The following is a 115343-nucleotide window of genomic DNA, read 5'->3' on the forward strand; positions in this document are numbered from 1 at the left end:
TGTTAACCGCAGGGTCGTTGGTTCGAGTCCAACAGGGGGAGCCATTTGATGAAGGAACTACTTTTTGTAGTTCCTTTGGTTTATCCGGATATTTTCGTTGAAATGTGAATAGGGGCCATTAGCTCAGTTGGTTAGAGCAACCGGCTCATAACCGGTCGGTCCAAGGTTCGAGTCCTTGATGGCCCACCAACCCTTTCCGAATGTAGGACATTTTGGAAGGGTTTTTGTTTTTATCAATAGTTTTATATAGTTCATTTTGTATGGATGTAGAATGCCCTCCAGAGTTCTGGAGGGCATTTTTTAATGTCTTGATTGGAGGTTAAAATGATTCGTGATAATCATTAAAGAAGATGCCATTTTGTCACGATGATGAAGTGTTTACACACGGATTTCACAGAGTTCGGATACTGCACAGATCGTTTTTTCATATTCTCATCTCTCGTATACTTATTTATTATATAGGATTCTGTTGCGTTAGATTCAAAGAAAAGTGAAAAAGTTTTAATTCAAATTTTTTGATTCAGTAGAAATGAATTGTCTTTTATTAAAATATACTGAAAATTTAATGGATTATGGAACACTTTTGGAACACTTCCTCTGCTACAATAACAAATGTACCAACAGGCTTTTGCCTGAAAACAAAGGAGGAGAAGAAAGGATGAAGAAAAAAGCATGGCGATCACTTTTGTCGCTACTTCTGGCATTCACAATGGTATGTTCCATTTGGACGCCTGCATTCGCAAAAAGTGAAGCCACGGAAGAGTGGGATCCTTCCGCAGAGTATGAGCTTCTTACTGTGTTGAAAGACGCAGGCATTGAAGTTTACTCTGGAAACACAAACCCGGGTGCAACCGTAGACCTCTGGTGGAATTACCACGATGACGCGTTGTACTGGAGATTGATTCCGGATAGCGATGGGGAATATTACCGGATTCAACCGAAAAACACCAATGCGACCGTTTTGATGCCAATTGATTCGGCGGCTGTGGAAGGCACAGAGCTGACGGTTGGAAACATCGACGACGCAGACGATTCCCAGTGGTGGAAGATTGTCCCTGCAGAGACAGAGGGCCAGTATAAACTGTTGAATAAGGCTTCGGAAGGAACCGCACCGGTTTATATTGCGCTGGAAGACGATGCGGTGGACGATGGAACCCCGGTTATCTTGTCCGATGGGACGACAGCCTCTAGTTACTGGAATATCAGTAAGGTTGAGGTAGCACCTCCGGAGCCGGTTGACCCGGTTGTAAATGTCTCCGCAGGTAAGACCCTCTTGAACGTGGGCGAAAGCACAACGCTTCAAGCAACCGCGTTGGACGAGTATGAAGAGAGCCTTGCGATCGACGAAATCACCAGCAGCAATCCGGATGTGGTGGAAGTTACGCAGGAAGGCAGCGAGTATACAATTACGGCGAAGGCCAATGGCGTTGCTTCGATCGTTGCTTCGGCGACTTTGAGCGATGGCAGCTCCGTAGAAGGCTATACGCCAATCATTGTAGGAACAGAACCAATAGATGGCGCGATCTATCAATTGACGGCGCCAACCTCCGAAGTTTCTGCTTTGTTTGCCTATGATGCGGCATATGGAGTGGCATCCTACGCCGCGTTGAATGGCGATTCCGTTGTTGTCTCGGCCTCTCCCACTGGCATTGTTACCAGCGAAGGGGACTTCCGCAGCGGCCTCGAATTTGTCGATGTCGAAGAGACCAGCGGGACGGAGGATTATGACCTCTTTGGCGCCAAAGTCAAGCATGTCAATGCTTCGTACAAGCAGATGACCTTTACCTTTGAAAAAGAAGGCGCGTCCTATGCCATCATCCTGCGTGTGTTTGACGATGGCGTAGCGTTCCGTTACAGCATCAATGGCGATGAGAGCACGGATCTGTCGATCTCTTCGGAGCATACGGGTGTTCGTCTGCCGGATGGCGCGTATACCTGGGCGATGAATTACAGCCAGTCCAACGAGGACGTAGAGATTGAGCATCCTTCGATTACGGAGCTCAATTATCGGTATTCGATGCCGTTGCTCTACAAAACGGAAGACGATGTATTTGCTTTGGTGAACGAGGCAGATCTGAATGGTACATATTGCGGTGCACAGATGACCGGCGATGGTACCGGCCTCTTGCGCATTGTCTTTACCCCGGAGCAGACGGACGATGTGGAAACCGCGCTGCCGTTTGCAAGCCCGTGGCGCTATGTCGTGATCGGAGACTTGCAGACGATCACCGACAACACTTTGGCAGAATCCCTTTCTCCGGAAAGCAAGGTAGAAGATACCAGCTGGATCGAGGCGGGTGCAGTTGACTGGACGTGGTTGAACGGCGATCTTCGCCACGATCAGTTGCCGGATGGCGTTACCTTCGAAACTGCCGGCTTGGAATATTATAAAAAATATGTTGATTTTGCCGTAGAAATGGGCTGGAAGTATCAGCTTTTGGACGAAGGCTGGCAGCCGCGCGGCAATACAGCGGCCGGTGAACATGAGTACGAAGGTTACTACGATTGGATGCCGGAGCTGATCGACTATGCCGCTGAAAAGGGTGTCGGGCTGATTGTCTGGGCAAGAAAGGCAAACCTGACCGATGATGCATACCGGCAGAAGATGTTTAAAGAATGGGCCGATATGGGCATCAAGGGCATTAAGCCGGACTTCTTTGATTCACAGGATCAGGAGACCATCCAGCTCATCGAAAAGATGATGGAAGAAACAGCAGAATATCATCTGCTCATCAATGTTCACGGTGCGGGCAAGCCGACCGGCGAACGCCGCACTTGGCCGCACGCGATCGCACGTGAGGCGGTCCGCGGTGCAGAAGCCTATGCGGTGGACAATATCGATACCTGGGGCGCCATTATGAATGCCCATCACAATTGTTCGCTGCCGTTTGTACGCGGCGCGGTAGGCCCGATGGACTATACCCCCATGGTCTCTTACGGTGCAAACGACAACCTGACCAACCACAATCCGGGCCGCTTCACGGTCGCGCACATGACGGCGCTGCCGGTAATTTATGAGTGCGGCTTGCAGTGCTTGGCCGATAAGCCGGATGTCTATCGTGCACATCCCGGTTATGAGCATTACTTCAAGAACATGCCGTCCGAATGGGACGAGGGAATCTTGATCGACGGGTATCCGGGCGATTATGTCAATATGGCCCGTCGAAACGGCGACGAGTGGTATCAGGGCATCATTTGCGATGGAAAGCTGGATGCAACCTTCCCGCTCGATTTCCTGGGCGACGGCGAATACGTTGCTTATATCTACAAGGATTCCCCAGAAGTTCTGGAGGCAGGCCCCGCTGCCTATGACCAGTTTGGCCGCCACAATCAGGACGGAAGCAACTTGGTGGTCGATGAAGAAACGGTCAACAGCAGCATTGTAGAGGAAATCAAGGTCGTCACGAAAGACGATACGCTGACGATTCCGTTGGCAGAGACCGGCGGCGCAGCCATCCACTATGTCCCGAAGGACAAGGTGCAGGAAGAAGCTCCGGCCATCACCGAGGCAAAGTTGATCACGGACCGCCTGATCGAATTGGATTGGGATCAGGATGTGACAGGCGCCGATGAAAAGGCCAGTTTCCAGGTCATGGTGAATGGACAGGAAGCAGAGCTCAACGACTATGGCTACAATGCCGGCAATGGAGCGCTGTATTTCGATCAGATGACCACTTTGGAGCTGAAAGAGGTTCCTGCAGAAGACGCACAGATCACCGTTCAGGTGGTTGGCAATGTGACAAACGAATTGGACGAGGCGGCGGATACAGAAAAGGTTTATACCGTGGAAGTTGCTCCGTTCTATACGCAGTTTGTCGAGGCGGATTGTGGCATTACCGTGAAGTCCAGCGATGCAGTGGAGCCTTCCACGTTGCAGGCTGCGGCGGACATGGTAGATGTCATGCTTTCCGAACGCTCGGATATTGCGGAGAAGATGATTGAGAATGGCGCAGAGCTGGCTGTATATGGCCAGGGAGAAAGCGCCTATAGCATTCCGGAACATCGTGCGACGTATGATCCGGATATGTATTATGTAGAAGGTTACGGCGGGATGGTTGGCAATCCGGTTGCCAGCATCTATGATGCAAATGTCCTCCGTCTTCTGCGGCAGGATTCTCCGAATCATTATACCAGCTATGAAAATGAATCCGTATTGGTTCACGAGTTTGGCCACTCCGTCCATCTGCTCGGCGTGGATTCGATCCCGGAACTGAAAGAGGAATTTGATGCGGTTTATGCCTCTGCACAGGCGAAGAACCTTTGGCCGGACAGCTACGCGATTTCGAACAGGGAAGAGTATTTCGCAACATGCACGGCGATCTGGTTCAATGCGATGTCCGAATCGAACGACGGCTCTTGGGACGGCGTGCGCGGCCCGGTCAATACCCGCGAGGAACTCCAAGCATACGACGTCGATATGTATAACTTCCTTGCGAAGATTTATCCGGAGACCGAAGCGGTTTCGGAAGCTTGGGCGAATGTTCCCGATAACTTCCATCCGAGTGATGAACCGCAGCAGCCGACCTGGAACACAGAATCGGACTATAAGATCAAGACCGTGTTGAACGGCAGCTGCATGGAATCCAACAGTGACAATTCCAGTGCAGGCGCGATCATCGACCTGTGGTGGGATTTCGATGGCGAAGCAGAGTACTGGCGTTTGATCCCGGACAGCAACAATGAATACTATATGATTCAGTTGCAATCTGCAACTTCCACCGTATTGATGCCGACCGGTTCCAATGTCGCGGAAGGTGTTGCATTGACCCTCGGCGCTACGGACACGGCAAACGATGCACAGTGGTGGGAGATTGTCCCGGCAGAGCAAGCGGGACAGTATCGCCTGATGAATAAGGCTTCCGAGGCGTCCCCGCTCTATATTGCATTGGAAAACGATGCAACAATGGATGGCACGTTGGTCATTTTGGCGACCGACGCAGCGCCCTCTAGCGTATGGACGATCGAAGAGCAGATCCGAAACGAGAACTACCATGAGGCGGACCCGGACGCCATCTATCTGAGTGATCTGGAATGGATCAATGCGGTAGACAGCTGGTTCCTGGTTCGCAAGGATCAGACGGTGTACCAGACGGAGATCTCCTGGAATGAAAACGGCGAAACCGTTATCTATGAAAAGGGCATCGGTACCTTTGCACCGTCCCAGGTGACCTTTGACATCACCGGCCTGCATGCAGAAACCTTTAAGGCGATCGGCTGCTTCCCAGCGGGTAGAGGCAGTTGCGAATTTATCGTTCTAGCGGACGGAGAGCCGATCCTCACAAAGACACTCTCGTACGATGGAAACCAGATTACGCCGGACAACGGCGCTTTGGAAGTGGCCATTCCGGAAGGGACAAAGATTTTGACCCTGTATGCAAACGGCGGCAGCAGCACGACTTGGGCGGATGCCCGTCTCTACTGCGACGAGGAAGCGCAGGAGGATTTGGCCCGCGTCACAGCGAGAACCGAAGAGACCTGGATGCAGGTGGGCGAAACCTCTGCGATCAACGTGACCGGTTATATCGGCCGGGTCGGTTGGGGCGGCCTGCAGAACATCAAGGCGGACCTGACGAATGCAACCATCACCTACAGCAGCAGCGATGAATCCGTTGCCAGAGTAGAGAATGGTGCGATTGTAGCAGTGGCTGACGGTACTGCGACGATCACCTGCAATGTGGAACTGGACGGCGTAACGCAGTCCACGACCCTGGATGTCATCGTTGGAAACGGCACGGAAGATTCTTGGACCGCTGTTTCCCCGGATGGTTCCATCAAGACCCTGTTTACCCTGCGCGACGATGGTTCCGTCGTATTTGCAACCTCCAGAGACGGCAACACCGTGATCGGCACTTCTCCCACCGGCTTGGTCACCAATCTGGGCGATTTCCGCACAGGTTTGACCTTTGTGGACTCCAAGACCGAGACCGTGACGGATTCCTACGATCTGATCGGCGCGAAGAAGAGCCATGTCGATGCAACCGGCACGGAGCTCACGATGAACTTTGAAAAGGACGGCGTCACCTATCGCATTGTCAGCCGCGTCTATGACGATGGCATGGCATTCCAGTATCAGATCGAAGGACAGGACGGCGAGGAACTGACGATCTCTTCGGAGGCGACCGGATTCCTGATGCCGGACGGCTCCATCGCACAGACGATGGACTTCAATAAGGCAAATGAGGAACGCTACTATCAGAAGGAGATCGAAGAGCTGGAAGGCGGCTATTGCATGCCATTGCTCTATGAGACCGAGAACGGCGATTGGGCGCTCTTGTCCGAAGCAGCGCTTACCCCGCAGTACAGCGGCGGACAGATCGTGGGCCATGATTCCGGTATGTTGGACGTCGTGTTCTCGCCGGAGCAGTTCAGCGACATCGTCACCACCGCACCGTTTGTATCCCCATGGCGCTTTATGGTCATCGGCGATCCGGCGGACATTGCGGAGAACACGTTGGCAGAAACCTTGAACCCCGATTGCGCAATCGAAGACACCAGCTGGATTGTTCCGAGCCCGGTTGACTGGACCTGGTTGAACGGCGATCTCCGCCACGACAATCTGCCGGAAGGCACTACGTGGGAAGAGACTGCACCGGAGCTGTATAAGCAGTACATCGATTTCGCGGTTGAGATGGGCTGGAAATACCAGCTTCTGGATGAAGGCTGGCAGCCGCGCGTGTACAACCGCGGCAACGACCTGTATGACGGTTACTATGACTGGATGCAGGAAGTCCTGGATTATGCAGAAGAGAAGGGTGTTGGCCTGATTGTTTGGGCGAACAAGCGCGACCTGGATACGCCGGAAGAGCGCGAGCGCATCAAGGAATGGGCTGATATGGGCATCAAGGGCATTAAGCCGGACTTCTTTGATTCGCAGAGCCAGGAAATTATCCAGCTGTTGGATATCCTGACCAAGGAAGCAGCAGAGAACCATCTGCTCATCAATATCCACGGCGCTGGCAAGACGACCGGCGAAAGAAGAACCTATCCGAACGCGATCTGCCGCGAGGCTGTTTCCGGCGGTGAGAGCTGTTGGAATGACGCATACTTCGATTGTATGCTTCCGTTCACCCGCTTTGCAGTGGGCGGTGCGGACTTCACCCCGATGGCCTCTTATGGCAATACCTTCGGCAACAAGACCGTAACCCAGGCGCATCTGGTGGCGGAAACCATCATGTTTGAGTGCGGCATCCAGACAATGGCCGATAAGCCGGCTGTCTATCGTGCGCATGTGGCATATGAAAACCTCTTTAAGAATATCCCAACCTCTTGGGAAGACAGCATCCTGTTGGACGGCGACCCGGGCCATTATGTCAATATGGCGCGTACTACAGGCGATGATTGGTATGTAAGCCTTTTGGCAAACGAAGCCCGCACTGCGGAGTTCAACCTGGACTTCCTGGATGACGGCGCGACGTATACCGCATATATCTTCCGCGACAGCGACGACCCGATGAACGACGATACCTCCAAGGCGATCATCACCGAGACGATGACCGTTACAAAGGGCCAGGCGATGTCGATTGACCTGAAGGAGACCGGCGGTGCAGTTGTAAAGCTGGTGAAGACGGCAGATTGGAACGAGCTGAATGCGGCGCTGACAGAGGCAAAGAGCTTGAATTCCAGCAATTACACAGCGGCAAGTTGGAGTGCAGTCGAAGCAGCCATTACAGCAGCAGAGCAGCTTCCGGAAACTGCAGACCAGGCAACCATCGATGCAGCAACGAAGGCGATTAAAGATGCCATTGTAAACCTGGCCAGAAGACCCAGCAACAGTGGCTCCAGCGGTTCCAGTTCGTCGAATAGCGGCAATCCGATGGGTTCCGATGGCGTTGTAGTGGCTGTTGGTACAGGTGCAGCAACTGCTCAGCCCAGAGTGATTTCCGATACAACGATTGATTTCACAGTCAAGAGCGGCAGCGCATACTGTTTCAAGATGACTGTTGTAAATGGCAATAACTTGATGCCGAGCTTTACAGTGGGCAATGGCAATGTACTGAAGACGCAGTTTGTAGCCCAGATCGGAAACGATTACTACTTCCGCGTATGGGCGATTGGCACACCTGGCCAGAGCACAGGCGTTTACACGACCTTGCCGGGCCAGAGCGCCGTCAAGCACTGCACGGTGACGATTGGCTGATTGCTTCCGTAAGATGTTCCTTTGTGGAGCAGAAAGAGAAACCTATTGTGATTTGCTTCCGTAGGGAATGCCGTAGGCGCGAAAAGGCACTGTGTGCCCGCGAAAGACGCCGCGCGTCCGATGAAGCATTGTAATTACCATCCATTCAGCAAATTTAAGGGGCAATCCTGCGGAACATCTTCCGCAGGAAGCCTCTGTCCATTCAGTCAAATAGCAAAACATTTCCCAGTAAAAATGCCTCCTGCCACAGGATTCACTGAGGCAGGAGGCGTTTTTCTTTTGTTGTATAAGATTTTATTTAGGTTGAAAAATCTGCATAGATGTATTGGTATTCCGTATTGATATAATACGTTTGGAAATTTGTAAGCTTTGGATTCTTTAATAGCGCGCTTTGCCGTATTTGCAGGGGAATTAACGCTCCGTCTTCCAGCAAAATGGTTTCCGCCTGCGCCAGGAGGCTCATGCGGCTTTGGGCGTCCATTTGGCTATTGGCTGTTTGAAAGCATTCGTCATATTCTTCGCTCTTATAACTGGCATAGTTATAAGAAGAATCCGATGTCCACAGTTCCAGGTAAGTAGCGGGGTCTGCATATTCCGGAATCCAGCCGGATAGGGACATTTGAAAGTTGTGGGTCTCTTCTAAATCCATATGGGTTTGATAAGGGACTGAGAAAACGTTTATATAAATTCCTAAAACAGATTCCAGTTGTTCTTTGATGATATTCGCTTCCGTTCGGGCCCAATAATCATCCGAAACCAAAAGCTCTAAGCGGATGTCCGACGCTTCTTTAAGCCCCAAGTCTTGAAGGGCGGCATTTAAATAGTCGGTTGCCTTTTGCGCGTCTCCATTGAGAGGGAACGCTTCCAGTGGATATTCTTCACCAAAAGTTTTGTGAGTCCCGGGAAGGATCGGCAGCACATAGCGAGAAATGGCAGTCACATCCTCCGACCCCAAAGCATCCACATAGGCATTCCGGTCAAGTGCATAATTTAATGCCAAACGTAAATTTTTATTGCTGAGCGGACAACTGCCATCCATGTTTAACCGTATAAAATCATTCGCACCATTATAATAGTATTGGATATAAGGGGAGAATGATTCTGGGACATTGGTTGTGCTTGTGGGTAAGACGTCCAGTTCACCATTAAAAAACATGTCGAGCAATTTTGTCCCATTGGTCGATATAATAATGGACACCTGGTCTAGTGGGATGTTATCTGCATCCCAGTAGTTTGGATTTTTTTCCAGAACAATCGAATCATTATGGTTCCATTCTTTCAGCATAAACGGGCCGTTGGAAAGCGTTATATCCACCATAGCAGGATCGCTTTGTGCAGGGATTGGGCTAAAAGTTGGCAAGGTCAATAATTGCAGGAAGTAGGGGGTTGGATTTTCCAGAACAAATTTTAAAATTTTGTCATTGGTCGCTTGAACTCCCAAAGTATCTATCGAAAGCTCTTTCCGGTGGATTTTCGCAGCGTTTTTGATTGGGTACGCCATAAAGGGACGGCTGGAATCTTCTTCCGTCAGCATCCGTTGAATGGCATAGACAAAGTCTTGTGCACGCACGGGCGTCCCATCGCTATAGCATGCATCTCGCAAATAAAAGGTATAGACCAGCCCGTCTGTTGAGATTTCGTAAGAGTTGGCAATCCCATAGAGAAGTTGGTCGCCGTAAGAACGCATCAATCCTTCGTATATATGATAGGCAATGGTTGCTTCAGGAGAGGCATCTACTTTTTGTGGGTCTAATGTGTTGGGCTCTTGAGCCAACGCATACCGCAAGATTTTTGGATGTGTATGATTTTTCGGAGAGGGTTGCGGCGTGCTGCAAGCGGTGAAGCCAACCATAAGGCATATAAGAAGAAAATATATTTTCACCTTTTTCACACATATCACCTGGAATGTATCATAGAAATTTGTATGTTTTTTAGCATAGCATAAACGTTTTCTATATACAAGGCACCTACAAGATATAAAAATAAAATTTTGATGGATTTCTCATAGCATGATTTTTCAAAGGAAAATTCATGCGCATGAACTACGTTAGACTAAAATGGGAAGTTCCATTTGAGAAGAGGCACTTGCATGAAAGCTTTGCGAAAAGAAAACAAAAAATATATCTGGGCGGCTTGTCTGTGCTTTATGATAATAGGATTGGTCATCTTTATGGGGATTTGGCAGCCGCTGCATGATCCAGAAATCTCCCGCTTGGAAAACAGTACAGTGGACCTGCAAGGAATTGACTTTGATACGGGGAAACCCATTATATTAAAGGGCGAATGGGAATTTTTTTGGCAAAAATTGTTGGTTACAGATCATTTAAAAGATCAGGAACCGGATGCATTGGTTCAGGTGCCATCTTATTGGACACAGCTGGAACAGGATGGACAGGCCTTGCCCAATGAAGGATATGCCAGTTACCGCATACGGCTTGTCAATTGCCCACCAGAGGCTGACGTGCTTGTAGTGGTCCCCAATCTTCCTTCCGCATACCGGATATTTTTGAATGGGCAGCCGGTTTCTGGAAGCGGGACGGTTTTGAAAAATCCGGAAAGCACGGAAGTATTCCCGAGTTATATTGAAATGAACACCTTGCCGTTGCGCTCTTCAGAATGCGAATTGGTCATTGAAGTATCCAGCCATGTTTATCCAGGCCTATGCCTGGCGCCCATCTTGATCGACCGCTCTACATACGAACAGGCGGCGGAGCGGGATATCATTTTTAGTTCGCTGCTGTTGGGCATTGCGATTGTGTTTATTATTTTCTATGCAATGGATCGTATGCTGAAACCTAAAAGTGGGTATTCAGTCACCATCCTTTTGGTGATGATTTTATTTTTGCTAAAAAGCTTTTACAGGGGGCCGATCTTTTCTGCGTTTTGCTTTTGGTCACCGATTCCTTATGATTATATGCTTTTCCCCTTCCATGCTGCGGGCGTGGCAGCCTGGGGAATTCTCCTATGTGCGAATCCAAAGCCTTCTGGGGTTCCAAGAAGCAAGAAGAGGATTGTTTGTGTAAACCTATTGGTTCTGGGAGCCTATGCAATCGCTGTAGGGATTGGATTGGCCTTCCACATTACCTGGTGGTGGGCCCTGGTTGATATCCTTCTTGCCCCCATCCTTTTTGTGGGAATGGTAAAACCGATCCTTCAAGATGAACATGCACCAAGTCCTTATTTTTTCCCTTATTACCTCGGATGCCTTTGCGTCTATGCCGGATGCCTTCTGGGGGATATGGCGCTTGGAGGGCTTTTCCCCTTTGACGACAGCTTTGCATTCCAGATAGGGCTGGTGTGTTTGACAATTGCCATTAAATATGTGGACGGAAAAAGGCTGAATGCCATTCAGAATGAAGCGTTGAAGGTTGCGGAAATGCGCGCTGAGTTGCAACAGGCCCAGACCAATTTGGCCTTGCACCAGATACAACCACATTTCTTATACAATGCGCTGTTGGCTATTAAAGTGCTTTGCCGGAAAGACCCGGAGAAAGCAGAGAAAGCGGTGTACGATTTTTCCACCTACCTGCGCGGAAATATGGATTCGATTGAAAGCACGGAGCCCATCCTGTTTGAAGAGGAATTGCAAAATATCCGCGCTTATTTAAACATTGAACAGATGCGGTTTGGCGAACGTCTTCATGTGATTTTAGACATTCGGTGCCGGAATTTTATGGTGCCGCCTTTGACGGTACAACCCCTCGTAGAGAATGCTGTGCGGCACGGCATCTGTAAAAAGATTGAGGGAGGGACCGTATCTCTGTGTTCTTACCAAAAAGATGGCTTTGTCTGGATTGAGATTTTAGATGATGGGGTGGGATTTGACGTTGAGCAATTGCAATCCTCTTCTTTTGGTGGAGTTGGGATAAAAAACCTTCGTTACCGTTTAGAGACCTTGCTGAAGGCAAAGCTTGAGATCCAGAGCGAGGTTGGGAAGGGGACTAAACAGGTGATTCAAATTCCAGAACAGGAGGCGCAGCTCTTTGATGAAGACGATGATCGTTGATGATGAGCCGCTTGCAGTAGAAGAATTGGCAGATACTTGCGAACAAATCGAAGATGTGCAGATTGTAGGACGCTTTTTGCATGCCGCAGAAGCGTTAAAATATGCGGAAGGGCATCCCGTTGATTTAGCATTCTTGGACATTGAAATGCCGGGAATTCGGGGGTTGGATCTGGCACACCAGCTTCATGCAATCAATGAACGCATTGCGGTTGTATTTGTGACGGGCTATAAACAGTATGCCTTGGACGCTTTTAATGAAGATGCGTATGGCTATATTTTAAAGCCGTTTGAACAGCAGTCTGTGCGCAAAGTTATCGACAAAGTGCGCCGGGTCGTAGGGCCAACAGAAGGGAAAAAAGCCTTTATAAGGACCTTTGGCCGGTTTGGATTGTTTGTCGATGACAAGCCTGTAGATTTCAAAAGTAGCAAGGCCAAAGAACTCCTAGCCCTGCTCATCAGTCAAGACGGCGCGCTGGTTGATATGGATTCAATCATTGGGACCCTATGGGAAGATGAGCAGTATGATAGCAAAGTCAAGGCAAAGTATCGAAAGGCTTGCATGTATTTGCGCCAAGCATTGGAAAAGGTTGGCCTTGGTGACGCGCTCATATCCGTCCGCGGGAAGTTGGGAATCAATTGCGAGCGCTTCGACTGCGATTATTTTCGATTGCTTGCCGGCGATGTACAGGCAGCGGCTTCGTTTGCAGGGGCATTTCTGTTCGAATACTCTTGGGCAGAAGAGATGTTGCCCAATGTGCAGCGAATGGCAGAAATGGTTTTAGCCAGAAAGCAATCTTAAGTATAGTGTGAAAGCCTTTTGTACCCGTTTCTAAGCGATGTGTATAGTAGGGAGGACGATATGCAGACAGGCCGCTTGTTTTCCATCCTATATTTGTTGATGGAACATGGGAACATGACTGCCAAACAGCTTGCGGAGCGGTTTGAGGTGTCGCCCCGCACAATTTACCGTGACATTGATCTCCTGTCCGGGGCGGGAATACCAATCTATGCCAGCAAGGGAAAGGGCGGCGGAATCCAGCTCTTATCCCACTTCGTTCTGGACCGTTCGTTGCTTTCTTCCGAAGAGCAGGATGAAATTCTATTCGCCTTGCAAAGCCTACGGGCGGCCAGCATGCAGGGGACACAAGTGCTGTCCCGCTTACATGGGCTTTTTCAGAAGCGTGTAACGGATTGGATAGATGTAGACTTTTCCAGTTGGAATGGCGCCTCAGCGGAGCGGGAGATTTTCGGTATTCTCAAAACAGGGATCTTGGAACAATATGTGTTGGAATTTTCCTATTCCAATACTTTGGGGGAGACCGCCCGGCGCTGTGTGGAACCGATGAAATTGCACTTCCGCAACAGCAGTTGGTATTTGCAGGCTTATTGCCGCACCAGACAGGATTACCGCACCTTTAAAATATCCCGGATGCAGCATGTCTGCCTGACCGGTCAGCACTTTACCCGGGACCAGCATTCATTGCCGGAAATGGAGCTTCCATCCTATGCATCGGGCCATACCGTCCCATTGGTTTTGCAGATTTCCGCAAAGATGGCCTACCGGGTTTATGATGAGTTCCCAGTGGATTGCATCCGGCGGAGGCAGGATGGGACTTTCGTTGTATCCATAGAATATCCGGACGATCCCTGGCTCTGCGGCTATTTATTGTCCTTTGGAGATGCCATGAAGATCCTTTCCCCGCCGGAAATACAGAACCGGATTGCCTGTTTTGCCCATAATATAGCGGACCTTTATGAAAAATAGGGAGGCTTTGTATTTTAATATGACATGCTCTTGTCCTATTTTGTGGTTTATACTGAGGAAACAAAAACGGGAAATCCCCGGGAAAGAAGGAACAGGTATGAACTATGAAATCGTAACATTGCAGAAAAAAAGAATCGCCGGCGTCTCTGTACGTACGAGCAACGCCAGCCCGGACATGCAGCAAAAGATCGGCGAACTTTGGACGCGTTATTTTCGGGAGATCAATGGAAGACTGGCGGGGGGCAAGGGACAAGCTGCGTACGGTCTATATACCAATTACGAAAATGGCGCACAAGGCGATTATGATGCTTTCGTCGGCTGTGAAGTGGATGGTGACCCGGCGCCACAGGAGGGAATCCGGTATGTGACGATCCCAGCCGGTTCCTATGCAAAATTTCAGTTTCATGGCGATGTAACAAAGGATATGGGGATATTTTGGAAACAGGTTTGGCAGGAAAATCTCCCGCGCAAGTTTACTTGTGATTTTGAAGAATATTCTATCGGGATGGGGAATGGCCAACCTACGGATGTGGCGATCTATGTAGCGCTGGCCGACTTTTGTCAGAGCTGCGGTATGCCAATGACAGAAGCTTCCCAGTATGGGACGAATGCGGATGGGACAAGAAATACCGATTATTGCCGTTATTGCTACCAAAATGGCGCTTTTCTAGCGGATTGTACGATGGAACAGATGGTGGATTTTTGTTTGGACGTGGAAAAGGATTCTGGTAGGTATACGGACCGTGCAGAAGCGAAAAGAGCGATGCTGTCTTGGTTCCCGGAACTAAAGAGGTGGAAAGAGAAATAAGGGATTGCGCTTTTCACAGCGGTTGTGGTAAGATGGGAAAAAATATGAAAGGGGCCGGAATGATGAAATCTTATCGGAAAGAGCTGTGGTTCCATGTGCCGGCGCGCAGGGGCTTGGTCAATATCACACCGCAGGTGGAAGAAGCGCTGCGTGAGAGCGGAATTAAAGAGGGGCTGGTTCTGGTAAACGCCATGAATATCACTGCCAGTGTGTTTATCAATGATGATGAGGCAGGACTGCACCATGATTATGAAGTGTGGCTGGAAAAGCTCGCGCCGGAAAAGCCGTATGACCAATATCATCACAATGGGTTTGAAGACAATGCCGACGCCCATCTAAAAAGGACGATTATGGGGCGTGAAGTGGTGGTAGCTGTGACAAACGGCCGGCTGGACTTTGGCACATGGGAGCAGATCTTCTACTTTGAATTCGATGGAAAGCGGGATAAACACGCTTTGATCAAAATCATCGGAGAATAATCTTGTGTGGGGCCGGTTCAGGAGCATCTGGGCCGGCCTGCTTACTTTATAGAGTACAGACCAATGCCAGACGGATGTTGTGCCTTTTCATCCGTAGGTGCGTATCCTTCCGGAAAAGGGGGAAAGGGCATGCCAAAGCTATATTTTAAGTATGGGGCCATGAACAGCTCTAAATCGGCAAACGCTTTGATGGTGAAATTCAATTATGAAGAGCAGGGATACCGTGTTGCGCTGTTAAAGCCCAGCATTGATGATCGTGACGGAACAGAGGTAGTAAAATCGCGCATTGGGTTGGAGCAACGGTGTTATGTGATTGATGAGGACATGAACCTGCTGGACTGGTACGATGCACACCGGGAATACCAGGTGCTGATCGTTGACGAAGCGCAGTTCCTTACACCAGAACAGGTGGAACAACTCAAGGACCTGGCGGTGGATGAAATTCCCGTGTTGTGCTTTGGATTGAAGACAGACTTTCAGACGAAGATGTTTCCTGCGAGCAAGCGCCTGTTTGAATTAGCGGATTCCCTTTCGGAGATCAAATCGGTGTGCCGTTGCGGCAGGAAGGCAGAAGTGAACGCCCGTATCCACGACGGGGCCATCATCAAGGAAGGCAAACAGATTTTGATCGGAGGCAACGAGCGTTATGTAGGGATGTGTTACAAGTGTTGGAGGGACAACCGGTTTTCTGGCCTTTCCCATTCAGAGCATACAGGAACAGAGAAAACAGCCTTAAAGTGATGGTGGCAACCATTCTTTAAGGCTGTTTTTAATGGATGTTTGGACTAGGTATATCCCATTCCTACTTTGCGATTTATTTACGTTCAGAATCTATAGAGGAGGTTTCTACCATATTTTCTGCGGCGGCCTTCCCCTTGGTTTGCGCCTCGGGAAAAATTTTTCGCTGGAACTTCTCTTTGGTAAGCCCTTTTTTGTACAGGCGCCTACGAACTGTTTCGCGGAGAAGCGCATAGAGCACCGAAAAGGTTGGAATGCCCAACAGGATACCGACGATCCCAAACAGGTTCCCACATAGGATGATGGAGAGCAAAACCCAAATCGGCGGCAATCCAATGGAGGTGCCGACCACGCGCGGGTAGATTAGGTTCCCCTCAATCTGCTGGAGAATCAGGAAGAATACAATATAGGTTACCGTGTACCATGGATTCACCAAAAGCAGGATAAAACCCGCTGTGAACATAGAGATATAGGGCCCAATGATGGGAATCAGGCTGCATAGCGCGACAATTGAACTAATCAATACCGCATAAGGCAAGCGGAGGATACTCAATCCAATGTACACCAGGAAAAACCAGATGCACGCTTCTGTGAGCTGCCCACGCACAAAATTGGAAAAGATCCGGTTGGCCATGCTGGAAATCTCGATGGTCCGCCTTGCTGCACGGTTGGGCAGGAACGCATAGAGTAGGCGCTTCAAATGGCTGGTCAGCTTTTCCTTACCGAACAGCATATACATACAAAAGATAAAACTCATGGCCATGGTAAAAATGCCGTTCGCCACGCTGGCTGTAATGTTAAACAGGGACCCCATAAAATTGGAGGTAACCTCTGTCGCTTTGGACAAAAGGGAAGTCCAATCGATGGAGAGGGAGTTGATTTGATCTTGGGTCACATTGTATTTTTCCAGAAGACGGATAATCTCGTTTGATAAGCGGCTGATGTACGTGGGGGCGTTCCGAATCAAGACTTCTAAAGAGGAAACCAATTCCGGAACGACAAAAAGGATAATTGCGCCTAAGATGACAATCAATGTTAGGAAGGAGAGCACCACGCAAACGGCGCGCCGGCACTTCTTCCACAGTTTGAGATCTTTTTTATTGAGAAAAGCAAATACTTTCTCCTCGTAAAACTTTAAGATCACATTGACTACAAATGCAATGGCAATTCCGATAAAAAACGGGGATGCAAGCGAAAAGATAGAGAGGAAAAAGCTGAACAGCTTGTCCAGGTTGAACAGAGCGAATATCAACAAAACGGTGTAGGTAATTAAAAGCACAATCCGCTTTGTCAGCTTGGGATCTTCGATCAGCTGTTTTAAATTCATATCGTTCACTCCTCAAGCTCATTATAATACGCGGTGTGAGCGAAGTAAAGAAAAGCCGTTCCAATTCATTGGAATTATCAATGGTTCAAAAGGCCGGATGCCATAGGGTTCCCAAGGCATCCGGCGTTATACATGGCAGTATGTTTTTATTGAAAAAGGGAAGTGATGGATTCCCATAACTGCTGGAAAAGGTTTACCACCCTGTCCCAAAAGCTAGTAGGTTGGGAATCTGGGTCCAGATCCTCGACGGGTTCCTCCGCATCGCCTAAGGAGATTTCTTCTGTGCGCAAGATGACCTGAATGCTGGCAGGAGCAGGATTTTTGCGGGATGTAAACGAAACCATCTCTGCTTCTGCGTCCAAATTTAAGAAATTGCTGTCCTCTTCCACTTGATCCAGCTGGTCTTCCACGGTCCCTTTGATGGAATCGCTTGCATCGCGAAGGGACGACGTGCTGCCGGACATATCCAGGGCTTCTGACAATGCGCCGATCAATCCGTCCAGTGTCTTCTGGGTCCCTTCATTCAGATATTGGCCGCTCTCCTTCATCATCGATTCGAGATCTTGTAGGAAGGTGGAGGTGCTGGTCAATGTGGAGCCGAGCTGTGTGGCCAGTTCGGAACAATCCGACAGCAGGGAGATGGTACCCTCCTTATATTGGTTTAAGGTATTGTTTAACGTTTGTACGGTGGTGAGGAAAGAAGAGCAGGTGGCGATGGCAGCTTGCAAAGATGTGCCGGTGCGGTTGAGTTCACCGATTACGTCCGCGGCGGAATCTAAATCGGAGAGCCCTTTCAGGTCGTCCAATAGATCATCGATTGCACTGCCTAAGCCGTCCAACGTGCCAACGGTATTGCTGGTATTGCTTAAAAGGTCGGTCAGCTTTTTCCGCACTTGTTCCAGCTTGACGGTGGCTTCATCCAATCGGTCGCGGTATTTCTTGAGCGGCGCAAGCAGTGTATCGGAGACGCCTTTCTGTGTAAGGTCCGCGATCACCTGGTCCAACTGGCTTTTGGTGTCCTGCAAACCGGTGAGCAATTTTCCAAGCGGGTCTTCCAGGCGGTCGATCGTTCCTTTTAGATCTTCCAAATCTCCCTCAAACGGTGCGAATGAATCGGTTAGATCATCAATGGCGTCTTGTAGGTTGGTGAGATGCTTGCGGCTGATGGTGGCGTCGTTCAGAGCGTCCTCCAGATCTTCCATGCTGTTTTGGAGACGGGAAAGAGAACTGGAAAGGCTTCCCAAGTCGGAGGCTAGGAGGCCGGTGGTATCTACCATGGCATTGATGTCTGCGCTGACATCGTTGACAAGCTGTTCCCCGTTTTGCAAATGCGGTACGAGAGCAACAATCTTCTGCGAGAGTGCATCCAAATCCTTCAAAGAAGCGTCTGCGCCGTCATAGATGCCTCCCTTCGCGGACTGAATGGATGTGCGCGCCTGTTGTAGGGCTTGCAATCCCTCCTGGGTCAGTTCCAGGCTTCCGGACATATCCTCCAGCGCGTTCAAAATTTGATCCAGGCTGTCATAGACGGAGTCGGCGGAATCGCCGATGGTGTCCTTCGCCTCTTTCAGATCCTTGATGGTCTTCATCTGCTCCAGGGTTCCGGGGATCATCAGCATGATCACGCCGGGAAACTCAAAGCTTTCCGTGCCGATGCGGATGGTAAAGGTTGTATGTTCGCCGGGCAGCGCCGCAAAGAGAACCGCTTTGTATGTACCGATGGATTGTGTTTGGGAACCCGGCGCTTCGATGCTGAGTACATCCTCGACATTGACCATGGTAGCCGCCTGCAACAGCAGATTGTTTTGATAGTAGGTTTCTGCGCTCCCGTTCGGAATGCATTCAATATTGATTTCTACCAAGCCGGATGCGCCGGCGAGGTCTTGCGCTTCTGTGGGAACGCCGTTGAGCTTGTAAGAGACTTTGAAGGACCAGGGCAGGATGATGCTGTTTTGCGCAGGCGTGCATTCGTAAAAGAAGTGATCGTTCGCATCCGGGGAGAGGCTCCAGACAACGCCGTCGTTCGTCAATTCCGGCTCGTCGTATCCGGACATGTTGGTGACCTTTGTGTACGATCCATAGTCCTTAAATTCCCGGTTCCCATTGAGGCTGCATCCTTTGACTACGCTGGTGCCGGTGACGGCGCCGTAGTGGTCCAGGTTGACGTAGACGGCCTCATCCGTTGTGACCGGCGTTTCCACCGCATGTGCAGGAATCGTAGCAAGGGGAAGCAGCATGGCGAAAGATAGGATACAAGCAATCAAGCGTTTATATTTCTTCATGATAAGAGGCCTCCTTTAGAGTTTTGCTGAGCTGTATCAGGGGCTGTAGTTTTTTTTCGTTTGTGTTTTTCCAGCCATGTTTTCCATCGGATGGAACGCTTAGCTTTGCGGAGCGCCCGGCGGCGCATTTGATTCATGACCAGTTTGTCGCTGAGCACCAGGAGGACAGGCAGAAGGAAAATCACCAGCAGGGTGCTCAGAAGGGCGCCGCGCCCCACCAAGTGCCCCATATCTGCGATGGCGGAAACAGTGGAAACATAGTACAGGCCGTAACCAACGATGGTTAGGATGGAACCGGACGTCAGAATGGACAGGGCACTTTGTGAGATTGCATGGATGGCAGCCTCTTTTTTGGGAAGATGGGTACGCGCTTCCAAATAATTGTTGGTTGTCAGGATGGAATAGTCCACTGTCGCGCCTAATTGTAAACAGCTTACGATGATATATCCCATATAAATCATCTTGTCGCCCGCTAAATAGGGGATCGCCATGTTGAAAAAGATGGCTACTTCGATGGGGATCATTACCACGATAGGAATAATGAATGAGCGGAAGGTCAACAGGACCACCACCGCGACTCCCAAAAGCGAAAGGATATTGACGTAATTGTAGTCGTTGGTGATGATGGTTTGGATATCCTGTGTCGAGGGTGTCGTCCCCACCAGATAGGAGCCCTCTGGATAATAGGATTCGACAATCGAACGCACTTCATCCGTACATTGATAAGCGTACGCGCTTTCGTCCTTGGTCTTAAGGTAGATCATGATGCGGCTGTAATCGTCCGAGTGGAGCTGTCCGGTCAGGGATTCTGGAAGGAAGTCTTCGGGGACCCCTTCTGGCAGCGTATCTGCGAGGGATGTGACGGATTTTACATAATCCAAATCCCGCAGCGATTCGGTCAAAGCGCGTTCCGTTACATTGTTGGTATTGGGGACCAATGCAAGGACCAGGTTGCTGCGGCCGAAGCGGGTATTGATCGCCTGCTCATCCTCATATACCTTTGTTCCAGGGCTGGAGCCCAAGGAGCCGTTCCCGAAAAGGAACTGGTTCATATTCTGCGCGGTAAAGGCCGGAACAACCAGAAGGGCAACCAGGATGAGTACGCCGTAGCGGATCTTAAAGACGGCCTTTCCTAATCCCTTGAAAGAGGGCATAAAAGAGCGGTGGGCGGTTTTTTCGATCTTATCCCCCCAGCGGAGCAATAAGGCAGGCATCAAAAGCAATACCGTTAAAAGGCTGATGACAATGCCTTTTGCCAGGACAAAGCCCATGTCAAAGCCAATTTTAAAGCGCATCAGCATCAACACGAGGAAGCCGACAATGGTCGTTGCGCCGCTGGACAGGATGGAAGTCACAGAGCTGTGAATCGCATTTGCCACAGCTTGCTCGGGCTCTACCCCCGCTTGCCGTTCCCTGGTGAAGGAATGCAGCAAAAAGACGGAATAGTCCATTGCGATGGCCAATTGCAGGATGGCCGCTGTACTAAAGGTGAGAAAGGAGATTTCCCCCAAAAAGATATTGGTACCCATGTTGATGATAATGGCCACGCCCATGATGAATAGGAAGAGGAAGGGTTCAAACCAGGATGTTGTGGTGAGGCAGAGGATCACCGAAATCATAAAAATCCCCATCACCATGGCGATAGCAATTTCACGGGTCAAGGTTTCATCCAGAGATTTGTTTTGTACAGCGGGCCCCATGAAATACCCCTTATCCCCGGTGATGGCTTCGATTTCGTTGAGTGCGTTGTGCGTCTTGGCATCGGAATCGTCCTCATCAAAAATGATATCCATCACGGCGTATCCGTCCTTGTAATAGTCCTCGATCGCCTCGTAATTGATAAAAAGTTCGGATTGATAGACGTCGGCCGCGGTATCCGCCCAGGTGACCATATTGACCCCGTCCACCGCTTCGATACGGTCCTTGTACAGTTTGGCTTCATAAAGGGATACATCACCGACCATAACGCGTGCCGTGCCGGGGTAGCCGAATTCCTCATCCATCACATTCAATCCGGCTTTCGAAGCGGCGTCGTCCGGCAAGTATTTGCTCAAATCATAATTGACCCGGACAAAGCAAAGGGCAATAATGCTGAGGACAACGGCAACGGCAAAAATCTTTTCAATCCATTTGCGTTTTCTGATGACAAAATTGGAAAAACGGTGGACCGTATGTTTTTCCTTTTCCAACTGCAATCGCCTCCTGTGACAAATTGTGGAAATCATTTGGCATTCTGGAACGAATCAGAAATTCTAGATGAAAAATCGGATATTGCACATGATACTGGATAAAAAACAGAATTGTATACCATAAAAATACATATTATATTATTTTTTCTACCTAACATTTTTGAAAATCAAAAGGGATAACCCCTTTGTTCAGTGTTCGCCGGGGCGCTTTGCTTTGGAGAGCTTTTGGCCTCGTTTGCGATACTGCTGCGGGGTCATCCCTGTATACCGTTTGAAAATTTGTATGAAATAGCTTTGGGAGATGAAATGTAAAAAGTTACTGATCTCCAAAAAGCTCTCGTCGGATAGGAGGAGGAGATTCTGCGCTTCGCGCACACGTGCCTGCTGGATGTAAGAGGTAATGGTCGTCCCCGTCTCCTGTTTAAAGCGGCGCGAGAGATACCGGGGGCTCAGCTGCACCTGGTCTGCAAGGATCGAAAGGGAAAGCTCCTCGTGCAAATGATCGGTGATAAATTGAATGCACTGAGTGATGGGAAAGGAATACGCTGTCTGCCGCTGGACATTAGCCACCCGTTCGGTCAGGTCGAATACCATGCGTGCGCACAACATGTAGACATCCTTTACCTCCCCGCAGGTTTCCATCTGCTGCACATATACATCGCTGAGGCGGCATGCAGATTCGGCGCTCAGTCCCCCGGCGATTGCGGCGCGTGAAATTACGGCGGCAATCGCAATGGAGGTATCCTTGCTTTGCCGCAAGGGAGTGGAAGAGAGTGTGCCGGCGGTTCCTGAGAGGTAGGTATCCAATAAGCGTTTTAGTTCAGCGGTATTACCGGTCTGGACGCATTTTGTAAACATTTGCTCGAGCGCAAATGGGACTGGCATATTGGTCAATTCCCGCTGGGAAAAGTAGCTGGATTCCAAGGCGCGGTTGATTGCGTCCTGGGGGATCTGCTGCTGTTGGGCGATAAAAAAATCCGAGATGCCGATACTTTCCCCGAAAATTGTCAGATGGAACATCTGCACATAGCGGATAAACTGTACCGTGTTGTAAACAGGGAGCTGTTTGGCAAGGGTGTAGAGCTTATGCGTATCCTTACAGGGATAAAGCGAAGTCAGGTCACGGATGCTGCCCGGAGAGATCTCCTCCAAAAGCGCTGGTCCCAAAATCAAAAAAAGGGATTGTTCATCCATAGAAAAGGAGATGCAGGCACACAATAAGACCGAATGGTATGTCTGTAGGACCGGGCCTTGTTTCGCGCGTGCAATAAGGGATTCAGAAATGGAGCGCGGGAGGCCGATCTCCTGAAATTCTGGGAGAGAGGGAAAGAAAAGGCGCGTGGCCCCATGGATATCAGCAATTTGAATGGGAATTTGTGATACTTCATAGAGCAATTTGCTGAATTCGCGGATGCGTTCCCAATCGTTATCAAATTTCATAGGTTCTCTCCATTCATCGGTTAGCAAAAGCGTTAGGAAAAGTTCAAAAACCGGTAACATGTTTTTATTTCAAAAATATTATACTATAAACACTCTATTCAATATATTATATATACATGAAAACTATTTGAACAAATTATTGCCAACGGAGGTGTGATATGGAGGTCATCGAATTCAAAAATGTGGTTTGGGATATGACGCGCCGGATTTCCGAATGTATGGATGGGATGTTCCGCCCGATTAGCGAACAATATGGCCTGACACACATGCAGATGCGGATTCTTATGGAGCTTTGGTCCGCGGAGGATTCCCCCACAATCGGCCAGCTTGGGCGCACATTGGGGATGACCAGCGGAAATATGTCCTCCATGTGCAAACGTTTAGAGCAAGAAGGCTTCCTTCTTCGGGTCCGGGATTTACAGGATGAACGTATGGTCAAAATCGCCTTATCTGAGAAGGGGAAGGACACTGTCCGGGCGATTGACCGCCTTGCAGAAGAAAAATATGCCTCCTGCTTAGAGAGGCTTGGACGGGAACGGATGGAGCAAGTTGCCGAAAATTTGCGTGAGATCGATGCGCTACTGCGCGACATGTTGGAAAATCATCAGAAAGGAACAGTCGAATGAAAGAACAGAAATCACCGAAAAAATCATTGATCTATTATTATGTAATTGCGCTCGTGGTGCTTCTTTTATTAAATGCACTGGTATTCCCCAGTATATTTGGCACACGGGTAACCGAGGTTTCTTATGACGCATTCCTGGCCCAACTAGAGGCGGGTAAGATCACCTAGGTGGAAGACCAGGAGGATAAAATTGCTTTTATCGGGCAGGACGAAAATGGAAAAGAAGCCGTATTCGTCACCGGCAAAATGGAGGACAGCGATACGCTGAGCAGCCGCCTGGATGAAGCGGATGTTCAATATGGAAAGGAAATCCCGAAAGAAGAGTCGCCGCTTCTTACGTTTATTCTCTCCTGGGTATTCCCCATTTTGATGTTTCTTATTTTGGGGCAGCTGCTCACCCGCTATATGCAGAAAAAGATGGGCGGCCCCAACGCCATGACCTTTGGCAAGAGCAACGCCAAGATCTATGTGGAGGCGCAAACGGGCAAGACCTTTGACGATGTTGCCGGGCAGGACGAGGCGAAGGAAGCCCTTTCGGAGATTGTGGATTTCTTGCACAATCCATCGAAATATGCAGAGATCGGCGCTTCTCTTCCGAAGGGCGCTTTGCTGGTGGGCCCTCCGGGAACCGGTAAGACATTGCTTGCGCAGGCGGTCGCTGGGGAAGCAAAGGTGCCGTTTTTCTCCATCTCCGGTTCGGAGTTTGTAGAGATGTTTGTCGGTATGGGGGCAGCCAAAGTCCGCGACCTCTTTAAGCAGGCCCAGGAGAAGGCCCCTTGCATTGTGTTTATCGATGAGATCGACACCATCGGAAAAAAGCGCGAGGGCGGCATGGGCGGCAACGACGAACGGGAGCAGACCCTCAACCAGTTGCTTACGGAGATGGACGGCTTTGACGGGAAAAAGGGCGTTGTAATCCTGGCCGCGACCAACCGCCCGGATTCCTTGGACAAAGCGCTTCTGCGCCCGGGCCGTTTTGACCGGCGTATCCCGGTGGAACTGCCGGACCTGGCGGGGCGCGAGGCTATTTTGAAGGTTCACGCCAAAAAGATCAAAGTGGCACCCGACATCGACTACAACGCTATCGCCCGCGCGACCGCAGGCGCTTCCGGCGCGGAGTTGGCGAACATCATCAATGAGGCGGCCTTGCGCGCGGTACGCTGCGGCCATTTCAGCGTGACGCAGGCGGACTTGGAAGAGAGCGTGGAGGTTGTCATCGCCGGTTACCAGCGCAAGAGCGCGGTGATCTCCGCAAAGGAAAAAGAGATCGTCGCTTATCATGAAATTGGACATGCGCTTGTTGCCGCGATGCAGAGCGACTCGGCGCCCGTCCATAAAATTACCATTGTCCCGCGTACATCCGGAGCCCTGGGCTATACCATGCAGGTGGAAGAGGGCGAGCGGGTGCTGATGTCCCGCGAAGAGGCGTACAACAAGATCGCCACGCTGACCGGCGGCCGTGCAGCGGAAGAACTGATCTTTGGCTCGTTTACCTCCGGGGCATCCAACGACATCGAGCAGGCGACTAAGCTTGCGCGCTCCATGGTGACCCGGTTGGGCATGAGCAAGACCTTTGACATGATGGCCTTGGAGACGGTCAGCAATCAATACTTGGGCGGGGACGCCTCCTTGACCTGCTCGCCGGAGACCGCGGCTAAGATCGACGAGGAGGTTTTGGAGCTGATCCGTTCTGCGCACGAAAAGGCGATTGCGATTTTGAAGGAGAATATGGAGAAGCTGCATGAGTTGGCGCACTATCTGTTGGAGAGGGAGACCATCACGGGCGAGGAATTCATGGAGATCCTAAAGAAATAATGGGACAGCGGCCGGGCACAGGTGTTTATGCCCGGCCGCTGCTGCTTTTCCGGATGGGTTTTGCTTTTGTAGAGGGCCTATGGTATAATCAATCCATTCCGCATGGCTGACGCTTGCCGGAAACAGGCAACGTATTTGGATGCGGGCTGGACCGCCCTCTTTTGGGCGGATGCGAATCAAATCGAAAACGGGGGATTCCCCGGGAAATAGGAGTGTATCTATGGCTGAACAGTGGAAAATGGTAATCCCGTGCCTGTTGGGGATCGAAGGACTGGTGGGGGATGAATTGTGCGCGATGGAAGCGCAAAATGTGGAACCGCAGAACGGCCGTGTGTTTTTTACCGGAGATGCGTCGATGCTCGCGCGCGCCAACCTCGGCTCACGGTATGGGGAGCGCGTTCTGATTGAACTGGGGAGCTTCGAGGCGCGCAGTTTTGAAGAACTCTTCCAGGGGGTAAAGGCCCTGCCTTGGGAACAGTGGATCGAAAAAGAGGATGCGTTTCCCGTCAAGGGGCGCTCCCTGAATTCCAAATTAGCCAGCGTCCCAGATTGCCAATCCATCATCAAAAAAGCCGTCGTGGAGCGCCTGAAGGGCAAATACCATCTAAATTGGTTTGAAGAGACCGGGACTCTGCATCAGATTCAATTCCTCATCATGAAGGACCACGTCAGCGTCATGCTGGATACCTCCGGGGCGGGCCTGCACAAGCGCGGTTACCGGGCCAATTCCACAGAGGCGCCGATCAAGGAAACCTTGGCGGCGGCGATGGCGTATCTTTCGCGCGTCCGCCGGGATGGGATTGTGATCGACCCATTTTGCGGCTCCGGTACCATTTTGGTGGAATCCGCGCTTTATGCGAAAAATATCGCTCCGGGGCTGCAACGTTCGTTTACCGCGGAGCGCTGGAAGAATATCCCGTCCGCGGTCTGGCAGCAAGAACGGGCGCGTGCGCGGGACCTGGTGCGCCGGGATGCTTCCTTTGCCGGGTATGGATACGACATCGACGGGGCTGCGGTGAACCTGACGCTGGAAAACGCGCGCAAGGCCGGTGTGATCTCCTGCATCCATGCGGAGAAGCGGGATGTGGCGGATTTCCAACCGCTGGGCGAACGCGGCGACGTCATTTGCAACCCGCCGTATGGTGAGCGCCTGCTGGATATCCGCGCCGCGGAAGAGCTCTATCGGACGATGGGGAAGGTGTTTACCCCCAAGAAAAAATGGAGCTATAACATCATCAGCCCCGATGAGACCTTTGAGGAGTGCTACGGCCGCAAGGCGGACCGCCGCAGAAAGCTTTACAACGGCATGATTAAGTGTCAGTTTTATATGTATTATAAAAGCGGGATTTAGCAGATGGACAGCCAGTCCGCTACGGCAAAAGCGGCTGGTTGCCGAAGCAGAAATGCAAGAAGAGGGCTGGAAATTTCAGGGAGAGTGTGCGGAAAGGCTTTTATAGCGCATGCGGCCGGTTGTAGGAGCAATGGCTTGAAACCGCCATATTTTGTGGACTCCCCTTGGAAATCCGGCCCTGCTTTGCATATTTCTGGGTGAATTGTAAATAATTTATGAAATTGCATTTTTTCGGGAAAAACCCCTTGATTTTTCCTGCGTAAGTGGCTAAAATAGTCTTAGCACTCAGAGATAGCGAGTGCTAAGAACATATCGTTTCAAGCGGCGCGGTCAAAGCGTCGAGCAGTTTGAAAGGGTATGCATGGATTTTGTAGGATCTATTTCTGAAGGAGGAAATTTAAATGACAATCAAACCGTTGGCAGACAGAGTTCTGATTAAGATGGAAGAAGCAGAAGAGACCACAAAGAGCGGCATCATCCTGGCAGGTTCCGCGAAGGAGAAGCCGCAGGTTGCGGACGTCATCGCAGTGGGCCCCGGCGGTATGGTAGACGGCAAGGAAGTCGTTATGAATGTCAAAGTGGGCGATCGTGTCATCACCAGCCAGTATGCTGGTACGAACGTCAAGATGGACGGAGAGGAATACACCATCGTCCGTCAGAGCGACATCCTGGCAGTGGTTGAATAAATAAGTATTTAAGAGAATTTATAGTATCATATTTGGAGGAATAGACTATGGCAAAGCAGATCATCTATGGCGAAGAAGCAAGAAAAGCTCTGCTGAGCGGCATCAATCAGCTCGCAGATACCGTGAAGATTACGTTGGGACCTAAGGGCCGCAACGTTGTGTTGGATAAGAAGTTCGGAGCTCCGCTCATCACGAACGACGGCGTGACCATCGCAAAGGAAATTGAGCTGGACGACGCATTCGAGAATATGGGCGCACAGCTCGTGAAGGAAGTTGCCACCAAGACGAACGACGTCGCTGGCGACGGCACCACGACCGCAACGCTGCTGGCACAGGCTTTGATCCGCGAAGGCATGAAGAATGTCGCAGCTGGCGCAAACCCGATGGTGCTGCGCAAGGGCGTACAGGACGCTGTAGACACAGCTGTGGATGCTCTTCGCGAGCATTCCAAGAAGGTTACCTGCTCCGACGACATCGCCCGTGTTGCAACGGTTTCCGCTTCGAATGAAGAAGTTGGCAAGCTGATTGCGGACGCAATGGAGAAGGTCACTTCCGACGGCGTCATCACCGTGGAAGAGAGCAAGACCGCTCTGACGGACTGCGACGTTGTGGAAGGTATGATGTTTGACCGCGGCTATATCAGCCCCTACATGGCGACCGATACCGACAAGATGGAGGCTGTCCTGGACGACGCCTACATCCTGATCACCGATAAGAAGATCTCCAACATCCAGGAAGTCCTGCCGCTCCTCGAGCAGATCGTACAGGGTGGCAAGAAGCTGCTGATCGTTGCAGAGGATGTTGAGGGCGAGGCGCTCACAACCCTGATCCTGAATAAACTGCGCGGCACCTTCAATTGCGTTGCAGTCAAGGCTCCGGGCTTTGGCGACCGCCGCAAGGAAATGCTGCAGGATATCGCCGTGCTGACCGGCGGCCAGGTGATCTCCTCCGAGCTTGGCTTGGAGCTGAAGGACACCACGATTGCCCAGCTGGGCCGTGCACGCCAGGTCAAGGTGGACAAAGAGAACACCATCATCGTTGACGGCGCTGGCAACCCGGACGACATCAAGGCGAGAGTCCATCAGATCCGTAGCCAGATCGAGACCACCACGTCTGATTTCGACCGCGAGAAGCTGCAAGAGCGCTTGGCAAAGCTTGCTGGCGGCGTAGCGGTCATCCGCGTAGGCGCTGCAACAGAGATTGAGATGAAGGAGAAGAAGCTCCGCATCGAGGACGCTTTGGCGGCAACGAAGGCGGCTGTGGAAGAAGGCATCGTAGCAGGCGGCGGCGTTGCTTTGATCGATACGATTCCGGCGGTTGCAAAGCTGTTGGAGAGCGTTGAGGGCGACGAGAAGACCGGCGTGCAGATCGTGCTGAAAGCGCTGGAGGAGCCGGTTCGCCAGATTGCGGCGAACGCTGGCGTCGAAGGATCTGTCATCGTGGAGAACCTCAAGAAGGAGTCCAAGGTCGGCTATGGCTATAATGCATTGACCGGCGAGTATGGCGACATGATCTCCTTTGGCATCGTTGACCCGACGAAGGTTACCCGTTCCGCACTGCAGAACGCAGCTTCCGTCGCACAGACAGTTCTCACCACCGAGAGCCTTGTAGCGGACAAGAAAGAGCCGGTTCCGCCGGCTGCTCCGGCTGATGCGGGCATGGGCGGCATGTATTAATCCAAATTGCAATAAGAAGTTTTGGACCCTGGGTTTCACTTTTGCGGAACCCAGGGCTTCTTTATTATTTTAGATGTAAATTTATGACCGCGGCGCCGTTTATCCAAACGGTGGGAAGTCCGGCTAGAAAGAGCATGTTTCCACGCTCTTGGACCTGTGATAAGATAGGGACAATGAAACACAAATCAAATTTTAGAGGGGGACAAATGTGAATTGGATTGACGAAGTGCATATGAGGCTTAAAAGAAAGAATAAAATTTTATTTGCAAAGGATTCAGAATACTTACAGGATCTGGCGTCGCTGTTTCAAGAACAGGAACATCGGGTTATGGCGTTGTGGGCTTTTGAATTTGCCGCTGAAACGGTTGCAAACCTAGAAGAAAAGTATCCGGATGAGAGACGGCCGCGCGAGGCTTTGGAAGCTGTCCAAGCTTGGGCGGCCGGAAAAATCAAGATGCGTCCGGCCCAACAAAAAATTTTATCCTGCCATACCTTTGCAAAGGAGATCGCTTGTAAAGAAGATATTGCGATGTGTCACGCCGTCGGGCAGGCGTGTGCGGTTGTCCATACGGCCGGACATGCGATTGGTTATCCCATATACGACCTTACTTCCATTATTTACAGATATGGAATAGAGGACGCTTCCAAAATAGTTGAAGAAAGAAAACAAACGTATATAAATCGCTTGCTTTATTGGAAGGAACATTTGGACACATATAAAGGGGAATGGGCAGAATTTATGCGCAAATAGTATCTTATTCATCGAACAGATACAACAGAAATGGCGTCGCAAGAACGCCGAAAAGGCTCTCTATTTGGAGCATGGCTTGCCATCGAAATGGCTGATGAAACAAGCCGATTCAAGTCTGTGTTTAGGCAGTTGCACAGCGTGCAACTCATGCAAACGCGCAGGAGGAACCCAAATAGAGCGTGATAGAAATAAATTTGATGAGGTATTAAAAATGAACATTGAAAAAGTAGAAAAGAATCATGAAGTGTGCGCCATAATCTACAGCGAGGAAATCGTTATCACAGATCCACAATCTGCGTTAGATATATTGATGCGCGCAAAATATGAAGTGGGTACCAAAAATATCGTCATAGATAAAAAGCTGATTGCAGAGGATTTCTTTATCCTTCGCACAGGGCTTGCAGGGGAGATTTTACAAAAATATATAAACTATGGAGGACGTATCGCGATTTATGGGGACTACTCCCACTATACCAGCAAACCACTCAAGGATTTCATTTATGAGAGTAATAAGGGAAAAGATGTGTTTTTTGTGTCTACTCAAAAAGAAGCCATTGAGATGCTGACTCGGTAAATGTTTGTTTATCGGGAGAACAGCAGAGCGGATTAGGCTAGCCAATGATCCGGTTGGACGGTCTGTTTTGTATACTGTTGTTTCCAATCTTCTTGCTTTCTGGTGGCAAAAATGGGGTGGAACAAACGAAAAGGCAGCGTCTTGAGGTGATGGAAGATCACTTGGTTCTATACGCCTTGTCCCAACCATCCATTTGGTGATCGTCACGACCTTGTCCAAATTTTCCCATAGACTTGTTACAGATTTGTAAGCATTGCTCGAAAATGGACCTTTTTCACGATTGAAGAAGCCTGAATCGCCCTTAGAACGTCCCGGCTAGGAGAAAGGAGTAGCTTTTCAAAAGAGGCCGAAATCCGCCTTCCCTGTCTTTTTCCGCGGTTTGAGGAAACCGGCCGGGTATGGTAAGATAGGCACATCACCGGAAAGGAGGTGCGACAATGGGAGGAAGTTCCATTTTTTGGCTTGTGGTCATCGTCATCGCCGTTGTAGTTGAGGCGTGTACCGTGCAGTTGGTTTCCGTTTGGATGGCAATTGGCGGTGTAGGAGCGCTGATCGCTGGCCTGTGCGGAGCGCCGTTTTGGGTACAGACGGCTGTATTTGCCGGCGTCACGGCTTTGGCGCTCTTGATCAGCCGCCCCATGGTCAAAAAGGTGATGCACTTTCAAAAGGTGGACACAAATGCAGGACGCTACATAGGGAAAACTGGCATTGTCACAGCGCGGATCGATAACACGGAAGGGATCGGCCAGGTGACCGTGCTCGGCAGCGTCTGGACAGCGCGTTCCGCCGACGGCTCCGTGTTGCCGGAAGGAGAGAATGTCGTCATCAAAGCGATCGAAGGGGTAAAACTGATTGTAGAACCGGAGAATCACTATCTGAAGACCGAATAACGACGAACTTAACGAGAGAAGAACAAAGGAGAATGGTTTATGCCATATGTAATTGCGATACTTGTTTTACTGCTGATTGTGATCATCATTGCCAATATCAAAATCGTTCCGCAGGCCCATGCGTATGTCATGGAGCGTCTGGGCGCGTACCATGTGACCTGGGAGACCGGCCTGCATGTCAAGATTCCGTTCCTGGATAAGATTGCCAAAAAGGTTTCTTTAAAGGAGCAGGTGATCGATTTCCCGCCCCAGCCGGTGATCACGAAGGACAACGTGACCATGCAGATTGATACGGTTGTGTATTTCCAGATCACGGACCCGAAGCTCTATGCATACGGTGTGGAAAGCCCGATTTCCGCAATCGAAAACCTGAGCGCGACCACCCTGCGCAACATCATCGGCGATCTGGAGCTGGACCACACGCTGACCTCCCGCGATGTCATCAATACGCAGATTCGCCAGATATTGGACGAGGCGACCGATCCCTGGGGGATCAAAGTCAACCGCGTGGAATTGAAGAATATCCTGCCGCCGGCGGAAATCCAGGATTCCATGGAAAAGCAGATGAAGGCCGAGCGTGAGCGCCGCGCCAAGATCTTGGAAGCAGAAGGCCAAAAGCGCAGCGCAGTCCTGATTGCAGAGGGTGAAAAGGAGTCTGCCATCCTGCACGCGGAAGCGTTGAAGGAGGCTAAGATCCGCGAGGCGCAGGGCGAGGCGGAGGCCATCCTCTCGGTGCAGAAAGCCCTGGCTGACAGCATTAAGATGTTGAATGAGGCAAATCCGGGCGAGGGCGTTATCGCGATCAAGAGCTTGGAGGCGTTCGAGAAAGCGGCGGACGGCAAGGCGACCAAGATTATCATCCCATCCAATTTGCAATCGCTCGCGGGCTTGGCGACCTCCCTCAAGGAGTTTGTGTCGGATGATACAAACCTTGCAAAATAACCCATCGTTGCGTCAGAATATACAAAATGGAGGAGAAAAAGCTGGAAACATCATCTGAACTGGACGAAAACACGAATTCCCTGGAAATAGCTTGCTTTTGTACGGAAAATATCCTAAAATAGATGTAGAATTTTGCGTGCCGGCCGTGGCGTCCGGAAAAGCCGGAGGCAGAAAAGGAGACGGAGGTATAGCAATGAAGAGGATTTCCGTTCGCAAAGGGGCGTTCGTGATTCGCCGGATGGGTGTATCCATGTCCATTTTTGCATAAAAAGATAGGCTGCGTCGTTTTGCCGTCGCAGCCTTGTTTTTATGTCTTCCTGCGGATGGAAATCTTCAGACTTTTAAGAAACAGGAGCGTGTAAAAGTATGGCAGTCAAAAAAGTGGCAGTGATTATGGGCAGCGACAGCGACTTCCCCACGGTTTCCGCAGCAATCAAACGCCTCAAAGCGCTGGAGATCCCGGTGGAGGTACACGTGATGTCCGCGCACAGAACGCCCCATGCGGCGGCGGAATTTGCACAGAATGCGGTGCAGAACGGCTTTGGTGTGATTATCGCAGCAGCAGGCAAGGCGGCGCATCTGGGCGGTGTGCTGGCGGCCCACACCACCCTTCCGGTGATTGGCATCCCGATCAAGTCCTCGACCTTGGACGGTTTGGATGCACTCTTGGCAACCGTACAGATGCCCAGCGGAATCCCGGTGGCGACGGTTGCAATCGACGGCGCCGACAATGCAGCGATTCTGGCTGCACAGATGCTGGCCCTCTCGGATGAGACGCTGGCGGCAAAGCTCCTGGAGATGAAGCAGCAGATGGCGGACGGCGTGGCAAAAAAAGACGCCGCCATCCAGGAAAAAGTGGCGGAACTTTAATATTGTGAGACCGGCGTTGCCGGAGAGGAGTAACGTATGAACAAAAACAGCTATAGCGATCGGTATAAAGAGGCGGGCGTGGATGTAACCGCCGGCTACAAAGCGGTAGAATTGATGAAGAGCCATGTGGCGCGTACGCAGATCCCCGGCGTTGTCTCCGGGATCGGCGGCTTTGGCGGGCTGTTTCAGCCGAATCTCAGCGGGATGAAGGAGCCGGTACTCGTGAGCGGCACGGACGGCGTGGGCACGAAGCTCAAGATCGCCTTCCTGCTCGATAAGCACGACACCGTCGGCATCGACTGTGTGGCCATGTGTGCGAACGATGTAGTTTGCTGCGGCGCGAAGCCGCTGTTTTTCCTGGACTATGTGGCTGTGGGGAAGAACGTGCCGGAAAAGGTGGCGGCGATCGTCTCCGGCGTGGCGGAGGGCTGCGTGCAGTCCGGCTGCGCATTGATCGGCGGTGAGACCGCGGAAATGCCCGGCTTCTATCCGGTGGATGAATACGACCTGGCGGGCTTCTGCGTGGGCATTGTGGACCGGGAAAAGATCGTCGACGGATCCAAATTGGAGGCGGGCGATACCTTGATCGGGCTTCCCTCCTCCGGCGTACACTCCAACGGTTTTTCCCTTGTGCGCAAGCTCTTTGCAATCGATGAAGAGAATGTCCGGCTCTATGTACCGGAGCTGGGGGGAACGCTCGGCGAGACGCTGCTGACCCCGACGAAGCTCTATGTGAAGCCGGTGCTTGCGCTGCTGGAGCGCTGCGAGGTCAAGGCGATTTCCCACATCACCGGCGGCGGGTTCTTTGAGAATATCCCGCGCATGCTCAAAAACGGCCTGACGGCAAAGATCGATACCGCTTCGATCCCGAAGCTCCCGATTTTTGACCTGATGCAGAAGACGGGCGCCATTCCCACCCGCGAGATGTACAACACCTTCAACATGGGCGTGGGAATGTGCATCGCCGTGGCAAAGGACCGGGTGGATACCGCGTTGGCGGCCCTCAAAGAGGCTGGCACCGATGCGTTCGTCATGGGCGAGGTGGTCCCCGGTGAGGAGGGCGTCGTCCTATGTTAAACATCGCCGTTCTGGTTTCCGGGGGCGGCACCAACCTACAGGCGCTGATTGACGCCCAAGCGACCGGGCAGATACAAAATGGTGCCATTTCGCTGGTGATTTCCAGCCGAACGGACGCCTTTGCGCTGGAACGCGCTAAGAAGGCGGGGATTCCCACCCGTGTATTGCTGCGCAAAGGGTTTGCAGAGCAGGCGGATTATGACGCCGCTCTGCTTGCCCTGCTGAAGGAATTCCAAATTCAGCTGGTTGTGTTGGCGGGCTTTATGACCATTATCAGCGAGACGGTCATCCGGCAATATGAGAATCAAATCATCAATGTACATCCGGCCCTGATCCCATCTTTCTGCGGGCCGGGATTCTACGGGCTGCATGTCCATGAAGCGGCCCTGGAAAAGGGCGTCAAGGTGAGCGGCGCGACGGTGCATTTCGTGAATGAAGTGTGCGACGGCGGCCCGATCATCTTGCAGAAGGCGGTGGAGGTGCTTCCGGACGATACGCCGGAAACGCTGCAACGCCGGATCATGGAGCAGGCGGAGTGGAAGCTCCTGCCGCGGGCGGTCGAGCTGTTCTGCGCAGGAAAGATTGTTGTGGAAAACGGCAGGACCAGGATCTTGGATTAAGGGAAAGGACGGAACGAACATGGTAACGAAGAATTTGGCGGAGGAGCTGTACTCCAATTCCTATCCGGGGCGCGGCATTGTGCTGGGCCGCAGCGCGGATGGCAAACATGCAGTGATTGCGTATTTCATTATGGGCCGCAGCGAAAACAGCCGCAACCGTGTCTTTGTGCAAGATGGAGCAGGGATTAAGACAAAGGCCTTTGATGAAAGCAAAATGGTGGACCCGTCCCTCATCATCTATTCGCCCGTCCGCGTTTTGGAAAAGACGACTGTGGTGACGAACGGCGACCAGACGGACACCATCTATGACTTTTTGCAGCAGGGGAAGAGCTTTGAGGACGCGCTGCGCACGCGGACGTTTGAGCCGGACGGCCCGAACTTTACCCCGCGCATTTCGGGCGTGGTGGAGCTGGAGACGAATTGCTACAAGCTCTCCATTTTGAAGAGCGCGGATGGGGATGAATCCTCGACCCGCCGCTATTTCTTTGACTACGATGCGCCGCGCGCTGGCGAGGGCCATTTCATCCATACCTATGAGGGGGATGGAAACCCGCTGCCATCTTTTGAGGGCGAGCCGACCCAGGTCAAGCTGGAAGGGGACATCGACGCCTTTACCGCGATGGTATGGAATGCTTTGAATGCAGATAATAAAGTATCCCTGTTTACCCGTTACATCGATTTAGCGACAGGGGAGACAGAAACCCGGATCGTGAACAAGAATCAGGAATAGGAGGAGTATAAAATGGCAAACGAACTCTTGTTGAAATATGGGTGCAACCCGAATCAGAAGCCGTCCCGCATTTTTATGAAGGACGGCGGCGAATTGCCGATCGAGGTCCTCAACGGCAAACCCGGCTATATCAATTTCCTGGATGCGTTCAATAGCTGGCAGTTGGTCAAGGAGCTGAAAGAGGCCACCGGCCTTCCGGCAGCGGCTTCCTTTAAGCATGTCAGCCCGGCGGGAGCGGCGGTTGGCCTGCCGCTGAGCGATGTGGAAAAGAAGATCTATTTTGTGGACGACCTGGAACTGTCCCCGATTGCGAGCGCTTATGCACGCGCACGCGGTGCAGACCGCATGTCCTCCTATGGCGACTGGGCGGCGCTGTCCGACGTCTGCGACAAAGAAACCGCGACGCTGTTGGCCCGCGAGGTATCCGACGGCATCATCGCCCCCGGTTATACCGACGAAGCGCTGGAAATCCTCAAGACGAAGCGTAAGGGCAACTACAATGTGGTGAAGATCGACCCGGACTATAAGCCTGCTCCGGTGGAGTGCAAGGATGTATACGGTGTCACGTTTGAGCAGGGCCGCAATGAGGTCAAAATCGACGAAGCCATGCTCTCCAATGTGGTGACGGACAACAAGAATATCCCTGAAGATGCAAAGCGCGACCTGCTGATTTCCCTGATTGCGCTGAAATACACGCAGTCCAACTCCGTCTGCTACGCAAAGGGCGGCCAGGTGATCGGCGTGGGCGCTGGCCAGCAGTCCCGTATTCATTGCACCCGTTTGGCGGGCAATAAGGCGGATATCTGGTTCCTGCGCCAGCATCCGAAGGTGCTCGGCCTGAAATTTAAAGAGGGCATCCGCCGTCCGGACCGCGACAACACCATCGACGTCTATATCTCCGACGAATACATGGACGTGCTGGCGGACGGCACTTGGGAGAACCTCTTTGCAGAAAAGCCCGAGCCGCTGACCCGCGAGGAGAAGCGCGCCTGGCTGGATACGCTGACCGGCGTTTCCCTGGGGTCCGATGCGTTCTTCCCGTTCGGAGATAACATTGAACGCGCCCATAAGACGGGCGTGCAGTATATTGCAGAGCCGGGTGGCTCGATCCGCGACGACAATGTCATCGAGACCTGCAATAAGTACGGCATTGCAATGGCCTTTACCGGCGCGCGCCTGTTCCACCATTGATGCATCGGAGGGGTTAAGATGAAAATTTTGGTCATTGGCGGAGGCGGGCGCGAGCACGCGATTATCCGCAAGCTGAAGGAAAGCCCGAAGGTGGAAAAGCTCTATTGTGCGCCCGGCAACGGCGGCATTTCCAAGGACGCCGAATGTGTGGCCATCTCCGCAATGGATTTGGATGGAGCGGTCGCCTTTGCAAAGGACAACCAGATCGATTTGGTCTTTGTCGCACCGGATGATCCGCTTGCTGCGGGGATGGTGGACCGCTTCGAAGCAGCGGGCATCCCGGCCTTTGGCCCGAATGCCGCGGCAGCCCAGATCGAGAGCAGCAAGGTCTTTTCGAAAAATTTGATGAAGAAATACCACATTCCCACTGCACGGTATGAGGTGTTCAGCGATCCCAAGGAGGCGGTCGCTTACATTGAGAAGAACAACCAGTTCCCGATCGTCGTCAAGGCGGACGGCCTTGCACTGGGCAAGGGGGTACTGATTGCGGCGAACCTGGAAGAGGCGAAGGACGCTGTCAAAAAGATCATGGAGGACAAGGCGTTCGGCGCATCCGGCAACCAAGTGGTTGTCGAAGAATTCCTCACCGGCCCGGAGGTCTCCGTATTGGCGTTTACAGACGGCAAATGTGTGAAGCCGATGGTATCCAGCAAGGACCACAAGCGTGCCTTAGACAACGACCAGGGCCTGAATACGGGCGGTATGGGAACGATCAGCCCGAACCCCCACTACACGGAGGAGATGGCACAGACGTGCATGGAGACCATCTTCCTGCCGACCATCCGTGCGATGCAGGCGGAAGGCCGTCCCTTCAAGGGATGCCTGTATTTCGGCCTGATGCTGACGCCGGACGGCCCGAAGGTGATCGAATACAATTCCCGCTTTGGCGACCCGGAGGCCCAGGTGGTGCTTCCGCGAATGAAGACCGATCTGGTGGATGTGATGCAGGCGGTCATCGAAGAGCGCTTGGAAGAGCAGCCCATCGAGTGGTACGATGGGGCGGCAGCCTGCGTGGTGATGGCTTCGGGCGGATACCCGGGCTCGTACCCGAAGGGGTTGGAGATCACCGGTTTGGATGAGAATGGACAGGTCGATGGCGCGGTGGTCTATCATGCGGGCACCAAGCTGGAAAATGGCAAATTTTACACAAACGGCGGCCGTGTGTTGGGCATCACAGCAAGGGGAGCAACCTTGGATGAAGCGCTCCAGAAAGCTTATGCTGCGGTAGAGAAAATTCATTTTGATGGCGCACATTATCGCCATGATATTGGAAAAATTGTAAAATAAAGAACCAAGCGCCGCCTGTGCAGATTTTTATCTGTACAGGCGGCGCTTTTGTGGATAAGAGTACAGAACTTATGAAAATAAAGCACTCCCAACGGGCCGTTTGTGTAACCGCCTGTTAGGAGTGCTTCGATTTATTAAGAATGTAGGAGGAAAAAAGCAAGATAGAAAATTCCTACCCCTCGGCCAGATCGGGTCAACCACAGGCCAACGACTGGGCGGAGGGGGAATGTGCCAGCGCTTTTTCTGGGGATGCCTGCACAAATTGGACGATTTGCTTGGTGATAGCGGCATGGCCTTTCTCGTTAGGATGGATGCCATCCGCACAGAAGCAGGATTGATAGTGGCACATCTCTAAAAAGTCCGAGGTGATGTCGATCAGCGGGACGTTTTCTTCGTTTGCAACGCGATATACCGCCATATTGTACATTTCGTGCCAACGGTAGATATGCGCTTCATCGCCCAAAAAACGCAGGATAGCGTCAGAATCCAACCCCTGTGTAATCCAGTGGAAATACCGCTCCGCATCAATTGGGGGAAGGGAAAGCAACACAGGTACGCCGCCATTTTCACGGATTAGCCGGATCATCTCGCGATAAGTGCCGATGAAAGAATGCAATGGCGTTTTGCTCCGTTGGGGAGCAGTTGGCGCTTTGGATACCTCAGCCCAATCAAAATCACAGTCGTTTCCGCCAAATTCTAAGACGATATAGTCATAGTCCGGAATCTTGTCCAGATGCTTCTTTACAAGTTCCAATCCCTTTGTGACCGTACATCCGAATTTTGCATAGTTGGTCACAGAAAGCGAGAAGATATTAGCCAATTGATCGGCAAAACCATTTTTAAGAAGGCTATATTTCTGTTTGACGTGATCGAAGACAACACCTTTTGCCACCGAATCACCAAATACACAGATCTTATTAGGCATAAAAGCACCTCTAAACATCATCTAGTTTTTAATACTATATATCATAATCTAGATAATGTCAAGTGATTGAAAATAAACTTATTTATATTATTTGCAATTCTAGAGATGCTTTTATTTTTTACTCCTCGATCAATGGATATACATGCTGGCCATTATTTTGTAAGGGTGGCCATTTTTCCAACCAGAGAAGAATTCCGGGTAGCGGATACGTTGTTCAAGAATAGGACATCCTGCACACCGTTTGTTTTGACAAAGTCCTGGATGTTGCCGTTCCAATAGCGGTAATCAATCACATGGACCGTTTGGTAGTTGGCTGCTAGGAAGGGGATAAAGGCATTTCCAAACGATTCTTTAATCACCAGGCAGGAGGAACCGTCTGTCAGGTCGGAATTCTGGATGATGGTGTAAGGATTGTCCCCGCCGATGAAGGTGCTGTATTTGGTGGAGGTTGCCCAGTCGGTCACATCCGAGATCAACGGCCAATTGTATGTGTTGCCGTTTCGGTCGGTATACTGCATCTTGATATTCCCCGGGGGGACGTAGGCCACCACGGTATCCGGATTCTGTGCCAAGGCGGGATTCTTATTGGTATCGGAATAGAACGCTCCCAGGAACCCGCTAAACTCCTTTTTCTCGCATTGAGAAAGCTCCAACGGTGTGATTCCCTTTACATCTGCAAACGACCGATAGGCGTAATATGCCCCCAGCGCGGTCCAGTGATGGTCTGTGCGGAAATAGATATATTCATCCGAATGGGCCTTTAGCGTATCGTAGATCTGTACCGACTTGATGGAAGGGGTAAGGGAACCGCTGATATACGCAATGGCGTCCTTTTGTGAAGAGGTATTGAGGCCCTGCCGGAAACTATCCGGCAGCATGATGTCCATGCTGGTGGGGATGACCATGTCGTAAACTTGTGCTGTGCCCTCAAGGGTTTGCGCGGTATGGTTGAGCATCCCGATATATTGATCGGCTACATCTTTGGAAAAGTTGTAGTATTCATAACCGCTGTCCCCAACGATCAGCACGGCTCCAAGGCTCTGCGTGACCTCCCCGGTGACATCTTTTTCTGGGGCCGGCGCTTCCGAAGAAACATCCGGTGCGGAAGAGGGTTCCTCTGGTGCAGAAGTGCTCTCGGCCGTTTCCGGTGCGGAAGAGGATTCCGGGGAGGAAGACGGCCGCGAAGGCGCGGAGGGAATGGCATCGCCCTCTTCCACATCCCCGCTCACCTGTACCGGATGAAGCCCGTATAGCTGTCTTAGATAGCTGTTGCCGGTGATGAATGTATCGCGAAAAGGGAAAGTATCGGAGAACCAAAGGTCGATTTGATCGAAGTAGCTGCCGTCGAAGAGCGCCTGAAGGCTAAAAGGGGGGAATTTGGTCAGTTCCCGCTTTTCGAACTCCGAATAGGTTGGGCGCAAGGGGATGATCCATGAGATCACGGTCAATAGGCCCAAGGATAGGAAAAAAAGCAAAATTTTCCTAGAGTGGAAGGAAAGATTCTTTTTCATGAATATACCTCCCCTTAAAACTGGAAATACAGGAATGGATTATAGCTGTTGCCCACTAAGGCGGCCGTGGAGAGCAAAAGCAGAAGCGGAGGGACAAACATTTGCAGTGCATTATACGCATAAGCTGTCCGTAGGCCGCCGGAAGAGAACCTCTCCCCCAAAGCCTTGAGCAAGGGGGTGGTGGCGATCACCGCCGCAATCAGGAAGAATACATAGTTCAAGAAAACGGTGTTGAATTCAAAATTGGTCAGCGGGTTCCCATTTGCGCCAAACATGCCGCCCAATACGGCGTTCAGTAACACCGGTTGCCGGAAACGGAAGATCGCCCAGCCAAAGAACACGACAATCAAGAGGTAAAGATGCGAAAATATGACGGGGATACGTTCCAATATCCTCCCAAGGAAGAGACGTTCTGCTGCGATAAATACGAAGAAATAAAGCCCCCAGAGTACAAAATTCCAGCTGGCGCCATGCCACAATCCCGTCAGGAACCAGACAAAAAAGAGGTTGGCAATGGTGCGGGGAACACCGTGGCGGTTGCCGCCCAGCGGGATGTAGACATAATCGCGGAAGAAGGAGCCAAGGGAGATATGCCAACGGCGCCAGAATTCGGAGACTGAACGGGAGAGATATGGATAATCGAAGTTTTCCTTATAATGGAATCCAATCATCAGTCCCATGCCGATGGCCATGTCGGAGTAGGCGGAAAAATCGAGATAAATCTGAAGCATGAAGGCAAAGACCCCCAGCCAGAGGGAGAGCACAGGGCGCGCTTGTATAGTGGCCAGATTTTGCGCAAGAGAAGCAGCATTTGAGGCAACTGCATCGGAGAGGATCAGGGTATCGGCTAAGGCGCCGCAGCTATTGGCAAGGAGCGCTTTTTTTGCCAATCCGGTGCAAAACCGGCTGATTCCGCGGCTGATCTCCGCTTTTGTCGCCCTTCGAGAGAGGATTTCCTGGTTGACATCCTGGTAGCGGACAATTGGCCCAGCAATACATTGATGGAACAAACTGACATACATCAATAGCAGCCAAAATTTCTTTTGCGCTTTCACTTCTCCGCGGTACACGTCGACCACATAGGAAATCAATTGGAATGTGTAGAATGATATGCCGATCGGCAACGCAATTTGAGGGATGACGGAGGGAAACCCTGTCAATTGATGGAGTGTTTCCGCAAGGAAGCCTGTATATTTAAAGGCCCCGAGAAGCCCTAAGCTGACCACCAGGGAGCCGATCAAAGCGCCTCTGGCTAAAGCAGGACTTCTTCGATCCCTACCTATTTGGATTAAGCGGGCGAAGAACCAATCGGCGAAGGCCATCCCAATTAAGAGGAATACATAGACGGGTTCCCCCCATGCATAGAAGAATAGGGAAAACAGGAGCATAATGATGTTCCGCGTGCGGATGGTTTTTGCCAAGGAGTAGAATAGCAAATTGAGGGGAAGAAAAACAAATAAAAAAAACAGATTGGAGAAGACCATAAATCACAACTCTTTCATGTAAATTGGGGGATATAGTATAGATGGATTTGGAAGGGAAAAAGACGAGTTTTTCCCGTAAAATTTTTATAAGCCCTGCCTCTTCTTAACCTTTTCTTATTGTACCATGTTTGCATCGGAAGAACAGCAGCAAGAACTCTATTTTCAAAAATCAGACGATAAAATCTTTTCAGCATCCTATTTATGAAATTGTGGACTTTTTCGTATGTGCATTTAAGAGGGATTTTTAGGCAGCAAAAATGCGGCGGGTCCGCTCATTTTCCCCGCCGCATGGAACGATGGACTATTTCAAAGATACGCCAGCTTTGCGCAACGCATTTTGTAAAGCATCCGCATCCATTTGATATTGATGAACCGCCATCCCCAAATTGCTTGCTGCTTCGATGTTTTCGAGACGGTCGTCAATGAAGAAACATTCCTCTGGGATTAGATGATAGCGCTCACAAAGAAGTTGAAAAATGGCTGGGTCAGGTTTCACCAACTTTTCGTCGGCGGAGACGATACAGCCGTCCAACAGCGGGAAGATTGGGATACAGGAACAGTATTGATAAAAGCTGGAGGCGGCATTCGAGAGGATATATAGGCGGTATCCGTTTTCCTTCATTTGTTTGCCGAGCGCGTTGGTCTCTGGGATGATGGTCAGTTGATCGAACCAGTGGCAAAAAAGCTCTTCTGTACGGGCACGCAGGGAGGCTGGCAGCCGTTCGCAGATCTGGCGGAGAGCAGCCTGCGGTTCGATGGTCCCTTGATCCAATAGTGGCCATTCAGGGCCGCCAAAGAGTTCCGTACAAACTTGAGCAGCTTCAGAAGGGTCCGGAAAAAAACGCCGGGTATATTCCATCGGTTGGTAGTCAATCAACACATTTCCCATATCAAAAACAATATTTCGAATCATTTCACTTTCCTCCTTAGCAATTTATTTTCCCATCCAGTCTATTATAACATATCAAAGGCCAAAGAACCTTATCCAAAACAGGACTCCTGAACGATCGACCATGGTTCCATGCCCTCCCATCGGACGAGGAAGGGGAACAGCAAGCCATTGACAAAACCATTCCCGGTGAAGTTATTATAGCATGAACCGCTTAAAAAACGAAGAATGATCTGATTTACAGGGCGCTTTCCAAAAAAATGGCAATGTTACGGATGGTCCGTTCATCGATAAAATGCTCGATACGCTCTACTTGTTCCAGTTCGTTGTCCGAATGATTGATATAGCAAAGGAACTGGTTTAGCAGGTTGTGCCGGTATAGGAGATAGTCTCCCAGAGCGATTCCCTCCGGCGTTGGACGGATACATCCGTACCGCTCCGCCTGGACAAGGCCGGACTCTTTCAAATGATCCACCATTTTGGATGCGGATGACGGCTTGACATTGAGATGTTTGGCCAAAAGATGGACGCGCGTATATCCTTCTTCCCGGCTTAGCCGGCAAATCATCTCCAAATAATCTTCCATGGCGGCCGTCAGCTTATTTTGTTCGGCCAATTCGTATCCCTTTTGCGTATGGAATTTGGACGGCACATCCATGCCCACACCTCCCCCTGGAACATATCCTTCCATAGCGCATATATTAGCAGCAGGAAAGAAAGTTTCCACATCCTAATACTTATTTTGAGGTGAATACACTTATGATTCAGATAGATTCCCTGGCCAATTTACAGGTGGGGGAGCGTGCGCGTGTAGCATCGCTGCTGTCCAGAGGAAGTATGCGCAGAAGGTTACAGGACATTGGCCTAATTGAAGGGACTGAGGTCGAGTGCGTTCAAAAAAGCCCTGCAGGAGACCCTGTGGCTTATCGGATTCGCGGCGCGTTGATCGCGCTGCGGTCGGAGGATTCTTCCAATATTTTGGTAGCGAGCAATGGATGAGCTTGCTGCCTGCTTGCCGGGAGGCGGGGAGAGGCTTCCCGCCTCCCGTTGTATATCCAAATGACAAATGGGGTGATGAAATTGGGGCTGACCAGCAGGTCCACAGGAATCAAAGCGGTGGATATGGGATTGGTGATAAAAAGGCAGAGCGGGGAGGACCGTGTGATCGCCTTGGCTGGGAATCCGAATGTAGGGAAAAGTACCGTATTCAATGAATTGACGGGAATGAACCAACATACAGGAAACTGGCCTGGCAAGACGGTGACCAACGCGCAAGGGACATGTACATACCGGGGGCGTCCTTTTATCCTGGTGGACATTCCCGGGTGCTATTCCCTAATGGCGCATTCTGCGGAGGAAGAGGTGGCAAGGGACTTCTTGTGCTTTGGGCATCCGGACGCCGTAGTGGTTGTGTGCGACGCCACCTGCCTAGAGCGCAATATGAATTTAGTCTTGCAGGCATTGGAGATTACCAACCGGGTGGTCGTCTGCGTGAATTTGATGGATGAAGCAGAACGCAAGGGAATCCGCCTCGATCTGGAACGGATGTCGGAACGCTTAGGGGTTCCCGTTGTTCCAGCGGCCGCACGGTCCCACAAAGGGCTGGACGATTTGATGGACGCCGTATGCCGTCAACTGGATGGCAAAGACGCACCATCTTCCATCCAAGTTTCGTATATCCGCCCCATCGAAGATGCCATAGCCATGTTGCAGCCCTCTGTGGCAACGATCTGCGGGGAGTCCTTGAACGCGCGTTGGCTCTCTCTGCGTCTATTGGATCATGACGATTCCCTACTTCGTTCCCTCAATGATGCGCTAGGGTTTGATTTGTTGGAAAAAGAAGAGATTGTGCGAAAATTACAAGAGGCAAAACAGTGTTTACACAGCCGGGGCATCTCCCAGGAGGACCTCCGTGACCAGATTGTATCCAGCATTGTCCGCACAGCGGAAAAAGTCTGCACCGGCGTAGTCGTTCATGAAAAAACAAAGCGCGAGCTGCGCGACCAAAAAATCGACCGCATTTTGACAAGCAAATGGACGGGGTTCCCGGTCATGCTCCTTCTGTTGGGCGTGATCTTCTGGCTGACGATCACAGGTGCCAATTATCCATCGGAACTCCTTTCTGAAGGTTTGTTTTGGTTGCAAGACCGTCTGATGGATGGGTTCATAGCCATAGGCGTGCCGGCCTGGTTGCGGAGCATGCTGGTGGAAGGGGTTTACCGGGTATTGGCTTGGGTGGTATCCGTGATGCTTCCGCCGATGGCTATTTTTTTCCCTTTGTTCACTTTATTGGAGGACCTGGGCTACCTTCCCCGTGTGGCATTTAATTTGGATAAGTACTTCAAAAAGGCGCATGCCTGCGGAAAACAGGCATTAACGATGTGTATGGGATTCGGATGTAACGCAGCAGGCATTGTCGGCTGCCGGATCATTGATTCTCCCAGAGAACGGTTGATCGCGATGATCACCAATTCCTTTGTACCGTGCAACGGTCGATTTGCGCCACCACACAAAGGGGAAACAAATCCTTTCAGAGGTAGGACGCAGCGCATCTAGGACATGCCAAACACATTGGGGACGTAGGTTTAGGAAATTAATAGGCAATGAGAACAAAGGAAAAGGCGTATGGGAAACATCACTTGCTTGCGTTATTTCCTTCATGTGCCTTTAGAGAAGCGAGAATTTGATCGATAATGGCAATCTTTTGACGGGAAGAAAGGCGGGATTGGTTCAACTTCCGCTCGATTATCTCAAAGTAGAACCCATTAACCTTGTTGATTAGACAGCGGATGGCCTCTCCACTGAGAGGGGCTCCTATGATTCTCTGTACATGGTTTTTTCGCATGAAACTCCTTCCTTTCTGTAGCGTGGGTTAGTATGTATGCGTGCAGGCCCTTGGCGCCATTATGCAGTCCCATTTGGTTTGGGGTGAAGCCTATGTTCGGAAATGTACACTGGCCAAAGAATTTTCTCGAATATGGTGGAATATTCGGGAAAATTCTTTACAAAGGCGAGATTGTCGTGTATAATTTTTAATATATTAACATGGGGGAGAAGGCGGCTTTCTGTTTTGCTTTCTCCCAGATGACGGTTAAAGCTTTTTGCCGGATGGAAAAATCGAAAGGATGCTCTTTATGGAGAAGACGAATTTTTGCAAATGGCAGATCAAAACCGTCCCATGCATCACTATTCAAGGGAGTAAAACTGTATGAAAAAAGGCAAGAAAATCACCATATTGGGAACAGGAAACGTGGGAGCTACTATCGCCTATACGTTGGCTATTGACGGCATGGCTTCTGAGATTTTGCTGATCGATATCAACGACAAAAAGGCCAAGGGCGAAGCTATGGATATCTTCCAGGGAACGCCTTTCTGCGCACCGGTAAATATTCATGCGGGCGACTATGAAGAAGCAGTAGATTCCGATGTGGTTATTGTCACCGTTGGTTTGGCGCGGAAGCCCGGCCAAACCCGTATTGATCTGGCGCAAGCGAATGTGAACATCATCAAGTCTGTTATGCCGCAGATTACCCGCTATGCTCCGGATGCGATTTATGTAGTGGTTAGCAACCCGGTGGACATTATCACGTATGCTATCCTGAAAAACACCAACCTGTCTGAAAACCAGGTGTTTGGTTCCGGAACCATGTTGGATTCGGCACGTCTCCGTTCCCGCCTTGCAGAGCATGTGGGCCTTAATTCCAAGAATATTCATGCTTATGTGTTTGGCGAGCACGGTGATACTTCTATGATCCCGTGGTCCCTGACCACAATCGCAGGCATGGAAATGAGCAAATATTGTACATATATTTGTGATCAGAACAACCGCTGCGGGAAAACCGAACTGAAGGAAATTGAAGAGGATGTCCGCACAGCAGGCGCTCAGGTCATTGCTTTGAAGGGCGCTACATTCTATGCAATTGCCCTTTCGGTTCGCCGCATTTGCGAGTGCATCCTGCGGGATACGGATTCGGTGATGACGGTTTCCGCTATGATTCACAACCAGTATGGCATTAACGATGTATGCCTGAGCCTTCCGTTTGTGGTGGGGGCGCAGGGAATTCGCCGTGCTGTCGTTCCTCCGCTGACCAAAGATGAGGAAGATCTGCTGCACAAGAGTGCTGATGCATTGAAGCAAGTTATTTCTCAATTGGAAATATAATGATTGGAAAGGATTGGAAAACAATGGATTACGCTGCTGAATCTCTCAAAAAGCATAAGGAATGGAAAGGTAAGATTGAGGTGATCTGCCGTGCTCCCCTGGAAACGCGTGACGATCTCTCCTTGGCTTATACCCCGGGCGTTGCCCAGCCTTGCCTGGAAATTCAGAAAGATGTTAACATGAGCTATGAGCTGACCCGCCGTTCGAACCTGGTAGCGGTGGTCACCGATGGTACTGCTGTTTTGGGCTTGGGCGACATTGGCCCGGAAGCCGGCATGCCGGTTATGGAAGGTAAATGCGCGCTGTTCAAGGCCTTTGGCGATGTGGATGCCATTCCGCTGTGCGTCCGCTCCAAGGAAGTTGACGATATTGTCAATACAGTCCGCCTGCTGGCTGGCAGTTTTGGCGGTATTAACCTGGAGGATATTTCTGCACCTCGCTGCTTTGAGATTGAGCGGAGACTTAAGGAATGCTGCGACATTCCGATTTTCCACGATGACCAGCATGGCACAGCTGTAGTCACACTGGCCGCTATGCTCAACGCTTTGAAGCTGACTGGCAAAAAGATTGATGAAATCCGCGTGGTTACCAGTGGAGCGGGTGCTGCGGGTATCGCAATTATCCGCCTGCTCATTGCAATGGGCCTGAAGGACGTTGTCCTCTGTGACCGCCACGGCGCTATCTATCAGGGCCGCGAGAATCTGAATCCTGAAAAAGAAGAGATGGCTGCCATTACCAACAAAGAGTGCCGCAAAGGGACTTTGGCGGAAGTCCTCAAAGGCGCCGATGTGTTTATCGGTGTATCCGCTCCTGGCTGCGTGACCCCGGAGATGGTCAAGTCTATGGCGCCCAACCCCATCCTGTTCCCGATGGCCAACCCGGTGCCCGAAATTATGCCCGATTTGGCAAAAGAGGCTGGCGCTGCTGTGGTGGGTACTGGACGCAGCGACTTCCCGAACCAGATCAACAACGTCTTGGCTTTCCCGGGCATTTTCCGTGGCGCTTTGGACGTACGTGCGAGCGACATTAACGATGAGATGAAGATTGCGGCAGCGAAAGCAATCGCGTCTTTTGTAACCGACGACAAGCTGTCCCCGGATTACATCATCCCCAGCGCGCTGGATCGGAATGTTGGCAAAGCAGTTGCAAAAGCAGTCGCAGAAGCGGCTCGTGCATCCGGCGTAGCCCGTATTTAATGGCATTAGAAAAAGATTGTTTTATCCATAAAAATGCGCTTACAGGTATTGAACCTGTAAGCGCGTTTTTTCTTAATTAGGCCCTTCGGCTTGCATTGGAACGTGCAGTTTCTATACGGGTTAAGGTCCCATGGATAGGCATCAAGCTGGAAAGGGGCGGATATAAATAGGGAAGGAGAAATTACAGGGATAGGGAGGGGATTGAGGGAGAAAGAGAGCTTAGAGGGACCGATATGCAAGTGCCTTTGTCCGATAAGCTTGTGGGGGTGAGTGTTTGCGTTTTTTCATCTATAGCCGCAAATCCGTCTATACAGGCAAAGGGGAAAGCGTCGAAAACCAAATTGAAATGTGCAAACAATATATTAGATCTAAATTTCCAGATGTGGTTGAAGATGCCATAACAATCTATGAGGATGAGGGCTTTTCCGCGAAAGATACCATTCGGCCGCAATTCCAACGCATGTTGCAGGATATTCGGGAAAGGAAACCCGATTATATCGTTTGTTACCGGCTCGACCGGATTAGCCGTAGTGTCAGCGATTTCTCTGCGCTTATAGAGGAACTAAACGATCGAAATATTTCCTTTATCTGCATCAAGGAGGAATTTGATACATCAAAGCCAATGGGGAAAGCAATGATGTATATTGCCTCTGTGTTTGCACAGTTGGAGCGTGAGACCATTGCAGAGCGTGTGCGGGATAATATGTGCATGTTGGCCCGCACAGGGCGCTGGTTGGGAGGGACGCCTCCAACAGGCTACCGCTCTGAAAAACAGCAGGAGATGCTTGTAGATGGGAAGATCAAGATCTCTTGTAGGTTGAAAGAATCTCCTGACGAGTTGCAGGTTGTGGGAACGATCTTTGAAAAGTATTTGGAGTTACATAGTCTAACCGGCGTGAGCAAATACTTGATCCGGCAAGGAATCCAATCCCGCAACGGGACGTGGTATTCCCTCCTCGGAATCAAAGAAATCTTGCACAATCCTGTCTATTGCATTGCGGATAAAGAGGCTTTCAGCTACTTTACCGCACAACATGCAAATGTCTGTTTTGAAGAAAAAGACTGTAAGGGCAGATATGGGTTGCTTGCCTATAACAAGCGCGATTACAAAAAGAAACATGCGCCACGCCAATCTATGGATCAATGGATCGTCGCGATAGGGCGGCATAGAGGGAAAATTCCAGGGAAAAAGTGGGTCGCGGTCCAGGGCATCCTACAGGACAGCATTCCAACTGGGAAAAAGCCCGCAAACATACATAATGAATCTTCTCTGCTGTCTGGGAGGATTATTTGCGGCAAGTGTGGCAGCCGGATGTTTGCCAAAAGGCGCTCCCACCCAGGGACGGCCGGCGGTGAATTCGATTATATATGCGGCAATAAGTTGCGCGGTGGCGTCTGCTTGTGCGATTGTCAAAACATCAGCGGCTCACAGGCAGATGCTATGGTATTTGCATATCTGGTGAATCTCGCGGAGGAAAGCCCAGGAATTTATAAGTTGCTGGAAGCTCTGAAAAGGGACTTACAAAAGCAAACACGGGAGGACCCTCCAGCTTGTATTGAAACAAAGCTCCACAGGTGTGACGATGCAATTAGCCATCTGGTACATACGCTTTCACAAGATGGTGTTGGCGCCGCATTCATACAGCATGTCAACAACCGGATAGAGGCTTTGGAGCAAGAACGGTCCAGCTTATTGCAGGAACGCGAGCAGCTACAAATGAAGCGCAACTCCATCACGGGCTTACATTTAGAGATCGAACGATTGGCAGGCAGCCTGTCCGACCTGAAAGGTCTGTTGCGTTCGCTGTCTGTGCAGGAAAAACGCAGCTTGATTCATTTGCTAGTGCAGAGGATTGTGTGGGACGGCAAAAACTTGCATGTGTTTTTAGACCTTGCATCCAATGGGACAGAATCCCTATAAAACACATTCCATACGTTGTTTAGCGAAAGTTTGCCGTTTGTCTGGCGGTGCATTTCCTACTATTATTGCAATCATCTCCATGTTCTTTATTGGCACAGCCGGAATAGGTGGTTCTGTGCTTTCCACCCTGCTCCTGATGGGTGTGATTGTATTGGGAATCGGGATGACCTTTTTGGTTTCACGCTTGCTATCTGCGACTATTCTGAAAGGCATCCCTTCCTCGTTTACATTGGAACTCCCGCCGTACCGCCGGCCGCAAACCGGGAAGGTGATTGTCCGCTCGATTTTCGACCGGACCTTGTTTGTCTTAGGCAGGGCGGCGGTAGTAGCAGCCCCCGCCGGGTTGCTGATCTGGTTACTGGCAAACATTCCATATGGCAATGCAAGTTTGTTGGCGTATTGTGCCGCCTTCCTAGATCCCTTTGCACAGCTTCTGGGACTGGATGGGGTGATCCTGTTCGCATTTATTCTTGGGTTCCCAGCTAATGAAATTGTTGTACCCATTATTATTATGACATACATGGCGACAGGGAGCCTCATAGATATCAGTGACCTCACGCAATTGCACGCGCTTTTGGTCGACAATGGATGGACGTGGTTAACCGCAGTGTGCACCATTTTGTTCTCGCTGATGCACTGGCCCTGTTCTACGACCTGTATGACCATTGGAAAGGAGACAAAAAGCCTAAAATGGACGGCCATTTCCTTTGCCGTCCCAGCAGGTATTGGGATGTTGATTTGTTTCTTAGTAGCGACAACTGCGCGCATGCTTGGCTTGGCATAATAGAAAAATTAGGAAAGAAAGCCTTTGCCCATTCCCCAATAGAAGCAGGAAATGGCAAAGGCTTCCTTTTATAAATAGCCGTCACAGGAAAGACCGTCTGAAAGTGAAGATGCAGATCACATGGAGCCGGGCCAGAACCTCCCCAAAAGCATACTTCTGCCAAACCGGAATTATTTATGGTATTTCCCATGGTTTAAAATCTGGAAAGCGCGATAAATCTGTTCGCAGAGCATCACACGCGCCAACTGATGCGGGAAGGTCATGGGCGACATAGATAAGCGCAAATTGGCCGCACATTTTACAGAATCGCTCAACCCAAACGAACTTCCAATGACAAAACAGAGCTTACTGGCTCCGTTTACAGCCATGGAATCGATTTTAAGGGAGAGCGCTTCCGAAGAAAGGGCCTTCCCTTCAATACAAAGCGCGATAAGCGGGGCGTTTCCCACAGCGGCTAAAATTTTTTCCCCTTCGGTTTGAAGGGCTGCTGTGACCTGCGCAGGGGAGGGCGTCTCTGGAAGGCGGCTTTCTGGCAACTCGATAATGGAAAAACGACAAAAAGCGGAAAGCCTTTTTGCATACTCTGCACAAGCCTCCCGCCAATAGGATTCTTTCAATTTTCCGATACAAAGCAGTTGAATATTGAGCATAGATCCCTCAAAAAAGAATGGTTTTCCCCGTGCTGTTTTCACGTGGCGCTACATAGAGCGTATAATCCGTTCCTTCTTTCATCCCACAGAGGGAGAGGGAACAGACGGATGTCTGATAAGCAAGTTCCGGCGTATTATTTTCTGCGCTTAAATGTGCCAAAACAAAACGGGTTGTCCCGCGTTCAGCAAGGCTATACAACTCATCAGCGCAGGCAAGGTTGCTCAAATGTCCGGTTCGCGACAAAATCCGCCGTTTCAGAGGATAGGGATAAGGTCCATTTTGCAGCATGCCAATATCGTGGTTCGACTCAATGGCAACCAAATCGGCTCCACATAACGCTGCCCGCACGGTATCCGTCATATAGCCCAGATCCGTCGAGACGGCCGCGCTGCGTCCATCTGCGGTAAATACCCGGTATCCAACGCTTTCTGCGCTGTCGTGCGGCGTACGGAAGGGCTGGATCAACATACCGGCGCACATAACGCCGTCCGGAGAAATTTCCTCAACAGGGAAATCCCCCTCCAGACATCCCATCTGCAACAGGGCCGAAAGTGTTCCAGCAGAAGCGTATACAGGAATATGAAAACGGGATGCAAATACACGCAATCCTTTGATATGATCGGAATGCTCATGGGTGATAAAGATGGCCTGGACGGCCTTGGGTTCCAGCCCGCAGGTATCCAACATTTGTACCATCTGCTTTGCAGAACGTCCTGCATCGATCAAAATCCCCGCGTGAGAAGACCCTATGTAATACGAATTTCCGCTGCTTCCGCTAAAAAGCGGACAAAATCTCGCCAAGGGTTGCACCCCACCTTTTTCAACACAAAATGGACGGCCCGCGTTTGCGGACCGCCTTCCAGGTTCTGTTTAAATCGCCCGTGCGATCACTGGTTCTGCTATATGCACCCGATTGATATCCGCACCGAGATTGCGGAATTTTTCCTCAATATTTTCATAACCACGCTCGATGTGCTGGATATCCTCTACTTCAGAAGTCCCCTGGGCACACAATGCAGCAATGATCATGGCAGCGCCTGCGCGGAGATCGGTCGCTTTTACCGGTGCGGCGGAAAGATGGTCAACCCCTTCGATCACTGCCAAACGTCCATCAACGGAAATTTGCGCGCCCATCCGCTTGAGTTCTTCAATATAACGGAAGCGGTTATCCCAAACGCTTTCGTTGATGATGCTGGTCCCATTGGCAATTGAGAGCAAAACCGCGATTTGTGGCTGCATATCGGTAGGGAAGCCTGGGTGTGGCATGGTCTTAATATTGCATTTATTGAGCGGGCCTTCCCGGCGCACGCGGATAGAATCGTCATATTCGGTCACCTCGACGCCCATCTCTTCCAACTTCGCCGTGATGGATTCCAGATGCTTGGGGATGACGTTTTTAATTAAGACATCCCCACTCGTTGCAGCTGCGGCAACCATATACGTTCCCGCCTCGATTTGGTCGGGAATGATGGAATAGGTGGTCCCATTCAAATGCTCTACGCCATAGATTTTGATAACATCCGTACCTGCGCCTCGGATGTCCGCGCCCATCGAATTCAAAAAGTTGGCTAAATCAACAATGTGCGGCTCTTTGGCGGCGTTTTCGATCACTGTCATGCCCTTCGCGCGCACCGCCGCCAAAATGATATTGACGGTCGCGCCCACGGAGACCACGTCGAGATAAATGTGGCTGCCCTTCAGATGTTCTGCACGGACGTCCACCATACCGCCGTCGAGTTTATAGGACGCGCCCAAAGCAGCAAAACCTTTGAGGTGCTGGTCAATCGGGCGGACACCGAAATCGCACCCACCAGGCATGGTTACGACCGCGTGAGAAAAGCGTCCCAAAAGGGCACCAAGCAGATAATACGATCCACGGATGTGCTTGGCGAGCTCATAAGACGCTACGCAGGTGTGAATTTTACGGGGGTCGATTTCAAGGGTAGACTTATCAATTGTACGGACTTGTGCGCCCATATCATATAGAATGCGGGTGATCGAACTCACATCCGTGATGTTCGGGATATTTTCAATTCGGCATACTCCATCCGAAAGAATTGCAGCAGGAATAATTGCAATAGCGGCATTTTTTGCACCGCTGATCGTTACCTCTCCGGTAAGCCGATTGCCACCAGTAATAACAAATTTATCCAATGCGGCACGCTCCAATCTCATAGTCGACATACGTCTATTGACGGCATAGGAAGATGGATCCCATTTGCCGCCTTTCCCAGCGCTATATAAAAGAAAAGCATCACTAGCTTTTACAGAAATAGCAGAATTAATGCTGAGGAAGGCTGTTAATATTTATAAATTTTTAAAGTAAAATTCTTCTATTATCACAAAGCAAAAGGGGCAAGAACAGCACCTTTACTTCTAAAGATCATAATACACCTAGCGATAAAAGTCAAGGGAAGGCAGGGATTCTGGCAAAGTTTGTGATTGTAAATAAAAAATGGAGAAAGAGCGGATTTTCGTTGTATCAAAAAATTGAAGGCATCCAGAGGTTAACATAATTTATTTGGCTGAATTCATTTTGAGAGCCTTCCAGAGCTAAAAAAATGGCGTTCCTCCGACTTTTTTCAGAGGAACGCCATCTCTTTTTTTAATTTACATAATTGAATGGGTTCACACGTGATCCATTTTTGTAGACTTCAAAGTGGCAATGTGGACCTGTGGAATTCCCCGTACTTCCCACAAGAGCAATCGCCTGCCCTTTCGCGACCTTCTGCCCCGGAGAAACGAGTAACTTGCTGCAATGCCCATATAGGGTTTGCAAACCATTGCCATGGTTAATTTGAACCCGCAGTCCATAGCTCCCGGAGTATCCAGCCGCTGTGACCGTTCCGCCATCCGCGGCAACAATGGTTTTTCCATACGCGCTGCTGCCGGAAATATCGATCCCACTGTGGAAGCTGCCCCAGCGGTACTCAAACCCTGTGGTAATCGTATGCAGGGAGGGTACCGGCCACATCATGCTGCCTGTGCTGACGCCCGCTTCCGCAGTCTTGGGCCGTTTCTTTGTGCCAGTGACGACCACTTGATCCACCGGTTCTTCGAGCACCGTTGTGCTCAGGTTCTCACGTTTAACTTCAACGCCGTTGAGATAAGTGACTTGGTCCACACAGTGTTGCCGGCCGTTGACGCCTGCAGTGATGACCTTGGAATAATCCGTATATTGGCTGTCGTCCTTCTGTGTGATGGTTTTATAAGGAATGTCGACGTCATATTCCTGATTTTTCATAATATTAACGCTGAGCTTCGGGACAGCCATTTCAATATTCAGAAGGTCGCCTTCGTGAAGAACATCTATGTCGCTGAACTGATTGATGCTGGCCAGTTCCGTCAAGGTCAAATTGTGATCCTGCGCAATCGAGGTGGCGGTATCGCCCGCTTTTACAGTGTAAAGGACAGCGTCCTTTTCCGTACCGGTCAAAAGGCTCTCCATCTCTTCTGTGGTCATAATGCTGTTGGTGGGGAATAAGCCACTGACGGTTTCCACATTCTGCGCAAAGGCGGCCTCTGCGTCCGTATCGCCCTCTTTTGCGGCATTCAGAATGTTTTGCAGAATATACCGAAGGTCCGCGCTGCTTTTTACAGCCCCTATCAACTCGCCGTCAACATAAAGGCCACTTGCCTCTTCAATGATTCCATCAGATTGCTTAATAATCAGATCACAGACCGCGCTGGCTGCAGAATAGCGATTTTCGTCTACAACAGACAGCTTAAACGAAGGAGTGATCTCCACTTGGGTATCTTCACCCTCCACATCGTGAATCATGCGCTGGTTTACCATTTCGGTAGCCTGCTCAAAAATGTTTTCATCTTGGATGGTGGCGATTTCCTGGCCATCATAGGTCAGAACCAACCCGTAGTTCAGACTATTCCAATATTGAATGGTGAAAATCAGCAGTACCAGGGCGCCAAGCGGGGCAGCGATGTTTAAGATGCCGCAGACGAATTTTTTATGCCGGACAAAGCTTTTCCCGGTAACCTTGACGGATTCCTTTAAAGCCTGCCCAACGCTTTGCTGTTTGGCGTCGCGCAAGCGTTTTCCCGCAATTGTAAATCCTTCGCGAATCGAATGGAGTTCCTTGCGCAAACGGGCAAACTGCCGCCCTAAGGTTTTTGCATAGACTCGTTTTATCAAATTGGTCGCTGGGAGGAAAAAACGATGCGTCCGGCGGCGCAAGCGCTTCAAAATACGAACGGATTGTATGCCAACAATATAAAGAAAAGCGTAACACGAGGCCTCGAAAGACTGTATATGTTGTTTTGTCAACCCATGATTTTTCTCCACGCGCTGCTCTGCGGACCCTTTCCCAGTAAATCGATAGGGGAATCGCATAGCCATTTCCTTTCGTGTTCATAAATTAGTTACAAGTTTGTAATGTGATTGCGTTTATCATACACGAAAAGTTACAAATTTGCAACCCTTTTCTCGAATTATCCCAAAGGTGTCAAAAAACTTTCAAATTTTTGCAAAGAATGCTTGACAACTTGTTTTTTGATATGCTATACTAGCCAAGCAGTCAAAAACACCGCAAGGATAAACGCGAGAGTGGCGGAATTGGCAGACGCGCTAGATTCAGGTTCTAGTGAGCGCTTAGCTCATGGGGGTTCAAGTCCCCCCCCTCGCACCACAAAAAGGTCTGAATGCAATAAGCATTTAGACCTTCTTCTTTTATAAAAGAGTTCAACACAGATTGTTTTGTTGCGGTCTTGGTATAGATGATCAAGAGGTTTACGAATGGAGTGGTACCATTTGTAAACCTTTTTTGTTTGTGTAGTGAATCGTATGCACATAATTGATGTTTTTATCTAAAAATAGTGCAAATAGTAAAACAAAAAAGAGCAATATTCTATAAAATCTATTTGTGGGAATTATTTTGCGTTAGAATACAATCTATAAGATCCTTCAAGTGTGGAAAGGGGAGTATTATGATTGTTGCGCACAAGAGCGCAGATGGACGTTTACAACCCCTGGAAGAGCATCTGCGCAATGTAGCAGAATACGCAAAACGATTTTCAGAGGTATTTGAAGCGGGAGAATATGCCTATGTCCTTGGCTTGGCCCACGACATTGGAAAATATTCTGCGGAATTTCAGGACTATCTTTTAAACGAGGGAACCGGCGGGGATCATTCCACGGCGGGCGCGAAGGAATTGTTTCGATTACGGATGTTACCGGCGTCGCTATGTGCGGCCGGGCATCATGCGGGACTTCCCGACGGGGGCGGGCCAGGAGATCCGGCAGGGCTCCCCACCTGGCAGGGGCGTCTGAAAAAGCAAGTGCATCCTTATGCAGCGTATCGGCGTGAAATCACTTTGGAGGCGGTATCCCGGCCACCGGAGGCCAATGGGTTCCGAATTGCTTTTTTCACACGCATGCTGTTTTCTGCCCTGGTGGACGCCGACTTTTTGGATACGGAAGCCTTTATGCAGTCTGGCGCTGTGCAGCGAGGCGGATATGCATCGATTTTGTCACTGTTTGATGCCCTAAAGCAATACATAGACCCTTGGCTGCATCCACAGGGGGACGTCAACCCCATCAACCGGAAACGCACGGAGATTTTGAAATGTTGCTTAGAGGCGGGCAAAGGGAAGCGTGGACTGAAAAGCCTGACGGTTCCGACAGGGGGTGGAAAGACGATCGCGTCCTTGGCGTTTGCGCTCCAGCATGCCGTCCAGCATGGGTTGAGCCGTGTGATCTATGTTATCCCCTATACCAGCATCATCGAACAGACCGCTAAGGTCTTTCGCGCAATCGTGGGAGCGGAAAATGTGTTGGAATATCATGCCAATGTCAGCTTTGACCAACAGGGGGACGACGACCGAAAGACAGAGAAACTGCGTCTCTCCGCGGAAAACTGGGATGCTCCGATCATTGTTACCACCAGCGTACAATTTTTTGAATCGCTCTACGCGAACCGGACCTCTCGATGCCGCAAGCTTCACAATATTGCCAATAGTGTCGTCATTTTTGACGAAGCCCAGATGTTGCCTGTGGACTATTTGACGCCCTGTGTGCGGGCCATTTGGGAATTGGTGGAGATGTATGGCATAACGGCGGTGTTGTGCACTGCAACGCAGCCGTCTTTGGGAAAACTGTTTCCGAAGACGGCGAAAATAGAGGAACTTTGTCCCAATACGCAGGAGATGTTCCACTTTTTCCGCCGCACCCAATTGAAACATATCGGAACGCTAACCATAGAAAAATTGGCCGGACAGATGGCTATGCAAACACAGGTTTTGGCCATTGTGAACACGCGTAAACAGGCGGCGGAGCTCTACCAAGCGTTGCCCGCCGGGGGACGGTTTCACCTTTCCACCCTGATGACGCCGTTGATGCGCCGGTGGACGCTCCGCAACATCCGCAGGAGACTGCGGCAAGGGCTTGTGTGCCGTGTTGTTGCCACTTCGCTGATTGAGGCGGGCGTCGACGTGGATTTCCCAACCGTGTTTCGGGCAGAGGCTGGCCTGGATTCCATCATCCAGGCGGCCGGAAGATGCAATCGGGAAGGGAAACGTCCGGTGGATGAGAGCGCGGTCTATATCTTTCGGACCGAAGAACGGATCCCGCCCCGGATGCAGCAAAATGTCAGTATATTTAAAAATGAGATTCAACTAAGCTTTTCCGATGTAGCTTCTTTAGAAGCGATACAGGCTTATTTTGACGCACTTCACAACTTAAAAGGGGATCTGCTCGACCGAAAAAAGATTGTGGACGCCTTTGAGCGGGGGAGAAACGGATGTATGTTGCCATTTGCACAGGTTGCAAAGGAGTTTCGCCTGATTGAAGAGAATACAAAATCTGTCTTTATCCCGTTGGGGCAAAGGGCCAAAAGACTGGCGCAGCGCTTGCAGCAAGGGGAGTGCTCCCGGAGTTTGCTGCGCAAAGCGGGCCGCTATATGGTGAATGTATATGACCAGCACTTTCAGGAGCTTTATCGGGCAAACGATCTCGTTGTGGTTGCGGACGGCCTTGCGGTTTTAACAAATCTTCGACTGTATGACACAAAGGGTACCGGCCTCTCCTTAGAGGCGGATGCGGGAAAAGCCCTGTTTGTGTAGCGTTAAAAGCCATTTTCGCAGGGAGAGAGGTGAGGCATTATTCAGAGAGAAAAGGATGTTTATTTTGGAGAAAGGAGTGAAAGAGATGGCAATTCAAATGGAGGTCTGGGGAAAGTACGCTTGCTTTTCCAGACCCGAAATGAAGGTGGAACGGGTTTCCTATGACGTCATGACTCCGTCGGCGGCACGCGGCATTTTGGAAGCCGTTTATTGGCATCCGGGATTGCGATGGCATATTGACCGCATTCATGTGATCAATCCAATTCAGTTTACCAATATCCGGCGCAACGAAGTAAAATCGAAAATTTCTGCACAGAATGTCCGTTCTGTGATGCTGGGAGGGAACAAACCGCTCTATATCAATACGGCGGAGGATATCCAACAGCGGGCTGCAACCGTATTGCGGGACGTACATTATGTGATCGAGGCCCATTTTACCATGACCGAACGCGCCAGCGCAGGGGATAACCCCGGGAAATTCCAGGATATTGTCAAACGGCGCTTGAGCGCAGGGCAGTGCTATCATCAACCCTATTTTGGTTGTAGGGAGTTCCCAGTCCATTTTCGTCTCTATGAAGAGGGGAGCTGTGTAAGCTATTATCAAAACGAGCCAAAGCATGATCTGGGGTATATGCTGTACGACATGGATTACAGCGATCCGCAGGACATCCAACCCATGTTTTTCCGGGCAGAGCTTCGTTACGGAGTCCTGGATCTGACGGATTGCGAGGTGGTTCGATGATCCTACAGGCGTTATATGAATACTATACCGCGATGGCTGCCCAGGGGAAGATGGCACGGCATGGATGGAACCCAGTCAAGGTCTCTTTTGCCCTGCTCATTGATGAGCAGGGGACGCTTTTGGATGTCCTCCGGTTGAAGGAGAAGGAACTGAGGGGAAAGAAGGAAGTGGAGGTTCCCAGGGTTATGCAGCTGCCCAAGCCGGTAATCCGTCCGGGAAATCAGTATAAGGCAAATTTTCTTTATGATTCACCTAGTTACCTTTTAGGAATCGATGCAAAAGGAAACGACGAACGCGCCCAAAAATGTTTTCAGGCGAGCGTGGAACTGCATTGCAGAATGTTGCAATCGCTCAACCATCCGGCGGCCCGTGCGGTGTGCGCCTACTTTGAAAACTGGAAGCCGGAAACAGCGCGGGAACACCCCGCATTGCAGCCTTATCTGGAAGAAATCTTTGCAGGTGGCAACCTTATTTTTCGGTATCAGGGAAAATTTGTCCATGAAGAACCGGAAATCGCCGGGGTTTGGGACGCTGCTCAAGAGGAAGAAGACAGCCAAGAAAAAGGGCGCTGCCTCGTCACAGGCGAAGAGGTTCCCATCGCACGACTGCATCCAGCCATCAAAGGGGTGAAGGGCGCCCAGTCCAGCGGGGCCTCGCTTGTCTCCTTCAATGCAGCGGCCTTTGAATCTTACGGAAAAACCCAGAGCTACAACGCACCGGTGGGCGAACCGGCAGCCTTTGCGTATACCACCGCACTGAATGCACTGTTGGCAGACCGCGAACATGTACAGCAGATCGGTGATGCGACGGTCGTCTATTGGTCCCAAAACGCGGAGCCGGTCTATCAGGACTTTTTCCAGAGCTTTGTGCTTATGGACGCCGACGACTCCCAAAAGCGCAAATTCTCCGATAACGACTTAAAACGGGCGATGGCATTGCTGGCAAAGGGCCAGTCCTATTCCCTGGAAGGCGTAGAGATCGATCCGGACATGCCCTTTTATATCTTGGGATTGTCCCCGAACGCTGCGAGGGTATCGGTGCGCTTTTTCTACCGCAACCGTTTTGGCGATTTTTTGCAGAATGTAGAGAGCCATTACCGCCGGTTGGAAATCGTGAGGCCCTTGAAAGATCAGAGGGAACAGATATCCCCCTATGGCCTTCTGTATGAGACGATCAATAAAAAAGCAAAGGATACAGCAAAAGCGATTTCGCCGTTGCTATCCGGCGCGTTGATGCGGGCCATTTTGAACGACACCCCGTATCCGGCGGCACTGCTGCAAAATGTGATGCTGCGGATCCGGGCGGAGTGCAATATCACCCGTGGACAGGCGGCCATCATCAAAGCAGTGCTCATTAAAAACAACGACAAAGCGTTTCAACCGAAACCGGGAGAAGCGATGGATAAGGAGGAATCTTGGGTGAAACTGAACGAACAGTCCGATTATCTACCCTATGTCCTTGGACGGGTATTCTCTGTATTAGAAAACATTCAGAAAACGGCGAATCCAAACTTGAATACGACCATCAAGGACCGGTATTTTACGTCTGCCTGCGCAACGCCGGGCATTGCGTTTCCCATTTTGCTTCGCTTGGAGCAAAGCCATATGAAAGTCATCCTGCGTGACCGGCGCGGGCTGGCTATCGCATTAGAAAAGCAGCTGATCGATCTGATGGGGAAAATCCAGGAGACATTCCCAGCGCACTTGGACCTGAATGAACAGGGAGCGTTTATGCTTGGCTATTACCATCAAACGCAAAGGCGGTACGAGAACAAGGCAGAATCGATAGGGGAGGAATAAGTCATGTCAGAAGTCATCAAGAACCGGTATGAGTTTGTCATTTTGTTTGATGTGGAAAATGGGAATCCCAATGGCGATCCGGATGCAGGAAACATGCCTCGTGTCGATCCGGAAACGGGTTACGGGTTGGTTACGGACGTCTGTTTAAAACGGAAGATCCGAAATTATGTGGAAACCGTCCGGGAGAACGAAAAGGGCTACCGCATTTATATCAAGGATGGGGTTCCGCTCAATCGAAGCGATTTGGAAGCGTATGCGGATTTGGGCGTGGACGAAAAGACCATCAAAGATGCCAAGAAAAAAGACAGCACCTTGGACGAGCGTGTGCGGGATTTTATGTGCCAGAATTTTTATGATATCCGGACGTTTGGCGCCGTCATGACGACTTTCGTGAAGGCCGCTTTAAATTGCGGCCAAGTTCGCGGACCTGTGCAGCTGGGGTTTGCGCGCAGCGTGGAACCGGTCGTCCCGCAGGAAGTGACCATTACCCGCGTTGCGATTACAACGGAAGCAGACGCGGAGAAAAAGGGAACCGAGATGGGGCGCAAGCACATCATCCCCTATGGCCTCTACCGTGCGGAGGGATATGTGTCCGCCAATTTAGCCCGAAAGGTGACCGGCTTTTCGGAAGAGGATCTCGCCCTGCTTTGGGAGGCGATCATCAATATGTTTGAGCACGACCATTCTGCCAGCCGCGGGAAGATGGCGGTGCGGGAATTAATCGTCTTTAAACATGATTCCGAATTGGGAAATGCTCCCTCCTATAAATTGTTCGATACGGTTACCGTGACACGCAAGCAAAACGGAACCCAAGACGAGCATATCCCCGCCCGCTGTTACGCCGATTATGAGGTCCATATAGATGAAGCGGCGATCCCGGAACACGTGACTTGTATGAGAATGATATGAACACGTACGCGGAAGACGATTATTTACAGCTTTCTGGGATCCAACATTTTTGTTTTTGCCGCAGGCAATGGGCGTTGATTCATATTGAACAGCAATGGGCGGATAACCTGCGGACCGTGGAAGGGGAGATTTTGCACGAGCATGCCCATAATGACCGCTTTTCTGAAAAGAGAGGAGATCTTTTAGTGGTGCGTGGATTGGCAATCCATTCAGCCGCTCTCGGCGTGAGCGGAGTCTGCGATGTCGTCGAGTTTCATGCGTCCCCAGAAGGGGTTCCGTTGTTCCATCACAGAGGGACGTGGCTTCCTACACCGGTAGAATATAAGCGGGGGAGCACAAAACAGACAGATGCGGACCGCTTGCAGCTGTGCGGCCAAGGGATGTGTTTGGAAGAGATGCTGGCCTGTGATGTCCCCAAGGGATACCTCTTTTATGGAGAAACCCGCCGAAGGGAAGAGGTACTGTTTACGGAAGCCCTTCGAAATCAGGTGCGGGAAATGCTTCTCGAAATGCACAGCTATTATAGCCGCCGCTATACTCCAAAAGTTAAGACGTCGAAAAGCTGCAATGCATGCTCTCTGAAGGAACTTTGCTTGCCCAAGCTTTGTGGAAGGCGTTCCGCAAAAACCTACATAGAATCCAATTTACAGGGGGAAGAACCATGAGAAAACTGCTCAACACCCTGTTTGTGACTTCACCGGACACCTATTTGGCGCTCGACGGAGAAAATGTAGTGGTCTACCGGGAAGAGGAAACCGTATTGCGCGTTCCTTTGCATACACTAGAACAGATCTTATATTTCGGCTATAAGGGAGCAAGCCCTGCGTTGATGGGGGCATGTACTGATCGGGGAATCCGTTTGGCCTTTCTAACCCCCAATGGCCGCTTTTTAGCTGCGGCATGCGGAAAAGCTCAGGGAAATGTTTTATTGCGCATCCAACAGGTGCGCGCTTCGGACGACCCGGTCACGCGGACCCGTTATGCGAGAAACTTTGTTTTTGGAAAAGTGTTTAATAGCCGTTGGGTTTTAGAACGTACAACGCGTGACCACGCGATGCGCGTGGATGTTGCCGGTCTAAAACAAGTTTCGAAACAAATGAGTGATTTATTGCCCTTCATACGGGAATGCACCAGCGATGAACAACTGCGTGGATTCGAGGGGGCTGCGGCGGAACAATACTTCCGTGTATTCGATCAGTGCATCTTACAAAACAAAAAGGCCTTCTATTTTCATGGAAGGAACCGCCGCCCGCCGCTGGACAATGTCAATGCGCTGCTTTCGTTTGTATACACATTGTTGGCCAATGATTGCTGCGCTGCCTTGGAAGCGGTTGGATTGGACCCATACATTGGATTTTTGCACCGGGAGCGGCCCGGCAGAACCTCCTTGGCATTGGACTTAATGGAAGAACTGCGCAGCATTTTTGCAGATCGCTTTGTGCTGTCTCTGATTAACAATCGTGTGGTCACAGAAAAAGGGTTCTATCAACAGGAGACGGGAGCTGTTCGAATGGATGATGAAACGCGAAAAGCCGTACTCACTGGATGGCAGACAAAAAAGCAGGAACAGATTCAGCATCCATTTTTGCAGGAAAAAATTCCATGGGGATTAGTCCCCTATGTGCAGGCAATGCTGCTCAATCGTTGCTTGCGTGGAGATTTGGATGAATACCCACCGTTTTTGTGGAAATGAGGAGATGCTATGTTGGTCTTAATCACTTATGATGTCAATACAGAAACAGCGGCAGGCAGGAAACGGCTTCGAAAAGTCGCAAAACAGTGTGTGAACTACGGCCAACGGGTTCAAAATTCGGTTTTTGAATGTATTTTGGATGCCGCACAGTGCTTCCAAGTGAAGCACATCTTAGAGCAGATCATCGATCCAAAACAGGACAGTCTACGCTTTTATTACTTGGGAAACAATTATAAAACGAAAGTGGAACATATAGGAGCAAAACCCACGTATGAAGCGGAAGGTGTTCTTATGGTTTAGGAAAGTGCGAACCGGAAGCGCACAGACAAGTCCAAGGGGGTTCGCACGGAATTTGAGATGATTTTCTTATAGCAGAGGAGGAGATATTTCTATATAGAATGGATCGGTGTTAGATTATAGGATAGATTGTACAATTGATAGATGTACAAATGTGATATAATTGTTTGTATTTGCTGTCACCCTCCGTGTGGAGGGTGTGGATTGAAATGCTACGACACGCCCCGCGTCCAGTCGTCCCCCGACGTCACCCTCCGTGTGGAGGGTGTGGATTGAAATACGAAGTAACACAGGGGAAGTTCTTCTTCGTTGTAGTCACCCTCCGTGTGGAGGGTGTGGATTGAAATGATCATGCTGGAAGCCGAAGCATATTACAGGAACAGGTCACCCTCCGTGTGGAGGGTGTGGATTGAAATCACGGGGAGTCGGACAAGGCCGCCTATGAAGCGGCGTCACCCTCCGTGTGGAGGGTGTGGATTGAAATTTTTGCGCCCAACCCATTGATATTTAACGTAGGCGTCACCCTCCGTGTGGAGGGTGTGGATTGAAATTAAGATGCTTTGAGGCTGTGCATCGGGAAAGGCAGGTCACCCTCCGTGTGGAGGGTGTGGATTGAAATCATAGCGTATGCCAGAGCTTGATCCTCGGGCACATACCGTCACCCTCCGTGTGGAGGGTGTGGATTGAAATAAACAATATTTTAAAACGCTATAAGTTTTACCAATTGTCACCCTCCGTGTGGAGGGTGTGGATTGAAATACTATGGTCATCTTTTGTTAATGCGTAGTTAAATGTCACCCTCCGTGTGGAGGGTGTGGATTGAAATTTTTTGCAGCTCCAGCATTTTTCTCCACAAATCTGGTCACCCTCCGTGTGGAGGGTGTGGATTGAAATGTAATATTTTTCTCCTTGGTCCATGCCGCGCCGGTCACCCTCCGTGTGGAGGGTGTGGATTGAAATCACAATCTTCACCCAGTCGTCGTCCCGGATTTTTGTCACCCTCCGTGTGGAGGGTGTGGATTGAAATCTTAATCTTATACAGCTTGTCCAGCGCTTCATCGTCACCCTCCGTGTGGAGGGTGTGGATTGAAATAAACATTTGATTAAAACGAATTAATCCTCCACTCCCAGTCACCCTCCGTGTGGAGGGTGTGGATTGAAATATCAAGACCGAGGCCGGCGCCGGCGACAACCCGTGTCACCCTCCGTGTGGAGGGTGTGGATTGAAATCTCAACCTCGCCGAGTTCGGCGAGGAGCACAAGGGTCACCCTCCGTGTGGAGGGTGTGGATTGAAATGGCTACTCCAACAGCGGCAATAAGGGCATCGGCTGTCACCCTCCGTGTGGAGGGTGTGGATTGAAATCTCGGTGTAGGGCTCGCCGTCGTCGCCGCCGGCCGGTCACCCTCCGTGTGGAGGGTGTGGATTGAAATGTGAGCCGGATCCGGCACGACTACGTCAAGACCGTCACCCTCCGTGTGGAGGGTGTGGATTGAAATCGTCAGCGTGTCAAAAGGTGGGACGGGGAAAACAGTCACCCTCCGTGTGGAGGGTGTGGATTGAAATGTTTTGATCTCGCGTAATCCAAAAAGCATACAGCGGTCACCCTCCGTGTGGAGGGTGTGGATTGAAATTATTTTAATGGGAGGGACAAACAATGGCTGAATTGTCACCCTCCGTGTGGAGGGTGTGGATTGAAATTGGATAAAGCCCAATCTTCTCCAGTGTAACTCCAAGTCACCCTCCGTGTGGAGGGTGTGGATTGAAATAACAACAACGAATAATCACAGAGCCAAGCTTCGTAGGTCACCCTCCGTGTGGAGGGTGTGGATTGAAATCCATTGACCACAACTGTATAAACCGGAAACTGATAGTCACCCTCCGTGTGGAGGGTGTGGATTGAAATATATTTCTGCCTGTCAGCCTAATACGCCATACCCATGTCACCCTCCGTGTGGAGGGTGTGGATTGAAATCTTTTGGACTTTCTGCAAATCGCCGCCGGTTTCGTCACCCTCCGTGTGGAGGGTGTGGATTGAAATCGTAAACATTTCGTGCCTCCTTAAATAGCAATATGTCACCCTCCGTGTGGAGGGTGTGGATTGAAATATCTGCATGGAGTGTCCAACCATAGCGCTTTGCGGTCACCCTCCGTGTGGAGGGTGTGGATTGAAATGCTTGAAGACATATCAAATGAATTTGAAGAGATGAAGTCACCCTCCGTGTGGAGGGTGTGGATTGAAATAGCCATCCCGGAAGCCCCTGCAAGCCTATCCCCCCGTCACCCTCCGTGTGGAGGGTGTGGATTGAAATATTTAAAAGGTGGTGTATATGGAAAAAGTCACCTGTCACCCTCCGTGTGGAGGGTGTGGATTGAAATATCCGATTGGGGGTGATAAAAATTGATCTTTAGGTCACCCTCCGTGTGGAGGGTGTGGATTGAAATTCTCTGCGCTACGCCATATGTCTGATAACCAATGGTCACCCTCCGTGTGGAGGGTGTGGATTGAAATTTTTTGCTTGCGGTTTTGCTTCCCGTTTTGTTTGGGTCACCCTCCGTGTGGAGGGTGTGGATTGAAATCTGCTACCACTTCAAAGTGCTCCGTTCTTTCTACGGTCACTCTCCGTGTGGAGGGTGTGGGTTGAAATACCTGTCCGATGTTTACCCTGACAGATCCCTTGACCATTCTCTATACGGAAAGCGCGGCTGAAACACACTATGGACGAAGTTTATTGATAAGATTTTGCTGGGAGTGTCCGTGTATAAGTGTGATAGGTGAGAGGTTGACACATTCCTCCTTTTTGCGATAAGATTAAACCATATAAAGTAGTTTCCTAGTAAAGCAACGAAATCGCACAGGAGGTGGCAGTATGCGAACGATTAGCGGAGTGGCGGCCTCCAAAGGAATCGCAATCGGAAAGCTCTGCATCCGGCAGAATCCTGCAGAGATGAAAAACATGCCGCCTGCTGCCGATGCAAACATTGAGATTCAACGCTTGTATGCTGCGCGCACGGCAGCAGAGCGAAAGATCAACAAGCTCTATCGCCAAGCGCTACATAAATTTGGAGCCGAAGATTCGTTGATTTTTAAAAGTCATATTATGCTCTTGGAAGATCATGAATTTTTTGATCATATCCAAAGCCACATTCTTCACGATCATATGACAGCAGAGTCGGCCGTTTATATGACCGCCCAGCATTTTTATCAGTTTTTTTCTGAGATGGAAGACGAGTACATGCGGGCGCGTGACACGGATATTCGGGATGTCGCTAGGCATTTGCTGCGCTATTTAAATCCGGATTACGCAGAACAGTTGAATGGAATGCGGGAAAAGGGAATTGTAGCTGTGGAAGAGCTCTTACCAAGCGAGGCGGTTACATTTAATCGCAGAAAAGTGCTTGCTTTTTTATCGAAAAGCGGTTCCCGTTACTCGCATGCCGCAATCCTTTTGCGTAATGCAGGGATCCCCTATGTGGTTGGCTTGGAGGATTCCTATCAATCTTTGGTCCAGGCAGAGACCGTGGTTGTGGATGGTTTTACAGGCGACGTCGTTTTAAATCCAGATACTATGGCGCTGAGAGAATATGGCGAAAAGCAATATGAATACTTTTTGCATTTGCATGCGCTTCATGAATTGCGCGGCTGTCCCTCTGTGACGCGGGATGGCTATCGCATCGACATCCATGCCAATATTGGGCATGTGGAAGATGTGCAGCAGGTTTTGGACAATGACGCCGATGGAATCGGCCTACTGCGTACAGAGTTCCTTTATTTGGGGAACAATATGGATTGTTCCGAAGAGGGGCAGTTCCAAGCCTATAAAAAAGTTCTGGAAAAGATGCAGGGGAAGCGCGTGGTCATCCGGACACTCGATGTCAGCGAAGAGCCGGAGATCAGCCAGTGGCGCTATGGAGACCGCGTCAATCCTGCTATGGGGTTTCGGGCGATACGCTTCAGCTTGCGCCGGCCGGATTTGTTTTTGACACAGCTTCGGGCAATTTTGCGGGCGTCCGTCTATGGGAAAGCTGCGGTTCTATTTCCGGTTGTGACATCCGAAGAGGAGGTTATAAAGGCGAAAGCATTGTTGCAACAAGCACGTGCGTCGTTGGAAGCAGAAGGAGTTCCGGTGGCTGACAAGATTGAAATAGGGATTATGATCGAAACACCGGCCGCGGTTATTCTGAGCGACCGTCTTGCATCGATGGTGGATTTTTTTAGCATTGGAACGAACGATTTGACACAGTACATTCTCGCAACAGACCGAATGAATGATTCGATAGCTTCGTTGTATAATCCACGGCATCCAGCGGTACTTCGCATGATTGATATGACGGTGGCAAACGCCAAGAAACATGGAATCTGGACAAGCATCTGCGGTGAATCGGCGGCAGATGCGGAACTGTTACGATTTTACCTTGCGATGGGGGTGGAAGAGCTTTCTGTCGCTCCATCTGCGGTGTTGGAATTGCGCCGTATCGTGCGGCAAACAACGCTTGGAAAGCATAAAGATCGGATTATCCAAAAATATTGCAACGGATAGAAAACGATGGGTAGAAAGAGGACGTGGCTTTCATGTCCTTTTTCTATATAGCGTGCGATCATGCGCATCGAGAAAAAGATTCATTACATCCCTGAGTTGTGTTCGCAGAGATGGGTAGGGTGTGTCGTTCATAATAAACGGATAGAGAAAGAATGAGGGTTCAAACGATGGCAAAGACATTGGTATTGGCGGAAAAACCGTCTGTCGGAAGAGAGCTGGCGCGGGTGCTTGGATGCAGGCAGGGCGGCAATGGGTATCTGTCCGGTGGGCAATATATTGTGACATGGGCGTTGGGACATCTTGTGGAGCTGGCTGAACCGGAGGCGTATGGAGAACAGTACAAGACTTGGAGCATGGATACCCTGCCGATGTTGCCGGAAAAGATGGAATTGAAAGTCATTCCTGAAACGAGCAAGCAATATAGCGTTGTAAAAAAATTGTTGCATAGTCCGGAAGTTGGCTCCTTGGTTATTGCAACGGACGCCGGCCGGGAGGGAGAACTGGTCGCACGCTGGATCTTGGAAAAAGCAGGCTTCCATAAGCCAGTCAAACGCCTGTGGATCTCTTCCCAAACGGATCGCGCCATCCGCGAGGGGTTTGCAAACTTAAAGGATGGAAAGGCGTATTATAACCTGTATATGTCGGCCCAGTCCCGTGCAGAAGCGGATTGGCTGGTCGGGCTCAATGTCACCCGCGCGCTGACCTGCAAATTTAACGCACAGCTATCTGCGGGGCGTGTGCAGACGCCGACCTTGGCGTTGCTTGTTCAGCGGGAAGAGGAGATTCGCCGCTTTGTCCCGAAAGACTACTATACAGTTCGCGCTGACCTGGGAAACTTCTTTGTGACTTGGCACAATGGCAAGAATCAGACCGCAATTTCAGACAAGGAGAAGGCAGATGCCATCGCGGAGAAGATCCGAGAAAAGAAGTTTCGCATCACCGAAGTAAAAAAAACATTTGGTTCGACACCGCCACCGATGCTCTATGACCTGACAGAATTGCAGCGCGATGCAAATAAATTGTACCAATACTCCCCCAAGCAGACGTTAAACATCATGCAGCGTCTATATGAAACTCATAAGGCGCTTACGTATCCCCGCACGGATTCCCGGTATCTGACTGCAGATCTTGTACCGACGCTGCCGGAGCGCCTGCGTGCGGTGAACCACGGGGAGTTTGGCCCCATTGTAGGGGAGATCTTCCGTACCCGGAAGAGCATTTCCCATGCGTGCGTCAACAATGCGAAGGTGACCGATCATCATGCGATCATCCCCACGGAGGAGCAGGTCAATTTGCTCAGCTTGAACCAGGAAGAGAGAAGGATCTATACGCTGGTCGTCAAACGGTTCCTGACCTGTTTCTATCCGAGCTATGACTTTAAGAAAATCCGTGTGGAATTGACCGCTGAGGGCGAGTCGTTTTCTGCGGCCGGCCGTGAGATTATCGAGCTGGGGTGGAAAAAGGTCGAAAAAGGCATCGAAGAGGACGAAGAAGAAGCCGCAGAGCAGGTGCTTCCAAACCTGCGCCAAGGGGATTCCTTTGTGTGTAAAAACATCCAACTCAAAGCGCAGAAAACCGCTCCGCCTGCCCGCTATACAGAGGCGACGCTCCTTTCCGCTATGGAGAATCCTTCAAAGTTCATCGAGGATAAAAAGATGAAGGAATATATCGGCGGCGGCCTGGGAACGCCTGCTACCCGCGCGGACATCATTGAAAAGCTGTTCAGCTCCTTTTATGTAGAGAAGAGAGGGAATTCGCTGGTTCCAACGTCGAAAGGCATGCAACTGATCGGCCTTGTGCCGCCGGACCTGAAGGAACCTCTTCTCACAGCGCGCTGGGAACAGCGGTTGGAAGGGATCAGCCAGGGAAAAGAAAACCGGGGCGCTTTTATCAAAGAGATCAAGGGATATGCGACCGCTTTGGTCAAAACGGTTGCCAATAGCGAGGCGACCTATGTGCACGAAAACATGACCCAGAAGATATGCCCGGAGTGCGGAAAGCATCTGCTGATGGTCAACACCAAAAAAGGCAAAATGTTGGTATGCCAGGACCGGGAATGCGGCTATCGCCGCAATGTTGTGACGGAGACGCGGGTGCGCTGCCCCAATTGCCATAAGTTTATGGAACTCTTTGGCGAGGGGGACAATAAGACATTCGCATGCCGCTGCGGTTTCCGCTCCAAGGCGGATAAGTTTTTTGAAAGCCGGGAAAAGCGGTCCAGTGCATCGAAACGGGATGTACAACAGTATTTGAGAAATCAAAACCAGAAGAAAGATCCAGGCGTCAGTGCATTTGCAGCCGCGTGGGCGAAGAGCTTAGAAGCGGCGAAGAAAAAAGGATCAGAATGAGCATGTGGATTCGCACAAAAACATTCTGGAAATCCTTGTTATTTCATGTGTAATATTTTATAATAAGAATAGAGGGTACAACAAATTTTTGGAAGCTTCATTCTACATCACAGGGAGGGCGTTTCGATGAAACCGTTTGTGATTACAGTCGCGCGCGGATATGGAAGCGGTGGCAAGACAATCGGCAAAATGTTGGCGGAGGATCTGGGCGTCAAATATTACGATATGGAGTTGTTGCGGCTTGCATCCGACGAAAGTGGGATCAATGAGCACCTTTTTGCAGAGGTGGATGAGAAGCTCAAAACGCCGCGTCTGTTTAAGCCGCGTAAAAGTGCGTACACAGGCGAAGTGATTCCCCCAGATAGCGAAGATTTTGTTTCCGATCAGAATTTATTTAATTATCAGGCAAAGGTGATCCGCGATTTAGCGGAGAAAGAATCCTGTGTGATTATTGGGCGGTGCGCAGATTTTGTATTAAAAGACTACAAAAACGTTGTGCGCGTATACGTACACGCCCCGTTTGACTATTGCGTAGAAAAGACCATGATGGTTCATGGAAATATGGACGAAGAGGAGGCCAAACGGTATATCCGCAAAGTGGACAAACGCCGTGGGGATTACTATCTCTATTTTACTGGACGCGATTGGCATAATGCAGATAACTACGACCTTTGCCTCAACAGCAGCGACCTTGGCTGGGAAAAATGTGTGGCGCTAGTAAAGGCTTATATGGAGATTAAACTCGGCGATTAAAGGCGCCGTTCGTTGTAAAAAGCTCCCCTCGGATTCTTTCTTGAGAATCCGAGGGGAGCTTTTATAGATGTTGAATGGCAAAGGCCTTTCCATATTTCCAGGGGGAGGCCAAGGATTCCGTCCTCTCCTGGAAAACAGATATCCCTTTGACGCGGTTTTAAATGGGCAATCGCTTTAAAATGCCTCACGATGGCGCTGATGGCGAAGTTCCCGGCGTTTTTCACCGGCTTCCCATTCGGCACGATCTTGGAAATTCTCCAGAATCAGCCCGGGAACAGCGGTAGGGTTGCCCTGGTCATCCAAGGCGACTTCCACCAGATAGGCGGTGTTTACAAGTTTGCGCTCCCCGGAGAGGCTTTCCACAAAACTATCGACGCGCACTTCCATAGAGGTACGCCCGACGTAGGTGATTTTCCCATGCAGGACGACTGTACTGTTCGCATAAACCGCTTCTTTAAATTGGAGATTATCAATTGCGGCGGTTGTGACATTCCGATTGGAATGTCGCCGCGCGACGATTCCGCCTACAACATCAATCCAGGCGGCCAGCTGTCCGCCGAATACGCGGCCAGCCCCATTCAAATGGTTAGGCATGATGGCTTGTACCTGTTCGACTTCAGAGTCTGCCACACGTTTTGCAGGGATGTTGGATTCCATAGGATCATTCCTTTAAACATGATTTTGGAGTGCAGGATTTTGAATAGGTGTGGATCTGTTGGCGCCAAGGCCCTTTTGAAGGCCACACTTGCACAGAATACCAATCACAAAAAATTTACGATTTACCTGGATTCCAAGATTTTCTTTTCTAATTATAACGTAAAATGCCCGGTTCTGTAAAGCTGGTTTGTACAAGAGGCTGAAAGAATGAACAAAAGATTGCAATCAGCCTGGTAGAGGTAACAGGATTGTAGTTGCACCAGGTAGTTTTTGTAGCTATAATGGTTCCTATGCAGAAAGGAGGCGGTGAGATGCCGGAAGAGTCTTGTTGCGCCATCCTTGTCGCGGCGGGAAACTCCAGCCGCATGGGGATGGGAATGTCCAAGCAGTTCCTTTTGTTGGGGGGGAAGCCGGTTATTGTACATACGCTGCTTGCCTTTGAGCGGGCGGCGAGCATTTCCAGCATCGTTGTAGTTTGCCGCCCGGAGGATCAGGCAGCTGTACAGTGTTTAGCGGATCAGCATGCAATTGGAAAGTTGTGCGCCGTTGTAGCGGGGGGAGCGACCCGGCAGCGCTCTGTCGCTGCGGGACTGGCTGCCGTACCAAAGGAAACGGAGTATTTGGCTATTCATGATGGGGCGCGTCCGCTGATTCGCCCTGAGGAGATCGACGCCACCGTACAGGATGCCCGGACTTATGGAGCTGCCGCGCTTTGCACGTTGGTGAAAGATACGATTAAAATGCAGAATACGGATGGATTTGTTTGTTCTACGCCGGACCGCAGCTCCCTGCGCGCGGTGCAGACTCCGCAGGTTTTTGAACGGGGTCTCTACGAACAGGCGATGCAAGTTGCAGCGCAAGAAGGCGCGGATTATACGGACGACTGCCAACTGGTGGAGCATTTGGGAAAAATGGTCCATTTGGTCACCGGCGGTTATACAAATATCAAGATTACAACCCCGGAGGACCTCCCTGCGGCGGAGGCGCTCCTCAAGAAAGAAAGGGGCGATCCTATGCGAATTGGGCACGGCTACGATGTCCACCGGCTGGTGCCCGGCCGGAAACTGGTTTTGGGTGGTGTTGAAATCCCTTATGATAAAGGCCTTTTGGGGCATTCGGATGCCGATGTATTGACCCATGCCGTGATGGATGCGTTGCTGGGAGCAGCGGCGCTGGGCGATATTGGAACATGGTTCCCGGACACAGACCCAGCTTACAGCGGCGCAGACAGCTTGGCGCTGCTGCGGCAGGTGGTCCATATCTTGCAGAAACACGGCTGCCGGATTGTAAATATCGACGCGACGGTTTTGGCCCAGGAACCAAAGCTCAAGCCTTATATTGAGATGATGCGCAGCCGTTTGGCTGAGGCGAGTGGAATGGAACTTGGGCAGGTTAGCGTGAAGGCTACAACGGAAGAAGGGCTCGGATTTACAGGGGAAAAGCAGGGGATCGCCGCTCATGCGGTGTGCTTGTTGGAAAAATAAAGGGGCAGGTTGTTCTTTCTAAGGAAATAGTCAAAGGGCTTGTTTGTAGCATACTCTGGTAATAAAAACAGAGAGGTGATACTTGTGGGCAAGCCTATGCTTATGGTTAGCTCCATCACATACGCGATGAAGGGGCGAGACCTGCTTTTTCAACACGGGATCAAGTCCTATGTAGAGAGAACACCGCACAGCAATGAAAACGCTGGATGCGGATACAGTATATATGTCCCCAACCGCACCGACGAGGCGGAGGCCATTTTGACACGAGCTGGCATTCGGGTCCTGGGCCGGACGGAAAGGGAGGACGTGGGATGATTTATTTCGATAACGCCGCGACCACCTACCCAAAGCCGCCGCAGGTGATTCGTGCAGTTGACGAAGCGATGCAAAAATACGGGGCAAATCCAGGCCGGGCAGGCCATACGATGTCCATGGAGACAGCGGAAGAGCTGTACCGGTGCCGGACGGCTGTGGCAGAATTTTTCCACGCGCCAGGCCCAGAGTGCGTAGTGTTTACACTCAATTGTACGCAAGCGATCAATTTCGTCTTAAAAGGTGTGTTAAAATCCGGGGATCATGTGGTCACCTCCAATTTGGAGCACAATGCCGTCATGCGCCCTCTCCAAGCGCTCCAAAAGAGGGGCGTCACTTATACAGAGGCGCAGGTAGTCCCTGGGGATAACGACGCTACGGTAGACGCCTTCCGGAAGGCACTGCGCGCCAATACCAAATTGATCGTCTGCACGCATGTTTCCAATGTGTGGGGCATTCGTCTGCCCATTGAGCGTTTAGCTGCACTGGGGCACGAGTATGGGGTCCCGATTGCTGTGGATTGCGCACAAAGCGCGGGCGTGCTGCCGGTTGATATGCAGGAGTTTCAATTCGACTATCTCTGTGTGGCTGCCCATAAAGGGCTCTATGCCCCCATGGGGACGGGAATTTTGATTACACCGCATGGGGCGTCCATGGAAACGTTGATGGAAGGCGGGACCGGGACGGCATCCATCTCATTGGAGCAACCGGAGACCATGCCCGACCGCCTGGAAAGTGGGACCATCAACATCCCGGGGATTGCCGGGATACGTGCAGGGATTTCTTTTGTGAAAAGCAAGGGGATTGAACGGATCTACCGGCATGAGCTGGGGCTGATCCAGGCATTATACCGAAGCCTATCCAAGATGGAAGGGGTTCAGCTTTACACACCGGAGCCTGTGGAGCCGTACTTTGCCCCTGTGCTTTCCTTCAATATAAAGGAGGCCAACAGCGAGGCTGTAGCGCAGAGGTTAAATGCGGCGGGGATCGCCGTCCGTGCGGGGTTGCACTGTGCGCCTAGGGCTCACGAGAGCTTTGGGACTTTGCAGCAGGGGGCTGTGCGTGTATGCCCGTCCGCCTTTAATAATATGAATGAGATCCGTGCGTTCTCCAACACGGTTATGAAAATTCATAGAAAATAGGGGAAAAGCATTTGCATATCCCATTAATTGTGATAATATTATATTGGATATTTTTATTATATGAAGGCATACGAACGTTAAAAATAGATTGAGAGCTTGTGAAAAGCGGAAGATAGTGGGTGCAAGAGAATATGGATTTTATTACCGGGCTTTGGGATACATTTGTTGCGTTGATCCATACTTTCAGTTTGAGCGACGCATTGGATGTATTGCTGGTCTCCTTTATTATTTATAATGGAATTAAGTTGATCCGCGAAACACGGGCAGAGCAACTGGTCAAGGGAATCATCATCCTGATGGGGGTCTATGCTGCCTCTGTTGTGATCCATTTGAACATGATGAGGACCTTATTGGATTATTTTTTCAATTTTACCATTATTGCCCTGTTGGTGATCTTTCAGCCAGAAATTCGCCGTGCGTTGGAGCAAATTGGCCGCAGCAAATTGGGTGGGAAATATTGGTTCCAGATCTCTTCGGAGGAAGCGGAAAAAGCCCTGCAGAAAAAACGGAAATGCCTTAACGCAGTCGTGGAAGCGTCTGGCAAATTTCAGAAATCCAAAACAGGCGCTTTGATGGTGTTCGAAATGCAAACAAAGCTTGGCGACATCATTGACACAGGTACAATTGTCAACGCGGAGCCTTCGGTGCCGCTGATTGGCAACATCTTTTGGAATAAAGCGCCGTTACATGACGGGGCGATGGTGATCCGTGACGGGGTGATCTATGCCGCTGGCTGTATCCTTCCACTGACCAAAAGCGATACCGTCAGCGTCGATCTTGGCACCCGCCACCGCGCTGCGATCGGAATGAGTGAAAACTCCGATGCGGTCGTGGTGGTCGTATCCGAAGAAACCGGGCAGATCTCCATTGCGGTCAATGGGGTTTTGACGCGGAATTATACGCGTGAAACGTTGCAGAGCGCACTGGAAGCGCTTCTTCTGCCGGAAGAAAATGCGAACGGTGAAAAACGTACGAGCAGAATTCCTTCCATTAGGAGGGGAAGAAAATCATGAACCATAAAAAATTTAGCTTAGGAAGTTTATTCTATAACAATAAATTTGTTTTGATTTTCTCTGTATTTGTCGCGCTGGTCATTTGGGTTGTTTTTGCCACGCGCAATACCGAGGAAATCCCACGTACTGTGACAGATGTGCCGATTGTCGTCAATTTGTCGGACTCGGCTCAGCAGTCGGGGCTAAAAGTGTTTAGCCCCATCAACGCCAAGGCAAAAGTGGCGATCAAGGGGAACAGCCTGACCGTCAACCAGGTTAAAAATACCGATTTGCAGATTGAAGCGAAACAGGCAGCGTCTTTGACCGGTCCAGTAAGCAACTACAAATTGGAGCTTTCCGCCACCAAATTGGGGAATCTCTCCAACTATGAGGTGGTTTCGATTGAACCTTCCAGCATTTTAGTCACTGTGGATTACTACAGCGAAAAGGTATTCAATATTGATACCAGCCAGATTACGCCGCCTGTAGACCCGCAGTACTATTTGAATACGCCGACCCTTTCTAGCGATAGCGTGACGGTTTCCGGCCCAAAACAAGAGGTCGATCAGGTCGCAAAGGTGACCATCCCTTATGAGCAGGACAAGACGCCTTTGACAGAGACCAAACATTTTACAGGCCGGCTGGTAATGCTGGATGCAGATGGAAATGAAATTAAGAGCGATAATCTTACTTTGAGCATGGAATCGGTCGAAGTCACATGCAATGTGTTGTACCGAAAGGTTTTGCCCTTACAGGTGGAATTCTCGGGGAGACCGAGCAACCTTACCGGCTTTGAAAGCCGCGTGACCGTCGAACCAAAGGAAATCGAAGTGGCTGGGCCAGAGGATGCGTTTGCAAATATTTCCGAGCTCACGTTGCCCGCCATTGATTTTTCGACGATCAGCCCCACAAGCAATGAATTTGATGTGGATGTCAGTTTGCCGACGGGATTTAAAAACGTCAGTAATATTTATACGGCCAAAGTGAGCATCGATTTGGACACTTTTACAACCCGGACTGTTTCCCTCAACCCGGAGACGATTACCTTCAAGAATCTTCCCGCGGGATACGAAGCGGCCGTATATACGCAGAGTCTCAGCGTGACCGCTGTCGGCCCGCCGGATGAAATTGAGGCGTTTACGGAAAACAATCTGGTGGCTCAGATTGATATGACTGGTAAAGAGCAATTTACCGGTCAGACGGAAGTCCCTGTCACGATTTCCGTAACGGGCGCACCCAATTCCTGGGTGTATGGCAGCTATATGGTCAATATTGGTGTGAGCGCAAAAATGGAATAACAAGCGATATGCAAGGACCTATGAAAAGGAGCAAGCCTGTTTGACGGCAGGTTGCTCCTTTTCTCTGCTTTCCTGAAAAGTCCAGAACCGTTTGGAAAAGTATTTGGGAGCACAGGCCATGGGTATTGAATAAGAATTGCCAAAATGGTACAATAAAACTCTGTAAAATGATCGTTTGCTTTCATGACGAGAGGTCCTAGTGGACCGGGCGCATGCACAAGATGGTGTATTTCGCGCCTTTCGGAATGCAAGGATGCAATGCGTTATTATCCTAAGTGTGGCAACGGATACGGTGCATGTGCGCACAGGAAACGGTGGGCCCTAGCAGATACGAGGTGGATGGGAAAATGAAGAAGTGGAATGTATTGCCGTGTGATTGGAAAGCGGCGGAAGCACTTGCACAGCGGTATCAGGTCCCGGCGGCGATGGGGGCGCTGCTCCAAACGCGCGGGTTGACCGGGCCGGAACAGATTGAAGCAATGTTTGGATCGGAGATCTCTTTGTCCGACCCGATGCAAATGGTGGATATGGACCGCGCTGTCGAGCGGGTTTGGCGAGCGGTCAATGGCTTTGAAAAAATTACAGTCTATGGAGATTACGATGCAGATGGCGTCACCTCCACGGCGATGCTGTATTCTTACTTGGAATCCAATGGGGCCGATGTGACATACTATATCCCAGAACGGGAGCGGGAAGGGTACGGCTTGAATGTAGCGGCGCTTGACCAGCTGCACCAGCAGGGGACTCAACTGATTATCACGGTGGACAACGGCATTTCGTCCGTCGAAGAGGTTGCCTATGCGGCACAGCTTGGAATGGATGTTGTGGTGACCGACCACCACCGGCCGCGCGAGGTTCTCCCAGCCGCTTGCGCTGTGGTGGACCCGCACCGGCTGGATTGCCCCAGCCCCTTTAAGGATTTCGCCGGCGTGGGCGTGGCCTTTAAATTGATTATGGCTTTGGAAGGGCCGGATTGTGATTTGACCGGCCTGTTGGAAAATTATGCGGATCTGGTCGCCATCGGTACAATTGGGGACGTCGTTCCCCTGCTGGGGGAGAACCGCGTTCTGGTCCGTGCCGGCTTGCCGCATTTGTCCCGGTCCGACCGCCTGGGCTTGCGGGCCCTTTTGGAAAATGCCAGCCTGGACAACCGGGAACTCACGGCGGCCAATGTGGCGTTCGGCGTTGTGCCACGGATCAACGCGACGGGCCGGATTGCTTCCCCGGACCGCGCTGTCCGCCTCCTGCTCTCCGAAGATCCGGAGGAAGCGGCTGGACTGGCGGGGGATGTTTGCGATTGCAACGATTACCGGCGGCAGATTGAGAGCGATATCTTTGAGCGGGTTTTAGAAGAATTAGAGAAAGACCCACAGCGGCTATATGACCGCGTTCTGGTAGTCGCGGGAGAAAATTGGCATCCGGGCGTGATTGGGATTGTTTCTGCGCGCATTACCGAGCGATTTGGAAAACCGAGCATCTTGATCTCGGTCAATGGGACGGAAGCAAAAGGTTCTGGCAGGAGCATCGAAGGGTTTTCTCTATTTGAGGCGGTTTGCTCCTGCTCGGATTTGCTCACCAAATTTGGCGGGCACCCCATGGCGGCGGGGCTGAGCCTCCGGCCGGAAAACATCGAACGGTTCCGCGAGAGGATCAATGCCTATGCCGCGGCCCATACGCCGCAGATGCCCATGCCAACGCTCACCATCGACTGTATTTTGCAGCCGGAGCAGCTGACCCTGGAAGTGACGCGCAGTGTAAAATTGCTGGAGCCGTTTGGAACGGGAAATCCTGCCCCGCTCTTTGGATTGTTTGGCGTCCGCTTGCAGGACATTACGCCGGTTGGCGGCGGGAAGCACCTCCGATTGACGGTGGTAAAGGGGAATTACGCGGTGCGCTGTATGCGGTTTGGCGTGTCCTTGGAGATGTTCCCCTATGCGGCGGGGGATCTTCTCGATTTGGCGGTGACGCTGGACGCCAAGCTCTTTAATGGGAAAGAGACGCTTTCCATCATCGTCAGGGACTGCAAGCCCTCCGGGATGGACGGCGCCTCCGTATTGACCGGCGTGCAGGTGTACGAAAAATGGATGCGGAACGAATCGATGACCAAACAAGAGGTGGACAGTCTTACCCCTACCCGGGAGGAATTTGCCAATGTCTATCGGTTCTTACGAGCGAAAAACGGTTATGAAGGTCCCGAAGAGGTGTTTTTTTATCGCACCTGCGCTTCGCCCGGAGGGAATATGGGCAAGCTGTTGACGATGTTAGATGTTTTGTCGGAGCACGGCTTGACGTCACAGCAGCGGTCCGGCGGCGTTTGTAAGTTGACCTTGAAGCCGGTACAACGGAAAGTCAATTTATTTGATTCCAAGATTTTGGCGGGATTGCGGGCTTTACAGAAGGAGGGGGAACCTTATGGCGGAGAAACTCAGAACCTATAACGACTTATTAAAACTGATTCAGGACAGCGAACGGGAATATGACCTAGCTCTGATCGACAAAGCCTATCAATTGGCCTATCAGATGCATGGGGATCAAAAGCGTCTCTCCGGAGCGCCATATATTTCCCATCCCATCGCGGTGGCTTGCATCCTGGTAGAGATGGGTATGGATTCCGAATCGGTTGCGGCGGGCCTACTGCACGATGTGGTGGAAGATACGCCGGTGGACCTTGAGCAGATCCGCAAAATGTTTGGCAATGAAATCGCCAATTTGACGAACGGCGTCACCAAACTCGGCCGGATTCCCTATTCCTCCCGGGAAGAACAGCAGGCGGAAAACCTGCGGAAAATGCTGATCGCTATGGCGGACGACATCCGCGTCATCATCATCAAATTGGCGGACCGCCTGCACAACATGCGCACCATTGAATTTATGGCGCCGCAGAAACAGCGCGACAAAGCACTGGAGAATATGGAGGTCTATGCGCCGATCGCCCACCGCCTTGGTATCCGCATGGTCAAAGAGGAGCTGGAGGATATCTCCCTGCGCTATCTCGACCCCATCGCTTACCAGGAGATTGAAAGCGGCCTGGCCATGCGCAGTGGGGAGCGGAAGGCGTTTATTGAGGTGACCAAAAAGCGCATTTACGACCGCATCTCGCCGGAAATCCCCAATGTGTATCTGGAAGGCCGTGTCAAGAGCATCAACGGCATCTACCGGAAGATGTTCATCCAGGGGAAAAGTATGGATGAAATCTATGACATCTATGCGGTGCGCGTCATCGTTGATACCATCAACGATTGCTATAATGTGTTGGGCGTGATTCACGACATGTTCCGCCCGATCCCCAACCGGTTTAAAGACTATATTTCCACGCCGAAGCCCAATGGATACCAATCCCTTCACACAACCGTGCTCAGCAAAGAAGGGGTTGCGTTTGAAGTGCAGATCCGGACTTGGGAGATGCACCATACAGCGGAATACGGCATCGCGGCGCACTGGAAATACAAACTTGGTGTGACCAAGGGGGACAAGCTGGACGACCGTTTGGCCTGGATCCGGCAGATGCTGGAGAACCAAAAAGACAGCGGCGATGCGACCGACCTGGTGCGGACGATTAAGTCAGACCTTGCGCCGGAAGAGGTGTTTGTATTTACCCCAAAGGGCGACGTGATCAGCCTGCCGAGCGGTTCCACCGTAATCGACTTTGCCTATGCCATCCACAGCGCGGTTGGTAACCGCATGGTGGGGGCCAAAGTCGACAAGCGCATCGTGCCGATCGACTATAAGGTGAAAAACGGCGAGATCATCGAGATTCTCACGGCCAAAGAGGGAAGCCATGGACCAAGCCGCGACTGGTTAAAGATTGTGAAGACCAGCGAGGCGCGCAACAAGATCCGCCAGTGGTTTAAAAAGGAGCGCCGTGAGGAGAACATTGTGGAGGGCAGGGCCGAGCTGGAGCGCGAATTCCGGCGCAACGGCATCGACCTGACGGACGAAGAGCTCAAGAGCTGCCTGGAACTCATCGGCCGCCGTCAGAATTGCACTTCGGAGGACGACGTCTATGCAGCCATTGGCTACGGCGGCATCCAGCTTTGGAAGGTCATGCCGAAGCTCAAGGAGGAATATATCAAATCCCACAAGCCGGCGGTGCAGGAGGAGCGTCCCAAGCAACAGCCTAAGACAAACAAAAAACCGGTCGGCGGCGTGATCGTAGACGGCATGGAGGGGTGCCTCATCAAGTTCTCCCGCTGCTGCAATCCGTTGCCGGGCGATGAGATCATCGGGTTTATCACCCGCGGGTTTGGCGTTTCCATCCACAAGCGGAGCTGTTCCAATGTGCCAAAGGTGATCCGGGACGCACCGGAACCGGAGCGTTGGATTCAGGCGCACTGGGAGGGCGTGGTCAAAGAGGTGTTCAAATCCACACTGGAAATCGTGGCAACAGACCGCCCCGGTTTGCTGGCGGATGTCACCCAACAGCTTTTCAATATGCATTTGTTTATCCATTCCCTCAATTCACGCGAGACAAAGGACGGCAGCGCCGTCATCTCGGTGACCATCACCATCAATGGAAGAGACCATCTACAGACCATTATCAGCCGTTTGATGAACATTTCCGGGATTGTCTCGGTGCGTAGAGCGTAATCGGCTGTGTTATAGAAATGGAGAGTTCCTTATGAAAGTAACCAGATATACCGGCGGGCCGTTGCCCACCAATTGTTATATGTTGACAGATGAATCCACCGGCGCATCAGCGGTGATTGACCCGGGCTTTGTGAATGCCAGCCTCCTGAAAGCGGTGGAGGAAGCGGATGTTCAGGCGATTTTGCTGACCCACGGCCATTGGGATCACATTGCGGGCGTTGCGGAGATTCAGAAGAAGACCGGCGCGAAATTGTACATCGACGCGGAGGACGAGCTGTTCCTCACGGACAGTGCCTTGAATTTGTCTGTTGAACTGACGGGCCGTCCGCTTCCGCCGCTAAAGGCCGACGTCACGGTCTCCGACGGCGACGTCATCCCGCTGGGAAACCTGCGCATTCATGTCCTGCACACGCCGGGTCACACCATCGGCAGCTGCTGCTATGTGGTGGAGGGCGCTATTTTCAGTGGGGATACCCTCTTTAAGATGAGCGCCGGGCGGACGGATTTCCCGACGGGTAGTTATCCGCAGCTGCTCGCGTCCCTGAAACGCCTTTGCGCTTTGGAAGGGGATTATCATGTCTATCCAGGGCATGAATGGGAGACAACTTTGGGCTTTGAGCGGAAGCACAATCCGTTTGTAGAGGGCTGACCTCATGGCAGAAAGAACATTGTATCAAAGCGCCCCGGTGATGCGGCTTTACATTGCGGAGCATCCCTTCCACTATGAGATGGAAAACCTGTGCCGCATCTTTTTTCCATATCATCGGATTGAAACCATCCCCTGCGGAACGGATGGGAACGGGGCGCATATTCTGGACTACGGCACATTGGGTGCTTACACGGGTATGCAAACGGAGTTAGGCGGCATCCGGCTGCAAGCCCGTTTATTCTTTGGCGGAAGGGAGCGGACAGCCGAGGAACGCACATCGCTCTCTTTCCCGGGGGATCTCAAGGAGTTGGAACGGCGTATGGGCGTCTTGCTCTTTGGGCTGCTTACACAGGCCTGTGCATACACGCCAAAGTGGGGAATCCTCACGGGGGTTCGCCCGATCAAGCTGTTGCGCAGCCTCGCAGAGCGTATGGGGGAGGAAGCGGCCTTGCAGAGCTTCCAGCAGGACTGGCTGGTGAGCGCGGAAAAAACGGAGTTGAGCCGCATCACCATGGGGAACGAGCAGAAGATTTTGTCCCTTTCCCGTCCCGAATCGTTTAGCCTGTATGTTTCCATCCCGTTTTGCCCCACGCGCTGTTCGTATTGCTCCTTTGTGTCGTCTTCTGTGGAGCGCACCGCAAAGCTCATCCCAGAGTATTTGGAACTGCTCTGCGTGGAAATCCAACATACGGCAGAGGTGGCAAAGGGGCTTGGCCTCCGCCTGGAATCGGTGTATATCGGCGGCGGAACCCCTACCACGCTTTCTGCGGAGCAGTTGGCCCAGTTGCTGGACACGATTACGGCGGCGTTTGACATGAGCACCTGCCGCGAGTTTACCGTAGAGGCGGGGCGTCCCGACACCATCACAGCAGAGAAGCTGAAAGCCATACTTCCGCGCGGGGTGACGCGGATCAGCATCAACCCGCAGACGCTGAACGACCATGTGTTGGAGACAATCGGACGCCGGCACACGGCGGCGCAGACGCTGGAAGCGTTTTCTTTGGCCCGCGCCTGCGGATACGATGACATCAATATGGATTTGATCGTCGGCTTCCCGGAGGATACCATGGAGAGCTTCCAAGAGACGATGGAGGGTGTGCTGGCGCTCCATCCGGAGAGCATTACCGTGCACACGCTTTCCTTGAAGCGGTCTGCGCGCATCTTCCAGGATGACAGCGAACCCTTTAGCAGGGATGCTGCGCTGGCGGGGGATATGTTGGATTGGGGCGATGCACAGCTCCTCCAACATGGCTATACGCCGTATTACCTGTACCGGCAAAGCCGGATGGTGGGCAACCTGGAAAACACGGGTTGGGCGAAGCAGGGGAAAGAGAGCCTCTACAATGTCTATATCATGGATGAAACGCATACCATATTGGCATGCGGTGCGGGTGCGGTCACGAAGGTGCGGGACCCGTATTCCGACCAGCTCAAACGCATTTTTAATTTCAAGTACCCGTATGAATACATCCGCCGCCACGGGGAAATGCTTACAAGAAAAGAACAGGTGAGAACCATTTATGAAGAATATTGGCGGGCAAGACAAACTTTATCATCGGTATGAGAACGACCTGGAGCGCATCAATTATGAGGCGGAACACAATGCCTCTGCGTTTATTGCCCGGACAGAGGCTGCGTTTCATCGGGATATCCGAAGGATCGCGGAAACCATCGCCTCCTCTACGGACCTATGCAAGGTCATCATGCTAGCGGGGCCGTCCAGCAGCGGAAAGACGACCACCGCGCACATCCTGTTGGACGCTTTGCGGGAATGCGGCATCGGTTCGCAGGTGATCTCGCTCGATAACTTTTATAAAGGGGAATCGGACGCGCCCCTATTGGAAAACGGCCAGCATGACTATGAGTCGGTGGAGGCATTGAACGTCCCGCTGTTGGAACGCTGCCTGCTCGATTTGATGAAGACCAACACCTGCGATATGCCGGTCTTTGATTTTGAGAATCACTGCCCGCACCCGTATACCCGGCGTATCCGCTTTGGGGAACGGGAGATCGCGGTGGTCGAGGGCATCCATGCGCTCAACCCAGCGATCAGCCGGCATCTGCCGGAGGACGGTGTTTTGAAAATATATATCAGCGTCAAACAGGGCTTTGAAGAGCAGGGCGAAGCGCTCCTTTCACCGAACCAGGTGCGCTTAGTGCGCCGGTTGGTGCGGGATTCCCTGTTCCGCAACACCCAGCCGGGCCGGACATTGGATATGTGGGATACCGTGATGGACGGGGAGCGGAAATACATCAAGCCCTATCGCGGGGAGGCAGATGTCACAATCAATTCCCTGCATTGCTATGAACCGTGCGTGATGCGGGCGCAGGCGCTTCCGCTTTTGGAGCGTGTGGATCCCTCGGAGCCCTATTATCCGCAGGCGTGTGAACTGGCAGATTGCCTGCGGCGGTTCACAACGATTTCGCAGGCGCTTGTGCCGAAAACTTCCCTACTGCGGGAGTTTATCGGGGGCGGCGTTTACGGGGAATAGCAAGTGGACAAAGGCATTTTATCCACATTGGAAGAGATTCCTAGGGAAACCCTTGATTTCCAGAATCAATTGGTGCTATAATTGAGCAAACTATCATAAAAAGGGAGCGTGTGAAAATGGGACTTTTTGAAGATGTCGTCGTGAATGCAAAAGAAGCAGTCAATGCCGTTGGCAAAAAAGCGGGCCAGATGGTGGATATTTCCAAGCTGAGGCTGAGCGCGGCGGATCTGAACAATGAAATTTCCAAGCGCTTTGAAGCCCTGGGCAGGGTGATATATGACGCCAAAAAGACGGGAAATGATTCCGCGGACTTGGCAGATGAATGCATCACGACCATCGACGACCTGTATGAGCAGTTGGATGCAGTAAACGATCAGATTTCTGCGTTGCGCAGTAAAGTGATCTGCAAGAAGTGCGGGGCGGAAAACCCAGCGGAAGCATGCTATTGCAACATGTGCGGCAGTAAATTCGATGCGCAGTAAGTTCGGCACTTAAGGAAATAGGTAGATGAAAAAGAGGGGGAAACCCCTCTTTTTGTGTTCTTAGCGTTGTGCAAGGGCGATGGAGGTCTAATCCATCCACAGATACCGTATATATGAACGGATGGGATCTATCCCGGGAGAGCGGCGCTGCAGCCGCAAAAAGATGGAGATGGGATGGTAGGATTATCTATGGGAAAACGGATGGGAGGCCCCACGAAGCAAAGCTTCCTGCACGGCGCATTGATCCTTCTAGTCGCTGTCGCGATTGTAAAGGTGATCGGCGCGCTTTTCAAAATTCCTCTGAATTTAATTATCACGCCGGTCGGCATGGGGTATTTTTCGACGGCGTACAACCTGTATAACCCAATTTTTAGCCTGGCCACCGCGGGGTTCCCCATTGCGATTGCCCGGCTGGTATCGGAGAATTATGCGAGGGGCCGCTTCCGGGACATCCGGCAGATCCATAAAGTGTCGATCCCCATTTTTCTGACGCTGGGCCTTTTGGCGTTTTGCCTGATGTTCTTCGGCGCGAAGCCATACGTCTCCTATGCGACGGACAGCGGGGATATGAATGCGCTGCCCGCCATTTATTTGCTATCCCCTGCGATCTTATTCAGCAGCATGGTGGCCATTTACCGCGGCTATTACGAGGGCCTGCGCAATATGTACCCCACCGCCCTCTCCGAAGTGGTGGAAGCGCTGTTCAAGCTGGTCCTGGGGTTGGCGGGCGCATATCTAGTGATCCAGAACGGATTAAACGAATATGCGGCCTCCGGCACGGTCTATGGAATCCCGGTGGAATCGGTGGAATACGCCAAAGCAGCCGCCCTGCCCTATGCCGCTGCGGGAGCGATTTTTGGCGTGACCGTCGGCTCCGCTTTTGGCTTTGTCTTCCTGTGGATTTACCATAAATGCAATGGGGACGGGATTACGCACGAGATGCTGGCCGGCTCGCCGCGTCCCTATCCGATGAAGCAGACGGTGGTCCGCCTGGTACGAACGGCCATCCCGGTGGCGCTGGGCGCTCTGGCGGTCAATCTTTCCAGCCTGGTAGATACGACGTTTGTACAGCGCCGTCTGCGCGATATTATGTCCGTTCATCCGGAGGTGTTGCTGCAGGAATACAGCGGCCTGTTGAGCGAAGTCGTCATCCAAACGGACCGCGTCCCGACGTTCCTGTTCGGCTGTTACGGCAATGCGACGACCCTGTTTATGCTCGTACCGGCGATCACCCAGGCGTTTGGCGTGTCAGCCCTTCCGAATGTCACCACGGCCTGGACCACAGGCGACCCGAAGAAGATCAAAAATAGCATTGAAACCGTCCTGCGCGTTGTGGCGATGATTACCATTCCGGCGGGCTTGGGGCTTTCCGTCCTCTCCGGGCCGATCACGCAGCTGTTGGGCTATAATGAGATAACGGGAAAAATCCTGATCCTCCTGGGCCTCGGAGCGATTTTTGCCGCCACGGATACCCCAATCAACAGCATGTTGCAGGCGGTGGGGCGCGTCGATCTGCCCATTAAGCTGCTCTCTGTGGGGTTGGTCATCAAAGTGGTTCTCAATTACCTGTTGGTTGGAATCCCGGAGATCAATGTGATGGGCGCGGGGATCGGCACGCTAGTCTGCTATTTCTTCCTGACGGTGTTCGGGTTGGTTCTGCTGTGCCGGGAGGCCAAGATCAAGTTGGACTGGGTTGGGCTGTTTGTAAAGCCCTTCCTTTCGGGAGGCGTCTGTGTCCTGTCCGCTTATCTGGTGCAGAACTATGCCGCCATGTTGGTGGACGGCCGCATTGCCACCATTCTAGCGCTGTTTGTGGCGGTCGTAGTCTATGGCGCCTGCATGCTTTGGACGAGGGCTTTGCAGAAAAGCGACATCCTGATGCTGCCCAAGGGACAAAAAATTGCCAAAATACTTGAAAATCATGGTTGGATAAGGTAATATAGAACTTGTCCATTTTTGCCCGATGGCAACGGGTTGATTGGATTCGTAGAATGGTTTCGGAAGCAGAGGTGTAAGACACTTGGAGTTTCAAAGAAAAGACAAATACAGCATGGACGATTTGCTGGAAATCATGAAGATCCTGCGCGCCCCCGGCGGGTGTCCATGGGACCGCGAGCAGACGCATCAAAGCATCCGCAACTGTTTCATTGAGGAGACCTATGAGGCGGTCGAGGCCATCGATACCGAAGACCCTGTCCTGTTGCAGGAGGAGCTTGGCGACGTCCTGTTGCAGGTGCTTTTCCACTCGGAAATCGAAGAGGAAGAGGGCCGGTTTGACTTCTCCGACGTGGTGGACGGGGAAGCGAAAAAGATGGTGGAACGCCATCCGCACGTGTTTGGTTCCGTAACGGTGGACGGCACAGAGGATGTGCTCACCAATTGGGACGCGATCAAGAAGAAGACAAAGGCGCAAAAGACGCAGACCGAAGTACTGCAAAGCGTCAGCAAGGCATTGCCGGCGTTGATGCGCAGCCAGAAAGTGCAGCAGAAGGCGGCGAAGGTCGGTTTTGATTGGCCGGATGTCTCTGGAGCGCTGGATAAGGTCGAGGAAGAAACCGCTGAACTGCGCGAGGCAATCCGCGCAGAGGGCGAGGACGCCTGCGCCGAGGAGCTGGGGGACCTGCTCTTCTCGGTCGTCAATGTGGCCCGCTTCCTTCACGTCAGCGCAGAACAATCCCTCAGTGAGGCCTGCGAAAAATTTATCCGCCGTTTCCAGAAGGTGGAAGAATTGGCGAATGCGCGCGGGGTCGATATGCAGTCCGCGGGCATCGATGCATTAGACAAGCTTTGGGAAGAAGCAAAGAAATCTCAAGCTTGATCCGCAGAATACTGAAATAATTCACAGCTTTTCAATCATACTATGGTTGAAGGAAGGCTGTTGAATAATAAAAAAACACGGAGGTACATCTCATGAATAAGACAGAATTGATTACCGCTGTTGCGGAAAAAACCGGTATGTCTAAGAAAGACGCGGACAGCGCCGTAAATGCGGTTCTTGATACGATCATCGAAGCAGTCGCCTGTGAGGAAAAAGTACAGATTGTTGGATTCGGCACCTTTGAGGTACGCGCACGCAGCGAGCGCCAGGGCCGCGATCCGCGGACCAATTCCCCGATCACGATTCCGGCTTCCAAGGTGCCGGCGTTTAAGGCGGGCAAGGCATTTAAAGATGCCATGGTCAAATAAGTTTGTTCCGTATTCGGGTATCAAGGGCTGCAAGGCTCGGGGCAAATCGCCCTGGAGCGTTGCGCCCTTTTTCTTTTAAAACACATGGCGCTCTGTGATGGCGCCTGGGAAAAGGAGTTTTTAAATGAGACTGGATAAATATTTAAAAGTTTCGCGGATTATTAAGCGCCGCACCGTAGCGAACGAAGCTTGCGATGCTGGGCGCGTGCTGGTGAACGGTAAGGTGGCACGCGCCTCCTACGACGTAAAGCAAGGGGACGTATTGGAGCTGCAGCTCGGTTCGCGCAACATCAAGGCGGAGGTTGTTTCCGTCAACGAGTACGCCCGCAAGGAAGAGGCGGGGGAGATGTACCGCGTCCTCTCCGACGAGCCGGCTGCGCCGCGCGCCTGACGCTTTGTTCCGCATATGCCCGCTTCCCTGCGCATAGAAATAGACAAAAGAAATGCAATGGGAGGGATCGGCATGACGGAGGAAAAGAAGATCGTGGGGAAGACGCCCCACAGCGTCATTTTGGAAAACCGGAAAGCCTTCACGGCGACGGGGGTTTCCAATGTGGACAGCTTCGACGAGCAAACCATCGTGGCCTATACGGACCTTGGGGAGCTTGTGGTCAAGGGGAAAAATTTGCATATCAATAAATTAAACGTGGAGACGGGCGAGCTTACGCTGGATGGAGAGATTTCTTCGCTCTCTTATGCAGAGCCCCAGGCCACCGGAGGCGGAATTTTTGCCAAGCTGTTCAAATAGGGAGTGAATCCTCGTGGAAATTTCGCTTGCGGTACAGATGCAGGGGTTCATCCTCGCAACGGTGGCCGGTTTTGCATTGGCAATCCTCTACGACGCGTTGAAGATGGTGCGGACGATGATCCGGAGCACGCCCTCCCATGTCTTTTGGATGGATTTGGCGTTTATGGCGGTTGCGGGGATCGTCACCTTCCTGTTGGCGTTGGCCGCCTCCTATGGGGAGGTGCGGTTTTATCTGCTCGCCGGGGAGGGCATCGGCTTTTGCCTGTATTTCATGACCTTTGGGCTCATCAGCAGCCGGGTTGTTCGATTCGTCCGGAAGATTTTGGACTTCTGCCTCTTCCGTCCATTGAAGTGCATTTTCCATGCTTTGGCGCGCTGGATTCGGAGGAAAGTGCAATGGATTGAAGGAAAAGTAAAAAAATCCTATGCAAAGCGGAAAAAGCGCTTGAAACCCCGCAGGAAGATAGTGTATAATGATGCTAACAAATCCAATAGAAAGAAAAACAAGCGGCAAAAAGGCCGAAAGGGAGGGCGGAACCAGAATTATGAAAGTCATCAAACGAAAAAAACAGCGGGGAAGCCTACTCCTTAAATTAGCCATTTTTGCCTTTGCCGCCTATATTGTCTTTGCATTGGTCAATCAGCAGGTGCAGATCAATGAAAAAAGCCAGGAGTTGGCCGATCTGCAGGAGCAGGTTGAAACCCAGAAGATCAAAAACGAGGACATGAAACATGCGCTGAATGCCGATGAGGAGGAAACCAAGGAGTACATCGAGCGGGTGGCTCGCGAGGACTTGGACTATGCCAAACCGGGTGAGCGTGTGTTTGTGAATATCGCCGGAGACTGAACCCCGGTTGGTTTAGCGCGAAAGGCTCTATTTTAAGGAGGAAAACACTTACATATGCAGCTTGAGGTAGGAGCAGTACTGGAAGGGAAAGTTACAGGGATTACGAAATTTGGCGCGTTTGTGGAATTGCCCGGCGGAAAGACCGGCATGGTTCATATTTCTGAGATTGCGCCCACTTTCGTCAAGGAGATCCGCGATTACGTCACGGAAAATCAGATGGTTAAGGTGAAAATCCTGAACATCAGCGAAGAAGGAAAGGTGAGCCTTTCCATGAAGAGGGCTGTTCCACCCCCGCCCAAGAGCGCTCCTGCGCCACGTCCCGGCCGCCCGGGAAATTACGAGTGGCAGAGCCGGAAAAACGAGCCGACAAGCTTTGAGGACATGATGTCCCGCTTCAAGCAGGCGAGCGACGAAAAGATGTCCGACCTGAAGCGCACCATGGAAGCCAAACGCGGCGGCTTTTCCAGGCACGGCGGCTATGGCCAATCCAAATAAAGGCATTGTTTTAGCGGAGTGCATGCACTCCGCTTTTTTGTAGAATATACAAATTCGGAAATAGGTTCAGGCGGCCGCGGTCGCCTGTTCGTGATAAGGAGGAAAGTTCCATGCTGATCATCCATGCACATTTGCACACAATGGCAGGCGCGGATATAGCGGACGGTTACCTTCGCACAGAGGGGAACCAGATTGCAGAATTGGGCGGCATGCCCGTGGAGCCAAAACCGGGGGAAGAGGTGATTGACGCGCAGGGCGCGGGGCTGTATCCAGGGTTTGTGGACGCGCATACCCATCTGGGCATGTGGGAAGACGGCCTCACCTTTGAGGGGGACGACGGCAACGAAGAGACCGACCCTGTCACGCCGCAGCTGCGGGCAATCGACGCCATCAACCCGGTGGACCGCTGTTTCCAGGAGGCGTTGCATGCCGGCGTCACCACGGTGGTAACCGGTCCCGGCAGCGCCAACGCCATAGGGGGGCAGATGGCTGCGGTCAAGACCTATGGAAGCTGCATCGACCACATGATTGTCAAAGCGCCGTTTGCCATCAAAATGGCGCTGGGGGAAAACCCCAAGAGCGTCTATCACGGAAAGAACCAGGCCCCTTCGACCCGGATGTCCACTGCGGCGCTGATCCGGGAACAGCTTTACAAGGCCAAGCGCTACCAGGAGGAGATGGAGCGGGCGGAAAAAGACGAGGACTTCGATATGCCGGAATTCGACATGAAGTGTGAAGCTCTGCTCCCTGCGCTCCGGAGGGAAATTCAAGTGCATTTTCATGCGCATCGTGCCGATGACATTTTCACAGCGGTGCGCATTGCAAAGGAGTTCCAGCTCGACTATGTGGTCGTGCATGGGACGGAGGCGCATTTGATTGCCGGCGGGCTTGTGGAAACCGGGACGCGCGTGCTCTCCGGCCCTTTCCTCTGCGACCGGAGCAAGCCGGAGCTGCGCAACCAAACGCCGGCTACGCCGGGAATTCTCTCCGGCGCGGGGGTTCCAACTGCGATTATCACGGACCATCCGGTCATTCCGATTCAATATTTGCCGGTCTGCGCGGGCTTGGCGGTGCGCGAGGGCATGGATTACGAAGAGGCCCTGCGGGCCATCACGATCAATCCGGCAAAAATTTGTGGGCTTGACCACCGTCTGGGTTCCCTGGAGGTGGGCAAGGATGCGGATCTGGTGCTCTTTGACCAGGACCCGTTGACCATTGCGGCAAAGCCGAAGATGGTCATTGCGGGCGGGAAATTGGTGTAATCGGGAGGAGAAAGGAACATGAGAGAGATCAAAGCAGCACAGATTACGGCCACGGTCCGGCAGCTCTGCATTGAGGCCAACCGCGTGTTGCCGCAGGACCTGGAGGCATGCATCCGTTGCGCGGCGGAAAAAGAGACGTCTTCGCTGGGGAAGGCCATCCTCAGCGACCTGTGCGGCAATATGGACGCAGCGCGCGAACTGCAAATCCCCGTTTGCCAGGATACCGGCATGGCGGTGATCTTTGCGGAAATCGGCCAGGAGGTCCACATCCAAGGGAATTTCGAACAAGCGGTCAACGAGGGCGTACGGCAGGGCTACGTGGAGGGCTTGCTGCGCTGCTCCGTGGTAGCGGACCCGATCCGGCGCGGCAACACGGGGGACAACACCCCGGCGGTTTTGCACACGCGCTTGGTGGAAGGGGACAAGCTGACCCTAATGGTCGCGCCCAAGGGATTTGGCAGCGAAAATATGAGCCGCATAAAGATGTTCACCCCTTCCGCTTCGCTGGACGACATTGTCGGCTTTGTGGTGGAGACGGCGCGCATCGCAGGGAGCAATCCCTGCCCGCCGATGGTGCTCGGCGTGGGAATCGGCGGCGACTTTGAAAAGTGCGCGCTGTTGGCGAAGATGGCCCTGTGCCGTCCTGTTTCGGAACCCAACCAGGACCCGTTTTATGCAGAGCTCGAGCAGCGGATGCTGGACGAGGTCAATGCCCTGGGGGTTGGCCCGCAGGGGTTTGGTGGGGATACAACCGCCCTGTGCGTCCATATCGAACCGTTTCCGACCCATATTGCCGGACTTCCGGTGGCGGTCAACGTCGGTTGCCATGTCACTCGTCATAAAATGATAACAATTTAGTCATGAAATGCTTCCATTTTTTTAGATAATATGATATATTATAAATAGAGAAAGGTCCCGAGGCAGACGGGGGGAAGGGAATCCCTCCCTTACACGGATGCATTCGGCGCCTGGATCGCTCCAAAGCATCAAAATGGAAGCACGCGCTGTTCCGGTGTTGCTCCGGCCGGAACGCCTATGACAGGAAGACCCTTCGGTGCGTCCTTGCAGCGGCGGCCCGCGGGCGGCGTCAGCGGCGCGAATTGAAGAAGGAGATGTTACTATGAAGATTACCATTACCGGAAGAAAGGTCAATTTGAGGGATAATTTTAAAGAGCTTGCCAAGAAAAAGCTGTCCCGCTTCGATCGGATCTTTGATGAGGATGCCGATGCCAATGTGGTGGTAACCCTGGAGAAAAACCGTCAGACGGTTGAAATAACAATCAAACAGCGCGGTATGATCTATCGTGCGGAGTCCACGGCCTTGGAAATGAACGACGCGCTCGATCAGGTGATGAGCGCGTTGGGAAGACAGATCCGGAAGAATAAGACCAAGCTGGCCAAAAAGGTGCATTCCGGCGCCATCGACCAGTATCTCATCGATTTCCCGGAGGAAGAGCCGGCAGCAGAGGAAATGGAAGCCGAACCGGAGTACCGCGTTGTGCGCACCAAGCATTTCTTTGTAAAACCGCTCAGTGTGGATGAGGCAATCTTGCAGATGAATATGCTGGACCACCAGTTCTTCATGTTCCGCAACGAAAGCAGTGGGGAAATCAATGTGGTGTATCGCCGTAAGAATGGCGACTACGGTTTGTTGGAACCGGACGCAGAATAATTTGCTCCTTCGGCTGGGCCTAGGGCAAACCAACAGCCGGTAAAGAAGGATTGAAAACAGACGAACGTAATGGTTAATAATTAGGTTGCGACAAAAAATGGGCAGGAAACCTCATGGTTTCTTGCCCATTTTTGCTTTACTTATTTATCATCTACAAACTCAATATTGACATCGCCGTTATTGCTGGACACAGTCAGCGCTTTTTCCCCGCCATCTTTTTTGTCCGGCAGATTGCTTTCCCCTTTTTTTATTTCGGACTGGATCGAAAAATCATCATAACTTCCTACAATCGCGCCGGAAATATCTCCATTTTTAACGTTTAGGGTCAGAGCGCTACCCACATCTAAATTTCCAAAGGAAATATTCCCTCCGTTGGAGGAAATATTGATACTTCCGGTTACAGCCAGTGCAGGGAGGGATATATCCTCGTTTGTTGTAGATAGTGCCAGGGTGTCTAAAAGTGCATCCGGGATCTGCAGCGATATTTTCCGATTTTCAGCGGAGGGCTTCCCTCCGATATAATCCGTCCATTCTTTATCGCTTGCGCTGGCCATCGTCAATACATTATCGTCAGAAACGGAAATATCGTAGTACTCTTTACTATTTTCGTAATATTGAATATGGACTTGTTCGTCCTCGGACAACGACACTTCGATTTCTCGGTCCTGCACATCAAGATGGATTTCATGGATCGGCGTATCCGGCGTATAGCTTTTTTCCTCAAACGGTTCGCTGCTGTTCGAGCAACCCGCCAAAACAAAACAGCCCAACAGAAGGCACAATGCAAGTGAAATCATTTTTTTCATAGTAGTTCCTCCATCAGTTTATAGATCAAATTTACAATTTTAATGCATAGTAGTATTCGCCATGCTCCATTTTCCCCGTGAACTGGAAACCAAAAGAAAGGGATAGATTTTTCGCGTTTCCGTTTGTGCTATTTATGATGAAAACGACTCTTTTAACGCCTTGAATTTTTAGGCCTTTCAAGATATGCTCGAAGGCTTTTTCCTCAAGCCCTCTCTGTTGGAATCGATCATCTATCATAAAACGGTAGATGGTTGCCGTATCAGCTTGATTTTCTGCACGCTGGTACATGAAAAAGCCAATTAGCACATGGTTGTGATAGATTGCATGGGGGTGCATTCCTGGGGAATATTTTGCTTCCGCGATAGAAATTGCGTTGCAACAGGAACATCTCCCTATTGCCAGACCAATGCCATCTTGGCTTTTTGTCAATTTGCACACATCCAATATATTTTGTGCGTCAACTGCTTTGATCCGAATCATGGCGCTCCCTCTTGTCTATAGAGTTTTTCTTTTTAAGACCACAAGCCCTCCGAGCGATAAAGCGGTGCTTAGTAACAGACAAATACAAATGTGCAGGGCTGCATTGCTGTTAAACATGATTATCTGGAAAAATCCAGCCAGGATAGCGCGTAATGGTGCAATCGGCGTAAAAATACAAATAATTGCAATTAATACCGCGTCCGTTAGCCACCCATACCAATGCGTCTGCATGGACAATAGCATATGAAGAAAAACCATAACGAGCAGCAAAAAGAACATTTGCTGCAATCCCGCAACGATCATCCCATTTTCTGTCCATTGACACACGTCCATCATATTAATAACGGTTTGTGCGGGATATATGGGGTCAATCAACCGATGGATGACTGTATTGACCAGGGAAATACAAAACGCTAGGATCCCATAGCTGATGAGACAACCGAGATAGTAATCTTTTTTGCTCGCTCCCAAATGCATGAGCTTTTTGAAAGCATAAAAGACAAAAAAGAACTATGAAAGTAAATTGCAGAGGCAACAAAAGTTCAATAGCTCCTTTGTCAAAGATTATCCAGAGCGTGTTATTTTGCTTTCAGATACTTTAGAAGTTCCAACGCTTGACAATCTTTGGAATTATCTCAGCCATTTCTACGACAAAGTTACGCCTGCCTTAAAAGAGCAGTTTTCCTTTGAGGATTTAGCTGGCATATACAGGGAAAACGGAATGACAAGGCTCTTTGCTGTCTGTATGGATTATGTGAATATAGACGGCATAAAGGTGCTTCCAAAAGGGAAATACCTATGCGCGAACTGCACAGAAGAAAATCGAGAGCAAACGCTGCGCAAATTGATTCACATAGCCCAAACAGAATATGGCGTAGAGCCACGGTTTACGGTACAACTCATCGTTGTATCGGGAATTTTACAATGGAATTATGAAGCGCAGGTTTATGTTGATAGATAATATACATGAAAGCAGGTATGGGATTATCCCGCCGCCCTTTTATATGTTTATCAAGGGCAAACGCAACAAAAGCCACCTTTCAGGTGGGATGTCGAGTGCGGGAACGTAAAGGGCTTGGGGGTGTTCCAGCACCGGGCCCCTGGAGGCAGTCCCAGCTTGTTGCTGGAATTTTGTCAAAGAACGACGGCGTCCGTTTCTTTCTGCGCAGGACAATAAGCGGCTGTGGACAAGAGTATGGCGGACTTGTGAATAATGCGTGAAATGCAAAGGAAATGCTTTACATTGCGGAATGCATATTGTAAAATAATAGAAGCTGTTACACAATCTACAAAATATATAATAGGAGTTGTTTCATTTGCAACCGAAATATAAGCGGGTCCTTTTAAAGTTGAGCGGGGAGTCCCTTGCGGGAAACGAGACGCATGGCATTGATTTTGAGACGGTTTTGCGCATCTGCCGCCCGATTAAAGAATGCGTGGACATGGGCGTTCAGATTGCCATTGTCGTAGGCGGAGGCAATTTCTGGCGCGGCCGCAGTAGCGGACAGATGGACCGCACCCGTGCAGACCACATGGGCATGCTGGCAACTACCATCAATGCGCTCGGCGTAGCGGATGCGTTGGAACAGTTGGGGCTGACGGTGCGTGTGCAGACCGCCATTTCCATGCAGCAGATCGCAGAGCCCTATATTCGGAACCGCGCCGTGCGGCATTTGGAAAAAGGCCGTGTCGTAGTGTTCGGATGTGGAACGGGCAACCCCTTCTTCTCCACCGATACAGCGGCCTCTTTGCGTGCTGCCGAGATCGATGCGGACATTATCCTCAAGGCCACGATGGTGGACGGCGTTTATGATAGCGACCCGAAGAAAAATCCGAACGCCGTGAAGTACGATACCCTTTCGTTTATGGATGTATTGAATCAAAACTTGCAGGTGATGGACAGTACCGCTGCTACCATGTGCAAGGATAACAACATTCCGATCCTGGTGTTCAGCATTGACCAGCCGGAAAATATCAAAAAAGCCATTTGCGGGGAACCGATTGGCACCATTGTAAAGGAGGAAGAACAGTGAAAGAAGTATTGAAAAACGCGGAAGAGCGTATGGAAAAGAGCGCAGCAAATTTGGAGCACACCTATGCGGGTGTCCGTGTGGGCCGGGCAAATCCGGCTGTGCTGGATAAGGTAAAAGTGGATTATTACGGGGCGCCCACCGCGATCAACCAGCTGGCAGCGGTGTCTGTGGCAGAGGCGCGCGTGTTGGTGATCCAGCCGTGGGATGCGTCGGTGTGCCGTGCGATTGAAAAGGCGATTCAGGCGTCCGACATCGGCATCAACCCGCAGAGCGACGGCAAGGTGATCCGGATGACCTTCCCGCAGTTGACCGAGGAGCGCCGCAAGGAGCTTGTCAAAGAGGTCAGCAAGATGGCGGAGGAGACGAAGATCACGGTGCGTTCCATCCGCCGCGATGCCATTGAGAAGCTGAAGGCGATGGAAAAGAAAGCGGAGATCAGCGAGGATGACCTGAAGAAGGGCGAGAAGAAGACGCAGGATCTCACAGATAAGTATTGCAAAGAGATCGATTCCATCTTTGAAAAGAAACAAAAAGAAATCATGGAGATCTAATGCTCCTGCATATTCATGAATAGAGATGGGACGAATACGATGAAAGATGCGAGCGGAATTCGAAAAGCAGAGCTTCTTCCACGCCATGTGGGGATTATCATGGACGGAAATGGCCGCTGGGCCAAAAAGCGCGGTTTGCCGCGTTCGGCGGGGCATGTGGCCGGGGCCTCCAATTTCCGGACGATTACAAAATATTGCAGTCAGATTGGCATCCCCTATTTGACGGTGTATGCGTTTTCCACAGAGAACTGGAAACGGCCGCAGGAGGAAGTCAAGGCCTTGATGCGCCTTTTCAAGCAGTATCTGGAGGAGGCGCTCCGGGACTTTACGGAGGAAAATATCCGCACGCGTTTCATCGGGGACGTTTCTGTATTCGACCCGGTTTTGCGCGGCTTGATTGAACGGGTAGAGGAATCCAGCAAGAATAAAACCGGCATGGTGCTCAATATCGCCATGAATTACGGCGGGCGCGCAGAGCTCGCACATGCGGTGCGCCGGTTGGCGCAAGAGGTGAAATCCGGCGCAATCCAGCCGGATGAAATCGACGAAGACGCAATTTCCCGCTATCTCTATACCGCGGGGCAGCCAGACCCGGATCTCATCATCCGCCCCAGCGGGGAAAACCGTACTTCTAATTTTTTGCTATGGCAATCTGCTTACAGCGAATATGTGATTATGGACATCTTATGGCCGGACTTCACCACGCAGGATTTGGATCGCGCCTTGGATGAATTTGCCAAACGAAATCGGCGCTTTGGAGGGATATAATTGAAATCGAGAGTGGTTTCTGGAGCGGCATTGGTTGTTTTTTTGCTGGCGATTGTACTCTTTAATCAGATGTTTCCCTTAGCGCTCAATCTGGCGATTGCCCTCATCTCTGTGATGGGCGTCGTAGAAATTATTTCTGCCCTAGGTATGTCCAAAAATTATATTTTATTGATCCCCAGTGTCGTTTTTGCCGCTGTGCTGCCACTGCTTCAGGGCACGTGGCAGCAGGCGGCCTATTACATTTATACGGTCGTCATTTTTAGTGCGTTAATTTTTTACCATCAATTGTTCACCTTCCGGGAGATCGGCGTTGTATACAGCATGTCGCTTTTGATTCCAACTGCTTTGCAGACCTTGGTTGGCCTGCGGGAGTCGGGCGGCGGGCATGGGATGTTCTATGTGATTATCGCGATCTTCTCCGCCTGGATTGCGGATGCCGGGGCGTTTTTTGCAGGAAGCTTCTGGGGGAAACGGAAACTATGCCCACAGATCAGCCCGAAAAAAACGGTGGAGGGTTTGATCGGCGGGTTTGTCTTAAACGTCGTGGCCATGCTGGTGTTTGGCTATGTCTTCCAGGCGCTGTTTTATTCGTACGAGGTCGATGTCTCCTATCTATCGCTGTTGGTGATCGGCTTTGTGGGGGCGGGGCTCTCGGTTATTGGCGACCTGGCGTTTTCGCTGATTAAACGAAGCTGCCATATCAAGGATTTTAGCGAAATCATCCCGGGCCATGGTGGGATTCTGGACCGCTTTGACAGCGTGATTTTTGTAGCGCCATTTGTTTATTTTTTGGTACAGTTTTTGCCTATCGTGATATAAAACGAGAGAACGGTTCATAATACTTCATAGAGGGGCCGGCCGGTGCGATTTTCGCAGATGGCCCGCCCCTCGCCCTGAAAGGGGATTTTTTATGAAACAGATGCTTTCCATATTGGGTTCTACAGGTTCCATTGGCACACAGACCCTCGACGTTGCACGCCGCTTGGGGATGCGTGTCTGTGCGCTTGCAGCAAACCGCAATGTGGCGATGCTTGAAAATCAAATCAGAGAATGGAAACCGCAACTTGTTGCGGTTTTTGACTTAGATGCGGCGAAAAAACTCCGTATCGCAGTTGCAGATACCCCGGTCCGCGTGGTGCAGGGGATGGAGGGGCTTTGTGAAGCTGCCTCGATCGCCTGTGCGGATGTAGTCTGCAATTCCGTGGTGGGGATGGTCGGCCTGCGCCCAACCCTGGCGGCAATCGCTGCGAAAAAGGATGTGGCATTGGCGAATAAAGAGACCCTTGTGGCGGGCGGCGCGCTGGTGATGAAGGCGGCGCGCGAAGCGGGCGTCCATATCCTGCCCGTGGACAGCGAGCATTCCGCCATCTTTCAGTGCTTGCAGGGATGCCCGGAGAAAAAGGCGCTGGGACGGCTCATTTTGACCGCTTCCGGAGGGCCGTTTTTTGGCAAAACGCGGGAGGAGCTCGTGTCCGTCACGCCGGAGCAGGCACTCAAGCACCCCAATTGGAATATGGGGGCGAAGGTGACCATTGACTCCGCCACCCTGATGAACAAGGGCTTGGAAATTACAGAGGCCTTCTGGCTGTTTGATGTCGCCCCGGAGCAGATCGATGTGGTTGTACATCGGGAAAGCATCGTCCACTCGATGGTCGAATACGCCGACCACTCCGTCCTGGCGCAGCTCGGCGTGCCGGATATGCGCATCCCCATTCAATATGCGCTTACATGGCCGCAGCGTTTCCCCTCCCCGGTGGAACCGCTCGACTTTATCAAGTGCGGCGCCCTGCATTTCTCGCAGCCGGATGAGGAAACCTTCCTGTGCTTGCGCGCTTGTAAGCGTGCTTTGTTGCGTGGAGGCTTGGCTTCCACGGCGGCAAACGGCGCAAATGAGGAGGCAGTCCGGCTGTTTTTGGACCGCAAGATTTCTTTCCTGCAGATCGGGGAATTGGTCATGCAGGCGATGGAGCATCAACCGGATGCGGAGATTGCATCCGTTGAGGATATATTGAACGCCGATCAAGCGGCGCGCGCGTTTGTGCGCCAGAAGGCGAAGGTTTGAGGTGATTGTTATCTTACAGGTTTTATTGGTAATTATTGCCGTCCTGCTCTTTGGATTCATTATTTTCATCCACGAGTTCGGCCATTTTATGACAGCAAAATTGAGCGGGATACGGGTAAACGAATTTGCAATCGGTATGGGCCCGACGCTGTTCCGCTTCCAAAAGGGGGAGACGACCTACGCCCTGCGCCTGCTGCCCATCGGTGGCTTTTGCGCCATGGAAGGCGAGGACGAGGACAGTGATGACGAAGGCGCATTTAATAACAAACCCGTTTGGAAACGGATTTTAGTCGTCGTGATGGGCGCGGTGATGAATATCGTCCTGGGGCTTGTCCTGATGATGATTTTGTTAGTGCAGCAGCCGGCCTTCAGCTCCACAACGATCGCGGAGTTCCAGGAGGGCGCGGCGACCCAGGCGGCCGGCTTACAGGTCGGCGATACCTTTACAAAGGTAGACGGGTATAAGGTCACCACGGACCGCGACCTCAGCTTTGCGCTGGCGACGGCGAACCCGGACGCGGTGGACATCGAGGTTTCGCGCGACGGCCAGACTTTGACGTTTGAAGATGTCAAATTTAATACAAGGGATAACGATGGGACGAAAGTCCTGATGTTGGACTTCTATGTAAACCCAATCCCCAAAAATGTGGGGACGTTGATCACCAAGTCGTTCCAGGATACGGTTTCCACGGTCCGGATGGTGTGGTACAGCCTTGCCGGCCTGGTGACAGGGAAATTCGGCCTAAATGATATGGCTGGGCCGGTCGGCGCGGCCAGCGCAATCGGAGAAGTGGCGTCGCAGGGGTTGCAGCAGAGCTTTGGCACCGCGATCAATAACATCTTATACATGATGATGATTATCACGGTCAACCTCGGCGTGGTCAACTTGCTGCCCTTCCCGGCGCTCGACGGCGGCCGCTTTGTCTTCCTGCTGGTGGAAGCTGTGCGCCGCAAACCGGTCAATCCGAAATACGAAGGTTGGGTAAATGCCGCAGGGTTTGTGCTCCTGATGTGCCTCATGGTGGTGATCACCTTTAGCGATATTCTGCGGCTTGTGACAGGAAAGGGGATCGGCGCATGAGACAGCAGTCCAAACAGGTTTTTGCGGGGAAAGTGGCGATCGGCGGCGGCGCGCCAATCAGCGTGCAGTCCATGCTCAACGTCCCCGCTTCGGATATCGAGGGGAATGTGCGGCAGGCGGTAGAATTGGAGCGCGCCGGCTGTGAGATTCTCCGCGTTTCGATTCCCGACCAGGCGGCGGTCGCCCTGATTCCCGCCATCAAACAGGCGGTGCAGATTCCTCTGGTGGCGGATATCCACTTTGATTACCGCCTGGCGCTGGAATCCGCCGCCGCGGGAATCGACAAAATCCGCATCAATCCCGGCAATATCGGCGGGAGCGACCATGTAAAAGCAGTGGCGGACGCCTGCCGGCAAAGGGGGATCCCCATCCGCATTGGGGTTAATTCCGGCTCTGTGGAAAAGGAGATCCTGGCGAAATACGGCGCCCCGACCCCCGAAGCGCTGGTGGAGAGCGCGCTCTACCACGCCTCGTTGCTGGAGTGCTTTGATTTTACCGATATTGTCCTTTCGATCAAATCCTCCGACGTGGATACGATGATCCGGGCGTATGAACTCTGTGCGGAGCGGTGCGGCTACCCGCTCCACCTCGGCGTTACAGAGGCGGGGACGGAGCGCATGGGGCTGGTAAAATCCTCCATCGGAATCGGTTCCCTGTTGCAGCGCGGGATCGGCGACACCATCCGGGTTTCCTTGACGGCGGATCCGGTGAAGGAAATTGCGGCGGGCATGGACATCTTAAAGGCGCTGAATCTGCGCAATGAGGGGATTCAGTTTGTATCCTGCCCGACGTGCGGCCGCACCAAGATCGACCTGATCGCCATTGCGGGCGAGGTGGAGCGCCGCCTTTCTCATTGCAGGAAGCCCATCAAGGTGGCTGTGATGGGCTGTGCGGTCAATGGGCCCGGAGAAGCCCGAGAAGCGGACATCGGCATTGCAGGCGGTGACGGCGTGGGGCTGCTCTTCAAAAAGGGGGAGATTGTCCGCAAAGTGCCGGAGGACAAGCTGGTGGACGAGCTGGTCAAGGAAGTGGAGGCGCTGTAACCGGGGGATTCCCCGTCAAACCGTTTGATACCAATTTGGAGGCTGTTGGAACTTGAAGACTTTTGGTGAATTCTTTGGCCCATACATAGAGCTTTCCCGTTATCCGGAGAGCATGCACCACGGCGAGCTGACCGGCCTGCAGATCGATACGCGCAACCGCGTGTTGACCGCGAAGGTCGCTTTCCCGGCGCTGGTGGACCGCAATACGCTGTTTCACGCGGAAAAGGAGATTGCCAGCTGCAAAACGTTGCAATTGCATCGGGCGGTGCTCGACCCGCAGTTCCCGCAGGAGAGCTTTACCGTGGAATATTATCCCAACCTGGTGCAGGAGCTGAAACGGCGGGATGCCAGCATCAACGGGACATTAAACCAGTCCTCCGCGCGTTTGGAGGGCGATAAGCTGATTGTGACGCTCAGCCACGGCGGAGGGAACCTGCTGCTGTCCCGCCATGCAGACCGCCTTCTTTCCGACATCATCCGGGAGGAATTTGGGGTTTCGGTGCAGGTGGAGTTCGACGGCACGCTCACGCTGGACAGCGACAGTGTGGCCTATATCGAAAAGCAAAAGAAGCAGGAGGAAACCCTGCGGCGGGAAGCGGTGGTACAGGAAATCGAGGAATACGAACAGAGCATGGAAAAAAGCGCTTCGCCAAAGAAGCAAAAGAAGTGCATCAGCGTCCGCACGCCGGAAACCATGCTGCCAACCGTCTTGCTGGACACCGCAAAGGAGCTTTATGGCCGCCCCGCGAAAGCGAAGCCGGTTCCAATCAGCCGTATCACGCCGGACATCGGCAGCGTGACGGTTTGGGGCGAAATCTTTTCGGTGGATTCCAAATTGACGCGCGACCAGAACCGCAAAATCTATTCGATCAATATAACGGACTATACCAGTTCGATCACGCTAAAAATCATTGAACTCGTCGCCCAGTGCAAAATGTTGGACACGCTGAAAAAGGGGATGTCCATCCTGGTGCGCGGCGATGTGGAGTATGATAAGTACGACCGCGAGATTGTGCTGCGCCCCAAGGGGATTTCCACGGTGGAACAGCTCAAGGTGGTGGACGATGCGCCGGAAAAGCGCGTGGAACTGCATCTGCATACCAATATGTCCAGCATGGACGGCGTAAGTTCCGCCGGGGATTTGATCGAGCGCGCCTATGCGTGGGGGCAGCCCGCCATCGCCATCACGGACCACGGCGTGGCCCAGGCATTCCCGGACGCTATGAACGCCTTGGAGCGGATCACCGGGAAAGGCGGGAAATTCAAGGTGATCTACGGCGTGGAGTCGTACTTCATCAACGATATGGTGCCCGCTGTGACCGGCCATTCCAGCAACACACTGGACGATGAATTCATATCGTTTGATATTGAGACGACCGGCCTGAGCCCCAACAAGGAGCGCATCACCGAAATCGGCGCGGTGCGCATCCGCAACGGCGAGGTGGTGGAAAGTTTCGATACGTTTGTCAACCCGCAGATGCCGATCCCGCCGAAGATCACAGAGCTGACCGGGATCACGGATGAAATGGTGAAGGACGCTCCCCTGGAGAAAGAAGCGCTCAAACAGTTCTATGCTTTTTGCGGGAAGGATGCGGTGCTCCTCGCGCACAATGCAGAGTTTGATACATCGTTCATCCGCATTGCGGCGGAGCGCTGTGGGATGGAGTTCCCCTATGCCTATATCGATACCCTCCCCATGTGCCGCGCCATGCTCAAGGATCTGAAAAACCACAAACTCGATACGGTCGCCAAACACTTAAAATTGGACCCGTTCAACCACCATCGCGCCTGCGACGACGCGGCGGTGCTGGCGAAGATTTTTATCATCCTGATGACGCGGCTAAAGGAGGATACAGGCGCAAAAACCGTGGAGGACATCAACACCTCACTGGCGGGGGGCGACCCAAAGAAGATGCGCCCCTATCATCAGATTATTTTGGTCAAGAACCAGACCGGTTTGAAGAACCTGTATAAGCTGATCTCCTTCTCGCATTTGGATTATTTCTTCAAGAAGCCGCGCATTCCAAAGAGCGTGTTGACGCAGTATCGCGAAGGGCTGCTGATTGGGAGCGCCTGCGAAGCGGGAGAGCTATACCGGGCGATTTTCAACGGGCAGCCGTGGAATACGCTGTGCGAAATTGCAAGCTTCTACGATTATTTGGAGATTCAGCCGCTGGGAAACAACATGTTCATGGTGCGCAATGGCGACGTACCAAATGAAGAGACCCTGCGGGAGTTCAACCGGACGATCATCAAATTGGGTGAAAAACTCAACAAGCCGGTGGTCGCCACCTGCGACGTCCATTTTATGGACCCGAAGGACGGGGATTACCGGAAAATCCTGATGGCCGGGCAGGGGTTTGACGACGCCGACCATCAAGCGCCCTTGTATATGCGGACGACTGCGGAAATGCTGGAGGAATTCGCTTACCTTGGAAAAGAAAAGGCGTATGAAGTCGTCGTGACGAACACCCAAAAGATCGCCGATATGGTGGAGCAGGTACGCCCGATTCCGGAGGGCGTGTTCCCGCCGTTCATCGATGGGGCGGAGGAACAGCTGAATGCGATCTGCTGGAAGCGCGCCAAGGAGATCTACGGCGACCCGCTGCCGAAGATCGTCCAAGACCGCTTGGAGCGCGAGCTCGGTTCCATCAACAAGCATGGATTCTCCGTGTTGTATATGACAGCGCAGAAGCTGGTGGCGGACTCCGAGGCCCACGGCTATCTGGTTGGGTCGCGTGGTTCGGTTGGCTCGTCGTTTGTGGCCAGCATGTCCGGTATCTCAGAGGTCAACCCCCTCGCTCCGCACTACATCTGCCCGAACTGCAAGAACAGCGAATTTATCACGGATGGTAGTTACGGTTCCGGCTTTGACCTTCCGCCGAAGAAATGCCCCAAATGCGGCACGGATTACAACCGCGACGGCCACACCATCCCCTTCGAAACTTTCCTGGGATTCGATGGCGATAAGACGCCGGATATCGACTTGAACTTCTCCGGTGAATACCAGTCGGGGGCACACCGGTACACAGAGACGCTGTTCGGCAAGGACCACGTGTTTAAAGCCGGAACCATCGCGACGGTTGCGGATAAGACCGCGATTGGGTTCGTCAAGAAATATGCGGAAGAACACAACATGGTTCTGCACCGCGCAGAGGAGCAGCGCTTGGCGATCGGCTGTACCGGCATCAAGCGCACCACGGGCCAGCATCCGGGCGGCATGGTGGTCGTGCCGAGAGGACACGATATTTTTGAGTTCTGCCCAGTGCAGCATCCGGCCAACGACCCGAATTCCGATAATATCACAACACACTTCGACTTCCATTCCATCCACGATACGATCTGTAAGCTGGATGAGCTCGGGCACGACGTTCCGACCATCTATCACTATCTGGAAGAATACACGGGCATCCCCGTGATGTCCGTCTCGATGAGCGACCCAGAGGTGATGTCCCTGTTCGAGTCGCCCAAGGCGCTGGGGGTCACGCCGGAGGACATCGACTGCCAGACGGGGACCTTTTCGCTCCCCGAACTGGGGACGCCCTTTGTGCGGCAGATGCTGGTGGACGCGAAACCGAAGACCTTCTCCGACCTGCTGCAAATTTCCGGTTTGTCCCACGGCACGGACGTGTGGCTGGGAAATGCGCAGGACCTCATCAAAAAGGGGACTTGCACCATTTCCGAGGTCATCGGTACGCGCGACAGCATTATGACATACCTTCTGCAAAAGGGCCTGGAGCCCAAGATGGCGTTTAAGATTATGGAGATCGTGCGTAAGGGAAAGGCACCGAAGCTTTTGACCGACGAACATAAACAGGCGATGCGGGACCACAATGTGCCGGAATGGTACATCGATTCCTGTATGAAGATCAAATACATGTTCCCGAAGGCGCATGCGGCCGCCTATATGATTTCGGCTTTGCGCTTGGGATGGTATAAGGTGCACCGTCCGGTGGAGTATTATGCGGCCTATTTCAGTGTGCGCGGCGAGGACTTTGACGGCGCAACGGTCATCCAGGGGCGCGAAGCGGTGCGCCGCCGCATGAATGAAATCAGCATGAAGGGCAAGGAGGCCAGCGCCAAGGAGGAAGCGGCCTATTCCACGTTCCAGATTGCGAATGAAATGCTGGCGCGCGGGATCGAAGTGCTCCCGGTGGATCTATATAAATCGGATGCGAAAAAATATGTGGTGGAAAACGGGAAGATCCGCTTGCCGTTTTCTTCCCTGGCAGGCGTGGGAGAAGCGGCGGCGAACGCTCTGGCAGAAGCGCGGGAGACGGGCGGCCCGTATATCTCCGTTGACGACCTGCAGGCGCGCTCTAAGGTATCCAAAGCGGTCATTGAAATGTTGGAGCAGGCCGGCTCCCTGAAGGAGCTGCCGGCCAGTTCGCAGATGACGCTGTTTTAGAGGCAGGGAGAGGGACAACGATGGAACAGAAACAACAGATTGCTTCAACCGCCCGCGTGGCACGCGGCGCGGTTTTAGTGGGCGAGGTGACACTCGGCGAGGAAAGCTCCGTATGGTATAATGCGGTGGTACGTGCGGACAATGCCCCGATTGTCATCGGCGCCCGCTCCAATATTCAGGATTGCTGTGTGCTGCACGTGGACGAAGGGCATCCCATCCAGATTGGGGACGGGGTCACCGTGGGCCACGGCGCCATTTTGCACGGCTGCACCATTGGGGACAATTCGCTCATCGGAATGGGCGCGGTGGTGCTCAATGGGGCGCAGATCGGGAAAAATTGCATCATTGGCGCGTCCGCCCTGGTGACGCAGGGGATGCAAGTGCCGGATGGTTCTATGCTGTTGGGCGTACCGGCCAAGGTGCGCCGCCCGCTCACAGAGGAAGAGATTGAGAGCAACCGCCGCGCAGCGGAGGAGTACATTCATAGTATGAAAACATTGGATTGAGGGAGAAAGAAGGGGGAGGAAGAGCAGATGGGGAACCGAATCTTTTTCAGCCATGCAAGTGCGGATAAGGAATTGGTAGAACGTGTCGTTGATTTTTTTGTCTCATCCATGGACATCCAGAGAAGGGAAATCTTTTGTACTTCCCTGAAAGGAACGTTGCCGCCGGGAAAGGAATTCATTCCGAGGATCAAGCAGGAAATTGCCGGTTGTAAAGTGGTTGTGATGCTCATTACACAGGCGTATTTGGAAAGCCCATTCTGCTTGGCGGAATTGGGAGCGGCTTGGGCGCTGAACCAGGAGATCTATCCGTTGACGGTTTCGCCGGTCACCTATAAGGATTTGGAAAGAACGCCGCTAAAAGGGATACAATGTCTGGACCTGCAATCCGAAGAGGATCTTTCCGTTTTATATGACTCTTTTGTAAAGAGTGAAATCGCGGAAAGCAATGAGCTCCTTTTCCGTAAGGGATTGCATCAATTTTTAGCAGGCGGGCCGGCTCATGGGAGCGCTTCCAAAGAGCAACCGGGAATTATTGATCATGCTGAAGAACTAAAGGATTATATCAAAGGTTTGGAAGATCAAGTGGCTAAAAAGGATGTACAAGCCCAGTTTTTGCTGGGATGTATCTATTCCGAAGGGATCTTGGTCCCGCAGGATACGAGAAAAGGAATCGAATATCTACGCGAAGCAGCAGATAATGATGATCCTGCGGCGCAATACCATCTATCGAGCTTATATTATCGAGGGGTGACTGGAAAGCCGGATTTTGATAAGGCTTTTCAATGGGAGAAAAAAGCGGCGGATAATCGATATGTACCGGCGATGGGAGAGCTAGCTTGGCTATACAGAGCTGGTTTGGGTTGTGAGCGCGATTTAGAGGAAGCTAAATGCTGGTATGAAAAGGCGATTGAAAAAGGATATGTAGGTGCATACCGGCCATTGGCGGAAGTATGCGAGCTGCTTTTACTGTTCGACGATGCAGTGAAATGGTGGGAAAAGGCCGCAGATTTAAATGATTCTTACGCTTGCTACCATCTGGGCAAGCTCTACAAAGACGGATATGGAAAGCAGAAACCGAATTATCAGAAAGCTGCGGAGTTGTTTCGGAGAGCATCGGAGCCGGAACATAACCAAGTGGAAGCACAATATGAATTGGGACAAATGTACTATTTGGGTTATGGTTTTGTAGGGAGAGACTTCAAGGAGGCTTTGCGATGGTTCCAGTCTGCGGCGGAAGCCGGACAAGTTAATTCGCAATACAATACCGCCTATCAGTATCAGTATGGGTTGGGCGTGGAACAAAATATCGACGCTGCAATCGAGTGGTTTGAAAAAGCGGCAGCACATGGGCATGTGTTGTCCCAAGTGCATGTAGCGAACCTTTATGCCAGTTTACATACTGCGGCGGGATATGAGAAGGCGCGGTATTGGTATGAACAGGCCTGTAAGCAGAATGGTTTCGAAGCGTACCGAAAACTGGGCGATCTATATTTCTGGGGGCTGGGATGTCAGGCGGACCGTGCAAAGGCGCTCCGTTATTACCGGAAGGCGGCCGAACAGGGGGATGACATTGCGAAAGCAAAGCTGGGAATGGGTTTAAAAACGATTCCATTTGAAAAGACAGGAGAATGAGATTTGGGAACGTATACGACGCTGTTGCTGGACGTGGACGGCACGCTCTTGGACTTTAAAGCCTCGGAACGTGCCGCTTTGGAAACGACCTTCCAGCGCCATGGATATTTGCTAAATGATTCCGTTAAAGAGACCTATCATGCGATCAACAGTGCGCTTTGGGGCCGGTTCGAGCGTGGCGAGATCTCCCGCGAGGAAGTGATTTACAGCCGCTTTGTGGAATTGTTCCGCGCGCTTGGCATCGATGGCGACGGGCGCGCGTTTGAAGATGAATACCAGGAAGAGCTGGGCCGGGGGGCGTTTTTGCTTCCGGGGGCCGAGGAGGTTTGCGCATATTGCGCACGGTTCTGCGACCTGTATATTGTCACCAACGGCGTTTCCCGCACCCAGTACAGCCGCCTCCACGATTCCGGTTTGGACCGTTATATGAAAGGGATTTTTGTCTCTGAGGACGCTGGGTATCAAAAGCCGATGAAGGCATATTTTGATTATGTGTTTGCACGCATCCCCGGCTTCCAGGCGGAAAAGACGTTGATCGTGGGGGATTCGTTGAGTTCCGATATCCGGGGTGGCAACAACGCGGGAATCGATACCTGCTGGTATTGTCCAGATGGAGGACAAATGCCCGGCGACGTGCGGGTGAATTATACGATCCGTCGCTTGGAAGAGTTGAAGGATTTGATTGCATGAGGGCTTGCCAAGAGCAGGCCCGCTTTTTCCGGATGGATAGCTGGATTTCGAGAAAATCCGTTAAAATAGGTTGACACATATAGTTCACTATGCTATTATATTAGCACGCTAAAGCGGAGCGGGGAATCCCGCATGCATTTTGAGGAGAAACGGTAGGTTGTTATGAAGAAATACAACAAGATTACACCGGAAGGCACCAAGGATCTTCTATTTGAAGAATGCCTGGCGCGGCGCTATGTAGAACAGACGCTGTCGGACGTCTTTTCTTCCAGAGGATTCAACGAAGTTGTGACGCCGGGACTGGAATTTTACGATGTGTTCGATCCGGATTTTTCCGGAATCAGCCAGGAAACCATGTACAAGATGAGCGACCGCCACGGCCGCTTGATGGTAATGCGGCCCGACTCGACTATCCCGATCGCGCGCCTGACTGCGACCCGGCTGCAAACCTTGCCGAAGCCGGTGCGCTTATATTACAATCAAAAGATTTACCGCAGCAATCCAGGGCTCACCGGCCGCAACAATGAGGCGACCCAGACCGGAATTGAGCTTTTGGGAGCGCCCGGACGCCGGGCAGATTTGGAAGTCATCGTTACCGCAGTGGAAGCGCTGAGCCGCTGCGTCCCGAACTTCCGCCTGGAATTGGGCCACGCTGGATTCTTCCGCGCGTTGGCCGCGCAGCTTCCCATTGGCGACGACCTGCGGGAGGATATCCGCAGCACCATCGAGTCCAAGAATTACGCGGCGCTGAACACCATTCTGGATCAGCTGGAAAACAGCCGTCCGGTGGACGCGATGCGCCGGTTGCCGCGCTTATTCGGCGGGGAAGAGGTCTTTGCGCAGGCGGCGCCGCTGTGCAGTGATGAGACGTCCAGCAAGACGTTGGCTTATCTGCACGAATTGTACCAGGCGCTGGTGGAATTGGGCCTTGGCGACCGGATGATTGTAGACTTGGGGCTGGTCCAGCGCAATGATTATTACACAGGCGTGATTTTCAGCGCGTATGTAGAAAATGTGGGTGACGCCGTTTTGCTCGGCGGCCGTTATGACAAGCTTTTGGCCCAGTTTGACACGCCGATGCCCGCGGTTGGTTTTGGCGTCAATGTGGATGGGTTGGCAGAACTGCTGCTCAAGCAGGGAAAAATCCCGGCGGCAACGCCGGTGGAAGTCTTGGTGCACAGCGACGAAGGGTATGAGATCAAGGCGTTGCAATATGCATCCCGCCTGGCGGGGCAAGGCTGCAAATGTGAGAGTTCTGTATTTGAGACGCGCGAGGAGGCCCTGCATTATGCAAAGGTGCGGGGAATTCACCGGGTCGACTGTGTGAGCGATTGCGTGGAAACCATCAATCTATAGGGGAGTCGTTATGAAACCATTGAGAATGGCCCTGACAAAGGGCCGGTTGGAAAAGGATACCGTGGCCCTGCTGGAGCGCATCGGCTACGATTGTGAAGCGGTCCATAACAAGGGCCGGAAGCTGATCTTGCCCGTGGGAGACCGCTTGGAAGTGGTGCTTGCAAAGGCGGCGGATGTCATCACCTATGTGGAGCACGGCGTGTGCGATTTGGGCGTGGTGGGGAAGGATACCATCATGGAAAACGGGACCAGCTTCTATGAAGTGTTGGACCTGGGGTTTGGCCGCTGTAAATTTGCGCTGGCCGCGCCGAAAGGAAGCGATTTCTTTGGCGGGTATGCCAGCCGGACCATTGCTACCAAGTATCCCAATGTGGCGCGCAATTATTTTGAAAGCAAGGCGATGGACATCCGCTTCATCAAGATCGAAGGATCGGTGGAGCTGGCCCCCCTGCTGGGGTTGTCCGATGCCATTGTCGATATTGTGGAAACAGGTACAACCCTGAAAGAGAACGGCCTGGAGGTCGTGGAGACCATCTGTGACATCTCCGCACGTTTGATCGTGAATACTGCAAGCCTGAAACTGCGCAAGGCGGAGATCGAAGAGCTGGTTGCGCAGATGGAACAGGCAAAGGAACAGGCATAAAGGAGGCGGGAGCGTTGATTCAATATGTGAAACAGGGCGGCGATTTTGGCCGCGCCTTTATCCAGCAACTAAAGGAGCGCAGCGCGAATTCCGGCAAGAAGGTGGACGACGCTGTCGCTGAAATTGTAGAGACAGTGCGACGCAACGGGGATGCCGCTGTGCGCATGTATACGGAGCGGTTCGACGGAAGCGTCCCGGAACAATTGGTGATTGAAAAGGCGGATATGCAGGAGCTGATTAAAGCATGCGACCCCGCCTTTGTTGCGGCTTTGGAGAGAGCAGCTGCAAACATCCGGGATTTCCATGCCCGGCAGAAGCAGCAGAGCTGGTTGCAGACCGAGGCCAACGGGGTCATTATGGGCCAGCGTGTGCGCGGGCTTGCCCGTGTGGGGCTGTATGTGCCCGGCGGCACGGCTGCCTATCCTTCCTCGGTCTTGATGAACGCGATCCCCGCCAAAATCGCCGGGGTCAAGGAGCTTGTCATGGTGACGCCGCCCGGAAAGGACGGCAAGCCCAACCCGGATATTCTGGCGGCCGCGCTGGTGGCCGGTGTGGACCGCGTGTTCCTGGTGGGCGGAGCGCAGGCTGTGGCAGCGTTGGCCTTTGGAACGGAGAGCATTCCCAAGGTGGATAAGATCGTTGGGCCGGGAAATATCTTTGTCGCTACGGCAAAGCGCCAGCTCTATGGCACGGTGGACATCGATATGATTGCCGGCCCCAGCGAGATCCTGATTCTCGCAGACGATACGGCAAATCCGGAATTTTTGGCAGCGGACCTCATGTCCCAGGCGGAACACGATCCGCTGGCCTCTTCGATTTTGCTCACCACTTCGGCGCGCATCGCAGAGGAAACCATCGCCGCTGTTTACCGCCAGATCGAAGGCCTGTCCCGCAAGGACATCATCAACCAATCCCTGGACAATTTTGGCGCAGTGATGCTGTGCAACGATATGGAGGAAGCGGTTGAGTTTGCCAATGCATTGGCCCCGGAACATCTGGAGGTCTGTGCCGCGAACCCGATGGAGTTTATCGGGAAGATCGACAACGCGGGATCGGTGTTTCTCGGAAACTGGTCGCCGGAACCTCTGGGTGACTACTTTGCAGGGCCGAACCATGTGCTTCCCACCAGCGGGACGGCGCGCTTTTTCTCCCCGCTTTCGGTGGACAGCTTCGTCAAGAAGTCCAGCTTCATCTATTATACGCAGGACGCCTTGATGCAGGCAAAGGAGGATATCATTAAGCTCGCAGAGACGGAGGGCTTGACCGCGCACGCCAATTCGATCCGCGTACGCGATAAGCAAGAGGCCGCCAATTGAACGTCCATTATAGAACGGAGGAACGACCATGCCCTATACGCTGAACGATAAATTAAAGGATTTGAAACCGTATGATCCGATTTCCGGAGATTACTCCATCCGTTTGGACGCCAACGAGTCCTTTTTGGAATTGCCCATTGAGCTTTTGGAAAAGGCGCAGTACGCCATGGCGGACATTGCGTTCAACCGGTATCCCGACCCGAATGCCACGGAGCTCTGCGAAAGCTTTGGCGCTTACTACGGCATTGACCCCGCGCTTGTAACTGCGGGCAACGGCTCGGATGAATGGCTGTTTATCATCGCATCGTCGTTCCTGATGCGCGGCGATAAGATTTTGACCGTGGAACCCGACTTTTCCATGTACCGCTTTTATGGCTTTTTGGCTGAGGCGGAGAGCGTGGTCTATCAGAAAAAAGAGGATCTCACGATCGATGTGGATGCATTGATCGCCGCGGTAAACGAGAGTGGGGCGAAGGTGGTCCTGTTTTCCAACCCCTGCAACCCGACGTCCCTTGGACTATGCCGCGAAGAGGTACGCAAGCTGATTACCTCCGTTTCTGCGTTGGTGGTCCTGGATGAGGCATATATGGATTTCTGGGATCAGTCCCTCCTGGGCGAGGTGGCGCAGTATGACAACCTGATTATTTTGCGCACCTGCTCGAAGGCGTTTGGCATGGCGGCGGTCCGCCTCGGCTTTGCCGTGGCAAATCCGAAACTGACGCAGACGCTGCGTGCGGTCAAATCCCCGTATAATGTAAATTCAGTATCGCAAAAGATTGGTGCGCTCGTGATGAACGAGCAGGAAGTTCTTCATCAAGCGTTGGACGAAATCATCCTTTCCAGGAAGGCGCTCCAGGCTTCTTTGAAAGAGCTGGAGAGCAAATATCCGGATCAGTTGTATGTCTATGACAGCTGTACCAATTTTGTGCTGGTGCGCATGCCAAGGGCCAAAGAAGTGTTTGAAGGGCTCCTGGAGAGGGGAATCGCTGTGCGATTTATGGGCGATACGCTCAGAATTACAGCGGGTAGCGCGGAAGAAAATGCACAATTGTTAAAAAATTTAGAATCTCTACTTTCATCCTCCACAAATCCGTAAAAATGGTGTAAAATAAATTGGATTCAAAAAGTGAGGTACAGCTATGAGAACCGCACAGGAGACCCGGAAGACAAAGGAAACCGACATTGCCATAGCGCTTTCGCTGGACGGCGGCGCCGTAGAGATCTCGACAGGAATCGGCTTTTTTGACCATATGTTGACGGCCTTTGCCGTACACGGCGGCTTTGGTTTGCAGGTCAAGGCGGCGGGAGACCTCTATGTGGACGGGCACCACACCGTGGAGGACACGGGGATTGTGCTCGGGAAGGCGTTTGCCAAGGCGCTGGGCGATAAGTCCGGCATTGCGCGCTTTGGCAGCTTTTACATCCCGATGGATGAAGCGCTTGCATTTGCCGCGGTGGACGTGAGTGGAAGGCCATTTTTGGCATTCCGGGCGGAATTTTCCCAGGAGCGCACAGGCGAATACGATCTGTGCCTGACGGAAGAATTCCTGCGCGCATTCGCTATGAATGCCGGGATTACGCTACATGTCCGCTTGGAATACGGGGCAAATGCGCACCACGAGGTGGAGGCGATTTTTAAAGCGGTCGCCCACGCGTTGCGGCTGGCAACGGCCCAAACCGGCGGCGGTGTCCTTTCCACAAAAGGTTCCCTGTAAGTTCCACCTGTA

92 protein-coding genes, 2 tRNA genes, 3 pseudogenes and 1 CRISPR repeat array are annotated in these 115343 nt (G+C 51.7%); of the genes and pseudogenes, 79 read left to right on the forward strand and 18 right to left on the reverse strand.

The genetic code is table 11. The features are described 5' to 3' along the window. The first annotated feature begins 112 nt into the window (after window positions 1-112). A tRNA-Ile gene (locus I2G69_RS08275) sits at window positions 113-189 on the forward strand. 469 nt (window positions 190-658) lie between these two features. After that, the gene (locus I2G69_RS08280) at window positions 659-8137 is read left to right on the forward strand and encodes a glycoside hydrolase family 97 catalytic domain-containing protein (protein ID WP_195560632.1); all 7479 of its coding nucleotides are present in this window, start codon (window positions 659-661) and stop codon (window positions 8135-8137) included. Between the two features lie 298 nt (window positions 8138-8435). On the opposite strand, the gene I2G69_RS08285 is transcribed toward I2G69_RS08280, so the two are convergent. Continuing rightward, entirely contained in the window at window positions 8436-10028 is a 1593-nt protein-coding gene (locus I2G69_RS08285) for a peptide ABC transporter substrate-binding protein (RefSeq protein WP_191395804.1), read from the reverse strand. Between the two features lie 198 nt (window positions 10029-10226). On the opposite strand from I2G69_RS08285, the gene I2G69_RS08290 reads away from it, so the two are divergent. From I2G69_RS08290 to I2G69_RS08315, 6 genes are all read left to right on the forward strand, one after another. Continuing rightward, complete coding sequence (locus tag I2G69_RS08290) at window positions 10227-12143, forward strand: sensor histidine kinase (protein ID WP_207740573.1); 1917 nt, start codon at window positions 10227-10229, stop codon at window positions 12141-12143. Beyond that, window positions 12124-12942 carry a response regulator gene (locus I2G69_RS08295; RefSeq protein ID WP_087229522.1) on the forward strand — a complete coding sequence of 273 codons (819 nt, stop codon included), beginning with the start codon at window positions 12124-12126 and terminating at the stop codon, window positions 12940-12942. Before I2G69_RS08290 ends, I2G69_RS08295 begins: the two co-directional genes overlap by 20 nt. Window positions 12943-13002: 60 nt before the next feature. Beyond that, on the forward strand, window positions 13003-13908 hold the full coding sequence (locus tag I2G69_RS08300) for a helix-turn-helix transcriptional regulator (protein WP_191395803.1): 906 nt from the start codon (window positions 13003-13005) through the stop codon (window positions 13906-13908). A gap of 97 nt (window positions 13909-14005) precedes the next feature. After that, window positions 14006-14716 (forward strand): zinc ribbon domain-containing protein, encoded by a 711-nt coding sequence (locus I2G69_RS14260; protein WP_237966390.1) that lies wholly within the window; start codon window positions 14006-14008, stop codon window positions 14714-14716. A 62-nt stretch (window positions 14717-14778) separates the two neighbouring features. Further along, complete coding sequence (locus I2G69_RS08310) at window positions 14779-15195, forward strand: secondary thiamine-phosphate synthase enzyme YjbQ (protein ID WP_087229609.1); 417 nt, start codon at window positions 14779-14781, stop codon at window positions 15193-15195. 129 nt (window positions 15196-15324) lie between these two features. Continuing rightward, window positions 15325-15936: a thymidine kinase gene (locus tag I2G69_RS08315; protein ID WP_191362566.1), complete on the forward strand. Its 612-nt coding sequence runs from the start codon at window positions 15325-15327 to the stop codon at window positions 15934-15936. A 73-nt stretch (window positions 15937-16009) separates the two neighbouring features. Here the strand turns inward: I2G69_RS08315 and I2G69_RS08320 are convergent, their stop codons facing one another. The 4 genes from I2G69_RS08320 to I2G69_RS08335 form a co-directional block, all read right to left on the reverse strand. Then, on the reverse strand, window positions 16010-17260 hold the full coding sequence (locus I2G69_RS08320) for an AI-2E family transporter (RefSeq protein WP_087229513.1): 1251 nt from the start codon (window positions 17258-17260) through the stop codon (window positions 16010-16012). A gap of 146 nt (window positions 17261-17406) precedes the next feature. Continuing rightward, window positions 17407-19542, reverse strand: a complete 2136-nt coding sequence (locus I2G69_RS08325) for a hypothetical protein (protein ID WP_191395802.1) — start codon at window positions 19540-19542, stop codon at window positions 17407-17409. Continuing rightward, entirely contained in the window at window positions 19539-21731 is a 2193-nt protein-coding gene (locus I2G69_RS08330) for an efflux RND transporter permease subunit (protein ID WP_330608952.1), read from the reverse strand. The genes I2G69_RS08325 and I2G69_RS08330 overlap by 4 nt, the downstream gene beginning before the upstream one ends. 189 nt (window positions 21732-21920) lie before the next feature. Then, a complete protein-coding gene (locus I2G69_RS08335) occupies window positions 21921-23171 on the reverse strand; it encodes an AraC family transcriptional regulator (RefSeq protein WP_172749497.1) in 1251 nt (416 codons plus the stop codon). A gap of 158 nt (window positions 23172-23329) precedes the next feature. On the opposite strand from I2G69_RS08335, the gene I2G69_RS08340 reads away from it, so the two are divergent. The 15 genes and pseudogenes from I2G69_RS08340 (at window position 23330) to purD (ending at window position 38256) form a co-directional block, all read left to right on the forward strand. Next, a complete protein-coding gene (locus I2G69_RS08340; protein WP_191362569.1) occupies window positions 23330-23797 on the forward strand; it encodes a MarR family winged helix-turn-helix transcriptional regulator in 468 nt (155 codons plus the stop codon). Beyond that, window positions 23794-25611, forward strand: a pseudogene (gene ftsH, locus I2G69_RS08345) (ATP-dependent zinc metalloprotease FtsH). The gene I2G69_RS08340 and the pseudogene ftsH overlap by 4 nt, the downstream one beginning before the upstream one ends. 220 nt (window positions 25612-25831) lie before the next feature. Continuing rightward, window positions 25832-26962 carry a THUMP domain-containing class I SAM-dependent RNA methyltransferase gene (locus I2G69_RS08350; RefSeq protein WP_195560634.1) on the forward strand — a complete coding sequence of 377 codons (1131 nt, stop codon included), beginning with the start codon at window positions 25832-25834 and terminating at the stop codon, window positions 26960-26962. A 401-nt stretch (window positions 26963-27363) separates the two neighbouring features. Continuing rightward, window positions 27364-27648 carry a co-chaperone GroES gene (locus I2G69_RS08355; protein WP_087229495.1) on the forward strand — a complete coding sequence of 95 codons (285 nt, stop codon included), beginning with the start codon at window positions 27364-27366 and terminating at the stop codon, window positions 27646-27648. A 47-nt stretch (window positions 27649-27695) separates the two neighbouring features. After that, window positions 27696-29324, forward strand: a complete 1629-nt coding sequence (groL, locus tag I2G69_RS08360; protein WP_087229492.1) for a chaperonin GroEL — start codon at window positions 27696-27698, stop codon at window positions 29322-29324. 208 nt (window positions 29325-29532) lie between these two features. Next, window positions 29533-30075 (forward strand): putative immunity protein, encoded by a 543-nt coding sequence (locus tag I2G69_RS08365; RefSeq protein ID WP_191405176.1) that lies wholly within the window; start codon window positions 29533-29535, stop codon window positions 30073-30075. Between the two features lie 64 nt (window positions 30076-30139). Next, window positions 30140-30649 carry a DUF4180 domain-containing protein gene (locus tag I2G69_RS08370; RefSeq protein ID WP_330610161.1) on the forward strand — a complete coding sequence of 170 codons (510 nt, stop codon included), beginning with the start codon at window positions 30140-30142 and terminating at the stop codon, window positions 30647-30649. A 437-nt stretch (window positions 30650-31086) separates the two neighbouring features. After that, window positions 31087-31539 (forward strand): NfeD family protein, encoded by a 453-nt coding sequence (locus tag I2G69_RS08375; protein WP_087229489.1) that lies wholly within the window; start codon window positions 31087-31089, stop codon window positions 31537-31539. Between the two features lie 39 nt (window positions 31540-31578). Further along, on the forward strand, window positions 31579-32481 hold the full coding sequence (locus I2G69_RS08380; protein WP_087229486.1) for an SPFH domain-containing protein: 903 nt from the start codon (window positions 31579-31581) through the stop codon (window positions 32479-32481). 366 nt (window positions 32482-32847) lie between these two features. Beyond that, a complete protein-coding gene (gene purE / locus I2G69_RS08385) occupies window positions 32848-33351 on the forward strand; it encodes a 5-(carboxyamino)imidazole ribonucleotide mutase (RefSeq protein ID WP_087229483.1) in 504 nt (167 codons plus the stop codon). A gap of 36 nt (window positions 33352-33387) precedes the next feature. Beyond that, window positions 33388-34428 carry a phosphoribosylformylglycinamidine cyclo-ligase gene (purM, locus tag I2G69_RS08390; RefSeq protein WP_195560635.1) on the forward strand — a complete coding sequence of 347 codons (1041 nt, stop codon included), beginning with the start codon at window positions 33388-33390 and terminating at the stop codon, window positions 34426-34428. Continuing rightward, window positions 34422-35048 carry a phosphoribosylglycinamide formyltransferase gene (gene purN / locus I2G69_RS08395; RefSeq protein ID WP_191395799.1) on the forward strand — a complete coding sequence of 209 codons (627 nt, stop codon included), beginning with the start codon at window positions 34422-34424 and terminating at the stop codon, window positions 35046-35048. The genes purM and purN overlap by 7 nt, the downstream gene beginning before the upstream one ends. Window positions 35049-35067: 19 nt before the next feature. Then, window positions 35068-35778 (forward strand): IMP cyclohydrolase, encoded by a 711-nt coding sequence (locus I2G69_RS08400; protein WP_191406102.1) that lies wholly within the window; start codon window positions 35068-35070, stop codon window positions 35776-35778. A gap of 12 nt (window positions 35779-35790) precedes the next feature. Then, entirely contained in the window at window positions 35791-36969 is a 1179-nt protein-coding gene (locus I2G69_RS08405) for a phosphoribosylaminoimidazolecarboxamide formyltransferase (RefSeq protein WP_191362573.1), read from the forward strand. 18 nt (window positions 36970-36987) lie between these two features. Next, entirely contained in the window at window positions 36988-38256 is a 1269-nt protein-coding gene (gene purD, locus I2G69_RS08410) for a phosphoribosylamine--glycine ligase (RefSeq protein ID WP_191362574.1), read from the forward strand. 193 nt (window positions 38257-38449) lie between these two features. Here purD and I2G69_RS08415 read toward each other — a convergent pair whose 3' ends face one another. From I2G69_RS08415 to I2G69_RS08435, 5 genes are all read right to left on the reverse strand, one after another. After that, entirely contained in the window at window positions 38450-39202 is a 753-nt protein-coding gene (locus tag I2G69_RS08415; protein ID WP_195560636.1) for an SGNH/GDSL hydrolase family protein, read from the reverse strand. 131 nt (window positions 39203-39333) lie between these two features. Continuing rightward, window positions 39334-40692, reverse strand: coding sequence for a DHHW family protein (locus I2G69_RS08420; RefSeq protein ID WP_195560637.1), 1359 nt, complete (start codon window positions 40690-40692; stop codon window positions 39334-39336). A gap of 14 nt (window positions 40693-40706) precedes the next feature. Beyond that, a complete protein-coding gene (locus I2G69_RS08425; RefSeq protein ID WP_087229458.1) occupies window positions 40707-42176 on the reverse strand; it encodes an MBOAT family O-acyltransferase in 1470 nt (489 codons plus the stop codon). Window positions 42177-42477: 301 nt separating this feature from the next. Continuing rightward, on the reverse strand, window positions 42478-43089 hold the full coding sequence (locus I2G69_RS08430) for an HAD family hydrolase (RefSeq protein WP_191362578.1): 612 nt from the start codon (window positions 43087-43089) through the stop codon (window positions 42478-42480). Window positions 43090-43303: 214 nt separating this feature from the next. Further along, the gene (locus tag I2G69_RS08435) at window positions 43304-43723 is read right to left on the reverse strand and encodes a metal-dependent transcriptional regulator (protein ID WP_191362579.1); all 420 of its coding nucleotides are present in this window, start codon (window positions 43721-43723) and stop codon (window positions 43304-43306) included. Window positions 43724-43824: 101 nt separating this feature from the next. On the opposite strand from I2G69_RS08435, the gene I2G69_RS08440 reads away from it, so the two are divergent. The 6 genes and pseudogenes from I2G69_RS08440 to I2G69_RS08465 all read left to right on the forward strand — a co-directional run. Further along, on the forward strand, window positions 43825-44064 hold the full coding sequence (locus I2G69_RS08440; RefSeq protein ID WP_087229449.1) for a FeoA family protein: 240 nt from the start codon (window positions 43825-43827) through the stop codon (window positions 44062-44064). Between the two features lie 81 nt (window positions 44065-44145). Then, window positions 44146-45564: pseudogene (gene feoB / locus I2G69_RS08445) on the forward strand (ferrous iron transport protein B); the annotation flags it as partial. Between the two features lie 709 nt (window positions 45565-46273). Further along, the gene (locus I2G69_RS08450; RefSeq protein ID WP_087229444.1) at window positions 46274-47227 is read left to right on the forward strand and encodes an L-lactate dehydrogenase; all 954 of its coding nucleotides are present in this window, start codon (window positions 46274-46276) and stop codon (window positions 47225-47227) included. A 23-nt stretch (window positions 47228-47250) separates the two neighbouring features. Beyond that, window positions 47251-48423: an NAD(P)-dependent malic enzyme gene (locus I2G69_RS08455; RefSeq protein WP_087229603.1), complete on the forward strand. Its 1173-nt coding sequence runs from the start codon at window positions 47251-47253 to the stop codon at window positions 48421-48423. 274 nt (window positions 48424-48697) lie between these two features. After that, window positions 48698-50344 (forward strand): recombinase family protein, encoded by a 1647-nt coding sequence (locus I2G69_RS08460; protein WP_087229441.1) that lies wholly within the window; start codon window positions 48698-48700, stop codon window positions 50342-50344. Window positions 50345-50390: 46 nt separating this feature from the next. Then, window positions 50391-51128: pseudogene (locus tag I2G69_RS08465) on the forward strand (nucleoside recognition domain-containing protein); the annotation flags it as partial. Between the two features lie 170 nt (window positions 51129-51298). Here I2G69_RS08465 and rlmH read toward each other — a convergent pair. From rlmH to I2G69_RS08485, 4 genes are all read right to left on the reverse strand, one after another. Next, complete coding sequence (gene rlmH, locus I2G69_RS08470) at window positions 51299-51778, reverse strand: 23S rRNA (pseudouridine(1915)-N(3))-methyltransferase RlmH (protein ID WP_087229436.1); 480 nt, start codon at window positions 51776-51778, stop codon at window positions 51299-51301. Window positions 51779-51785: 7 nt separating this feature from the next. After that, on the reverse strand, window positions 51786-52580 hold the full coding sequence (locus I2G69_RS08475) for an MBL fold metallo-hydrolase (protein WP_087229433.1): 795 nt from the start codon (window positions 52578-52580) through the stop codon (window positions 51786-51788). A 69-nt stretch (window positions 52581-52649) separates the two neighbouring features. Further along, a complete protein-coding gene (locus I2G69_RS08480; protein WP_191396067.1) occupies window positions 52650-53933 on the reverse strand; it encodes a UDP-N-acetylglucosamine 1-carboxyvinyltransferase in 1284 nt (427 codons plus the stop codon). A gap of 451 nt (window positions 53934-54384) precedes the next feature. Then, window positions 54385-55881, reverse strand: coding sequence for a M23 family metallopeptidase (locus I2G69_RS08485; RefSeq protein ID WP_242969607.1), 1497 nt, complete (start codon window positions 55879-55881; stop codon window positions 54385-54387). 453 nt (window positions 55882-56334) lie between these two features. Between I2G69_RS08485 and I2G69_RS08490 the strand changes: the two genes are divergently transcribed. The 11 genes from I2G69_RS08490 (at window position 56335) to I2G69_RS08540 (ending at window position 71934) form a co-directional block, all read left to right on the forward strand. Further along, window positions 56335-56422: transfer RNA gene (locus tag I2G69_RS08490), tRNA-Leu, on the forward strand. A 298-nt stretch (window positions 56423-56720) separates the two neighbouring features. After that, window positions 56721-58853, forward strand: coding sequence for a CRISPR-associated helicase Cas3' (gene cas3, locus I2G69_RS08495; protein ID WP_195560638.1), 2133 nt, complete (start codon window positions 56721-56723; stop codon window positions 58851-58853). Window positions 58854-58938: 85 nt separating this feature from the next. Continuing rightward, window positions 58939-59595 (forward strand): type I-C CRISPR-associated protein Cas5c, encoded by a 657-nt coding sequence (gene cas5c / locus I2G69_RS08500; RefSeq protein ID WP_195560639.1) that lies wholly within the window; start codon window positions 58939-58941, stop codon window positions 59593-59595. Next, complete coding sequence (gene cas8c / locus I2G69_RS08505; protein ID WP_195560640.1) at window positions 59592-61394, forward strand: type I-C CRISPR-associated protein Cas8c/Csd1; 1803 nt, start codon at window positions 59592-59594, stop codon at window positions 61392-61394. The genes cas5c and cas8c overlap by 4 nt, the downstream gene beginning before the upstream one ends. A 3-nt stretch (window positions 61395-61397) precedes the next feature. Next, window positions 61398-62303: a type I-C CRISPR-associated protein Cas7/Csd2 gene (gene cas7c / locus I2G69_RS08510; protein WP_191362585.1), complete on the forward strand. Its 906-nt coding sequence runs from the start codon at window positions 61398-61400 to the stop codon at window positions 62301-62303. Beyond that, window positions 62300-62968, forward strand: coding sequence for a CRISPR-associated protein Cas4 (gene cas4 / locus I2G69_RS08515; protein WP_191448399.1), 669 nt, complete (start codon window positions 62300-62302; stop codon window positions 62966-62968). The genes cas7c and cas4 overlap by 4 nt, the downstream gene beginning before the upstream one ends. Further along, window positions 62965-63996 (forward strand): type I-C CRISPR-associated endonuclease Cas1c, encoded by a 1032-nt coding sequence (gene cas1c / locus I2G69_RS08520; RefSeq protein ID WP_191448398.1) that lies wholly within the window; start codon window positions 62965-62967, stop codon window positions 63994-63996. The genes cas4 and cas1c overlap by 4 nt, the downstream gene beginning before the upstream one ends. Before the next feature lie 9 nt (window positions 63997-64005). Beyond that, window positions 64006-64296 (forward strand): CRISPR-associated endonuclease Cas2, encoded by a 291-nt coding sequence (gene cas2 / locus I2G69_RS08525; protein WP_087229400.1) that lies wholly within the window; start codon window positions 64006-64008, stop codon window positions 64294-64296. Window positions 64297-64471: 175 nt separating this feature from the next. Further along, window positions 64472-66940: direct repeats of the CRISPR family, unit length 33 nt; unit sequence GTCACCCTCCGTGTGGAGGGTGTGGATTGAAAT. Window positions 66941-67162: 222 nt separating this feature from the next. Further along, a complete protein-coding gene (gene ptsP, locus I2G69_RS08530) occupies window positions 67163-68833 on the forward strand; it encodes a phosphoenolpyruvate--protein phosphotransferase (RefSeq protein ID WP_195560641.1) in 1671 nt (556 codons plus the stop codon). 167 nt (window positions 68834-69000) lie between these two features. Continuing rightward, window positions 69001-71181 carry a DNA topoisomerase III gene (locus I2G69_RS08535; RefSeq protein ID WP_087229395.1) on the forward strand — a complete coding sequence of 727 codons (2181 nt, stop codon included), beginning with the start codon at window positions 69001-69003 and terminating at the stop codon, window positions 71179-71181. Between the two features lie 126 nt (window positions 71182-71307). Further along, window positions 71308-71934 carry a cytidylate kinase-like family protein gene (locus I2G69_RS08540; protein ID WP_087229392.1) on the forward strand — a complete coding sequence of 209 codons (627 nt, stop codon included), beginning with the start codon at window positions 71308-71310 and terminating at the stop codon, window positions 71932-71934. Window positions 71935-72108: 174 nt separating this feature from the next. Here I2G69_RS08540 and I2G69_RS08545 read toward each other — a convergent pair whose 3' ends face one another. Further along, complete coding sequence (locus tag I2G69_RS08545; RefSeq protein ID WP_087229390.1) at window positions 72109-72591, reverse strand: acyl-CoA thioesterase; 483 nt, start codon at window positions 72589-72591, stop codon at window positions 72109-72111. 311 nt (window positions 72592-72902) lie between these two features. On the opposite strand from I2G69_RS08545, the gene ispD reads away from it, so the two are divergent. From ispD to hpf, 22 genes are all read left to right on the forward strand, one after another. Further along, window positions 72903-74075 carry a 2-C-methyl-D-erythritol 4-phosphate cytidylyltransferase gene (ispD, locus tag I2G69_RS08550; protein WP_207651938.1) on the forward strand — a complete coding sequence of 391 codons (1173 nt, stop codon included), beginning with the start codon at window positions 72903-72905 and terminating at the stop codon, window positions 74073-74075. A gap of 84 nt (window positions 74076-74159) precedes the next feature. Next, window positions 74160-74390 carry a DUF3343 domain-containing protein gene (locus tag I2G69_RS08555; protein WP_237966375.1) on the forward strand — a complete coding sequence of 77 codons (231 nt, stop codon included), beginning with the start codon at window positions 74160-74162 and terminating at the stop codon, window positions 74388-74390. Then, on the forward strand, window positions 74387-75529 hold the full coding sequence (locus tag I2G69_RS08560) for an aminotransferase class V-fold PLP-dependent enzyme (protein ID WP_195560642.1): 1143 nt from the start codon (window positions 74387-74389) through the stop codon (window positions 75527-75529). Before I2G69_RS08555 ends, I2G69_RS08560 begins: the two co-directional genes overlap by 4 nt. 131 nt (window positions 75530-75660) lie before the next feature. Next, window positions 75661-76542, forward strand: coding sequence for a diadenylate cyclase CdaA (cdaA, locus tag I2G69_RS08565; protein WP_087229597.1), 882 nt, complete (start codon window positions 75661-75663; stop codon window positions 76540-76542). Continuing rightward, window positions 76539-77819, forward strand: coding sequence for a CdaR family protein (locus I2G69_RS08570; RefSeq protein ID WP_087229381.1), 1281 nt, complete (start codon window positions 76539-76541; stop codon window positions 77817-77819). Before cdaA ends, I2G69_RS08570 begins: the two co-directional genes overlap by 4 nt. Window positions 77820-78166: 347 nt before the next feature. After that, a complete protein-coding gene (gene recJ, locus I2G69_RS08575) occupies window positions 78167-80257 on the forward strand; it encodes a single-stranded-DNA-specific exonuclease RecJ (protein ID WP_243254925.1) in 2091 nt (696 codons plus the stop codon). Then, entirely contained in the window at window positions 80232-82406 is a 2175-nt protein-coding gene (locus I2G69_RS08580) for a RelA/SpoT family protein (RefSeq protein ID WP_191362515.1), read from the forward strand. Before recJ ends, I2G69_RS08580 begins: the two co-directional genes overlap by 26 nt. 31 nt (window positions 82407-82437) lie before the next feature. Beyond that, entirely contained in the window at window positions 82438-83055 is a 618-nt protein-coding gene (locus I2G69_RS08585; protein ID WP_087229372.1) for an MBL fold metallo-hydrolase, read from the forward strand. A gap of 4 nt (window positions 83056-83059) precedes the next feature. Continuing rightward, window positions 83060-84619 carry a coproporphyrinogen dehydrogenase HemZ gene (gene hemZ / locus I2G69_RS08590; RefSeq protein WP_243254926.1) on the forward strand — a complete coding sequence of 520 codons (1560 nt, stop codon included), beginning with the start codon at window positions 83060-83062 and terminating at the stop codon, window positions 84617-84619. Further along, complete coding sequence (locus tag I2G69_RS08595; protein WP_195560644.1) at window positions 84576-85547, forward strand: uridine kinase family protein; 972 nt, start codon at window positions 84576-84578, stop codon at window positions 85545-85547. Before hemZ ends, I2G69_RS08595 begins: the two co-directional genes overlap by 44 nt. Window positions 85548-85663: 116 nt before the next feature. Continuing rightward, on the forward strand, window positions 85664-86029 hold the full coding sequence (locus I2G69_RS08600) for a zinc ribbon domain-containing protein (protein WP_191362514.1): 366 nt from the start codon (window positions 85664-85666) through the stop codon (window positions 86027-86029). A gap of 189 nt (window positions 86030-86218) precedes the next feature. Next, window positions 86219-87967, forward strand: coding sequence for a putative polysaccharide biosynthesis protein (locus I2G69_RS08605; protein ID WP_243254927.1), 1749 nt, complete (start codon window positions 86219-86221; stop codon window positions 87965-87967). A gap of 82 nt (window positions 87968-88049) precedes the next feature. Then, window positions 88050-88847, forward strand: coding sequence for a nucleoside triphosphate pyrophosphohydrolase (gene mazG, locus I2G69_RS08610; protein ID WP_087229366.1), 798 nt, complete (start codon window positions 88050-88052; stop codon window positions 88845-88847). A 92-nt stretch (window positions 88848-88939) separates the two neighbouring features. Next, window positions 88940-89215 carry an HU family DNA-binding protein gene (locus I2G69_RS08615; protein ID WP_087229363.1) on the forward strand — a complete coding sequence of 92 codons (276 nt, stop codon included), beginning with the start codon at window positions 88940-88942 and terminating at the stop codon, window positions 89213-89215. 124 nt (window positions 89216-89339) lie between these two features. Then, window positions 89340-89606, forward strand: coding sequence for an RNA-binding S4 domain-containing protein (locus I2G69_RS08620; protein WP_087229360.1), 267 nt, complete (start codon window positions 89340-89342; stop codon window positions 89604-89606). A 72-nt stretch (window positions 89607-89678) separates the two neighbouring features. Beyond that, entirely contained in the window at window positions 89679-89963 is a 285-nt protein-coding gene (yabP, locus tag I2G69_RS08625) for a sporulation protein YabP (protein WP_087229357.1), read from the forward strand. Between the two features lie 13 nt (window positions 89964-89976). After that, entirely contained in the window at window positions 89977-90555 is a 579-nt protein-coding gene (gene yabQ, locus I2G69_RS08630) for a spore cortex biosynthesis protein YabQ (RefSeq protein ID WP_191405958.1), read from the forward strand. Then, window positions 90509-90811, forward strand: a complete 303-nt coding sequence (locus I2G69_RS08635) for an FtsB family cell division protein (protein ID WP_087229351.1) — start codon at window positions 90509-90511, stop codon at window positions 90809-90811. Before yabQ ends, I2G69_RS08635 begins: the two co-directional genes overlap by 47 nt. A 54-nt stretch (window positions 90812-90865) precedes the next feature. Continuing rightward, window positions 90866-91306 (forward strand): S1 RNA-binding domain-containing protein, encoded by a 441-nt coding sequence (locus I2G69_RS08640; protein ID WP_087229348.1) that lies wholly within the window; start codon window positions 90866-90868, stop codon window positions 91304-91306. A gap of 110 nt (window positions 91307-91416) precedes the next feature. Continuing rightward, window positions 91417-92568, forward strand: coding sequence for an amidohydrolase (locus tag I2G69_RS08645; protein WP_191362512.1), 1152 nt, complete (start codon window positions 91417-91419; stop codon window positions 92566-92568). A gap of 18 nt (window positions 92569-92586) precedes the next feature. Further along, window positions 92587-93426, forward strand: coding sequence for a fumarate hydratase (locus I2G69_RS08650; RefSeq protein ID WP_191405957.1), 840 nt, complete (start codon window positions 92587-92589; stop codon window positions 93424-93426). Window positions 93427-93688: 262 nt separating this feature from the next. Continuing rightward, complete coding sequence (hpf, locus tag I2G69_RS08655; protein ID WP_087229339.1) at window positions 93689-94240, forward strand: ribosome hibernation-promoting factor, HPF/YfiA family; 552 nt, start codon at window positions 93689-93691, stop codon at window positions 94238-94240. Window positions 94241-94380: 140 nt separating this feature from the next. Here the strand turns inward: hpf and I2G69_RS08660 are convergent, their stop codons facing one another. From I2G69_RS08660 to I2G69_RS08670, 3 genes are all read right to left on the reverse strand, one after another. Then, window positions 94381-95046 carry a DUF4097 family beta strand repeat-containing protein gene (locus I2G69_RS08660; RefSeq protein WP_191405956.1) on the reverse strand — a complete coding sequence of 222 codons (666 nt, stop codon included), beginning with the start codon at window positions 95044-95046 and terminating at the stop codon, window positions 94381-94383. Between the two features lie 31 nt (window positions 95047-95077). Next, window positions 95078-95527 carry a GNAT family N-acetyltransferase gene (locus I2G69_RS08665; protein WP_191362510.1) on the reverse strand — a complete coding sequence of 150 codons (450 nt, stop codon included), beginning with the start codon at window positions 95525-95527 and terminating at the stop codon, window positions 95078-95080. 109 nt (window positions 95528-95636) lie between these two features. Then, window positions 95637-95846 (reverse strand): hypothetical protein, encoded by a 210-nt coding sequence (locus tag I2G69_RS08670; protein WP_191405955.1) that lies wholly within the window; start codon window positions 95844-95846, stop codon window positions 95637-95639. Window positions 95847-96050: 204 nt separating this feature from the next. On the opposite strand from I2G69_RS08670, the gene I2G69_RS08675 reads away from it, so the two are divergent. From I2G69_RS08675 to hisB, 17 genes are all read left to right on the forward strand, one after another. Further along, on the forward strand, window positions 96051-96488 hold the full coding sequence (locus I2G69_RS08675) for a hypothetical protein (RefSeq protein ID WP_195560645.1): 438 nt from the start codon (window positions 96051-96053) through the stop codon (window positions 96486-96488). Between the two features lie 355 nt (window positions 96489-96843). Further along, a complete protein-coding gene (pyrH, locus tag I2G69_RS08680; protein ID WP_087229323.1) occupies window positions 96844-97560 on the forward strand; it encodes a UMP kinase in 717 nt (238 codons plus the stop codon). Further along, window positions 97557-98111, forward strand: a complete 555-nt coding sequence (gene frr / locus I2G69_RS08685; protein ID WP_087229320.1) for a ribosome recycling factor — start codon at window positions 97557-97559, stop codon at window positions 98109-98111. Before pyrH ends, frr begins: the two co-directional genes overlap by 4 nt. A 39-nt stretch (window positions 98112-98150) precedes the next feature. Continuing rightward, on the forward strand, window positions 98151-98879 hold the full coding sequence (locus tag I2G69_RS08690; protein ID WP_087229317.1) for an isoprenyl transferase: 729 nt from the start codon (window positions 98151-98153) through the stop codon (window positions 98877-98879). Beyond that, window positions 98880-99698, forward strand: a complete 819-nt coding sequence (locus I2G69_RS08695; protein ID WP_087229314.1) for a phosphatidate cytidylyltransferase — start codon at window positions 98880-98882, stop codon at window positions 99696-99698. Between the two features lie 91 nt (window positions 99699-99789). Next, window positions 99790-100941: a 1-deoxy-D-xylulose-5-phosphate reductoisomerase gene (gene dxr / locus I2G69_RS08700; RefSeq protein WP_191405424.1), complete on the forward strand. Its 1152-nt coding sequence runs from the start codon at window positions 99790-99792 to the stop codon at window positions 100939-100941. A gap of 1 nt (window position 100942) precedes the next feature. Further along, the gene (locus I2G69_RS08705; protein WP_191362505.1) at window positions 100943-102022 is read left to right on the forward strand and encodes a M50 family metallopeptidase; all 1080 of its coding nucleotides are present in this window, start codon (window positions 100943-100945) and stop codon (window positions 102020-102022) included. Next, complete coding sequence (gene ispG, locus I2G69_RS08710; protein ID WP_195560646.1) at window positions 102019-103065, forward strand: flavodoxin-dependent (E)-4-hydroxy-3-methylbut-2-enyl-diphosphate synthase; 1047 nt, start codon at window positions 102019-102021, stop codon at window positions 103063-103065. Before I2G69_RS08705 ends, ispG begins: the two co-directional genes overlap by 4 nt. A gap of 52 nt (window positions 103066-103117) precedes the next feature. Then, on the forward strand, window positions 103118-107473 hold the full coding sequence (locus tag I2G69_RS08715; RefSeq protein WP_195560647.1) for a PolC-type DNA polymerase III: 4356 nt from the start codon (window positions 103118-103120) through the stop codon (window positions 107471-107473). A gap of 20 nt (window positions 107474-107493) precedes the next feature. After that, window positions 107494-107979: a gamma carbonic anhydrase family protein gene (locus tag I2G69_RS08720; RefSeq protein WP_191362502.1), complete on the forward strand. Its 486-nt coding sequence runs from the start codon at window positions 107494-107496 to the stop codon at window positions 107977-107979. Between the two features lie 27 nt (window positions 107980-108006). Next, a complete protein-coding gene (locus I2G69_RS08725) occupies window positions 108007-109611 on the forward strand; it encodes a TIR domain-containing protein (RefSeq protein ID WP_195560648.1) in 1605 nt (534 codons plus the stop codon). Window positions 109612-109614: 3 nt separating this feature from the next. Next, on the forward strand, window positions 109615-110301 hold the full coding sequence (locus tag I2G69_RS08730) for a YjjG family noncanonical pyrimidine nucleotidase (protein ID WP_191362500.1): 687 nt from the start codon (window positions 109615-109617) through the stop codon (window positions 110299-110301). Window positions 110302-110463: 162 nt separating this feature from the next. Beyond that, a complete protein-coding gene (gene hisZ / locus I2G69_RS08735; protein WP_191362499.1) occupies window positions 110464-111657 on the forward strand; it encodes an ATP phosphoribosyltransferase regulatory subunit in 1194 nt (397 codons plus the stop codon). Between the two features lie 10 nt (window positions 111658-111667). Beyond that, window positions 111668-112300 carry an ATP phosphoribosyltransferase gene (gene hisG / locus I2G69_RS08740; protein ID WP_087229293.1) on the forward strand — a complete coding sequence of 211 codons (633 nt, stop codon included), beginning with the start codon at window positions 111668-111670 and terminating at the stop codon, window positions 112298-112300. Between the two features lie 14 nt (window positions 112301-112314). Beyond that, window positions 112315-113616, forward strand: a complete 1302-nt coding sequence (gene hisD, locus I2G69_RS08745) for a histidinol dehydrogenase (RefSeq protein WP_191395756.1) — start codon at window positions 112315-112317, stop codon at window positions 113614-113616. A gap of 28 nt (window positions 113617-113644) precedes the next feature. Further along, a complete protein-coding gene (locus I2G69_RS08750; protein WP_191441720.1) occupies window positions 113645-114712 on the forward strand; it encodes a pyridoxal phosphate-dependent aminotransferase in 1068 nt (355 codons plus the stop codon). A gap of 43 nt (window positions 114713-114755) precedes the next feature. Next, window positions 114756-115331: an imidazoleglycerol-phosphate dehydratase HisB gene (gene hisB, locus I2G69_RS08755; RefSeq protein WP_195560649.1), complete on the forward strand. Its 576-nt coding sequence runs from the start codon at window positions 114756-114758 to the stop codon at window positions 115329-115331. Window positions 115332-115343: the final 12 nt, after the last annotated feature.

This window comes from Anaeromassilibacillus sp. D41t1_190614_C2, from assembly GCF_015558525.1.
Classification (GTDB): Bacteria; Bacillota; Clostridia; order Oscillospirales; family Acutalibacteraceae; genus Anaeromassilibacillus; species Anaeromassilibacillus stercoravium.

Excerpts from the sequence above, each read along its gene's own strand:
- I2G69_RS08615 (WP_087229363.1), top strand. The coding sequence starts at position 88,940 with ATGAATAAGACAGAATTGATTACCGCTGTTGCGGAAAAAACCGGTATG.
- I2G69_RS08670 (WP_191405955.1), bottom strand. The coding sequence starts at position 95,846 with ATGGACAGAAAATGGGATGATCGTTGCGGGATTGCAGCAAATGTTCTT.
- ispD (WP_207651938.1), top strand. The coding sequence starts at position 72,903 with ATGCCGGAAGAGTCTTGTTGCGCCATCCTTGTCGCGGCGGGAAACTCC.
- I2G69_RS08355 (WP_087229495.1), top strand. The coding sequence starts at position 27,364 with ATGACAATCAAACCGTTGGCAGACAGAGTTCTGATTAAGATGGAAGAA.
- hisZ (WP_191362499.1), top strand. The coding sequence starts at position 110,464 with ATGAAGAAATACAACAAGATTACACCGGAAGGCACCAAGGATCTTCTA.
- I2G69_RS08325 (WP_191395802.1), bottom strand. The coding sequence starts at position 19,542 with ATGAAGAAATATAAACGCTTGATTGCTTGTATCCTATCTTTCGCCATG.
- cas7c (WP_191362585.1), top strand. The coding sequence starts at position 61,398 with ATGTCAGAAGTCATCAAGAACCGGTATGAGTTTGTCATTTTGTTTGAT.
- I2G69_RS08690 (WP_087229317.1), top strand. The coding sequence starts at position 98,151 with ATGAAAGATGCGAGCGGAATTCGAAAAGCAGAGCTTCTTCCACGCCAT.
- I2G69_RS08660 (WP_191405956.1), bottom strand. The coding sequence starts at position 95,046 with ATGAAAAAAATGATTTCACTTGCATTGTGCCTTCTGTTGGGCTGTTTT.
- recJ (WP_243254925.1), top strand. The coding sequence starts at position 78,167 with ATGAAGAAGTGGAATGTATTGCCGTGTGATTGGAAAGCGGCGGAAGCA.
- dxr (WP_191405424.1), top strand. The coding sequence starts at position 99,790 with ATGAAACAGATGCTTTCCATATTGGGTTCTACAGGTTCCATTGGCACA.
- I2G69_RS08535 (WP_087229395.1), top strand. The coding sequence starts at position 69,001 with ATGGCAAAGACATTGGTATTGGCGGAAAAACCGTCTGTCGGAAGAGAG.
- hisG (WP_087229293.1), top strand. The coding sequence starts at position 111,668 with ATGAAACCATTGAGAATGGCCCTGACAAAGGGCCGGTTGGAAAAGGAT.
- I2G69_RS08455 (WP_087229603.1), top strand. The coding sequence starts at position 47,251 with ATGGATTACGCTGCTGAATCTCTCAAAAAGCATAAGGAATGGAAAGGT.
- I2G69_RS08540 (WP_087229392.1), top strand. The coding sequence starts at position 71,308 with ATGAAACCGTTTGTGATTACAGTCGCGCGCGGATATGGAAGCGGTGGC.
- cas1c (WP_191448398.1), top strand. The coding sequence starts at position 62,965 with ATGAGAAAACTGCTCAACACCCTGTTTGTGACTTCACCGGACACCTAT.
- cas4 (WP_191448399.1), top strand. The coding sequence starts at position 62,300 with ATGAACACGTACGCGGAAGACGATTATTTACAGCTTTCTGGGATCCAA.
- I2G69_RS08750 (WP_191441720.1), top strand. The coding sequence starts at position 113,645 with ATGCCCTATACGCTGAACGATAAATTAAAGGATTTGAAACCGTATGAT.
- I2G69_RS08335 (WP_172749497.1), bottom strand. The coding sequence starts at position 23,171 with ATGAAATTTGATAACGATTGGGAACGCATCCGCGAATTCAGCAAATTG.
- I2G69_RS08290 (WP_207740573.1), top strand. The coding sequence starts at position 10,227 with ATGAAAGCTTTGCGAAAAGAAAACAAAAAATATATCTGGGCGGCTTGT.
- I2G69_RS08665 (WP_191362510.1), bottom strand. The coding sequence starts at position 95,527 with ATGATTCGGATCAAAGCAGTTGACGCACAAAATATATTGGATGTGTGC.
- I2G69_RS08725 (WP_195560648.1), top strand. The coding sequence starts at position 108,007 with ATGGGGAACCGAATCTTTTTCAGCCATGCAAGTGCGGATAAGGAATTG.
- I2G69_RS08280 (WP_195560632.1), top strand. The coding sequence starts at position 659 with ATGAAGAAAAAAGCATGGCGATCACTTTTGTCGCTACTTCTGGCATTC.
- I2G69_RS08645 (WP_191362512.1), top strand. The coding sequence starts at position 91,417 with ATGCTGATCATCCATGCACATTTGCACACAATGGCAGGCGCGGATATA.
- I2G69_RS08295 (WP_087229522.1), top strand. The coding sequence starts at position 12,124 with ATGAAGACGATGATCGTTGATGATGAGCCGCTTGCAGTAGAAGAATTG.
- I2G69_RS08400 (WP_191406102.1), top strand. The coding sequence starts at position 35,068 with ATGGTAACGAAGAATTTGGCGGAGGAGCTGTACTCCAATTCCTATCCG.
- cas3 (WP_195560638.1), top strand. The coding sequence starts at position 56,721 with ATGATTGTTGCGCACAAGAGCGCAGATGGACGTTTACAACCCCTGGAA.
- I2G69_RS08430 (WP_191362578.1), bottom strand. The coding sequence starts at position 43,089 with ATGATTCGAAATATTGTTTTTGATATGGGAAATGTGTTGATTGACTAC.
- I2G69_RS08560 (WP_195560642.1), top strand. The coding sequence starts at position 74,387 with ATGATTTATTTCGATAACGCCGCGACCACCTACCCAAAGCCGCCGCAG.
- I2G69_RS08435 (WP_191362579.1), bottom strand. The coding sequence starts at position 43,723 with ATGGATGTGCCGTCCAAATTCCATACGCAAAAGGGATACGAATTGGCC.
- I2G69_RS08605 (WP_243254927.1), top strand. The coding sequence starts at position 86,219 with ATGGGAAAACGGATGGGAGGCCCCACGAAGCAAAGCTTCCTGCACGGC.
- purM (WP_195560635.1), top strand. The coding sequence starts at position 33,388 with ATGAACAAAAACAGCTATAGCGATCGGTATAAAGAGGCGGGCGTGGAT.
- I2G69_RS08310 (WP_087229609.1), top strand. The coding sequence starts at position 14,779 with ATGAAATCTTATCGGAAAGAGCTGTGGTTCCATGTGCCGGCGCGCAGG.
- I2G69_RS08380 (WP_087229486.1), top strand. The coding sequence starts at position 31,579 with ATGCCATATGTAATTGCGATACTTGTTTTACTGCTGATTGTGATCATC.
- I2G69_RS08320 (WP_087229513.1), bottom strand. The coding sequence starts at position 17,260 with ATGAATTTAAAACAGCTGATCGAAGATCCCAAGCTGACAAAGCGGATT.
- cas5c (WP_195560639.1), top strand. The coding sequence starts at position 58,939 with ATGGCAATTCAAATGGAGGTCTGGGGAAAGTACGCTTGCTTTTCCAGA.
- I2G69_RS08585 (WP_087229372.1), top strand. The coding sequence starts at position 82,438 with ATGAAAGTAACCAGATATACCGGCGGGCCGTTGCCCACCAATTGTTAT.
- I2G69_RS08580 (WP_191362515.1), top strand. The coding sequence starts at position 80,232 with ATGGCGGAGAAACTCAGAACCTATAACGACTTATTAAAACTGATTCAG.
- I2G69_RS08650 (WP_191405957.1), top strand. The coding sequence starts at position 92,587 with ATGAGAGAGATCAAAGCAGCACAGATTACGGCCACGGTCCGGCAGCTC.
- I2G69_RS08440 (WP_087229449.1), top strand. The coding sequence starts at position 43,825 with ATGATTCAGATAGATTCCCTGGCCAATTTACAGGTGGGGGAGCGTGCG.
- yabP (WP_087229357.1), top strand. The coding sequence starts at position 89,679 with ATGACGGAGGAAAAGAAGATCGTGGGGAAGACGCCCCACAGCGTCATT.
- ispG (WP_195560646.1), top strand. The coding sequence starts at position 102,019 with ATGAGACAGCAGTCCAAACAGGTTTTTGCGGGGAAAGTGGCGATCGGC.
- I2G69_RS08405 (WP_191362573.1), top strand. The coding sequence starts at position 35,791 with ATGGCAAACGAACTCTTGTTGAAATATGGGTGCAACCCGAATCAGAAG.
- rlmH (WP_087229436.1), bottom strand. The coding sequence starts at position 51,778 with ATGCTCAATATTCAACTGCTTTGTATCGGAAAATTGAAAGAATCCTAT.
- I2G69_RS08620 (WP_087229360.1), top strand. The coding sequence starts at position 89,340 with ATGAGACTGGATAAATATTTAAAAGTTTCGCGGATTATTAAGCGCCGC.
- I2G69_RS08350 (WP_195560634.1), top strand. The coding sequence starts at position 25,832 with ATGGCTGAACAGTGGAAAATGGTAATCCCGTGCCTGTTGGGGATCGAA.
- I2G69_RS08640 (WP_087229348.1), top strand. The coding sequence starts at position 90,866 with ATGCAGCTTGAGGTAGGAGCAGTACTGGAAGGGAAAGTTACAGGGATT.
- I2G69_RS08595 (WP_195560644.1), top strand. The coding sequence starts at position 84,576 with ATGAAGAATATTGGCGGGCAAGACAAACTTTATCATCGGTATGAGAAC.
- I2G69_RS08600 (WP_191362514.1), top strand. The coding sequence starts at position 85,664 with ATGGGACTTTTTGAAGATGTCGTCGTGAATGCAAAAGAAGCAGTCAAT.
- I2G69_RS08340 (WP_191362569.1), top strand. The coding sequence starts at position 23,330 with ATGGAGGTCATCGAATTCAAAAATGTGGTTTGGGATATGACGCGCCGG.
- I2G69_RS14260 (WP_237966390.1), top strand. The coding sequence starts at position 14,006 with ATGAACTATGAAATCGTAACATTGCAGAAAAAAAGAATCGCCGGCGTC.
- ptsP (WP_195560641.1), top strand. The coding sequence starts at position 67,163 with ATGCGAACGATTAGCGGAGTGGCGGCCTCCAAAGGAATCGCAATCGGA.
- hpf (WP_087229339.1), top strand. The coding sequence starts at position 93,689 with ATGAAGATTACCATTACCGGAAGAAAGGTCAATTTGAGGGATAATTTT.
- purE (WP_087229483.1), top strand. The coding sequence starts at position 32,848 with ATGGCAGTCAAAAAAGTGGCAGTGATTATGGGCAGCGACAGCGACTTC.
- I2G69_RS08570 (WP_087229381.1), top strand. The coding sequence starts at position 76,539 with ATGAACCATAAAAAATTTAGCTTAGGAAGTTTATTCTATAACAATAAA.
- hisB (WP_195560649.1), top strand. The coding sequence starts at position 114,756 with ATGAGAACCGCACAGGAGACCCGGAAGACAAAGGAAACCGACATTGCC.
- hemZ (WP_243254926.1), top strand. The coding sequence starts at position 83,060 with ATGGCAGAAAGAACATTGTATCAAAGCGCCCCGGTGATGCGGCTTTAC.
- I2G69_RS08450 (WP_087229444.1), top strand. The coding sequence starts at position 46,274 with ATGAAAAAAGGCAAGAAAATCACCATATTGGGAACAGGAAACGTGGGA.
- I2G69_RS08720 (WP_191362502.1), top strand. The coding sequence starts at position 107,494 with ATGGAACAGAAACAACAGATTGCTTCAACCGCCCGCGTGGCACGCGGC.
- cdaA (WP_087229597.1), top strand. The coding sequence starts at position 75,661 with ATGGATTTTATTACCGGGCTTTGGGATACATTTGTTGCGTTGATCCAT.
- I2G69_RS08375 (WP_087229489.1), top strand. The coding sequence starts at position 31,087 with ATGGGAGGAAGTTCCATTTTTTGGCTTGTGGTCATCGTCATCGCCGTT.
- I2G69_RS08545 (WP_087229390.1), bottom strand. The coding sequence starts at position 72,591 with ATGGAATCCAACATCCCTGCAAAACGTGTGGCAGACTCTGAAGTCGAA.
- cas2 (WP_087229400.1), top strand. The coding sequence starts at position 64,006 with ATGTTGGTCTTAATCACTTATGATGTCAATACAGAAACAGCGGCAGGC.
- I2G69_RS08420 (WP_195560637.1), bottom strand. The coding sequence starts at position 40,692 with ATGAAAAAGAATCTTTCCTTCCACTCTAGGAAAATTTTGCTTTTTTTC.
- I2G69_RS08300 (WP_191395803.1), top strand. The coding sequence starts at position 13,003 with ATGCAGACAGGCCGCTTGTTTTCCATCCTATATTTGTTGATGGAACAT.
- groL (WP_087229492.1), top strand. The coding sequence starts at position 27,696 with ATGGCAAAGCAGATCATCTATGGCGAAGAAGCAAGAAAAGCTCTGCTG.
- I2G69_RS08425 (WP_087229458.1), bottom strand. The coding sequence starts at position 42,176 with ATGGTCTTCTCCAATCTGTTTTTTTTATTTGTTTTTCTTCCCCTCAAT.
- I2G69_RS08315 (WP_191362566.1), top strand. The coding sequence starts at position 15,325 with ATGCCAAAGCTATATTTTAAGTATGGGGCCATGAACAGCTCTAAATCG.
- I2G69_RS08635 (WP_087229351.1), top strand. The coding sequence starts at position 90,509 with ATGAAAGTCATCAAACGAAAAAAACAGCGGGGAAGCCTACTCCTTAAA.
- I2G69_RS08415 (WP_195560636.1), bottom strand. The coding sequence starts at position 39,202 with ATGATGTTTAGAGGTGCTTTTATGCCTAATAAGATCTGTGTATTTGGT.
- cas8c (WP_195560640.1), top strand. The coding sequence starts at position 59,592 with ATGATCCTACAGGCGTTATATGAATACTATACCGCGATGGCTGCCCAG.
- purN (WP_191395799.1), top strand. The coding sequence starts at position 34,422 with ATGTTAAACATCGCCGTTCTGGTTTCCGGGGGCGGCACCAACCTACAG.
- purD (WP_191362574.1), top strand. The coding sequence starts at position 36,988 with ATGAAAATTTTGGTCATTGGCGGAGGCGGGCGCGAGCACGCGATTATC.